At 68.0% G+C, this 89,035-nt stretch carries 101 protein-coding genes and 1 tRNA gene (1 of these 102 running past the window's edge); 40 read left to right on the forward strand and 62 right to left on the reverse strand.

Annotated features, from left to right (window positions below; all coding sequences use genetic code 11):
• A protein-coding gene (locus tag AC1DMS_RS25890) for a YraN family protein (protein WP_015867579.1) crosses the window boundary here: on the reverse strand, positions 1–356 show its 5' portion. It extends 16 nt beyond the left edge of the window; 356 of the gene's 372 nt are visible here — the first part of the coding sequence; it begins with the start codon at positions 354–356; the stop codon falls past the left edge of the window.
• Between the two features lie 45 nt (positions 357–401).
• Between AC1DMS_RS25890 and rsmI the strand changes: the two genes are divergently transcribed.
• Entirely contained in the window at positions 402–1,358 is a 957-nt protein-coding gene (gene rsmI, locus AC1DMS_RS25895) for a 16S rRNA (cytidine(1402)-2'-O)-methyltransferase (RefSeq protein ID WP_015867580.1), read from the forward strand.
• Positions 1,359–1,367: 9 nt separating this feature from the next.
• Here the strand turns inward: rsmI and AC1DMS_RS25900 are convergent, their stop codons facing one another.
• Positions 1,368–2,207: an IclR family transcriptional regulator domain-containing protein gene (locus tag AC1DMS_RS25900; RefSeq protein ID WP_015867581.1), complete on the reverse strand. Its 840-nt coding sequence runs from the start codon at positions 2,205–2,207 to the stop codon at positions 1,368–1,370.
• Positions 2,208–2,307: 100 nt separating this feature from the next.
• On the opposite strand from AC1DMS_RS25900, the gene AC1DMS_RS25905 reads away from it, so the two are divergent.
• The 4 genes from AC1DMS_RS25905 to AC1DMS_RS25920 are packed head-to-tail and all read left to right on the forward strand — an operon-like array spanning position 2,308 to position 6,473.
• On the forward strand, positions 2,308–3,300 hold the full coding sequence (locus AC1DMS_RS25905; protein ID WP_015867582.1) for a tripartite tricarboxylate transporter substrate binding protein: 993 nt from the start codon (positions 2,308–2,310) through the stop codon (positions 3,298–3,300).
• 37 nt (positions 3,301–3,337) lie between these two features.
• Positions 3,338–4,852 (forward strand): class I adenylate-forming enzyme family protein, encoded by a 1,515-nt coding sequence (locus AC1DMS_RS25910; RefSeq protein ID WP_015867583.1) that lies wholly within the window; start codon positions 3,338–3,340, stop codon positions 4,850–4,852.
• A 17-nt stretch (positions 4,853–4,869) separates the two neighbouring features.
• Entirely contained in the window at positions 4,870–5,655 is a 786-nt protein-coding gene (locus tag AC1DMS_RS25915) for a citryl-CoA lyase (protein ID WP_015867584.1), read from the forward strand.
• The gene (locus AC1DMS_RS25920) at positions 5,652–6,473 is read left to right on the forward strand and encodes an SDR family NAD(P)-dependent oxidoreductase (RefSeq protein WP_015867585.1); all 822 of its coding nucleotides are present in this window, start codon (positions 5,652–5,654) and stop codon (positions 6,471–6,473) included. Before AC1DMS_RS25915 ends, AC1DMS_RS25920 begins: the two co-directional genes overlap by 4 nt.
• A 30-nt stretch (positions 6,474–6,503) precedes the next feature.
• Here AC1DMS_RS25920 and AC1DMS_RS25925 read toward each other — a convergent pair whose 3' ends face one another.
• Positions 6,504–7,235: a glutathione S-transferase gene (locus AC1DMS_RS25925; protein ID WP_015867586.1), complete on the reverse strand. Its 732-nt coding sequence runs from the start codon at positions 7,233–7,235 to the stop codon at positions 6,504–6,506.
• A 52-nt stretch (positions 7,236–7,287) separates the two neighbouring features.
• Positions 7,288–7,920, reverse strand: a complete 633-nt coding sequence (locus AC1DMS_RS25930; RefSeq protein ID WP_015867587.1) for an FMN-dependent NADH-azoreductase — start codon at positions 7,918–7,920, stop codon at positions 7,288–7,290.
• 104 nt (positions 7,921–8,024) lie between these two features.
• Here AC1DMS_RS25930 and AC1DMS_RS25935 point away from each other — a divergent pair, with 104 nt between their 5' ends.
• Positions 8,025–8,927, forward strand: coding sequence for a LysR family transcriptional regulator (locus tag AC1DMS_RS25935; RefSeq protein ID WP_015867588.1), 903 nt, complete (start codon positions 8,025–8,027; stop codon positions 8,925–8,927).
• Between the two features lie 222 nt (positions 8,928–9,149).
• Here AC1DMS_RS25935 and AC1DMS_RS25940 read toward each other — a convergent pair whose 3' ends face one another.
• A complete protein-coding gene (locus AC1DMS_RS25940) occupies positions 9,150–9,722 on the reverse strand; it encodes a helix-turn-helix domain-containing protein (protein ID WP_018906588.1) in 573 nt (190 codons plus the stop codon).
• A 188-nt stretch (positions 9,723–9,910) separates the two neighbouring features.
• On the opposite strand from AC1DMS_RS25940, the gene AC1DMS_RS25945 reads away from it, so the two are divergent.
• Positions 9,911–10,231: a helix-turn-helix domain-containing protein gene (locus tag AC1DMS_RS25945; RefSeq protein WP_026284232.1), complete on the forward strand. Its 321-nt coding sequence runs from the start codon at positions 9,911–9,913 to the stop codon at positions 10,229–10,231.
• A 107-nt stretch (positions 10,232–10,338) separates the two neighbouring features.
• On the opposite strand, the gene AC1DMS_RS25950 is transcribed toward AC1DMS_RS25945, so the two are convergent.
• From AC1DMS_RS25950 to AC1DMS_RS25960, 3 genes are all read right to left on the reverse strand, one after another.
• A complete protein-coding gene (locus AC1DMS_RS25950) occupies positions 10,339–10,761 on the reverse strand; it encodes a hypothetical protein (RefSeq protein WP_162269814.1) in 423 nt (140 codons plus the stop codon).
• Between the two features lie 235 nt (positions 10,762–10,996).
• Positions 10,997–11,071, reverse strand: a tRNA-Arg gene (locus tag AC1DMS_RS25955).
• 43 nt (positions 11,072–11,114) lie between these two features.
• The gene (locus AC1DMS_RS25960; RefSeq protein WP_015867590.1) at positions 11,115–11,795 is read right to left on the reverse strand and encodes a TetR family transcriptional regulator; all 681 of its coding nucleotides are present in this window, start codon (positions 11,793–11,795) and stop codon (positions 11,115–11,117) included.
• Between the two features lie 176 nt (positions 11,796–11,971).
• Here AC1DMS_RS25960 and AC1DMS_RS25965 point away from each other — a divergent pair, with 176 nt between their 5' ends.
• The 4 genes from AC1DMS_RS25965 (at position 11,972) to AC1DMS_RS25980 (ending at position 18,568) form a co-directional block, all read left to right on the forward strand.
• Positions 11,972–13,246, forward strand: a complete 1,275-nt coding sequence (locus AC1DMS_RS25965) for an efflux RND transporter periplasmic adaptor subunit (protein WP_015867591.1) — start codon at positions 11,972–11,974, stop codon at positions 13,244–13,246.
• 16 nt (positions 13,247–13,262) lie between these two features.
• Complete coding sequence (locus AC1DMS_RS25970; protein WP_015867592.1) at positions 13,263–16,427, forward strand: efflux RND transporter permease subunit; 3,165 nt, start codon at positions 13,263–13,265, stop codon at positions 16,425–16,427.
• Complete coding sequence (locus AC1DMS_RS25975) at positions 16,420–17,844, forward strand: efflux transporter outer membrane subunit (RefSeq protein WP_015867593.1); 1,425 nt, start codon at positions 16,420–16,422, stop codon at positions 17,842–17,844. Before AC1DMS_RS25970 ends, AC1DMS_RS25975 begins: the two co-directional genes overlap by 8 nt.
• Before the next feature lie 115 nt (positions 17,845–17,959).
• The gene (locus AC1DMS_RS25980) at positions 17,960–18,568 is read left to right on the forward strand and encodes a c-type cytochrome (RefSeq protein WP_015867594.1); all 609 of its coding nucleotides are present in this window, start codon (positions 17,960–17,962) and stop codon (positions 18,566–18,568) included.
• Positions 18,569–18,636: 68 nt separating this feature from the next.
• Here the strand turns inward: AC1DMS_RS25980 and AC1DMS_RS25985 are convergent, their stop codons facing one another.
• Genes AC1DMS_RS25985 through AC1DMS_RS25995 form a run of 3 tightly spaced genes read right to left on the reverse strand, consistent with a single transcriptional unit; the run spans position 18,637 to position 20,709 of the window.
• Positions 18,637–19,188, reverse strand: a complete 552-nt coding sequence (locus tag AC1DMS_RS25985; RefSeq protein ID WP_027729890.1) for a DUF2946 family protein — start codon at positions 19,186–19,188, stop codon at positions 18,637–18,639.
• A gap of 5 nt (positions 19,189–19,193) precedes the next feature.
• On the reverse strand, positions 19,194–20,204 hold the full coding sequence (locus AC1DMS_RS25990) for a YheT family hydrolase (protein WP_038107951.1): 1,011 nt from the start codon (positions 20,202–20,204) through the stop codon (positions 19,194–19,196).
• Positions 20,205–20,256: 52 nt separating this feature from the next.
• Positions 20,257–20,709 (reverse strand): YybH family protein, encoded by a 453-nt coding sequence (locus AC1DMS_RS25995; protein ID WP_015867597.1) that lies wholly within the window; start codon positions 20,707–20,709, stop codon positions 20,257–20,259.
• Positions 20,710–20,927: 218 nt separating this feature from the next.
• On the opposite strand from AC1DMS_RS25995, the gene rutA reads away from it, so the two are divergent.
• From rutA to rutF, 6 genes are read left to right on the forward strand one after another with little or no spacing between them, the layout of a single operon-like run.
• Positions 20,928–22,043, forward strand: coding sequence for a pyrimidine utilization protein A (gene rutA / locus AC1DMS_RS26000; protein WP_027729891.1), 1,116 nt, complete (start codon positions 20,928–20,930; stop codon positions 22,041–22,043).
• A 13-nt stretch (positions 22,044–22,056) separates the two neighbouring features.
• Entirely contained in the window at positions 22,057–22,815 is a 759-nt protein-coding gene (gene rutB, locus AC1DMS_RS26005) for a pyrimidine utilization protein B (protein WP_018906584.1), read from the forward strand.
• A gap of 34 nt (positions 22,816–22,849) precedes the next feature.
• Complete coding sequence (rutC, locus tag AC1DMS_RS26010; protein WP_015867600.1) at positions 22,850–23,242, forward strand: pyrimidine utilization protein C; 393 nt, start codon at positions 22,850–22,852, stop codon at positions 23,240–23,242.
• A gap of 2 nt (positions 23,243–23,244) precedes the next feature.
• A complete protein-coding gene (gene rutD, locus AC1DMS_RS26015) occupies positions 23,245–24,045 on the forward strand; it encodes a pyrimidine utilization protein D (RefSeq protein ID WP_027729892.1) in 801 nt (266 codons plus the stop codon).
• Entirely contained in the window at positions 24,042–24,641 is a 600-nt protein-coding gene (locus tag AC1DMS_RS26020) for a malonic semialdehyde reductase (protein WP_018906582.1), read from the forward strand. Before rutD ends, AC1DMS_RS26020 begins: the two co-directional genes overlap by 4 nt.
• A 31-nt stretch (positions 24,642–24,672) precedes the next feature.
• Positions 24,673–25,215 (forward strand): NADH-dependent FMN reductase RutF, encoded by a 543-nt coding sequence (rutF, locus tag AC1DMS_RS26025; protein ID WP_015867603.1) that lies wholly within the window; start codon positions 24,673–24,675, stop codon positions 25,213–25,215.
• A 160-nt stretch (positions 25,216–25,375) separates the two neighbouring features.
• Here rutF and rutR read toward each other — a convergent pair whose 3' ends face one another.
• A complete protein-coding gene (rutR, locus tag AC1DMS_RS26030; protein ID WP_015867604.1) occupies positions 25,376–26,134 on the reverse strand; it encodes an HTH-type transcriptional regulator RutR in 759 nt (252 codons plus the stop codon).
• Between the two features lie 202 nt (positions 26,135–26,336).
• On the opposite strand from rutR, the gene AC1DMS_RS26035 reads away from it, so the two are divergent.
• The 7 genes from AC1DMS_RS26035 to AC1DMS_RS26065 all read left to right on the forward strand — a co-directional run bounded on the left by AC1DMS_RS26035 (position 26,337) and on the right by AC1DMS_RS26065 (position 33,562).
• Positions 26,337–27,341, forward strand: coding sequence for an isopenicillin N synthase family dioxygenase (locus tag AC1DMS_RS26035; RefSeq protein WP_027729893.1), 1,005 nt, complete (start codon positions 26,337–26,339; stop codon positions 27,339–27,341).
• A 352-nt stretch (positions 27,342–27,693) separates the two neighbouring features.
• The gene (locus AC1DMS_RS26040; RefSeq protein WP_436288142.1) at positions 27,694–28,080 is read left to right on the forward strand and encodes a VOC family protein; all 387 of its coding nucleotides are present in this window, start codon (positions 27,694–27,696) and stop codon (positions 28,078–28,080) included.
• Between the two features lie 67 nt (positions 28,081–28,147).
• Positions 28,148–29,263: a BMP family ABC transporter substrate-binding protein gene (locus AC1DMS_RS26045; RefSeq protein ID WP_478080551.1), complete on the forward strand. Its 1,116-nt coding sequence runs from the start codon at positions 28,148–28,150 to the stop codon at positions 29,261–29,263.
• 22 nt (positions 29,264–29,285) lie between these two features.
• On the forward strand, positions 29,286–30,818 hold the full coding sequence (locus tag AC1DMS_RS26050; protein WP_478080552.1) for an ABC transporter ATP-binding protein: 1,533 nt from the start codon (positions 29,286–29,288) through the stop codon (positions 30,816–30,818).
• Positions 30,811–31,962, forward strand: a complete 1,152-nt coding sequence (locus AC1DMS_RS26055; protein WP_478084139.1) for an ABC transporter permease — start codon at positions 30,811–30,813, stop codon at positions 31,960–31,962. The genes AC1DMS_RS26050 and AC1DMS_RS26055 overlap by 8 nt, the downstream gene beginning before the upstream one ends.
• Positions 31,959–32,891: an ABC transporter permease gene (locus AC1DMS_RS26060; protein ID WP_478081496.1), complete on the forward strand. Its 933-nt coding sequence runs from the start codon at positions 31,959–31,961 to the stop codon at positions 32,889–32,891. The genes AC1DMS_RS26055 and AC1DMS_RS26060 overlap by 4 nt, the downstream gene beginning before the upstream one ends.
• Positions 32,888–33,562, forward strand: coding sequence for a cysteine hydrolase family protein (locus AC1DMS_RS26065; protein ID WP_478181947.1), 675 nt, complete (start codon positions 32,888–32,890; stop codon positions 33,560–33,562). Before AC1DMS_RS26060 ends, AC1DMS_RS26065 begins: the two co-directional genes overlap by 4 nt.
• A 7-nt stretch (positions 33,563–33,569) precedes the next feature.
• On the opposite strand, the gene AC1DMS_RS26070 is transcribed toward AC1DMS_RS26065, so the two are convergent.
• On the reverse strand, positions 33,570–34,331 hold the full coding sequence (locus AC1DMS_RS26070) for a Rossmann-fold NAD(P)-binding domain-containing protein (protein WP_478081498.1): 762 nt from the start codon (positions 34,329–34,331) through the stop codon (positions 33,570–33,572).
• Positions 34,332–34,387: 56 nt separating this feature from the next.
• Between AC1DMS_RS26070 and AC1DMS_RS26075 the strand changes: the two genes are divergently transcribed.
• From AC1DMS_RS26075 to AC1DMS_RS26085, 3 genes are read left to right on the forward strand one after another with little or no spacing between them, the layout of a single operon-like run.
• Positions 34,388–34,981 carry a LemA family protein gene (locus AC1DMS_RS26075; RefSeq protein ID WP_027730126.1) on the forward strand — a complete coding sequence of 198 codons (594 nt, stop codon included), beginning with the start codon at positions 34,388–34,390 and terminating at the stop codon, positions 34,979–34,981.
• Positions 34,982–34,997: 16 nt separating this feature from the next.
• Positions 34,998–35,942 (forward strand): TPM domain-containing protein, encoded by a 945-nt coding sequence (locus tag AC1DMS_RS26080; RefSeq protein ID WP_015867614.1) that lies wholly within the window; start codon positions 34,998–35,000, stop codon positions 35,940–35,942.
• A 2-nt stretch (positions 35,943–35,944) separates the two neighbouring features.
• Positions 35,945–36,469 carry a TPM domain-containing protein gene (locus tag AC1DMS_RS26085; protein WP_015867615.1) on the forward strand — a complete coding sequence of 175 codons (525 nt, stop codon included), beginning with the start codon at positions 35,945–35,947 and terminating at the stop codon, positions 36,467–36,469.
• Between the two features lie 116 nt (positions 36,470–36,585).
• Here the strand turns inward: AC1DMS_RS26085 and pdeM are convergent, their stop codons facing one another.
• Positions 36,586–37,269, reverse strand: a complete 684-nt coding sequence (pdeM, locus tag AC1DMS_RS26090; RefSeq protein WP_015867616.1) for a ligase-associated DNA damage response endonuclease PdeM — start codon at positions 37,267–37,269, stop codon at positions 36,586–36,588.
• A gap of 76 nt (positions 37,270–37,345) precedes the next feature.
• Here pdeM and trxC point away from each other — a divergent pair, with 76 nt between their 5' ends.
• A complete protein-coding gene (gene trxC / locus AC1DMS_RS26095; RefSeq protein WP_015867617.1) occupies positions 37,346–37,795 on the forward strand; it encodes a thioredoxin TrxC in 450 nt (149 codons plus the stop codon).
• A 15-nt stretch (positions 37,796–37,810) separates the two neighbouring features.
• Here trxC and AC1DMS_RS26100 read toward each other — a convergent pair whose 3' ends face one another.
• The 20 genes from AC1DMS_RS26100 to AC1DMS_RS26195 all read right to left on the reverse strand — a co-directional run bounded on the left by AC1DMS_RS26100 (position 37,811) and on the right by AC1DMS_RS26195 (position 58,934).
• The gene (locus AC1DMS_RS26100; RefSeq protein WP_478084133.1) at positions 37,811–40,759 is read right to left on the reverse strand and encodes a ligase-associated DNA damage response DEXH box helicase; all 2,949 of its coding nucleotides are present in this window, start codon (positions 40,757–40,759) and stop codon (positions 37,811–37,813) included.
• Positions 40,756–42,411 (reverse strand): ATP-dependent DNA ligase, encoded by a 1,656-nt coding sequence (locus AC1DMS_RS26105; protein ID WP_015867619.1) that lies wholly within the window; start codon positions 42,409–42,411, stop codon positions 40,756–40,758. Before AC1DMS_RS26105 ends, AC1DMS_RS26100 begins: the two co-directional genes overlap by 4 nt.
• On the reverse strand, positions 42,408–43,535 hold the full coding sequence (locus AC1DMS_RS26110; protein WP_478181948.1) for a ligase-associated DNA damage response exonuclease: 1,128 nt from the start codon (positions 43,533–43,535) through the stop codon (positions 42,408–42,410). The genes AC1DMS_RS26105 and AC1DMS_RS26110 overlap by 4 nt, the downstream gene beginning before the upstream one ends.
• Before the next feature lie 72 nt (positions 43,536–43,607).
• A complete protein-coding gene (locus tag AC1DMS_RS26115) occupies positions 43,608–44,132 on the reverse strand; it encodes a DUF3617 domain-containing protein (RefSeq protein ID WP_028254169.1) in 525 nt (174 codons plus the stop codon).
• 71 nt (positions 44,133–44,203) lie between these two features.
• Positions 44,204–44,911 (reverse strand): phosphatase PAP2 family protein, encoded by a 708-nt coding sequence (locus tag AC1DMS_RS26120; protein ID WP_478181949.1) that lies wholly within the window; start codon positions 44,909–44,911, stop codon positions 44,204–44,206.
• Between the two features lie 49 nt (positions 44,912–44,960).
• A complete protein-coding gene (locus tag AC1DMS_RS26125) occupies positions 44,961–46,124 on the reverse strand; it encodes a Gfo/Idh/MocA family protein (RefSeq protein WP_015867623.1) in 1,164 nt (387 codons plus the stop codon).
• Between the two features lie 151 nt (positions 46,125–46,275).
• On the reverse strand, positions 46,276–47,241 hold the full coding sequence (locus AC1DMS_RS26130) for a substrate-binding domain-containing protein (protein WP_015867624.1): 966 nt from the start codon (positions 47,239–47,241) through the stop codon (positions 46,276–46,278).
• 58 nt (positions 47,242–47,299) lie between these two features.
• Positions 47,300–48,301, reverse strand: coding sequence for an ABC transporter permease (locus tag AC1DMS_RS26135; protein WP_015867625.1), 1,002 nt, complete (start codon positions 48,299–48,301; stop codon positions 47,300–47,302).
• The gene (locus AC1DMS_RS26140) at positions 48,288–49,829 is read right to left on the reverse strand and encodes a sugar ABC transporter ATP-binding protein (protein WP_015867626.1); all 1,542 of its coding nucleotides are present in this window, start codon (positions 49,827–49,829) and stop codon (positions 48,288–48,290) included. The genes AC1DMS_RS26135 and AC1DMS_RS26140 overlap by 14 nt, the downstream gene beginning before the upstream one ends.
• A complete protein-coding gene (locus AC1DMS_RS26145; RefSeq protein ID WP_015867627.1) occupies positions 49,826–50,995 on the reverse strand; it encodes an ROK family protein in 1,170 nt (389 codons plus the stop codon). Before AC1DMS_RS26145 ends, AC1DMS_RS26140 begins: the two co-directional genes overlap by 4 nt.
• A 237-nt stretch (positions 50,996–51,232) precedes the next feature.
• Positions 51,233–51,652: a F0F1 ATP synthase subunit epsilon gene (locus tag AC1DMS_RS26150; RefSeq protein WP_015867628.1), complete on the reverse strand. Its 420-nt coding sequence runs from the start codon at positions 51,650–51,652 to the stop codon at positions 51,233–51,235.
• Positions 51,653–51,664: 12 nt separating this feature from the next.
• Positions 51,665–53,065: a F0F1 ATP synthase subunit beta gene (gene atpD, locus AC1DMS_RS26155; protein ID WP_015867629.1), complete on the reverse strand. Its 1,401-nt coding sequence runs from the start codon at positions 53,063–53,065 to the stop codon at positions 51,665–51,667.
• A 127-nt stretch (positions 53,066–53,192) separates the two neighbouring features.
• Positions 53,193–53,582: a hypothetical protein gene (locus tag AC1DMS_RS26160; protein ID WP_015867630.1), complete on the reverse strand. Its 390-nt coding sequence runs from the start codon at positions 53,580–53,582 to the stop codon at positions 53,193–53,195.
• A gap of 87 nt (positions 53,583–53,669) precedes the next feature.
• Entirely contained in the window at positions 53,670–54,545 is an 876-nt protein-coding gene (gene atpG / locus AC1DMS_RS26165) for a F0F1 ATP synthase subunit gamma (protein ID WP_015867631.1), read from the reverse strand.
• Between the two features lie 21 nt (positions 54,546–54,566).
• Positions 54,567–56,120: a F0F1 ATP synthase subunit alpha gene (gene atpA, locus AC1DMS_RS26170; protein ID WP_015867632.1), complete on the reverse strand. Its 1,554-nt coding sequence runs from the start codon at positions 56,118–56,120 to the stop codon at positions 54,567–54,569.
• A gap of 48 nt (positions 56,121–56,168) precedes the next feature.
• Positions 56,169–56,699, reverse strand: a complete 531-nt coding sequence (locus tag AC1DMS_RS26175) for a F0F1 ATP synthase subunit delta (RefSeq protein WP_015867633.1) — start codon at positions 56,697–56,699, stop codon at positions 56,169–56,171.
• Positions 56,700–56,707: 8 nt separating this feature from the next.
• On the reverse strand, positions 56,708–57,178 hold the full coding sequence (locus AC1DMS_RS26180) for a F0F1 ATP synthase subunit B (RefSeq protein WP_007830193.1): 471 nt from the start codon (positions 57,176–57,178) through the stop codon (positions 56,708–56,710).
• Between the two features lie 77 nt (positions 57,179–57,255).
• On the reverse strand, positions 57,256–57,519 hold the full coding sequence (gene atpE / locus AC1DMS_RS26185) for a F0F1 ATP synthase subunit C (protein WP_007830191.1): 264 nt from the start codon (positions 57,517–57,519) through the stop codon (positions 57,256–57,258).
• A 55-nt stretch (positions 57,520–57,574) separates the two neighbouring features.
• Complete coding sequence (gene atpB / locus AC1DMS_RS26190; protein WP_015867634.1) at positions 57,575–58,444, reverse strand: F0F1 ATP synthase subunit A; 870 nt, start codon at positions 58,442–58,444, stop codon at positions 57,575–57,577.
• Positions 58,445–58,448: 4 nt separating this feature from the next.
• Entirely contained in the window at positions 58,449–58,934 is a 486-nt protein-coding gene (locus AC1DMS_RS26195; protein ID WP_015867635.1) for an ATP synthase subunit I, read from the reverse strand.
• Between the two features lie 157 nt (positions 58,935–59,091).
• Here AC1DMS_RS26195 and AC1DMS_RS26200 point away from each other — a divergent pair, with 157 nt between their 5' ends.
• Genes AC1DMS_RS26200 through lipA form a run of 4 tightly spaced genes read left to right on the forward strand, consistent with a single transcriptional unit; the run spans position 59,092 to position 61,987 of the window.
• Positions 59,092–59,985: a D-amino acid aminotransferase gene (locus tag AC1DMS_RS26200; RefSeq protein WP_015867636.1), complete on the forward strand. Its 894-nt coding sequence runs from the start codon at positions 59,092–59,094 to the stop codon at positions 59,983–59,985.
• On the forward strand, positions 59,982–60,296 hold the full coding sequence (locus AC1DMS_RS26205) for a DUF493 family protein (protein WP_015867637.1): 315 nt from the start codon (positions 59,982–59,984) through the stop codon (positions 60,294–60,296). The genes AC1DMS_RS26200 and AC1DMS_RS26205 overlap by 4 nt, the downstream gene beginning before the upstream one ends.
• 19 nt (positions 60,297–60,315) lie before the next feature.
• Positions 60,316–60,996, forward strand: coding sequence for a lipoyl(octanoyl) transferase LipB (lipB, locus tag AC1DMS_RS26210; protein ID WP_015867638.1), 681 nt, complete (start codon positions 60,316–60,318; stop codon positions 60,994–60,996).
• A 7-nt stretch (positions 60,997–61,003) separates the two neighbouring features.
• The gene (gene lipA / locus AC1DMS_RS26215; RefSeq protein ID WP_015867639.1) at positions 61,004–61,987 is read left to right on the forward strand and encodes a lipoyl synthase; all 984 of its coding nucleotides are present in this window, start codon (positions 61,004–61,006) and stop codon (positions 61,985–61,987) included.
• A gap of 20 nt (positions 61,988–62,007) precedes the next feature.
• On the opposite strand, the gene AC1DMS_RS26220 is transcribed toward lipA, so the two are convergent.
• Complete coding sequence (locus tag AC1DMS_RS26220) at positions 62,008–63,576, reverse strand: MFS transporter (RefSeq protein WP_015867640.1); 1,569 nt, start codon at positions 63,574–63,576, stop codon at positions 62,008–62,010.
• 112 nt (positions 63,577–63,688) lie between these two features.
• On the opposite strand from AC1DMS_RS26220, the gene AC1DMS_RS26225 reads away from it, so the two are divergent.
• From AC1DMS_RS26225 to AC1DMS_RS26250, 6 genes are all read left to right on the forward strand, one after another.
• A complete protein-coding gene (locus AC1DMS_RS26225; RefSeq protein WP_015867641.1) occupies positions 63,689–64,594 on the forward strand; it encodes a LysR family transcriptional regulator in 906 nt (301 codons plus the stop codon).
• 111 nt (positions 64,595–64,705) lie between these two features.
• Positions 64,706–66,238 carry a class I adenylate-forming enzyme family protein gene (locus tag AC1DMS_RS26230; RefSeq protein ID WP_015867642.1) on the forward strand — a complete coding sequence of 511 codons (1,533 nt, stop codon included), beginning with the start codon at positions 64,706–64,708 and terminating at the stop codon, positions 66,236–66,238.
• The gene (locus AC1DMS_RS26235; RefSeq protein ID WP_015867643.1) at positions 66,219–67,355 is read left to right on the forward strand and encodes an SLC13 family permease; all 1,137 of its coding nucleotides are present in this window, start codon (positions 66,219–66,221) and stop codon (positions 67,353–67,355) included. The genes AC1DMS_RS26230 and AC1DMS_RS26235 overlap by 20 nt, the downstream gene beginning before the upstream one ends.
• Positions 67,356–67,392: 37 nt before the next feature.
• Complete coding sequence (locus tag AC1DMS_RS26240) at positions 67,393–68,106, forward strand: helix-turn-helix transcriptional regulator (RefSeq protein WP_015867644.1); 714 nt, start codon at positions 67,393–67,395, stop codon at positions 68,104–68,106.
• 71 nt (positions 68,107–68,177) lie between these two features.
• A complete protein-coding gene (locus AC1DMS_RS26245) occupies positions 68,178–69,029 on the forward strand; it encodes a DMT family transporter (protein ID WP_015867645.1) in 852 nt (283 codons plus the stop codon).
• A 73-nt stretch (positions 69,030–69,102) separates the two neighbouring features.
• Positions 69,103–69,426 (forward strand): hypothetical protein, encoded by a 324-nt coding sequence (locus AC1DMS_RS26250; RefSeq protein WP_015867646.1) that lies wholly within the window; start codon positions 69,103–69,105, stop codon positions 69,424–69,426.
• Between the two features lie 78 nt (positions 69,427–69,504).
• Here AC1DMS_RS26250 and AC1DMS_RS26255 read toward each other — a convergent pair whose 3' ends face one another.
• From AC1DMS_RS26255 to AC1DMS_RS26310, 12 genes are all read right to left on the reverse strand, one after another.
• Positions 69,505–70,548 (reverse strand): NADP-dependent oxidoreductase, encoded by a 1,044-nt coding sequence (locus AC1DMS_RS26255; RefSeq protein WP_015867647.1) that lies wholly within the window; start codon positions 70,546–70,548, stop codon positions 69,505–69,507.
• A 104-nt stretch (positions 70,549–70,652) separates the two neighbouring features.
• The gene (locus tag AC1DMS_RS26260) at positions 70,653–72,050 is read right to left on the reverse strand and encodes a HAMP domain-containing sensor histidine kinase (RefSeq protein WP_015867648.1); all 1,398 of its coding nucleotides are present in this window, start codon (positions 72,048–72,050) and stop codon (positions 70,653–70,655) included.
• Positions 72,047–72,745, reverse strand: coding sequence for a response regulator transcription factor (locus AC1DMS_RS26265; RefSeq protein ID WP_026284223.1), 699 nt, complete (start codon positions 72,743–72,745; stop codon positions 72,047–72,049). The genes AC1DMS_RS26260 and AC1DMS_RS26265 overlap by 4 nt, the downstream gene beginning before the upstream one ends.
• Positions 72,746–72,795: 50 nt before the next feature.
• On the reverse strand, positions 72,796–73,203 hold the full coding sequence (locus tag AC1DMS_RS26270; protein ID WP_015867650.1) for a hypothetical protein: 408 nt from the start codon (positions 73,201–73,203) through the stop codon (positions 72,796–72,798).
• Positions 73,197–73,697 carry a DUF4260 domain-containing protein gene (locus AC1DMS_RS26275; protein WP_015867651.1) on the reverse strand — a complete coding sequence of 167 codons (501 nt, stop codon included), beginning with the start codon at positions 73,695–73,697 and terminating at the stop codon, positions 73,197–73,199. Before AC1DMS_RS26275 ends, AC1DMS_RS26270 begins: the two co-directional genes overlap by 7 nt.
• On the reverse strand, positions 73,690–74,157 hold the full coding sequence (locus AC1DMS_RS26280) for a Spy/CpxP family protein refolding chaperone (RefSeq protein ID WP_015867652.1): 468 nt from the start codon (positions 74,155–74,157) through the stop codon (positions 73,690–73,692). The genes AC1DMS_RS26275 and AC1DMS_RS26280 overlap by 8 nt, the downstream gene beginning before the upstream one ends.
• A gap of 42 nt (positions 74,158–74,199) precedes the next feature.
• Complete coding sequence (locus tag AC1DMS_RS26285; RefSeq protein ID WP_015867653.1) at positions 74,200–74,571, reverse strand: hypothetical protein; 372 nt, start codon at positions 74,569–74,571, stop codon at positions 74,200–74,202.
• A gap of 136 nt (positions 74,572–74,707) precedes the next feature.
• On the reverse strand, positions 74,708–76,504 hold the full coding sequence (gene ptsP / locus AC1DMS_RS26290; protein WP_015867654.1) for a phosphoenolpyruvate--protein phosphotransferase: 1,797 nt from the start codon (positions 76,502–76,504) through the stop codon (positions 74,708–74,710).
• Between the two features lie 10 nt (positions 76,505–76,514).
• Positions 76,515–76,784 carry an HPr family phosphocarrier protein gene (locus tag AC1DMS_RS26295; protein ID WP_015867655.1) on the reverse strand — a complete coding sequence of 90 codons (270 nt, stop codon included), beginning with the start codon at positions 76,782–76,784 and terminating at the stop codon, positions 76,515–76,517.
• Complete coding sequence (locus tag AC1DMS_RS26300; RefSeq protein ID WP_015867656.1) at positions 76,753–77,208, reverse strand: PTS sugar transporter subunit IIA; 456 nt, start codon at positions 77,206–77,208, stop codon at positions 76,753–76,755. Before AC1DMS_RS26300 ends, AC1DMS_RS26295 begins: the two co-directional genes overlap by 32 nt.
• Positions 77,205–78,452, reverse strand: a complete 1,248-nt coding sequence (locus AC1DMS_RS26305) for an MFS transporter (RefSeq protein ID WP_015867657.1) — start codon at positions 78,450–78,452, stop codon at positions 77,205–77,207. Before AC1DMS_RS26305 ends, AC1DMS_RS26300 begins: the two co-directional genes overlap by 4 nt.
• Positions 78,449–78,991, reverse strand: a complete 543-nt coding sequence (locus tag AC1DMS_RS26310) for a hypothetical protein (protein ID WP_015867658.1) — start codon at positions 78,989–78,991, stop codon at positions 78,449–78,451. Before AC1DMS_RS26310 ends, AC1DMS_RS26305 begins: the two co-directional genes overlap by 4 nt.
• Positions 78,992–79,080: 89 nt before the next feature.
• Here AC1DMS_RS26310 and AC1DMS_RS26315 point away from each other — a divergent pair, with 89 nt between their 5' ends.
• Positions 79,081–79,578 (forward strand): TlpA disulfide reductase family protein, encoded by a 498-nt coding sequence (locus AC1DMS_RS26315; protein WP_015867659.1) that lies wholly within the window; start codon positions 79,081–79,083, stop codon positions 79,576–79,578.
• A gap of 202 nt (positions 79,579–79,780) precedes the next feature.
• Positions 79,781–80,368, forward strand: a complete 588-nt coding sequence (locus AC1DMS_RS26320) for a GNAT family N-acetyltransferase (RefSeq protein ID WP_015867660.1) — start codon at positions 79,781–79,783, stop codon at positions 80,366–80,368.
• Positions 80,369–80,380: 12 nt separating this feature from the next.
• On the opposite strand, the gene AC1DMS_RS26325 is transcribed toward AC1DMS_RS26320, so the two are convergent.
• The 15 genes from AC1DMS_RS26325 to AC1DMS_RS26395 all read right to left on the reverse strand — a co-directional run.
• Entirely contained in the window at positions 80,381–80,887 is a 507-nt protein-coding gene (locus AC1DMS_RS26325; protein ID WP_015867661.1) for a peroxiredoxin, read from the reverse strand.
• A 94-nt stretch (positions 80,888–80,981) separates the two neighbouring features.
• Positions 80,982–81,251, reverse strand: a complete 270-nt coding sequence (gene rpsQ, locus AC1DMS_RS26330) for a 30S ribosomal protein S17 (RefSeq protein ID WP_015867662.1) — start codon at positions 81,249–81,251, stop codon at positions 80,982–80,984.
• 9 nt (positions 81,252–81,260) lie between these two features.
• On the reverse strand, positions 81,261–81,470 hold the full coding sequence (rpmC, locus tag AC1DMS_RS26335) for a 50S ribosomal protein L29 (RefSeq protein WP_026284221.1): 210 nt from the start codon (positions 81,468–81,470) through the stop codon (positions 81,261–81,263).
• 55 nt (positions 81,471–81,525) lie between these two features.
• On the reverse strand, positions 81,526–81,942 hold the full coding sequence (rplP, locus tag AC1DMS_RS26340; RefSeq protein ID WP_015867664.1) for a 50S ribosomal protein L16: 417 nt from the start codon (positions 81,940–81,942) through the stop codon (positions 81,526–81,528).
• 28 nt (positions 81,943–81,970) lie between these two features.
• Positions 81,971–82,897, reverse strand: coding sequence for a 30S ribosomal protein S3 (gene rpsC, locus AC1DMS_RS26345; protein WP_015867665.1), 927 nt, complete (start codon positions 82,895–82,897; stop codon positions 81,971–81,973).
• 17 nt (positions 82,898–82,914) lie between these two features.
• The gene (gene rplV / locus AC1DMS_RS26350) at positions 82,915–83,247 is read right to left on the reverse strand and encodes a 50S ribosomal protein L22 (RefSeq protein ID WP_007838134.1); all 333 of its coding nucleotides are present in this window, start codon (positions 83,245–83,247) and stop codon (positions 82,915–82,917) included.
• Positions 83,248–83,256: 9 nt separating this feature from the next.
• A complete protein-coding gene (gene rpsS, locus AC1DMS_RS26355; protein ID WP_007838132.1) occupies positions 83,257–83,535 on the reverse strand; it encodes a 30S ribosomal protein S19 in 279 nt (92 codons plus the stop codon).
• 10 nt (positions 83,536–83,545) lie between these two features.
• Positions 83,546–84,370: a 50S ribosomal protein L2 gene (gene rplB, locus AC1DMS_RS26360; RefSeq protein WP_015867666.1), complete on the reverse strand. Its 825-nt coding sequence runs from the start codon at positions 84,368–84,370 to the stop codon at positions 83,546–83,548.
• Positions 84,371–84,372: 2 nt separating this feature from the next.
• Complete coding sequence (gene rplW, locus AC1DMS_RS26365) at positions 84,373–84,708, reverse strand: 50S ribosomal protein L23 (RefSeq protein WP_007838129.1); 336 nt, start codon at positions 84,706–84,708, stop codon at positions 84,373–84,375.
• On the reverse strand, positions 84,705–85,325 hold the full coding sequence (gene rplD / locus AC1DMS_RS26370) for a 50S ribosomal protein L4 (RefSeq protein WP_013543942.1): 621 nt from the start codon (positions 85,323–85,325) through the stop codon (positions 84,705–84,707). Before rplD ends, rplW begins: the two co-directional genes overlap by 4 nt.
• Positions 85,325–86,005 (reverse strand): 50S ribosomal protein L3, encoded by a 681-nt coding sequence (rplC, locus tag AC1DMS_RS26375; protein ID WP_015867667.1) that lies wholly within the window; start codon positions 86,003–86,005, stop codon positions 85,325–85,327. The genes rplD and rplC overlap by 1 nt, the downstream gene beginning before the upstream one ends.
• A 254-nt stretch (positions 86,006–86,259) precedes the next feature.
• Positions 86,260–86,811 carry a hypothetical protein gene (locus tag AC1DMS_RS26380; RefSeq protein WP_478181950.1) on the reverse strand — a complete coding sequence of 184 codons (552 nt, stop codon included), beginning with the start codon at positions 86,809–86,811 and terminating at the stop codon, positions 86,260–86,262.
• 17 nt (positions 86,812–86,828) lie between these two features.
• Positions 86,829–88,409 (reverse strand): hypothetical protein, encoded by a 1,581-nt coding sequence (locus AC1DMS_RS26385; protein ID WP_478181951.1) that lies wholly within the window; start codon positions 88,407–88,409, stop codon positions 86,829–86,831.
• A 145-nt stretch (positions 88,410–88,554) separates the two neighbouring features.
• Positions 88,555–88,869: a 30S ribosomal protein S10 gene (gene rpsJ, locus AC1DMS_RS26390; RefSeq protein ID WP_007838118.1), complete on the reverse strand. Its 315-nt coding sequence runs from the start codon at positions 88,867–88,869 to the stop codon at positions 88,555–88,557.
• 21 nt (positions 88,870–88,890) lie between these two features.
• Positions 88,891–89,035, reverse strand: a 145-nt coding sequence (locus tag AC1DMS_RS26395) for an EF-Tu C-terminal domain-related protein (protein WP_478084152.1), incomplete at its 5' end; no start/stop codon positions are given.

Genomic DNA, 89,035 nt, shown 5'->3' on the forward strand with positions numbered 1-89,035 from the left:
TCGAACGCGCCCTGCAGCCAGGTGATGCGCTCCTCGACCAGCACCACGTCGAAGCGGCAGGGCGGCAGCGTGCGCAGCCCGTTCAGGTAGTGCCGCGCCGCAAACACGATGCGCCGCTGCTTGAGCCCCGTGATGCTGCCGCCGGCGCCGCCGTGGGTGCCGCTGCTGCGCTGGCGCACCTCCACGAACACCAGCGTGGCGTCGCGCGGATCGCGCATGATCAGGTCGATCTCACCGCCGCCGCGCCCGGGCGTTCGATAATTGCGCGCTACCAGCGCCAGGCCGGCGCATTGGAGGTGGTCGAGCGCGGCGTCTTCCGCCGCATCGCCGCGATGCTTGGTCGTGATGGTCTTCATGCTGGCTCCCTGCCCGCTTCTTTTTTGTTCCTACGGAGAAACCCCTTGGCTTCACTAGCACCCGCTTCCTTCGGCGCCGCCCTTTCGGCCGCGCGCGATGCCTCGGGTGCACAGCATTATCCGCAGGGCACGCTCTACGTGGTGGCCACGCCCATCGGCAACCTGGCCGACATCACGCTGCGCGCGCTGCACGTGCTGCAGCTGGTCGATGCGGTCGCCTGCGAGGACACGCGCCACACGCAGAGCCTGCTGCGCGCCTACGGCATCGACCGGCCGAATGCCCAGCTCCTGGCCGTGCACCAGCACAACGAGGCCGAGGCCGCGCAGGCCGTGGTCGCGCGGCTCGCGCAGGGCGAGCGCATCGCTTACGTGAGCGATGCCGGCACGCCCGGCGTGAGCGACCCGGGCGCGCGGCTGGTCGCAGCCGTGCGCGGTGCCGGCCAGCGCGTGCTGCCGCTGCCGGGCGCGAGCAGCGTCACCACGCTGGTCGGCGCCGCCGGCCTGGTGGCGGCCGGCGACGAGAGCAGCGCCTTCGTGTTCGCGGGCTTCCTGCCGACCAAGGCCGGCGAGCGCGACGCGGCCGTGCAGGCGCTCGCACAGGAGCGGCGCGCCGTGGTACTGCTGGAAGCGCCGCACCGCATCGAAGCCGTGGCCCGCGCGCTGGCGACGCTGGGCGAGCGCCGCATCACCGTCGGCCGCGAGCTCACCAAGCAGTTCGAGGAGATCGCGACCGTCGCCGCCGCCGAGCTGCCGGGCTGGTTCGCAGCCGGCCGCGACCGCACGCGCGGCGAATTCGCGCTGGTGCTGCACCCCATGGCCGCGGCCGCCGACGACGGCGCCGAAGGCGAACGCGTGCTGCGCCTGCTGCTGGCCGAGCTGCCCGTGAAGACTGCTGTGCGGCTTGCGGCCGAGATCAGCGGGGCGCCGCGCAATGCGCTGTATGAAGCGGCGCTGCGCATTCGCAACGACGACGGCAACGAAGACGACGAGAGCGGCGCGTAGCCGCCAGCCTCAAAGCCCGCCCGGCAGCAGCGCGGCCAGTGCCTCGCGCATCCAGCGCGCGATCAGCTGCTGGCGCTCGCGCGGCATGCGGTCCAGGGTCGACGCCACGCTGATCGCGGCCACAGGCTCGCCTTCGCTGCTGCGCACCGCCATGCCCACGGCCAGCACGCCGTCGGTGGCATGGTTGCCGATGACCGACCAGCCGCGCTCGCGCGTCGCGCGCACCAGCAGCGCCATGCGCTCCGGCGTCATGCCGCCGTAGCGGCCCAGCACACGCGCATTGGCGGCGACAGCGGCATGGACCTCGTCGTCGGGCAGCGCCGACAGCAGCGCCAGGCCCGCCGCGCCCACACCCAGCGGCTGGCGCGTGCCCACCTGGATCACCAGGATCTGCACCGGGTGCGTGCCCACATGGCGCGCGATGCAATGCGACGCCGGGCCTTCGCGCACGATCGCGAAAGCCGCATCGCCGCAGGCCGCACTCACGCGCTCCAGCACCGGACGCAGGCGCACCGCCATGTTGGGCATGCCGGCCGGTTGCGCCATGGCCGCGAGCCGCGGCCCCGCCACATAGCGAAAGCGCCCGCGCTGCGCGGCATAGCCGCTCTCCACCAGCGTGGCCAGCAGGCGGTGCACCGTGGCGCGCTCCAGCCCCGCTGCGCGGCACAGGTCGACCACGCGCAGGCCTTCGCGGCCGCTGGCCAGCACCGCGTCCAGCAACTGCAGGCCGCGCCGCAGCGTGCGGCTGCCGGGGTCGTCGCCGGGCTCTGCGCTGGAGATGCGCGCGGCCGCGGCGCGGGCCGAAACGTCCGCCTGGCGGACGTTCTTATTCACGGTTCGCGAAGGCATGCGAAAGAATTTCTCGGTCGACGGAGCCATCGCGCAGTGTGCCGCAGCACGGCAGGACGCAGCCCGCGACAGGCATTGCATACCCAACTGGAGACAAGAAGTGAGCTCGTATTCCGCACCCCGCCGGCATTGGCTGGCATTCGCCGCCGCCCTCGCCTGCAGCGCCGCGCTGCCCCTGCAGGCGCAGCCCGCCACCCCCTGGCCGTCCAAGCCCGTGAAGCTCGTGGTCGGCTATGCCGCCGGCGGCGCCACCGACGTGATCGCGCGCCTCGTCGCCATCAAGCTGGGCGAGCAGCTCGGCCAGCCCCTGCTGGTGGACAACCGAACGGGCGCCAACAGCAACGTGGGCGCCGAGTACGTGGCCCGCGCGCCCGCCGACGGCTACACGCTCTACGTCTACACCATCGCGAACACCATCAATGCCTCACTCTACGGCAAGCTCGGCTACGACCCGGTCAAGGACTTCGAGCCCGTCGGCCTGATCGCCAAGATTCCCAACATCCTCGTGGTGAACCCGTCGTTGCCCGTGAAGAACGTGGCCGAATACGTGCGCTTTGCCAAGGAGTCGAAAGAGGGCATCACCTTCGCGTCGTCCGGCAGCGGCTCGTCCATCCACCTGTCGGGCGAGATGTTCAAGATGCAGGCCGGGCTCAACATGCTGCACGTGCCCTACCGCGGCAGCGCGCCCGCCATCACCGACCTGCTGGGCGGCCAGGTGCAGTCGATGTTCGACAACACGCCGTCGGCCCTGCCGCACGTGCAGGGCGGGCGCCTGCGCGCCATTGCCATCACCAGCGCCCGGCGTTCGCCGCTGCTGCCCGACGTGCCCACGCTGGCCGAGTCGGGCTATCCGGGCTTCGACGTGCAGTCGTGGTTCGGCTTGGCGGCCCCCGCGGGCACACCGCGCGCCGTGATCGACCGCCTGAATACTGCGCTCGGCAAGGTGCTGGCCGCGCCCGATGTGCGCCAGCGCCTGCAGGAGCTGGCCGCCACCCCCGAACCCGGCACGCCCGAGCAGATGCGCAGCTTTGCCGCGGCCGAGATCAAGCGCTGGCGCGACGTCGTGAAGGCATCCGGCGCCAAGGCCGACTGACAGCGACCACCAGAGCCTGCAAGGAGCACACCCACCCATGTTTCCGATCGACTTCTTCTGGCGCGCCGCGGTGCGCTGGCCCGACAACATTGCCATCGACGCCCCCGAGGGCGCCATCCGCTACCAGGAACTTGCTGCCCAGGTGGCGGCGCTGGCGGCCGCGCTGGTCGCGCTCGACCCCGCGCCGCAAAGCCGCGTCGCCATCTGCGCGAAGAACAGCGCGGAGCACATTGCCGCGCTGCTCGCGGTGCTGGCCTGCGGCAAGGTTTGGGTGCCGCTGAATCCGCAGAGCACGCGGCCCGAGATCCGCCGCATCGTCGATGCCACCGAACCTTCGATCCTCGTGCTCGACGCGGCCTGCGCCGCGCTGCTCGACGGTGCGCCCGGCGCGCGCATCCACACCGGCACGGCGCCGCAGCACGAAGCCACCATCGCGGCGCTGGTGACCCGGCATGCAGGCGCGCCGCGCCCTTCCTTCGCGCTGCCGCTGGACGCCACGCAGGCGATCAAATTCACCGGCGGCACCACCGGCGCGCCCAAGGGCGTGATGCAGCCCTACCGCGCATGGCTCGCCAACATCGCCAACCAGATCCACGCCTGGGGCTTCGACGAGCACGAGCGCTATGTGGTGGCGGCGCCAATCACGCACGGTACCTCGACCTACGTGCTGCCCATCCTGGCGCAGGGCGGCTGCCACGTGGTGCTGCCCGCGGCCGGCGCCGAGGCCGTGCGCACGGCCTTCCGCGAACGCGGCGGCACGACATGCTTCATGCCGCCCACGCTGGTGTACATGCTGATGGCGCTGCCGGGCGTGTCGCGCGCCGACTTTCCGCACCTGCGCCGGCTGATCTACGGCGGCGCGCCGATGCCTTCGGAAAAGATCCGCGAGGTGCGGGAATTCTTCGGCCCGGTGCTGGGCACCACCTACGGCCAGACCGAGGCGCCCCAGATCCTCACGGTGATGCACCCCGAAGACTTCGAGGACGAACGCAACTGGGCCGCCGTGGGCCGCACCGCGTGGTTCAGCGATGTGGCCATCATGGCGCCGGACGGCCGGCTGCTGCCCGCGGGCGAGGTCGGCGAAGTGGTGGCGCGCGGCGACCTGCTGATGGCCGGCTACTGGCGCCTGCCCGACAAGACCGCCGAGACGCTGGTGGACGGCTGGCTGCACACCGGCGACCGCGGCCTCGTCGACGAGCGCGGCTACCTCTACCTAAAGGACCGGCTGAAGGACATGGTCATCACGGGCGGCTTCAACGTGTACCCGGTGGACGTGGAGAACGCGCTGGGCCAGCACCCCGCCGTGCACGAATGCGCCGTGTTCGGCATTCCCGACGACAAGTGGGGCGAGGCGGTGCAGGCCGCCGTGCAGCTGCGCCCCGGCCGCCACGCCACCGAAGCCGAGCTGATTGCCTTCGTGCGCGAACGCCTGGGCCCGGTGCAGACGCCCAAGCACATCCATTTCCACGAGGCCCTGCCGCGCTCGCCCGTGGGCAAGGTGCTCAAGAGCGCCGTGCGCGAACTCGCCATGGCGGCCGCCGCCACATCCTGAACGAAAGAAACCACGCGATGACTTCCTCCTCCGCCACTCCCGTCACCCGCCTGTGCACCCACACGCTCACGAGCCTGCACTACCGCGACGCCGACCTGGTCGAAGACCTGCTCGGCAAGAAGACCTTCACCGAGGTGATGCTGATGCAGATCCTCAACCGCACGCCGCGCGGCGTGGACCTGCGCATCACCGATGCGGTGCTGGTGGTGCTGATGGAGCACGGCCTCACGCCCAGCGCCATCGCCACGCGCCTGATCTACATGAGCGCGCCCGAGAACCTGCAGGGTGCCGTCTCGGCCGGGCTGCTGGCCGTGGGCAGCTCGTTCGTCGGGACCATGGAGAACTGCGCCGGCCTGCTCGACCGCATCGGCGCCGCCGCCGACCCGGATGCCGAGGCGATGGCCATCGCGCGCCACTACAAAGGCCTCAAGAGCCCGGTGCCCGGCTTCGGCCACCACCTGCACAAGCCGGTGGACCCGCGCGCCTACAAGCTGCTCGACATGGCGCGCGCCGAGCCCGAGCTGGCCGGCCACAAGGTGCGGGCGCTGGAGCGCCTGTCCGCCGCGGTGGACGCCGTGGCCGGACGCCCCATCACCATCAACGCGACCGGCGCGGTGGCCGCGCTGCTGGGCGAGATCGGCGTGCCCACCGGCGTGATGCGCGGCTTTGCCGTGATCTCGCGCGCCGCCGGGCTGGTGGCGCACATCGTGGAGGAGCAGCAGAGTCCGTCGGGCCGCTTCATCTGGGACACCGTCGAGCACGCGATTCCGTTCGTCGGCGCGAGCGGGAAGGATGACGCATGAGCTTCACTCCTCCTGCGCTGCCACTGGACCTGTCGGGTCGGGTCGTCTTCGTGCTGGGCGCGGGCTCGGCGGGACCGGGCTGGAGCATCGGTCGGGCGTCGAGCGTCACCTACGCCCGGCTCGGCGCGCACGTGTGCGTGGCGGACCGCGACGCCGCCTCCGCCGAGGAAACCACCGCGCTGATCCGAGCCGAAGGCGGCACGGCCGAGACCTTCGTCGGCGATGCGGCGGACGAAGCCGACGTGGTTCGGCTCTTTGGCGAAGCACGCGAGCGCTTCGGCACGGTCGACGTGCTGCACCACAACGTGGGCATCGGCAAGACCGGCGGGCCCATGGAAACCAGCGCCGAGGACTTCGACCGCATCCACGCAGTGAACGTGCGCAGCCTGCTCCTGGCCACCCGGCAGGTGCTGCCCGGCATGGTCGAGCGCGGGCGCGGCGCCATCGTCGCCATCTCGTCGATCGCGGGCATGCGCTACCTGGGCTATCCGCACCTGGCCTACGGCGTGACCAAGGCCGCGGTCACGCAGTTCACGCGCATGGTGGCGCAGCAATATGCAGCCCAGGGCGTGCGTGCCAACACCGTCGTGCCAGGGCTGATCGACACGCCGCGCATCGCCACCACGGTGGCGAAGATGTTCTCGGACACCAGCCTGGAAGAGGCCAAGGCAGCCCGCGCGCGGCAGGTGCCCGTGGGCCGCATGGGCACGGCCTGGGACGTGGCCCATGCCTGCGCGTTCCTGGCGTCGGATGCGGCCGCCTATGTGACCGGCACCGAGCTGCTGGTGGATGGCGGCATCACCGGCAAGTTCGTGTAGCCCCATGGCATGCCTGCCGATGCGCAGGCCTCAGCCATCCAGCTCCGCATACCGCCTGAAGATCCCGTCCTCGTTGAACGCGATGCGGCGCGGGCTTTGCAGGTAGTCGTGCACGCGCTGGCGGCGCCGGACGTTGTCGTGCAGCTTCTCGACCGCCGGCGTGGCGGCCAGCGCCCGGGCCGCGGCTTTCGGGAAGGCGTAGCGCAGGCCGTCCACCAGCTGGAACAGCGACAGGTCGGCATAGGTCAGCACATCGCCCACGAGGTGCGACGGCCCCGCGGGGTTGCGCTGCAGCACGCGCTCGAACCAGTTCAGGTACTTGGGTATCCGCTCTTCGCGGAAGGCCCGCGCGCGCTGCACCGCCGCATCGCGCTGGTCTTCGTAGTAGGCGCCGGTGGAGATCGGGTGGTGCGTGTCGTGCGCCTCGGCCACCACGTCGGCAATGGTGAGCTGCAGCTGGTGCGTCCAGAGGCCGTCGGATTCGCCGACGCCCGAAAGGCCCAGCCGCGGCCCCAGGTACAGCAGGATGGCCGCGGTCTGCCCCACGACGATGTCGCCGTCGATCAGGAACGGCGGCGCGAACGAAGGGCGGACGATGTCGGGGTCGTCGAGCCGGTCGCCCAGTGCGGACCCGCCGCCGCCCTTCGATTCGGGCAGCCGCGCCACGTCGACATAGTCCGCACCGGCCGCCTCGAGCGCGAGCCGCACGAATTCCCCGCGGCCCTGGATGGTGGGCCAGTAGTGGAGTTGATAGGTGGTCATGGAGCCATGGTGTCAGGCTCCGCATGCCCCTGCAACCGCCGCGCCCTTGCCCTCAGAGCCCCTCGGCAAGCTCCACCGCGCGGCGCCTGGCCTCGGCCCTGGCGCCGGCATCGACCTCCGGCCCCATCAGCGTTTTCTCGACCACCACGGAGCGCACCTCGCGCACGCCGATGAAGCGCAGCCAGGTCTCGATGTAGGGCAGCTGGAAGTCGAGCGCATGCGCGGAGCCGTCCTTGCCCAGGGGGTAGTCCAGGCCCCTTGCGCACACCACCGTCGCGCGCCGGGTCTGCAGCATGCCCGACAGGCCCGAGGCGTCGAAGCGGAACAGCACGTCCTTGTGCGACACCACGTCGATCAGGTGCTTCAGCTTGTAGGGAATGCCAAAGTTCCACAGCGGCATCGCCAGCACGATGTGGTCCGCGGCGTGGAAAGGCACGGCAATGCGCCGGACCTCGTCCCAGGCCACTTGCTGGGCGTCGCTCAGCGGCACGCCGTTGATGCCGGCGTACTTGGCATCGAGCATGTCCTGCGACAGCTCCGGCAGCTGCATGGTCCAGGGGTTCAGCGTGGTGACATGGCAGGCCGGGTGGATGCGCGTCACTTCATTGATGAAGGCGCCGGCCACCTCGATGCTGGCGGAGCGCGTCTTCCTGGGCGAGGTCTCGATGTAGAGCAGTTCTTTCATGGCGTGCAGGGGTGAGTGGTTCGGAACGCCGAGGCTAGGCAGCACGGACCCTGCACACAAGCAACATAATTTGCATCCATTCAGAACGAATTTCACTGAAACCCATGCTCGACTCCCAACAGCTGCGCGCCTTCGTCTCGGTGGCCGACCACGGCAGCGTGACGCGCGCGGCCGACGCCATGCACCTGACGCAATCGGCCGTGAGTGCGCAGATCCGGCGGCTCGAAGAGCAGCTGGGCTGCCGCGTCTTCGATCGCACCACCCGCTCGCTGCAGCTCACGGCCCAGGGCAGCGTGCTGCTGAGCTATGCGAGGAGCATCCTCAAGCTGCAGCAGCAGGCGGTCTCGCGGCTTGCGGCGCCGCGCCATGCGCCGGCCACGCTGCGCCTCGGATGCTCGGAGGGCTTTCCCAGCGAATGGCTGTTCGGCGCGCTCGCGGGCTTTCGCGAGCGCAGGCCCGACGTGCATGTGGAAATCAGCTGCGGCATCAGCACGATGCTGGCCAAACAGGTGCGGCAGCACTCGCTCGACCTGATGGTCGGCACGGTCTGCGACGCCGGCAGCGACACCGAAACGCTCTGGATGGAGCCGCTGGTCTGGGCCTTTTCGGCAAAGGCGCTGCTCGACCCCGAGGCGCCCGTGCCGCTCGCGTTCCTGTCGGAGCCCTGCCCGTTCCGCGAAGCCGCGCTCGCCTCGCTGGCCGGGCATGGCACGACCCACTGGCAGATCGTCCTTACTGCGCAGAGTTCTGGCGCATTGGTGGCGGCTGCAGCCGCCGGTTTGGCCATCACCGTGCTGACGCCTTCGGGCATGCCGTCTGGCCTGCGCTCCATTCCGCCGGGAAGCTTTTTGCCGGTGCTGCCGGCGGCGCGGTTTGTGATTCAGCACTGGAAAAGTGGCACTCCTTCCGAAGCTCTGTCAGCGCTGGCCGACGACGTTCGCGAGGCTTGTTTTCGGTGGCGCGGGGCGCATGCCGGTGCGTTCGAGTCGCGGGTGCGCACGGCGTGAGTCGAATCAAATTGCGGTCAAGCTACCGATCGTCGCCGTGTTGGGCTTGAAGCGACAACGCATCTTTCACGCGTGGCGCGTGGGCGAGCAATCAACCGACCAAACTGCGGTCTGCCCGAGCACAATCGCACCGCCACACACGGCCGCAGAGTTCTGGCAGCACCCCAGGGGCGAGAACTCGCCAGGTATCTCTTCCGAGAATATTGGCGCCGCTCTCCCCTTTCACTCGCGCAGCGTGAACACCACCGACAAGTAGGACACCGGCTGCACTTGGATCGTCTCAATCCCGTGCAGTGCGGTCGCATCGAACAGCAGCGAGTCCCCCGCCCCTACCGCCACCGACTTGCCGCCGTAGCGGTAGCTGACCTCCCCGGACAGGAAGTACAGGAACTTGAGGCCTGGATGCTGGAAGGTCACATAGGGATCGGCGCCGGGCAGCAATGTGACCAGGTAGGGCTCGACGAACAGGTTGCCCGACAGCAGGTGGCCCAGCAGCTCGTAGCGGTAGTCCGCCACGGCGCCGATGCGATCGACCAAGACACCATGTCCTGCACGCACATGGCAAAAGTCAGTGCGCCGTGCCTGATCACTGAAGAAGCGTGAGGTCGGCACATGCAGGCCCTGCGCGAGGCGCTCCAGGGTCTCCACCGAAGGCGAGACCAGCCCGCGCTCGATCCGAGAAAGCATCGAGGCAGAAATCCCCGAGGTCTTGGCCAGTTCGCCGCCAGACACCTCGGCCGCCATGCGCAGCGCCCTCACCTGCGCGCCGATACGCGCCGCGGACAGACTGCGCACGACGGGCGTTGGCTGCCGTGACCGGGCACGTGTTACCGAAGCTGGCAGCCGCAAAGGCCGGGCGGTAGGTAACGGGGATGCAATTGCTCGATTGGGCATGTAGAGACTTGCCTTGAAGCGGAGTTCGCAAGTTCATATTCTACGAAAAACGTAGAGACTCGAAAAGGCGAACTTACGACTATCGTAGAGTGCCTCTCACGCCATCTCCTCGCTCAGTCTTCGGTGCACGCTTGAGGCTTGCGAGATTGGCGGCAGGTTTGCCACAAGACAAGCTTGGCGTTAAGGCGGGACTGGATGAAGGTACTGCCAGCGCACGCATTTCGCGCTACGAGAGCGGAATCCACGAGCCAAGCATTTCTTTTGCGCATCGGCTGGCAGACGAGCTTGGCGTCCCAGCCCCCTACTTTTACGCAGCGGATGACGAGCTCGCCAAGCTCATCCTGTGGTTCGGTCAGCTAAACACCCAACAGAGGAAGTCGCTGCTCGAATTCGCAAGTCATATCAAATAGTCTTCGTAGATGAGGATTGCGGCGCCCGATAACATCGGCTGAATAGCGATAGGGCGGATACGCCATGACGCAAGGGGTCGGGTGTTGAATGCGGCCAAGCTCTGAATCTAGGGGGTGCGGATGAAAACTTGGACTGGTTTTATGTCGCAGTTTCGAGACTGGGTCGGTACTTGATGGGGGTGCGAGAGCCAAGGGATATCTTGATCCGCTTCTCGTTGTACCAACGGATGTTTCAGCCGTCCGACAGATCCTTCACATGCGGAGTTGTCGGGCGAGCACGCCTTGCGGGACCTTAAGCGGATGAGCTTCGCTTCTCCGATACACGGCGGCCAACCCGGCAAGAGAAAGTAGGCGCCGCGATCTGAGTGACGATGGCCGGGTGTCGCGGTCGGCTGCCGTCTCGATGGCTGCATCCAGGATCGTATCAACCAACGAGCATCTGGATGCGCTCCGATAGACCAGCTGAAGACCGGGCCTTCGAAGCAGTCGATGATCGGCGACAGGTACGCCTTGCCGGACGGGATCTGCAACTCGGCGATGTCGGTCAGCCACTTTTCGTTCGAAACCGCCGCCTGCGATTGATGAGATCCTCAGGTGCCGGACTGATCTCTCCCAGATAGGAGCCGTATCGGCGCGGCGCGGCTTGGCTTGGCTTGGCTTGGCTTGGCTTGGAGGACGATCAGGCTCTCTTGCTTGTGGACAAGAATTCCCCAGACGAGAAAACAAAAAAGCCGGACACCTTTTGAAAGTGTCCGGCTTCATATCTGGTCCCGCCGCCAGGAATCGAACCTGGATCTCAGCCTTCGGAGGGCCGAATTCTATCCGTTGAAATACAGCGAGGAATCTGGGCTCCGGCAGAACCGGAGCCTCGCATTATCGCCCATCAGGCGGCGATTTCTTCTTCACCTGCTTCGTTTCCGATGCCCGCCGGGGAGTTCCGCACAAAGCCCAGGCCGGCCAGGTAGACGCGGAAGGTGCGGCGGCCGGTGGGCACCAGGTCGAAGGCGGTGGGGTCGAGCAGCCAGTTCTGGATGAGCCCGCTGATCAGCGCGTGCAGGCCCTGGGCGGCGGCGGGGCCGGGCACGGGCAGCTTGATGCGGTCCCGCCGCGCGGCCAGGCGCAGGGCTTTTTCGAAATCGCCCACGCAGGCGTTGCGGGCGTCCAGGTGGCGCTGCTGCACCGAGGCCATGTCGTGGGTGTATTCGACCTTGTGGGTGGCCACGTCGAACACGCGGCGCACCTGGGGGTCGGTGGTCATGAGGGTGAGGGCGTGCACCATGCCCTCTTCTATCTCGGCCAACGGGTCGTCGTCGGGGCCCGCGGCTGCGGCGGCAGCGCGGGGGCCGGCCTCCAGCGGGAGGATGACGCGTTCCATCATGGCGTTGAAGAGGGCGGCCTTGTCCTTGAAGTGCCAATAGATGGCGCCGCGCGTGGCCCCGGCCTGCTGCGCAATCTGCTGCAGCGAGGTCTGCGAGACGCCTTGCGCCTGAAACAGCAGCTCCGCGGCATCGAGCAAGCGATTCCGCGTGGCCAGTGCCTCTTCCTTCGTACGACGTGCCACCAAGTCTCCCAATTTGTAAAGCCAAGCCCTTTCCCAGGCGTAGGGCCATTCGACACTGTCACTATACATCCATGAATGTATGTAAACTAGCGGGCTTCCCCGATGGCCCGGCTGTTTATGCTGGCTTTCTGTTCGCTTCGCGAACGCGCCATCTCCCGTCTTTGCTTCAAAGGATTCGCATGCCTCTCCTGCATGTTTCGCGTCAATCGTCGTTCTCGCCGCGCCTCGCGATCGTGGCCGCTGCTGTGGTGTTGGCGCTCGCGGCCTGTTCCAAGGGCGATGCGCCGGCCGGCCCGGGTGGCGGTGCCGGCGGCGGCGGTGCCCGCCCTGCCCCTGAGGTGGGCGTGGTGGTTGCCGCGCCCACCGACGTGGGCCTGGTGACCGAACTGCCGGGCCGGCTCGAAGCCTCGCGCGTGGCGCAGGTTCGCGCCCGCGCCTCGGGCATCCTGCTGAAGCGCGAGTTCCGCGAAGGCAGCGACGTGAAGGCCGGCCAGCTGCTGTTCCGCATCGACCCGGCACCGCTGGTGGCCGCCGCGCAAAACGCGCAGGCCACGCTGGCCCGTGCCGAAGCCAACGCGGTGCAGGCCAAGGCACTGGCCGACCGCTACAAGCCGCTGGTCGAGGCCAACGCGGTGAGCAAGCAGGAATACGCGACGGCCGTGGCTTCGCAAAAGACGGCCGAGGCCGACGTGGCCGCGGGCCGCGCCGCAGTGCAGACGGCCAAGATCAACCTGGGCTATGCCGACGTGACTTCGCCCATTGCCGGCCGCATCGGCCGCGCGCTGGTGACCGAAGGCGCGCTGGTGGGCCAGGGCGACGCGACCGAACTGGCCGTGGTGCAGCAGATTAACCCGATGTACGTGAACTTCACGCAGTCGGCGTCCGACGTGCTGAAGCTGCGCCGCGCACTGGCCGCCGGCCAGTACAAGCGCGCGAGCGGCGAAGAAGCCGCCAGCGTGAACGTGGTGCTGGAAGACGGCACCGACTACGCCCTGCCCGGCAAGCTGCTGTTCTCCGACCTGACGGTGGATTCGACCACCGGCCAGGTCACGCTGCGCGCCGAGGTGCCCAACCCGAAGGGCGAGCTGCTGCCCGGCCTGTACGTGCGCGTGCGGCTGGAGCAGGCGCAGGCCACCAACGCGATCACGATTCCCCAGCAGGCGGTCACGCGCACGCAGCAGGGCGACACGGTGTCGGTGGTGAGCGCCGACGGCAAGATCAGCCAGCGCACGGTGAAGATCAGCGCCGCCAAGGACAACCAGTGGGTGGTGCTCGATGGCCTGAAGGCGGGCGAGCAGGTGATGGTCGACGGCTTCCAGAAGCTGCAGATGATGCCGCCCGGCACGCCGGTGAAGGCGGTGCCATGGAAGAAGCCGGACCCGAGTGCGGCTCCGGCGCCCGCGGCACCCGCTCCTGGTGCCGCCCCCGCGGCCGCACCGGCCGAGAAGAAGTAATCAGGAGCGCGCCCGCATGGCCAAATTCTTTATCGACCGACCGATCTTCGCCTGGGTGATCGCGCTGTTCATCCTGGTGGGCGGCAGTGTCGCCATTACCCAGCTGCCGATCTCGCAGTACCCGCCGGTGGCTCCGCCGGCCATCGTGATCAACGTTGCCTACCCGGGCGCCTCGGCCCAGACGCTGGAGGACAGCGTGCTGTCCGTGATCGAGCGCGAGATGAACGGCTCGCCAGGCCTGATCTACATGGAATCGGTGGCCCAGGCCGACGGCACGGGCACCATCACCATCAGCTTCGAGGCGGGCACCAACCCCGACCTCGCGCAGGTGGACGTGCAGAACCGGCTCTCCCGCGCCACGCCGCGCCTGCCGGCCGCGGTCACGCAGCAGGGTGTGCGCGTGGACAAGTCGCGCAACAACTTCCTGATGTTCGTGATGCTGTCCTCGGACAACCCGAACTTCGACCCGGTGGCGCTCGGCGACTATGCCGCGCGCAACGTGGTGCCCGAACTGCAGCGCGTGGTCGGCGTGGGCCAGGCCCAGCTGTTCGGCTCCGAGAACGCGATGCGCATCTGGATCGATCCGAACAAGCTGCAGGGCTACAACCTGTCGGCCACGGACGTGAACAACGCGATCCGCGCGCAGAACGCGCAGGTGTCCTCGGGCACCATCGGCGACCTGCCCAACATCCCCGGCCAGGCCATTGCGGCCACGGTGGTGGTGAACGGCCAGCTGGCCAACGTCGACCAGTTCAAGGACATCGTGCTGCGCGCCAACACCGACGGCTCGACCGTGCGGCTGAAGGACGTGGCGCGGGTGGAGCTGGGCGGCCAGTCGTATGCCACCTCGGCGCGCCTGAACGGCGTGCCCGCGGTGGGCATTGGCGTGCAGCCCACGCCCAACGGCAACGCGCTGCAGTCGGCCAAGGCGATCCGCGCCAAGATGGCGGAGCTGGAGCGCTTCTTCCCGCAGGGCGTGAAGTGGAACATTCCGTACGACAGCTCGCGCTTCGTGCAGATTTCCATCACCGAAGTGGTCAAGACGCTGCTGGAAGCCATTGCGCTGGTGTTCATCGTGATGTTCCTGTTCCTGCAGAACTGGCGCTACACGATCATCCCGACCATCGTGGTGCCAATTGCATTGCTGGGCACCTTTGCCATGCTGCTGGCCATGGGCTTCTCGATCAACGTGCTGACCATGTTCGGCATGGTGCTGGTGATCGGCATCGTGGTGGACGACGCCATCGTGGTGGTGGAGAACGTCGAGCGCATCATGAGCGAGGAGGGGCTGTCGCCGCTCGAAGCCACGCGCAAGGCCATGAAGCAGATCTCGGGCGCCATCATCGGCGTGACGGTGGTGCTGATCTCGGTGTTTGTGCCGCTGGCGTTCTTTGCGGGCTCCACGGGCAACATCTACCGCCAGTTCTCGGCGGTGATGGTGACCTCGATCGCCTTCTCGGCCTTCATGGCGCTGTCGCTCACGCCGGCCTTGTGCGCCACGCTGCTCAAGCCGGTGGAAGCGGGCCACCACCACGAGAAGACCGGCTTCTTCGGCTGGTTCAACCGCGGCTTCACGCGCACGGCCAAGGGCTATGAAAGCGTGGTCGCGCGCATTTTGCGGCGCGCCGCGCGCTACCTGGTCATCTACGTGGCGATCATCGGCGCGGTGGTGTTCACCTACCTGCGGCTGCCGAGCTCGTTCCTGCCGGCGGAAGACCAGGGCAACATCATCGTGAACGTGCAGCTGCCCCCGGGTGCCACGCAGGAGCGTGCGCTGTCGGTCATGCAGCAGGTCGAGGGCTTCATCCTGAAGCAGCCCGAAGTGCAGAGCATCGTGGGCGTGATGGGCTTCAGCTTCTCGGGCCAGGGGCAGAACGCGGGCCTTGCCTTCGTGACGCTGAAGGACTGGGAGGAACGCAAGGACCCGGCCCATTCGGCCAGCGCGCTGGCGGGCCGTGCCTTTGGTGCGCTCTCGGGCATTCGCGATGCGTTCATCTACCCGCTGAGCCCGCCGCCCATTCCTGAACTGGGCAATGCGAGCGGCTTCAGCTTCCGGCTGCAGGACCGCTCGGGCGCGGGCCACGAGGCGCTGATCAATGCGCGCAACCAGCTGCTGGGCATGGCCGGGCAGAGCAAGATCCTGTCGCAGGTGCGCCCCGACGGCCTGGAAGACGCGCCGCAGCTGCAGATCGACATCGACCGCGACAAGGCGAATGCCCTGGGCGTGACCTTCGATGCGATCAACGCCACGCTGTCGACGGGCCTGGGTTCGAGCTACATCAACGACTTTCCGAACCGCGGCCGCCTGCAGCGCGTGGTGGTGCAGGCCGATGCGCCGGCGCGCATGCAGCCTGACGACCTGCTGCGCCTGAACGCCAGCAACACCAAGGGCCAGCCGGTGCCGCTGTCGGCGTTTGCGACCACCAAGTGGGTCAAGGGCGCGACGCAGACGGTGCGCTACAACGGCTACCCGGCGATCCGCATCAGCGGCGACGCCGCGCAGGGCTACAGCACGGGCGCCGCGATGGCCGAGATGGAAAAGCTCGCCGGGCAGCTGCCGCAGGGCTTTGGCTTTGAATGGACGGGCCAGTCGCGCGAAGAAAAGCTCGCGGGCTCGCAGGCGATCGTGCTGTACGGCTTTGCGATTCTGGCGGTGTTCCTGTGCCTGGCCGCGCTGTACGAGAGCTGGTCGATTCCGCTGTCGGTGATCCTGGTGGTGCCGCTGGGCGTGCTGGGGGTGCTGCTGGCGACCATGCTGCGCGCCTACTCGAACGACGTGTACTTCCAGGTGGGGCTGATCACCATCATCGGCCTGTCGGCGAAGAACGCGATCCTGATCATCGAGTTTGCGAAGGACCTGCAGGCGCAGGGCAAGGGCATCGTCGAATCGGCATTGGCCGCGGCCCACCTGCGGTTCCGCCCGATCATCATGACCTCGCTGGCCTTCGGCCTGGGCGTGGTGCCGCTGGTGCTTGCCTCGGGGGCCGGCTCGGCCAGCCAGCGCGCCATTGGCACGGGCGTGCTCGGCGGCATGGTGACGGGTACGGCGCTGGCCGTGATCTTCGTGCCGGTGTTCTTCGTGGTGGTGCGCAGCCTGTTCAAGGGCAGTGCGCGCCAGCATGAAGCCGACAAGCGGCACGCGGAAGCAGCCGGCATCACGGAAGAAAAAGCACATGACTAAGAAACTGATTCCCACAGCCTTGGCCGCGGCAATGCTGCTGGCCGGCTGCTCGCTGATTCCGACCTACGAACGCCCGGCGGCGCCGGTGCCCACCACCTTCCCGGGCGACCCGGCGCAGCCGGCCGGCCAGGCTGCGGCCGCGGTGCCCTGGGAAGAGTTCTTCACCGATTCGCGGCTGAACGGGCTGATCCGCACCGCGCTGGAAAACAACCGCGACCTGCGCGTGTCGGTGCTCAACATCGAGCAGGCGCGCGCGCAGTTCCAGATCGAGCGCGCGGCGCTGTTCCCGGCGCTGGGCCTCACGGGCAGCGGCTCGCGCTCGAGCCCCAACCCCTACCAGGCGTTCGACAGCAGCGCGGGCAGCGTGTCGTCGCAGTACAGCGTGAACCTGGGCGTGACCGCCTGGGAGATCGACTTCTTCGGCCGCATCCGCGCGCTGAAGGACCAGGCGCTGGCGCAGTACCTGGCCACCGAGGAATCGCGCAAGGCCGCGCAGGTGAGCCTGATCGCGGCGGTGGCCACCGGCTGGCTCACGCTGATTGCCGACGACGAGCTGCTCGAGCTCACGCGCCAGACCTTGGTGACGCGCGAAGAGTCGGTGCGGCTGACCAAGATGCGCTTCGACAACGGCGTGTCGTCCGAGCTCGACTTCCAGGCCGCGAACTCGCTGGCCGAGACCGCGCGCGCCTCGTACGCGCAGCAGCAGCGCACGCGCATGCAGGACGAGAACGCGCTCGCCCTGCTGCTGGGCGCGCCGGTTCCGGCCGATGCCACCGCGGGCGGCATCAAGGGGCTGGACAGCGTCAAGCCGATGCCCGACGTGCCGGCGGGCCTGCCCTCCGACCTGCTGGCCGAGCGGCCCGACATCCGCGCCGCCGAGCAGCAGCTGATTGCGGCCAACGCCAACATCGGCGCGGCGCGCGCCAACTTCTTCCCGCGCGTGTCGCTGACCACCACGCTGGGCACCGCGAGCAGCGAGTTCTCGGGCCTGTTCGACCGCGGCTCCAGGGCCTGGTCGTTCGCGCCCTCGGTCACGCTGCCGATCTTCGATGCGGGCCGCAACCGGGCCACGCTCGATTCGGCCAAGGCCGGGCGCGAGATTGCCGTGGCGCAGTACGAGAAGTCGATCCAGACCGCGTTCCGCGAAGTGGCCGACGCGCTGGCCGGGCGCGCCACGCTGGGCGAGCAGGTGCGTGCGCAGCGCGCGCAGGCCGATGCCGAGGCGGTGCGCTTCAGGCTCTCGGACATGCGCTACCGCAACGGCATTGCCAGCGCGCTGGACCTGCTCGATGCGCAGCGCTCGCTGTACACGGCGCAGCAGTCGGCGGTCACCACGCGCCTCTTGCAGCTGCAGAACCAGGTCACGCTCTACAAGACATTGGGCGGCGGCTGGGCCACGCCCGGCAGCAAGGGCTGAGGCTTTCGCGCGACGGACGGTGAGCGGCCTTGCGTCCTTTGGGCGGAGGGCCTCTCTATAATCGCCGGTTGATTCGAAAAAGCCCCCCGACGAGCCCCCGTTATTGAGGACGCCAATGAGCGCAGACCCGCACTACCAGGCCACAGAAGACGCCCACACCGGCCCGATCAAGAACCCGAAGCAACTGCTGCTGGCGGTATTTTTCTCCTTCGTAGCACCCATCCTGATCATCGTGGGCCTTGTGGCCTATGTGGTTTCGGGCAACAAGCCCGCGGGCACGGCCGAGGGCGACAACATGTCGCTGTACGGCGTGTCGCAGGATGCGCGCGACCGCGAAGTGGCCGAACGGCTCAAGAAGGTCGGCGCCATCGAGATCCGCGATGCCAACCGTCCGCTGGCAGCCGGCGAGGCCGTCTTCAAGGCGCAGTGCGCAGCCTGCCACGGCGCGCCCGGCATTCCCGGCGCTCCGCACTACGGCGACGCCGCAGCCTGGGGCCCGCGCATCGGCCAGGGCTACGAAACGCTGCTCGATCATGCGCTGCATGGCAAGGGCGCGATGCCGCCCCAGGGCGGCGGCGACTTCGAAGACCTCGAAATCGGCCGTGCCGTGGTCTACATGGCCAATGCCGGCGGCGCCAAGTTCGCGGTGCCCGACCGCCCCGCGGCGGCGGCGGCGCCTGCCGATGGCGCGGCTTCGGCGCCCGCGGCGGCTGCCAGCAAGTAACCGGGCCCAGGCCCCCAAAGAGAAAGCCGGCTTCGCGCCGGCTTTTTCATGTCCGCTGCCAGCTGCAGCTACTCATTTGATAGCAAGACGAGCCGGCGCGCCGAGGGGCTCAGCACATGGCCGAAGCGCTGCGGCAGGTCGGCCGCATGCACCGGCTCGGGGGTCCACAGGCCCTGCTCCACCGCGTCGGCGGCTAGGCCCACGTCCTGCGTATGGACCAGCCCGACCCCGAGGGGCGCCGCCAGGAAAAGGCGCCCGTGCTCGTCGAGCAGGCAGGCCGAGATGGCGCCCGCCGCCTGCCCGGTGTGGGCCGTGACGGCAAAGCCCGCGCCATCGGCAATGCGCCAGACGAAGGGCGCGGCCTCCAGTTCGACATACACGCGCTGCGGGCCGTTCTGGAAGAACCACTGGCCTTCTTCATCGTGGTCGTAGTTGCGCTGGATGAAGTCGATCAGCTTCTCGTGCCGCAGCATCGAGCCCTTGGCCGCGGGGAAGGCGCCTTCGGCCTGGGTGCGGTCGTCGCGCATGTACCAGTTGCCGCGCGCGTCCAGGCCGAGCCAGCCGTAGCAGTGCGGCACGTTGGGCCACTTGGCAAGCGCCTGTTTGACGATGTCGTCCATGGGCGTTATTTTGCGCGCGCCTGCGCCGCCGTGGAGGGTGCAAACCCGGCCAGCCAGCCGCCCACGCGCTCGGGCATGCCCTGCACATGGCCCGGCGGCGGCCCGAGCGGAAAGCCCACGTGGCCGCCGTGCGCGGGCTGCCACAGCGTGACATGCGGGCCGACCTCGCCGGGGCCGGGCAGGCTCTGCGCCGGAATGAACGGGTCGTTCCGCGCATTCACCACCAGCGTGGGCACGCGGATCGCCCTCAGGTGCGGCTTGGACGAGCCGCGGGCCCAGTAGTCGTCGGTGTTGCGAAAGCCGTGCAGCGGCGCGGTGAACACGTCGTCGAAGGCATAGAGGTCGCGCGCCGCAAGCAGCCGCTCGCGGTCGAACAGGCCCGGAAACTGCGCCAGCTTGGCCAGTGCCTTGGGCTTCATGGTGGCAAGGAACATGCGCGTGTAGACCAGCCGGTTGAAGCCGCGGCCAATGGCCGCGCCGCCGGCCGCCAGGTCGAGCGGCGCGGACACCGAAGCCACCGCATTCACCGAGGCGCGGGCCGTGTCGCCGGCCTCGCAGGCCCAGCGCAGCAGCGCATTGCCGCCGAGCGAGACGCCCGCGGCCAGCACCGGGCCGCCGCCGCGCTGCGCATGCTGCTCGCGCATGCGCTGCAGGATCCAGCCGATCTCTTCGTAGTCGCCCGAGTGGTAGGCGCGCGGCGCCAGGTTGAGCTCGCCGCTGCACCCGCGGAAATGCGGCACGGCAAAGGCCATGCCCTGCGCGGCGGCAAAGGCCGCGAAGGCTTCGGCGTAGTGGCTGCGCGACGACCCCTCCAGCCCGTGGAACAGCACAAGCAGCGGCTGCGGGCCGGGCAAGGCCGCATCGATGAAGTCGACATCGATGAAGTCGCCGTCGGGCGTGGTCCAGCGCTCGCGGCGGTAGGCCGGCGCAGAGCCCTCGAAGCGGCGCGCATAGAGCGCCGGCCAGATGGTCTGCAGGTTGCCGCCGGGCAGCCAGCGCGGCGCCATGTAGCCCATGGCCGCGTGCAGGGAAGAGGAAGAAGAATTCGGCGCGGCGGCGGTCATCGCTTCAGTGCAGGGTCTGGGGCAGCTCGTTCACGTCGCTGGGCTCGCGCGCGCTGCCGGGGCTCGCGTGGTGCGCCACCAGGCGCCACCCTTCGACGGTCTTGTGATAGACGTTGGTGGCCAGCACGAAGGCGTGCTTGGGGCCTTCGGAGGTGAGTACCTCGATGCGCTCGAGCACGTTGTGCACGGCGCTTGCCAATGACTCGATCTTGCGCACGCGCGCTGGCGTCGCGTGGATGGCGCCGTTGCCGAACATCTGCTCGAAGGCGGCGCGGATGGCGGTGGCGCCTACCAGCCGCGGGCCGCCGGGATGCACGCAGAACACCTCGTCCTCGTCGGCCCAGCACGCCATCAGGGCATCGATGTCGCCGCGCTGCAGCGCTTCGTAGAAGGCGGCTTCGACGTCGTCGGCAGTGCCGCCGATGGCCGCGGCGGCGCGGAGTGGGGTCTTGGGCATGGGGTGATTTTGCCGCGCGATCGATGACATGGGGCTGCACCGCTTTGGCCTTGCGGCGCACCGCGTTGCCGCAGCGCGGGCGGTTCGTCCGCTCCACTTTGGACCAAATGGTCAAAACACAACATCCAAAAGCACTCAAACCGTTGATTTAAAACGGCTTTTCCAACTGGCACGGGCCATGCATAGGGCTTTGCGACCCCGCAACAGGAGCTTTTTGCATGAACGTCGGCATCTTCATTCCCATCGGCAACAACGGCTGGCTGCTCTCGGAGAACGCGCCGCAGTACAAGCCCAGTTTCGAGCTCAACAAGGAGATCACGCTGGCGGCCGAGCGCTACGGCGTGGACTTCGTGCTTTCGATGATCAAGCTGCGCGGCTTCGGCGGGAAGACGGAGTTCTGGGACCACAACCTCGAGTCGTTCACGCTGATGGCCGGGCTCGCGGCCGTGACCACGAAGATCAAGCTCTTTGCCACCGCCGCCTCGCTGGTGATGCCGCCGGCCATCGTGGCGCGCATGGCGTCGACCATCGACTCCATCTCCAACGGCCGCTTCGGCCTGAACCTCGTCACCGGCTGGCAGCGGCCCGAGTATTCGCAGATGGGCATGTGGCCGGGCGACCAGTTCTTCGGCACGCGCTACCAGTACCTGTCCGAATACATCCAGGTGCTGCGCGAGCTCTGGGGCACGGGCCAGTCCGACTTCAAGGGCGACCACTTCCAGATGGACGACTGCCGCCTGAGCCCGCAACCGCAGGCCGACATGAAGGTGATCTGCGCGGGCCAGAGCGATGCGGGCATGGACTTCTCCGCAAAGTACGCCGACTACAACTTCTGCTTCGGCAAGGGCGTGAACACGCCCAAGGCCTTTGCGCCCGCGGCCGAGAAGCTCATCGAGGCCACGCGCAAGACCGGCCGCCACGTCACCACCTACGTGCTGATGATGGTGATTGCCGACGAGACCGACGAGGCCGCGCGCGCCAAGTGGGAGCACTACAAGGCCGGCGCCGACCACGAGGCCATCGCCTGGCTGGGCCAGCAGGGCGGGGCCGACACCAGGTCGGGCGCCGACACCAACGTGCGCCAGATGGCCGATCCGACCTCGGCCGTCAACATCAACATGGGCACGCTGGTCGGCTCCTACGCCACCGTCGCGCGCCTGCTCGACGAGATGGCCGAGGTGCCGGGCACCGAGGGCGTGCTGCTGACCTTCGACGATTTCGTGCAGGGCGTCGCGGCCTTCGGCGAACGCATCCAGCCGCTCATGAAGAGCCGCGTGCACGTGCAGAGCCCCGTGCCCTCGCAGGCCGAAGCCGAACAACGCCTTGCGGCCTGAGCAGGAGCGCCACGTGAGCACGCCAGCACGCAACACCACCCTCACATCGGACACTCCCGTCGGCGCGCCGCGCCTGCCCGGCGCACCGGCGCCGCAGGTGCTGTCCGCGCGGCCCGAACCGCTCGCGCTGCATGCCAGCGACTCGGCGCTGATCGTGGTCGACATGCAGAACGCCTATGCGTCGATGGGCGGCTATGTCGATTCGGCCGGCTTCGACATTTCCGGCGCGCAGGGCACCATTGCCAACATCGCGCGCACCATCGCGGCGGCGCGCGCGGCCGGCATGCTGGTGGTGTTCTTGCAAAACGGCTGGGACGCCGCCTATGTCGAGGCCGGCGGGCCGGGCTCGCCCAACTGGCACAAGTCAAATGCGCTCAAGACCATGCGCGCGCGGCCCGAGCTTGCGGGCAAGTTCCTCGCCAAGGGCGGCTGGGACTACGAACTCATTGCCGAGATGAAGCCGCAGCCCGGCGACATCGTGGTGCCCAAGACGCGCTACAGCGGCTTCTTCAACAGCACGCTCGACAGCACGCTGCGCGCACGCGGCATCCGCCACCTGGTGTTCACCGGCATCGCGACCAACGTGTGCGTGGAGTCGACCCTGCGAGACGCCTTCCACCTCGAATACTTCGCCGTGATGCTGGAAGACGCGACGCACGAGCTGGGCGGCGCGGCCATCCAGAAGGCCTCGGTCTACAACGTCGAGACCTTCTTCGGCTGGGTCTCCACCGTCGACGACTTCGTGCGCAGCTTCGCGCCAAGCGCCGCCTGACTTTCAATCGTTCAACCCACAGCAAGGAACCCCCATGCCCAAGCAAGCCATCATCCCGGCCGGAACCACCACGCCGATCGCTCCCTTCGTGCCCGGCACCATGGCCGACGGCATCGTCTACGTGTCGGGCACGCTGCCCTTCGACAAGGACAACAACGTGGTCCACGTGGGCGATGCCTCGGCGCAGACGCGCCACGTGCTCGAGACGATCCAGAACGTGATCGCAACGGCCGGCGGCACCATGGACGACGTGACCTTCAACATGATCATGATCAAGGACTGGGCCGACTACGCCAAGGTCAATGCGGTGTATGCCGAGTTCTTTCCGGGCACCAAGCCTGCGCGCTACTGCATCCAGTGCGGCCTGGTGAAGCCCGATGCGCTGGTCGAGATTGCGTCTATCGCCCACGTCGGCAACAAGGCCTGAGCATGCCGCTGCACTACGAAGTGCATGGGCCGGCCGATGGCGAGGCGGTGCTGCTGTCATCGGGCCTGGGCGGTTCGGCCGCCTTCTGGCAACCGCAGCTTGGCGCGCTGGTCGAAGCGGGCCACCGCGTGATTGCGTACGACCAGCGCGGCACGGGCCGCAGCCCCGCCGCGCTGGATGCGGGCTATGCCATTGCCGACATGGCGCGCGACGTGGTGCAGATTCTCGACGCCACGGCCACGCCGCGCTGCCACCTGGTGGGCCATGCGCTGGGCGGGCTCGTGGGCCTGCAGCTGGCGCTCGACGAACCGGCGCGCGTGGCCAGCCTGGTGCTGGTCAATGCGTGGTCGAAGCCCAACGCGCATTCGGCGCGCTGCTTCGATGCGCGGCTTGCGCTGCTCGATGCCTGCGGCCCGCGCGCGTACGTGGAAGCGCAGCCGATCTTTTTGTACCCCGCGGCCTGGTGCGCGGAACATGCGCAGCGCGTGGCCGACGAGGTCGACCATGCGTTTGCGCACTTCCCCGGAGAAGCCAACATGCGCGCGCGCATCGGTGCGCTGCGCGCCTTCGACGTCGATGCACGCCTGGGCGCCATCACCGCGCCCACGCTGGTGGCCGCCGCCATGGACGATGCGCTGGTGCCGTGGACCTGCTCACAGCGCCTGGCCGATGGCCTGAAGGACGTGACGCTCCACTTCCTGCCGCACGGCGGCCACGCGCACAGCGTGACCGAGGCCGCCGCCTTCAACCGCAGCCTGCTCGACTTTCTCGCCCGGGTCAGCGCACCCGGCGTTCCCGCATGACCATGATGAAACCCGCCCTCGACGACGCCGCACTGGCCCTTCTTTTTACCGAGGCGCGCAGCCACAACGGCTGGACCGCCGAGCCCGTGACCGATGCGCAGATCCGCCAGGTCTACGCGCTGGCCTGCATGGGACCGACCTCGGCCAACTGCTCGCCCGCGCGCTTCGTGTTCGTTCGCACGCCCGAAGGCAAGCAGCGCCTCGCGCCGGCGCTTTCGAAGGGCAACCTCAACAAGACCATGGCTGCGCCCGTCACCGTGATTGCCGCGTGGGACCGCAAGTTCTACGACAAGCTGCCCACGCTGTTTCCGCATGCCGATGCGCGCAGCTGGTTCACCGGCAGCCCCGAGGCCGCGCATGAAACCGCCTTTCGCAACGCCAGCCTGCAGGCGGCCTACCTGCTGCTGGCCGCGCGCGCGGTGGGGCTCGACGCCGGGCCGATGTCGGGCTTCGACAAGGCGAAGGTCGATGCCGCGTTCTTCGAGGGCACCGACTGGAGCGCCAACTTCCTGATCAACCTCGGCCATGGCGATTCGGCCAAGGTGTTCGGGCGCCTGCCGCGGCTCGGCTTCGACGAAGCCTGCGTCCTCGCCTGAAGCCCGTCTTCACAACGGAGACTTTTTTCTCATGCTGCCCAACGCAATGGCCTCCAACCACGTCATGCCGAGCGGTGCGCCGCCTGTGCTGCCCAAGGCCGACTACCGCAACGCCATGGCGCGGCTGGGTGCGGCGGTCAACATCATCACCACCGACGGGCCCGCAGGCCGCGCCGGGTTCACCGCCTCGGCCGTGTGCAGCGTGACCGACGAGCCGCCGATGCTGCTGGTGTGCCTGAACCGCTCGGCCTCGGTGTACCCCGCGTTCACGGCCAACGGCGTGCTGTGCGTGAACGTGCTGGCCGCGGGGCACCAGGCGCTCTCGGGCCTGTTCGGCGGCAAGACGCCGATGGACGAGCGCTTTGCCGCAGGCCGATGGAGCCGCAAGGCCACGGGCTCGCCGGTGCTCGAAGATGCCGCGGCCTCGTTCGACTGCCGCGTGGTGCAGGCCACGAGTGCGGGGACGCATGACGTGCTGTTTTGCGAGGCGTTGGCGATTGCGATTGGGGGGGCGGCGCAGAGCTTGATTTATTTCGATCGGCGGTATCACGAGATTGCAGCGCCGCCGCACTGACTTTCTTTCCTTTCCCCTCTCCCTTGTCTTCTCCCCTCTCCCTCCGGGAGAGGGTCAGGGTGAGGGCAGCGGCCTTTCCAACCGCAGCGCATCTTCCAACGCCGCCGGCCCTCACCCCAGCCCTCTCCCGGAGGGAGAGGGAGCAAGAGAGAGAAGCTCGTTAGCGCGGTGCAATGCCCTGCAGCACGATCCGCTGCACGTTCTCCACCGTCTGCTCGAAGAACGCCGGATCCTCCAGCGTATGCCCCGTCAGCGCCTGCACCTGCACGCCGAAATCCGCATAGTGCTGCGTGACGGCCCAGAGCGTGAAGATCAGGTGATGCGGATCGACCGCTGCGAGCTTGCCGGCGGCAATCCATGAACGGATGACCTCCGACTTGCGCTCCACCAGCGTGCGCAGCTCGCGGTCGAGCTCGTCGCGCAGGAGCGGCGCGCCCTGGATCATCTCGAGGCAGAACAGGCGCGATGCATCGGGCCGGTCGCGCGAGACCACGAGCTTGCGGCGGATGTAGCCACCGATGGCTTCGGCCGGGTCCTGCTCGGCGCTGAAGCCGCGCAGCGGTTCGAGCCACAGCGCGAGCAGGTCGCGCAGCACGTTGACGTACAGCTCCTCCTTGTTCGCGAAGTAGTAGAGCAGGTTGCTCTTGGACACATCGGCGCGCGCCGCCACTTGGTCGATGGACGTGCCATGCAGGCCAAAGCGCGAGAACAACCCAAGCGCGGCGCCGAGGATGGCGCTGCGCTTGTCCTCGATCTGGCGCAGCCTGCGGCTCACCGCGGATGCGCTGCGCACGGCGGGCTTCGCGCGCTTGCGCGCCGGGCCCTTCACCGGAAGGGTCACCGGGATCTTCACCGGGCTTTTTTTGGCCGGGATCTTCTTCGTGCTGCTGGCTGCGGCCAGCGCCTTGGTCTTCGGCATCTTCCCTCGCTTCATCGATTGCTTGCTGGTTCTTCTTTCAACGCGCACCACTGTAAGGCCGCGATGCATCGCGTTGCGCCAGCGCGGCCTTCGCGCGCCGCCGGCACGCACCATGCTGACGCGGCCAACGCGTTTTGTCCATTTGGTCCAACTGGCACAGACGTTGCATGGCGAAAGGCATGCCAAGCACGAGGACCGACACATGACAACGCTGCTGTCCGTACCCATCATCGATCTCGCGCCCTACTTCGCCGGCACGGCCGAAGGCAAGGCGCAGGTTGCGGCCAAGGTGGACGAGGCCTGCCGCAGCATCGGCTTTCTGGTCATCACCAACCATGGCATTCCGGCCGAGCTGATTGCGCGCGTGTCGCAACTCTCGCGCCGCTTTTTCGACATGCCGCTGGCCGAGAAGCGCAATGTCGACCGGCCGCGCGAGGACGCGGTGCGCGGCTACAGCGCGGTGGGCGAAGAGGGGCTTTCGTACAGCCTGGAAGAGGCCGCGCCCGGCGACCTGAAGGAATCGTTTTCCATCGGCCCCTCCAACGTGCCCGATGACGACTACCACCGCGGCCCCGCCGCCGGCCCGCACTTCGAGCCCAACAGCTGGCCGCCGATCGACGGTTTCCGGGAGGCTTATGAAAGCTACTTCGAGGCCATGAGCGATCTCTCGCGCTCGATGATGCGCATCTTCGCGCTCGGCCTTGCGCTGCCCGAGCCGTTCTTCGACGACAAGATCGACCGGCACATCAGCATGTTCCGCGTGCTGAGCTATCCGCCGCAGCGCGAAGCGCCGCTGCCGGGCCAGCTGCGCGCAGGCGCGCACAGCGACTACGGCAGCCTCACGATCGTGCTGCCCGACGACAAGGGCCTGCAGGTGTTCAACAAGGCGGGCCAGTGGGTCGACGTGCCGCAGGTGGAAGGCGGCCTGGTGGTCAACATTGCCGACCTGATGATGCAGTGGACCAACGACCAGTGGGTGTCGACGCTGCACCGCGTGGTCAATCCGCCGTTCGAGATGGCCAGCACCAACCGCCGCCAGTCGCTGGTGTTCTTTCACCAGCCCAACTACGACGCGATGGTCGAGTGCCTGCCGAGTTGCCTGGCACCGGGCGAGCAGCCGAAGTACGCACCGATTTCTTCGGGCGACCACCTGACCTCCAAGTTCGTCAAGCAGACGACCTTTGGGGGGACCAAGGTCGCGGTCTAAATGAAACCCCGCGATCGTTGTTGTTCGGGGCGCGCTCCCGCCGACGGGGTACCTTGCTCCGCGAATGTCCTCCGGCCTGCGGCCTCCCCCTTGATTTCGCTGCGCAAGGCACCCCATCGACGTGATCGTTATGCACAGCGGTCGTTGATCGGCCAGCACAGGAGCCGCGCCCATCGTGCACAGGACATCGGGTGCTCCCCGCAGCGAAATCAAGGAGGAGGCCGAAGGCCGGGGGACATTCGCGGAGGGGAGTACCCGGTGGCCTGTGCACGCGCCCTGAAAAGCGCCCTGAACAAGAGCGCCCCGAACAAGAGCGCCCCGAACAAGAACAACAGCGCCAAGAAAAACTGACATGCCCCACCTCTCCTACGTCAACGTCTTCGCCAAAGACGTGGCCGCGCTCAGCGGCTTCTATCAGCGCGTGTTCGGCTTCCCGGAGATCGAGGCCATTCGCTCGCCGATCTTCCGCGGGCTCGACACCGGCAAGTCGAGCCTCGGCTTCAACGCGCTCGATGCCTACGAGCTGCTGCACCTGGCCGAATTTTCCGACACGCGCGGCGTGAAGTTTCTGCTGAACATCGACGTCGACAGCAAGGACGACGTCGACCGCATGGTGCCCATTGCACTCGAGGCCGGCGCCACGCTGGTGAAGCCACCGTACGTCACCTACTACAACTGGTACCAGTCGGTGCTGCTCGACCCCGAGGGCAATGTGTTCCGCATCAACTTCATGATGTGACGCACGCGGCACGCCCTCTTCTTCTTTCTCCCCGTTCTTTGACATGCTCCCCACGAAAGGTTGCTCCATGCTGATGCTGCTGCGCACTCCCACCCACGGCTTCGCCTTCGGCCTTGCATCGGCGCTCGCGGCCGGCGGCGCATTGTTCACGCTGCCTGCCGTAGCAGCAGACGGCTTCACGCTCAAGGACAAGCCGAAAATCGCGATGCTCTACTTCGGCCCGAAGAACGACGGCGGCTGGACGCAGGCCTTCGACGAGGCGCGCGTGAAGATCGAGAAGGAGATCGGCCAGAAGATCCAGTTCGTCGAGAACGTGCCCGAAGACGCATCGGCCATCAAGCCCGCGGCCGAGAAGTTCATCCAGCGCGGCGCCAACATCGTGATCGGCACCGCCTTCGGCTATTCCGACAGCTTCAAGGACCTGGCCGCCAAGTACCCCGGCGTGGCTTTTCTCAACGGCTCGGGCACCACCAACGGCAGCAACCTCGAATCGTTCTACGGCCGCACCTACGAGAGCCAGTACCTGTGCGGCATGGCCGCGGGCGCGGCCTCCAAGACCGGCAAGCTCGGCTTCGTCGCGGCCAACCCCTTCGGCGTGGTGAACTGGACCATCAACGCCTTCGCGCTCGGTGCGCAGAAGATGAACCCCAACGCCACGGTCAACGTGATCTACACCGGCGCCTGGAATGACCCGGTGAAGGAACGCGCCGCCGCGGCCGCGCTGATCGACCAGGGCGCCGACGTGATCGGCCAGCACGTCGATTCGCCCACGCCGCAGATCGTGGCGCAGGAGCGCGGCGTGTATGGCACCGGCCACCACCGCGACCTGCGCCAGTTCGCGCCCAAGGCCACGCTGTGCTCGTCGGTGTGGGTGTGGGACCGCTTCTTGTCGCCCGAGCTCAAGAAGATCATGGCCGGCAACTGGAAGCCCGGCCAGTACGGCGCCTTCATCGAGATGAAGGACGGCGGCACCGACATCGCGGGCTTCGGCCCCGCGGTGCCCAAGGACAAGGCGTCGCAGATCACGGCCGAGCGCGACGCCATCATGAAGGGCAAGCAGGTCTACGCCGGCCCGCTCGCCGACCGCGACGGCAAGGAGCGCGTGGCCAAGGGCGCGGTGCTGTCGGATGCCGACCTCTGGAAGATGGACTGGTTCGTCAAGGGCGTGGTGACGCAGAAGTAAGTAAAAAAAAAGAGCAACGCCCATGCCCAACGCGCTCCAGCTCACCGGCATCCGCAAGTCCTTCGACGGCTTTGCGGCACTGACCGACGCGCACTTCGAAGCGCGCTGGGGCGAAGTGCATGCGCTCTTGGGCGAGAACGGCGCGGGCAAGTCGTCGCTGATGAACATTGCGGCCGGGCTCTATGCGCCGGAGGCGGGCCAGCTGCTGGTCGACGACAACGTGGTGCGCCTGGCCGGACCGCGCGATGCGGCCAGGCACCGCATCGGCATGGTCCACCAGCATTTCAAGCTGGTGCGGCCGTTCACGGTGGCAGAGAACATTCTGCTCACTGCGCCGGCGCCGGCCGAGTTCCAGAGCCACGGGGAGCGCCTGCGCGAAATCTCTCGCGACATCCGCAACAAGGCTTCGGAGCTGGGCTTCGAGATCGATCCATCGAAGCGCGTCGATGCGCTGTCGATTGCCGAGCAGCAGCGCGTCGAGATCCTCAAGGTGCTGCTGGCGGGCGCGCGCATCCTGATCCTCGACGAGCCCACCGCGGTGCTCACCGACCAGGAGGCCGCGCGCCTCCTGCAGACGGTGCAGGGCCTCGCACGCGGCGGCTCGGCCGTGGTGCTGGTCACGCACAAGATGGCCGACGTGAAGACCTATGCCGACCGCGTGACGGTGATGCGCGGCGGCCGCACGGTCGCCACGCTGGCGCCGGGCGCCACCTCGGTGGCCGAGCTCGTGAAACTTACCGTGGGCGAATCGATTGCCACGCAAAGCTATCAGGCCGCAAAGTCGCCGCGTGGCCCGGTGCGGCTCACGGTGCGCGGCCTGCGCTCGGCGGCATCGCCCGAGGGCCGCCGCGTGCTCGACGGCGTCGAGCTCGAACTGCATGCGGGCGAGATCTACGGCCTGGCCGGTGTCGGCGGCAACGGACAGGGCGAGCTGGCCGGCGCCATCATGGGCCTGCCCGACGCCGGCGGTGCGCTCGAAGGCGAGATCCATCTGAACGGCCACGGCGACCTCAAGGCCATGAGTGCACCAGAGCGCCGCAACGTGGGCATTGCCGCGATCCCGGCCGACCGCTATGGGCTCGCGCTGGCCGGTGGCCTTTCGGTCGCCGAGAACTACGCCATCGGCCGCGTGCACACCGGCCGCTACGGCGCGGCCTGGCATCTGCGGCGCGGCCGCATGCAGGACGACACGCAGCAAGCGGTGCGCGCTTTCGACGTGCAGGGCGTGCGCTCGGTGGCGCAGAAGGCCGCGCTGCTGTCGGGCGGCAACGCGCAGAAGCTGGTGCTCGCGCGCGAGTTCGGCAAGGCGCCCTCGCTGGTGCTCGCGCACAGCCCGAGCCGCGGGCTCGACGTGCGCGCGAGCGCCGAGGTGCATGCGCGCCTGCGCGCCGCGCGCGACGGCGGCGCCGCGGTACTGCTGATCAGCGAGGACCTCGACGAGGTGCTGCAGCTGGCCGACCGCGTGGGCGTGATGGCGCGCGGGCGCATTGCCGGCGAATTCGCGCAGCCGGCCGACCGGCAGGCCATCGGACAGGCGATGGTGGACCATGGTTGACGCCACGCTCGCGGCCATCGCGCAGCCGGCGCAGACCGATCCGGAGGCCGCGCAACGCGCACGGCACCAGCCGCTGGCGCGCCGGCGCTATGCGCTGGAGATCCGCCAGCACATGGGATGGCGGCGGCAGGCGCTGATCCTTGCGGCGGCGCTTTTCGCGGGCCTTGCGATTTCCGCCGCCATCCTGGTGGCGGCCGGCGTTCCCGCCAACGAACTCGCCAACGAGTTCGTGATGCAGACCTTCTTCGACGGCCAGAACTTTCGCGCCGTGCTGTTCCAGGCCGCCCCCATGATCCTCGTGGGCCTGGCTGGCGCGCTGGCGTTTCGCGCGCGCTTCTGGAACCTGGGACTCGAGGGCCAGATGATCTGGGGCGCCATCGGCGCGACGGCCGTCTCGATGTGGCAGCTCGGGCCCGAGCCGCTGCGCCTGCCGCTGATGTTCGCGGCTGCCATCGGCTGCGGGCTGCTCTGGGTGCTGGGGCCGGCGTGGCTGAAGATCAGGCTCGGCGTGAACGAGATCATTTCCACGCTGATGCTCAACTACATGGCGGCCAACTTCCTGCTGCACCTGGTCTATGGCAGTTGGAAGGACCCGAAGGACAACTTCCCCTATTCGCCGCAGTTCCGCGCCTTCGAGCGGCTGCCCGAAATGGGCGCCGGCGTGAGCAGCGCCATCGTGCTCGCGGCCGTGGTGGCGCTCCTTGCGTGGTGGCTGGTGGGCGTGAGCCGCGCCGGGCTGTACCTGCGCTTCGTCGATGCCAATCCGCGCGTGGCGCATGCCAATGGGGTGCCGGTGCGCCGCACCATCTACGGCGCCGTGCTGCTGTCGGGCGCGATGGCCGGGCTCGCGGGCCTGGCGGTGGCCTCCGGGCAGGAAGGGCGGCTCACGCAGGCCTTCTACCAGGGGTACGGCTTCTCGGGCATCCTGATTGCCTTTCTTGCGCGCAACAACCCGCTCGCGGCCACGGTGGTGGCGCTGCTGGTGGCGGCCCTGTTCGTCACCGGCCGCAGCCTGCAGGTGTTCTACCAGGTGCCGTTCTCGATGGTGCAGCTGATCCAGGCCATCATCGTGGTGTGCGTGGCGTCGAGCGATTTCTTCATTCGCCATCGGTTGCGCCGCGTGGGTGCGGAGGCGGTGCAATGAGCGGAAGCATCGTTCTCAACTGGCTCGCGAGCACGCCCGACTTCGCGGTGCCCTATGCGCTCGCGGCGCTGGGCCTGATCATCAGCGAGCGCGCGGGCGTGCTGTCGCTCGGTGCCGAAGGGCTGATGCTCGTGGGCGCGCTCGCGGGCATTGGCGCGCAGATCGCCATGGGACAGCCGGCCGTGTCGCTGGTGCTGGCGATGCTCGCGGCCAGCGCGGTGTCGCTGCTGTTCGCGGTGATGGTGATCTGGCTGCGCGTGAACCAGGTGATCGCGGGGCTCGCGCTGGTGTTCTTCTGCCAGGGCCTCACGGCGCTGGTCGGCTCGCTCGCCGAATGGACCAACCATGCCACCGAAGGCATCGGCGCGATGGCGCTGTGGCCGCTGTCGCTCCTGCCCGGCGCCGGCCGGCTGTTCGAGCAGAACGCGATGGTCTGGCTCACGCTGCCGATCTTCCTTGCCGTGGCGTGGTTTCTCTCGCGCACCTCGGCCGGGCTGCGGCTGCGCGCGGTGGGCGAGAACCCGCAGGCGGCCGATGCGGCCGGCATCCGCGTCACCGTGTGGCGGCTGGCCGCGGTGCTCGCGGGCTCGGCGCTGGTGGGCCTGGCGGGCGCGTACATCTCGGTGGTCAGCACCAAGCTGTGGATCGCGGGCATGACCGGCGGGCGCGGCTGGATCGCGGTGGGGCTGGTGATCTTCGCGCGCTGGTCGCCGTGGAAGGCGCTCGTGGGCGCGCTGCTGTTCGGCTGCATCGAGGCGTTGATCCCGCAGCTCGCGGCGGCCGGCGTGCAGCTGCCGCAGTACTTCGTGATGATGACGCCCTATGCGGTGACGCTCGCGGTGATGGTGTGGGTCGCGCTCTCGCGGCGCGGCGCCGACGAAGAGCCCGGTGCGCTGGGCCAACCCTACGTGCGGGAAGAACGCCGATGAAGGCCTGGGTCTACAACGAGGAGCGCGAGCTCGACGCGGCGCAGTTCGCCGACTACCTGGACCCGGCCAGCACCGCGGTCGTGTCCATCGACATGCACCGCGGCCACCTGGACGACAGCCCCGAGTGCCCCTGCCCCGCCCCGCGGGCGCGCGACGTGGTGGCGCCCATCGACGGCTTCCACGACGCGGTGCGCGCGCTGGGCGTGCGCATCGTGCACATCCGGTCGGTGCTGCGGCCCGGCGGCGTGGACGACGTCCATGGCATTCCGTCCGCCTGGCGGCGCACCTTTCCGCTGCACGTGGGCGAAATCCCGAATGCCGACGCGCACGCCATCGAAGGCTCCAAGTGGACCGAATGGGTCACGCGCGTGGCGCCCGGCGACATGCGCGTGGACAGCAAGCGGCGCCTCTCGGCCTTCTACCCGACCGACCTCGACTTCCTGCTGCGCAACCAGCGCATCGAGACGGTGGTGCTCAACGGCGGCTTCACCGACTGCTGCGTGCTCAACACGGCCTTCGACGCCAGCAACCGCAACTACCGCGTGATCGTGCTGCGCGACCTGGTGCGCGGCACCGACGCGCACCTGGAAGGCGCGGCGCTTGCGATGGTGTCGCTGCACCTGGGGCTGGTGCTCGACTCGGCCGAACTGCTGCGCCAGTGGCGCGGCTGAGGGTCCGTCAGCCCGCCAGTCCCAGCCAGCGGCGCACCACGGCCTGCATGTCGCCCTGCGCGGATTCCCACACCACCTCGGGCGCCGCCACGTGCACGCCCGGCGGCGCGATGCGCAGCGCGAGGTCGACCAGTTCGGCCACCTTCGACGCGCGCACCGGCTGCTCGCTGCTCGGCACCATGAAGCGCACGATCGAGAGCATCCAGGCCGCGAGCCTTTCGGCGGGGTTGGCGAACTTGGCGTTGAGCGGCTTGCGAGCCGAGCGCACGAGGATCACGCGGTCGAAGCCGTTGGCGACCACGGCCTGCTCGTCGAGGCTCGCGAGCCCGCGCTTGAGCGCCTCGGGCAGCTTGCCCTGGTCGTGCGGCTGCACGATGGCCAGCGTGCGCACGCCGCAGGCGCGCAGCCAGCGCGCGAGCTCGGGCAGGTCCGAAGGCTGCGGCACCCAGAGCGCGCGTTCGCGGTCGTGGTAGAGCCGCGGCGGGTCGAAGGCGATGACGGCGCTGTCGGCCGATGCCAGCGGCCATTGCGCGATCGGCAGGCCGGGGGCGAGGTAGGTTTCGACGCCGCGCAGGCCGTCGCGGATCGGCTCGCGCGCCAGCACGCGCGCATGGGCGAAGCGGTGGCTGCCCGCAAGCCGGCGCAGCAGCTCCTGGCCCAGGGCGCCGGTCGCGCCGGCCACCAGCAGCGTGCCGGTGGCTACCGCTGCAACGGGCAATGCGGCCGCGCGGTTGGCGCCCCGCAGGGCTTGGAGAGGATCGAGGGCCATGGAGCCTTCTATGCTAACTTCGGCTTCCATCTGCGGAGGTAATGCAAATGACGATGATGAAACGCTGGCTCCTGATTCTTGCTGCGGCGCTTTCGCTGAGCGGCTGCGGCTACAACCAGTTCCAGTCGCTCGACGAGGCCAGCAAGTCGGCCTGGAGCGAGGTGCTCAACCAGTACCAGCGGCGCGCCGACCTGGTGCCCAACATCGTGGCCACCGTGAAGGGCGAGGCCAGCTTCGAGCAGGACACGCTTACCAAGGTGATCGAGGCGCGCGCCAAGGCCACCTCGATCCAGGTGACGCCCGAGACGCTCAACAACCCCGAGGCCTTCAACAAGTTCCAGCAGGCGCAGGGCGAGCTCTCTTCGGCGCTGTCGCGGCTCATGGTGGTGGCGGAGCGCTATCCGGAGCTCAAGGCCAACCAGGCCTTCCGCGACCTGCGCGTGACGCTCGAAGGCACCGAGAACCGCATCACCGTGGCGCGCAACCGCTACATCCAGACGGTGCAGGAGTACAACGTGCTGGCGCGCAGCTTCCCGACCAACATCACGGCCAAGATCTTCAGCTACCAGCCCAAGCCCAACTTCTCGGTGCAGAACGAAGCGCAGATCTCGACGCCGCCGACGGTCGATTTCTCGGCACCCAAGAAGTAAGCAAGACACCCGCCTGATGGCCCTTGCCCTCTTCCGCCGTGTGCTGGCCACCGTCCTGCTGGCCGCGGCTGCATGGGCCGGCCTTGCGGGAGCGGCATGGGCGCAGGGCCTGCTGCCGGTGCCGGCGCTCACGGCGCGGGTGATCGACCAGACGCAGACGCTGGCCGAATCCGAGCGCGCCGATCTCGAGGCCAAGCTGGCCGCGTTCGAGCAGCGCAAGGGCTCGCAGATGGTGGTGCTGATGGTGCCCACCACCGCTCCCGAAGACATTGCGAGCTACGCCAACCGCGTGGGCAATGCCTGGAAGATCGGGCGCAAGGAGGTCGGCGACGGCATCCTGGTGATCGTGGCCAAGAACGACCGCAAGATGCGCATCGAGGTGGCCAAGGCGCTCGAGGGCGCGGTGCCCGACCTCGCAGCCATTCGCATCATCGACGAGGAGATGAAGCCGCGCTTTCGCAACAACGACTTCGCGGGCGGGCTGAACGCGGCCGTGGCCCGGCTCATCGGGCTGGTCGATGGCGAGGCGCTGCCCGCGCCTTCCAGCAGCGGCGGCGGCAGCAGCAGCAAGGATTCCAGCGAAGGCATCGACTGGGAGAACCTCGCGATCTTCCTGTTCGTCGGCGTCTTCGTTGCGGCACCGATCGTGCGCTCGATCGCCGGCAAGAAGCTGGGCTCGGTGGTCATGGGCGGCGGCATCGGCGTGATTGCCTTCCTCATCACGACCAGCATCGTCATCGCGGTGCTGGCGGGCATGGCGGCGCTCATGGTGTCGCTGTTCTCGGCCGTGGCGGCGACGAGCCCGGCGCGGCGCGGCGGTGGTGGTGGTGGCGGATTCGGCGGCTGGGGCGGCGGCGGTGGTGGCGGCGGCTGGAGCAGTGGCGGCAGCAGCGGTGGCGGAGGCTTCAGCTCCGGCGGCGGTGGCGATTTCGGGGGCGGCGGCGCCTCGGGGGACTGGTAGGCATGGCAACGGCAACGCTTTTCTCGAAGCTGGCCCGCATCTGGCGCCACCAGTGGATGGACGAGGCCGATGTGCGGCGCGTGCTGCCCGATGCCGCCATGGAGCGCCTGGCGGCACGCGTGGCCGCGAGCGAGCGCCGCCACAGCGGCGAGATCCGCATCTGCGTCGAAGCGGGCCTGCCATGGTCCTACCTGCGGCGCCATGCCTCGGCGCGCGAGCGTGCCGTCACGCTGTTCGGCAAGCTGCGCGTGTGGGACACCGCGCACAACAACGGCGTGCTCATCTACCTGCTGCTGGCCGAGCATGCGATCGAGATCGTGGCCGACCGCGGCATCGATGCGCACGTCGACGATGCCGAATGGGCCGCGATGGCGCAGCGCATGGGTGCGGCCTTCCGCGAGGGCCGCTTCGAGGACGGGCTCACGCAGGCGCTGGAAGAAATGTCGGCCTTGCTGGTGGCGCACTTTCCGCTGGCCGAGAACGAGCCCGACACCAACGAGTTGCCCGACGAGCCCGTCGTCCTTTGAATTTCTCCCTCCCCTTCCGGGGGAGGGCCGGGGTGGGGGCAAGCGGCGCTGAAATGGGGCACGCTCTGGCAGCCCCCATCCCAAGCTTCCCCCGGGAGGGGAAGGAGCTCAACCCCTTACTCCGATGGCGGCAGCGCCCACACGCTTTTTCCGCCCACCGCATAGAAGCGCCGCCCCGGCGCGCGCTCCATCAACCAGCCGCCCGTGAACTCGCCGAAAGCCGGCAGCACGGCCTGCTGCGCATCGCTCGCGAAGCACGGCAGCCGCACGCTGTCGCGCCCCGGCCCGTAGAGCCGGCAGACGGGATGCAGGTGCCCCGCGAGCACGAAGTGCGTGGCATGCGCCTGCGGATGGTGGCAGCAGGCAAAAGGGCCGAGCAGATAAGGCTCGTCGACCACCTCGATGCCGAGCTCGGCGGGCGGATCGCCCGCGCGGCTGTCGTGGTTGCCCCGCACCAGCGTCATGCCGATGGACGCATGCACGGCGCGCCAGGCGGCCAGCGCTGCCAGCACCTGCGGCGTGCGCGCCTGCGCCGCATGCAGGAAATCGCCAAGGAACACGATGCGCTGCGGCGCATGGGCCGCAATGAGCGCGTCGAGCCGCGCCAGGTTCTCCTGCGTGGTGCCGCCCGGCACCGGCTGGCCGAGCGCGCGGTAGGTCGCGGCCTTGCCGATGTGCAGGTCGGCAATGAACAGCACGCGGCCATCGGGCCACCAGATGGCGTGCTCGGGCAACAGGTGCAACAGTTCGCCGGCCCACTGGACCGGGAGCGCCGATGCTGGGAGATTCGAAGCGGTCACGGGCCACGAGTGTCGCAAAAGACGCGCGGGCCGGCGGCCTTCTTGCAATTCACCCCGCGAGCCCCAGTTCTTCAGAATGACCGACACGCCTTCGCTGCACATCGTCTGCCCGCATTGCCACACGACCAACCGCGTGCGCGCGGCGCAGCTGGGCAGCGCGCCCGACTGCGGCAACTGCCACCGCGCACTGTTCACCGGCCATTCCACCGCGCTGCCGGACGAAAAGACCTTCGACCGCCACATCGCACGCAATGAAATCCCGGTGCTGGTGGACTTCTGGGCGCCCTGGTGCGGCCCCTGCCGCCAGATGGCGCCGGGCTACGAACAGGCCGCGGCGCAGCTCGAACCGCAGGTGCGGCTCGCCAAGGTCGACACGGAAGCCGTGCCGGCACTGGGCGCGCGCTTCAATATCCGCAGCATCCCGACGCTGGCGCTGTTCCGCGGCGGCCGCGAAGTGGCACGCCAGGCCGGCGCCATGGGCGCGGCGGACATCGTGCGCTGGGTCAAGGCGCACGGCGCGGGCTGAGCTGCATCGGGCGGCTCAGAGCGGCGGCAAGGGCCGTGAGGGCCGCCTGCGCTCGCGGCGCGGCGCAGCCGGCGGCTTGCCCGGCCCTTCCTGGCCGAACGCGAGCGTGCTTTTCACGCGCTCCACGCCGCCGGCCGTGACCACGCCGCCCGCGGCCTTTTCGAGCTGCTCGACCATGCGCGCAATGCGGTCAGCCACGTTCTCGTTCGACAGCTTCTCGCGGAACAGCTCGACCATGAGCGGAAACGAAAAAGGCGTGGGCCGCTCGAGCGGCTTCAGCACCAGCTGCTGGGTCGCCATGCGTGCGAGGCTGGCTGCCAGGCGGCCGATTTCAAGCTCCTGCGCGAGCAGTTCCTGCTCGGCCTGCAGCAGCAGCTTGTTCGCCGGGTCGTACTTGCGGAACACCTCCCAGAACAGCGAGGACGAGGCCTGCAGCTGCCGGCTGCTGCGCTTCTCGCCCGGATAGCCCTGGAAGATCAGCCCCGAGACGCGCGCAATCTCGCGGAAGCGGCGCTGCGCGAGTTCGCCCGCGTTGAGCGAGGCCAGCACCTCGTGCAGCAGCGTGGCATGCGCATCCTCGCCCTGCGGCAGGCGCAGCACCTGGGGCAGCAGCGCGGGCCAGTCGACCGGCGTGGCGCTCAGCAGCTCGAAGCCGTAGTCGTTCACCGCAATGGAGAAAGTGCGCGCCTCGTGCTGCGCCACGCGCCAGGCCAGGAGGCTCGCAAGTCCCATGTGCACGTGGCGTCCCGCGAAGGGATAGAGGAACAGGTGCGAGCCTTCGCGCGTGGCCAGCGTTTCGGCCAGCAGCGTCTCGGGCGTGGGCAGGGCCGACCATTGCTGCTGGATCTCGAGCAGCGGCCGCACGCACTGCAGCTCGGGCGAGTTGTAGCGCCCCGCGCCGGCCAGCGCGAGCTGCTGCACCACCGCATCGGCCAGCGTGGTCGACAGCGGCATGCGCCCGCCGTTCCAGCGCGGCACCGCGGCGCGCTTGCCGGTGGCGCGCCGCACCCAGGCCGTCATGTCGTGGATGCGCACGAGTTCGAGCAGCCGCCCGCCAAACAGGAAGCAGTCGCCGGGCTTCATGCGCGCCACAAAGCCTTCCTCGACGCTGCCGATCCTCGCGCCGCCCATGTACTGCACCGCCATGCTCGCATCGCTCACGATGGTGCCGATGTTCATGCGGTGGCGCCGCGCGAGCCGCGCATCCGGTACGCGCCAGACGCCCTCCGCATCAGGCACCGCGCGGCGGTAGTCGGGATACGCGGCCAGCGATGGCCCGCCCTGCGAGACGAAGGCCAGGCACCACGCCCAACTCTCGCGCGACAGATCCGCATAGGCGGCGGTGCCGCGCACTTCGGCATACAGGTCGTCGGGCACGAAGCCGCCGCCGAGCGCCACCGTCACCAGGTGCTGCACCAGCACGTCGAGCGGCTGCACCGGCGTGTGGCGCGCCTCGATGTGGCCGGCCGCAATGGCCGCGCGCGCCGCGGCGCCTTCGACCATCTCGATGCTGTGCGTGGGCACGAGCGTGATGCGCGAGGGCCGGCCCGGCGCATGGCCCGAGCGCCCCGCGCGCTGCAGCAGCCGCGCCACGCCCTTGGGCGAACCGATCTGCAGCACGCGCTCGACCGGCAAAAAGTCGACGCCCAGGTCCAGGCTCGAGGTGCAGACCACGGCCTTGAGCTCGCCGTTCTTGAGGCCCAGCTCGACCCACTCGCGCACCGCGCGGTCGAGCGAGCCGTGGTGCAGTGCGATGAGGCCGGCCCATTCGGGCCGCGCCTCGAGCATGGCCTGGTACCAGATCTCCGATTGCGAGCGCGTGTTGGTGAACACCAGCGTGGTGCTGCTGGCGGCAATCTCGTCGAGCACCTGCGGCAGCATCGTGAGGCCCAGGTGCCCGCCCCACGGAAAGCGCTCGGCGCGGCCGGGCAGCAGCGAATCGACCACCAGCTTCTTGGGCACCGCGCCCTGCACCAGCACGCCTTCTTGATCACCGAGCAACGCGTGCATGGCCTCCTGCAGGTTGCCGAGCGTGGCCGACATGCCCCACACCGCGAGCCCCGCATTCCAGCGCCTGAGCCGCGCGAGCGCCAGCTGCACCTGCACGCCGCGTTTGTTGCCGAGCAGCTCGTGCCATTCATCGACCACCACCATCCTCACGCGGCCCAGCACCTCGCTCGCGTCGGCGCGCGCGAGCAGCAGCGACAGGCTCTCGGGCGTGGTGACGAGCACCGTGGGCAGGCGCTCGTTCTGCGCGCTGCGCTCGGCCGACGAGGTGTCGCCGCTGCGCGCACCGGCGCTCCAGCGGTGCAGGTCGATGCCCTGGGCATCCATGGCTTCGAGCGGCTGCTGCAGCGCGCGCAGCGTGTCGGCCGCGAGCGCGCGCATGGGCGTGATCCACAGCACGGTGAGCGGCGGCGGCGGCGTGGCCCTTGCGCTGCGCGAAGGCGGCGGCGCCGCGGACGAGAACGCCTGCAGCGCGCCGAGCCACACCGCGTAGGTCTTGCCCGCGCCGGTGGTCGCGTGCAGCAGCCCGGAGCGGCCCGCGGCCACGGCCTTCCATACGTCGCGCTGGAACTTGAAAGGCTTCCAGCCGCGCGCTGCAAACCAGGCGTCGAGCGCCGCCTTGACTACCGCTGCCTTGCTCCTTCCCCTTCCGGGGGAAGGCAGGGATGGGGGCTCGCGGCCTTCGACGACAGGCGGCGGGTTCTTGGTGCGCCGCTTGCCCCCACCCCGGCCCTCCCCCGGAAGGGGAGGGAGAAATTCGGGGTCCGGCGGCGCGGACCAGGCGTCGAGTGCCGCCTTGACTGCAGCTGCCTTGCTCCTTCCCCTTCCGGGGGAAGGCGGGGATGGGGGCTCGCGGCCTTCGAGCACAGGCGGCTGGTTCTTGATGCGCCGCTTGCCCCCACCCCGGCCTTCCCCCGGGAGGGGAGGGAGAAATTCAGGGTCCACGGGCGCGGTCATGACGGCAGCAACGCGGCGAGCGTCTGCAAGGTATCGGCCTCCGCCACCGGCTTGTCCTCGCGCCAGCGCAGCATGCGCGGAAAGCGCACCGCGATGCCGCTCTTGTGGCGCGTGCTGCGCGCAATGCCTTCGAAGCCGAGCTCGAACACCAGCGTGGGCTTGACGCTCTTCACCGGGCCGAAGCTTTCGACGGTGGTCTTGCGGATGATCGCGTCCACGCGCGCCATCTCGGCGTCGGTCAGGCCCGAATAGGCCTTGGCAAAGGGCACGAGCTTGCGGTCCCCCTGTTCGGGCGGGCCATCCCAGACGGCGAAGGTGTAGTCGCTGTAGAGGCTCGCGCGCCGGCCGTGGCCGCGCTGCGCGTAGACGAGCACGGCGTCGATGCTGAGCGGATCGATCTTCCACTTCCACCACACGCCCACGTCCTTGGTGCGGCCCACGCCGTACTGCGCGTCGCGGCGCTTGAGCATCATGCCCTCCACGCCCAGGCTGCGCGCGGCTTCGCGCTGGCGTGCGAAGTCGCTCCACGCGATGCCGGTGAGCATCGGGCTCGGCAGCAGCGACGGGTGCTGCATGCGCGTGACGAGTTCGTCGAGCAAGAGCCGGCGCTCCGATTGAGGCAGCGCGCGCAGGTCGCGCCCTTCCCATTCGAGGATGTCGTAGGCCAGCAGCACCACCGGGATCTCGCGCAGCAGCTTCGCGCCCAGCGTCTTGCGGCCGATGCGTTTCTGCAGCTCCGCGAAGGGCTGCACGCGGTCGTCGCGCCAGACGGCAATCTCGCCGTCGAGCACCGTGCCGTCGGGCAGCGCATCGCCCAGCACGGCCAGCTCGGGAAAGCGCTCGGTCACCAGTTCCTCGCCGCGCGACCACAGCCAGCTGGCGCCCGCGCGCTTGACCAGCTGCGCGCGGATGCCGTCCCACTTCCATTCGACGATCCAGCCGGCCGGCGGGCCGAGCACAGCATCGAATTGTTCGAGCGGCAGGTTGAAGGCATGCGCAAGAAAGAACGGGTAGGGCTGCCCGCTGGTTTTTTGCACCTGCTCCGCGCCCGACTCCGGCGCGATCAGCGCGCGGTAGTCTTCCGCGCGCGGCCGGCCGCCGATGTGGGTGTAGCCCATGAGGCGCTGCGCCACGCGCTTGGGATCGATGCCGCCCACGCCCGCGAGCGCCTGGGTGACCTGCAGCTTCGACACGCCCACGCGGAAGGCGCCGGTGATGAGCTTGAAGTACACCAGCCGCTCTTCGGCCGCGAGCTGGCGCCACTGCGCGCGCAGCCGCGCGGGCAGTTCGTCCGGCGCCGCCTTGCCGGCCTCGCGCAGCGGCAGCAGGTGCTCCTCGACCCAGCGCGCCAGGCCGAGGTCATGCGCCTCGGTGGGCGGCGGCAGCAGCAGCGCGATGGTTTCGGCCAGGTCGCCGACCGCCTCGTAGCTCTCGTCGAACAGCCATTCGGGCAGGCCCGCGGCCTCCTGCGCGAGCAGCCGCAGCAGCTTGGTGGGCACCAGCTGGCGCGGCTTGCCGCCGGCGAGGAAGTACACGGCCCAGGCGGCATCGGCCGGATCGGCCTCGCGCAGGTAGCGCTGCAGCGCGGCCTGCTTGGCAAGGCTCGAGGTGCTGGCGTCGAGCTCGCGGTAGAGCGCGGCGAAGTCCTTCATGGCTCTGCCCCTTCCCCTTCCGGGGGAAGGCTGGGATGGGGGCCGGCTGCGTCCGCATCGGGCGCCGCTTGCCCCCTCCCCGGCCCTCCCCCGGAAGGGGAGGGAGTTTCCTGCTCGTCGTCTTCATCGCCGTACTCGGTCCTGAAGCCCTGCGCCTCCAACCCGTTCTCGCTGAGCCAGCGCACCATCACCGCCACGCTGCCGTGGGTGACGAACACCCGCTCGGCCCCCGTGCCCGCGATGGCCTGTTGCAGGCCGGGCCAGTCGGCGTGGTCCGACATCACGAAGCCGCGGTCCACGCCGCGCCGGCGGCGCGTGCCGCGCAGTTGCATCCAGCCGCTCGCGAAGGCATCGGCATGGTGGCCGAAGCGGCGCATCCATGGCGTTCCCTGGGCCGAGGGCGGCGCGAGCACCAGCGCGCGCTTGAGCAGCGCGGCATCGACGCCCGCATCGGTCACGCGCAGCGTCTGCGGCAAGGCCACGCCCGCGGCGCGGTACACCGCGTTGAGCGGCTCCACGGCGCCGTGCACCACGATCGGCCCGATCGATGCGTCCACGCCATGCAGGATGCGCTGCGCCTTGCCGAAGGCATAGCAGAACAGCACCGATGCGCGGCCGGCCTCGGCATTGGCGCGCCACCAGGCGTCGATCTCGGCGAACAGTGCCGCCTGCGTGGGCCAGCGGTAGATCGGCAGGCCGAAGGTCGACTCGGTGATGAAGGTGTCGCAGGGCACGGGCTCGAAGGGCGCGCAGGTGCCGTCGGGCTCGGTCTTGTAGTCGCCCGAGGCCACCCACACGCGGCCGCCGTGTTCGAGCCGCACCTGCGCCGAGCCCAGCACGTGGCCGGCCGGATGGAGCGAGATGCGCACGCCGTGGTGCGAGATCGCCTCGCCATACGGCAGCGTCTGCAGCGCGATGTCGCCGCCAAGGCGGGTGCGCAGCGTGCCGGCGCTGTCGGTGTGAGCGAGGTAGTGGCCGTGGCCGGCGCGCGCGTGGTCGGAGTGCGCATGGGTGATGACGGCGCGCGCCACCGGCCGCCAGGGGTCGATGTAGAAATCGCCCGGCGGGCAGTAGAGCCCCTCGGGGCGAGCAACGACGAGATGGTCTTCTTCCTTCGCGACCATGGCCCGCCATGGTAGGCGCTGGCGGGCCGCTGCGGCGCCGAACACGGGCCGCGAAGCGCTGTGGGCCGGCGCCTACTTCTGCTTCTTGTGCCCGCCCATCATCTCGAGCACGTTCATCTTCATGCCGTTGGACATCACCATGTCGCCGGGCTTCTGGTCCGCCTTGCAGGGGCCGATCCAACGGGCTTCCATGACGGCCGAGCCTTCGGCGCGCCCCATCAGCGGCGGGCTGTAGCTCGACTTGCTTTCCATGCGGTAGGCCGAGCTGAAGTCGCCGCTCATCACCGCGTGCGTGGTGGCGGTGGTGGGGCCGACCTTGCAGACCGAATCGACCACCAGCTTGCCGCCTTCGTTGCGCAGCTCCTGCTTCGAGCAGCTGTCCTTGCCCATGCCCTGCCCCATGTCGCGCAAGGCCTTGTCGGTGGCCGCGTCGATGCACTGCTGGACGGTCTGGCTCGCGCCCTTGGCGCCGGTGCCGTCGCCGGTCTGTATTTCCCACAGGCCGGGCTTGCGCGCGGGATAGTCGATGGCCAGCGCGGGCAAGGCCGTGCTGCAGGCCAGCGTGAAGAGGGCAATGGCGGATGGGCGGATCTTCATGGCGGGCTCCCGGTCGAGACGATGCCCGGGTTCTACCGCGCGCGCGGCGCCGGTGGAATAGCGCAATCGGCCTACGCCGGCCGTGCCTGCACGGCCGCTGCCGCCGCCACGGCCTTGCGGGGACGCGAGGCCAGCCCGAAGCCGATGCCCAGCGCCAGCCCGCCGAGCACGTCGACCAGCACGTGCTGGCGCACCGCCATCGTCGAATAGACGATGGCCACGGCCCACGCGATGTTGAGCGCGCGAGCCCATGCGGGTGCCGCCACCTCGCGCAGCTGCCGCGCGAGCACCACGCAGGCAAACACCGAGAACGACACATGCAGCGACGGAAACGCGTTGCCGGCCGCATCCACGGTTTTCAGCAGATGCAGCGAGGTGCCCGGGCGGGTGTCGATGCTGAAGTTCGGGATGGCGGTCGGCACGAACCAGAACACCACGAGCGCGATGCCCGTCATGAAGGCGCAGCCCAGCGCAAAGCTCCAGAGTTCCCGCCTGTCCTTGGCAAGGAACACCGGCAGCGCGCTGTAGAGCCACAGCGAAAGATAGACCGGCAGCAGCGTCGGCCAGAAGGCGATCAGCCGGTCGAACGCGGTGAGCGGCAGCGTCCAGGGCGGGCCGGCGTTCTTCATGATCCAGAAATACAGCGGGAAGAAACCCGCGGTCGCGACCGTGTTGCCGACCAGCTTCAGCGGCCAGAGCGCGCGGCACCGCCGGCCCAGGGCGCGAAGCCAGGGCTGCGGGTTCGAAGGCGGCGGATGCTCGGAAGAAGAAGGTGTCATGAACGCCCGATGCGGTGCGCCTGGAGCTCGCGCATGCGAGCCCGCGGCCCTACCAGGGCGTCCATTTTGATTCGCTTTGGGCCGAGGCCACCGTGCGCTCGATGAAGCGCACGCCGCGCGCGCCGTCTTCCACGCGCGGGTAGTCGGCCGCGATGGGATCGGCCGGCTGGCCTGCGTTCCGCGCGCGGATGTCCGCCACCACGCCGGCGTAGACGTTGGCAAAGGCCTCGATGAAGCCTTCGGGATGGCCGGCCGGCAGGCGGCTGGCGCGCTGCGCCGCCTCGCACAGCCAGGGCGAGCCGCGCGTGAAGATCTGCTTCGGCCCGTCGTGCGGCAGGTGCACCAGCTGGCTCGGCTGCTCCTGCCGCCATTCGAGCGTGCCGAGCGTGCCCGACACGCGCAGCCGCAGGTCGTTCTCCAGGCCGGTGTTGATCTGCGAGGCAATCAGCACGCCGCGCGCGCCGCCCTTGAAGCGCAGCAGCAGGCTGCCGTCGTCGTCGAGCATGCGGCCCGGCACCAGCGCGCTCAGGTCGGCGCACAGGCTCTCGATCTCCAGGCCGGTGACGCTCGCGACCAGGTTCTCGGCGTGCGATCCGATGTCGCCGATGGCGCCGGCCGCGCCGCTCCGCGCGGGGTCGGTGCGCCAGTCGGCCTGCTTGTTGCCGGCGCCTTCGAGCTGGCTCGCGAGCCAGCCCTGGTTGTATTCGACCACCACCTTGCGCAGCTCGCCGAGCCGGCCAGAGCGGACCATCTCGCGCGCCTGCCGCACCATCGGATAGCCGGTGTAGTTGTAGGTCACGCCGAACAGCGTGCCCTGCTTCTTCACGGCCGCGACCAGCGCATCGGCCTGCGCGCGCGTGTGCACCAGCGGCTTGTCGCACACCACATGGAAGCCGGCTTCCACGAAAGCCTGCGCGACCGGGAAGTGCACATGGTTGGGCGTGACGATCGAGACGAAGTCGATGCGCTCCTCGGGCGGGCGCTTGAGCTCGTCGGCCAGCAGCGACTGCCAGTCGCCGTGGTTGCGGCCGTCGGCCAGGTGCAGGTCGCGGCCCGAGGCGCGCGCCTTGTCCGGACTCGACGACAGCGCGCCGGCCACGAGCTCGATCTGCCCGTCGAGCGCCATGGCGTTGCGGTGCACGGCGCCGATGAAGGCGTCGCGGCCGCCGCCGACCATGGCGCAGCGGAGCTTGCGGGGAGGTGTATCGCTCATCAATATCCTCGATGGTCCTGGGTCACTGTCCCCTCTCCCTCCGGGAGAGGGCTAGGGTGAGGGCATCGGCGCTTGCGAGCACATGGCCTCGGCCATCGCCGCTGGCCCTCACCCCAACCCTCTCCCCGAGGGGAGAGGGAGCAAGGCGAACTCAGAACGGCGAGTTCGGGTGGTAGAAGTCCTTGGCGTTTTCCTTGGTGATCAGCACCGAAGGAATGATCGTGGTCGCAGGCAGCTTCTCGCCCTTGAGCCGCGCCTCGGCCGTGAGCTTGATCGCGTCGTAGATGAACTTGGGCGAGTAGCTCACGTCGGCGCCGATGCGCTTGTCCTTGCCGTCCATGATGGTCTTGACCATGCCCTTGGCGCCCGCGCCGCCGAAGATGATCTTGATGTCGTCGCGCTTGGCCTGCTCGATGGCCTTGAGCACGCCCACGGCCATGTCGTCGTCGGCGGCCCAGATGGCGTCGATGTTCTTGAAGCGCGTGAGGTAGTCCTGCGTGACCTTGAAGGCGTCGTCGCGGTTCCAGTTGGCGTACTTGGCGTCGAGCAGCTTGATGTCCGGATAGTTCTTGAGCACCGCGTTGAAGGCATCCATGCGCTCGTTGTCCAGCGTGGTCGCAATGCCGCGCAGCGCCACCACGTTGCCCTTGCCGCCGAGCTGCTTGGCGATGTACTCGGCCGGAATGCGGCCGAAGGCGGTGTTGTCGCCGGCCACGTAGGCGTCCTGCGCGCTGGTATCGGTGAGGCCGCGGTCGACCACGGTCACGTAGGCGCCCTTGGCCTTGACCTGCGCCACCGGCTTGGTCAGCGCGGCCGACTCGAACGGAAACACCACCAGCGCATTGATCTTGGTGACGGTCGACAGGTCTTGCAGCTGGTTCGCCTGCTCGGGCGCGTTGGCCGCGGTCTTGATCGTGATCTTCAGGTCCTTGTGTTCCTTCTCCAGGTCCTTCTTCGCCTGGTTGGCCCAGTAGTTGATGCCGCCCATGAAGCTGTGCGTGGCCGCCGGAATCGAGACGCCGAGGTTCACTTTCTCGGCCGCGAATGCGGGCAGGCTCGAAAGCGCCGCGGCCGCCACGGCCGTGAGTGCGATGCGACGTGTGAAGAAGCTTGTCATGCTGGATGTCTCCTTGTGGTTGATGAGTGATGAAGAGAAGGAACGAAACACGAGCGCACTAGCGGCGCCCTCTTTGCAGGAACGCGACGATGATGATCACGAAGCCCTGCACCGCGGCGTTGAGGTACACGCTGATGATGCTGGTGAGGTTCAGGATGTTGCTGATGACCGAGAGCAGGATGGCGCCCACCACGGTGCCCGTGATGCTGCCCGCGCCGCCCTTGAGCGCGGTGCCGCCGACGATCACCGCGGCAATCGCCTCGAGCTCCCACAAGAGGCCCGTGGTCGGCGATGCGGAGCCCAGGCGCGGCACGTACAGCAGCGTGGCAATGCCCACGCACACGCCCAGCAGCACGTAGGTAAGGATCTTCACGCGGTCCACGTCCACCGCCGCATAGCGCGCGACCTGCTCGTTGGAGCCGATGGCCTGCACATAGCGCCCGTAGGCCGTGCGGTTCAAGATGACGCCGCCGATGATCGCGACGATCACGAACACCCACACCGGCACCGGAATGCCCGCCAGGCTTGCGTAGTACACCGGCGCATAGAGGTCCGACAGGTCGTTGTCGAGCGTGAGCGCGCCGCCGTCGGCAAAGTACGTGAGGTAGGCGCGGAAGATGCCGAGCGTGCCCAGCGTGACGATGAAGGGCTCGATGCGCCCCTTGGTGATCAGGAGCCCGTGCGCCAGGCCGAACAGCGCGCCCAGCACCACCGCGAGCACCGCGCCCATCACCACCGCCATCAATGGCGAGCCCGAGGCCGGACCGGCCCAGTTGATGAACATGATCACGCTGCCGGCAATGAGTGCCGCCATCGAGCCCACCGACAGGTCGATGCCGCCCGAGATGATCACGAAGCACATGCCCACCGCGATGATGCCGATGAAGGCCGTGCGCGTGAGCACGTTCATCGCGTTGTCGACGGTCGCGAAGTCGCTGTTGAGCAGCGTGCCGCCGATGCACAGCAGCACCAGGCCGATGACCGGGCCGAGCCCGTGCAGGTGCTCGGTCCAGCGCGGCTTGCCCTCGCTGCGGTGTTGCGCGGCTTCAGGCTGCGGCATGGGTGTCTGCTGTTCCGGTGGCATGAGCGATGAGCTCCTCTTCAGTCAAGTGGTCGGCGTTGAGCGTGGCAACCAGGCGGCCCGCGCGCATCACCGCGACGCGGTGGCACAGGCCGATGAGTTCCATCAGCTCCGACGAGACGACGATCACCGCGAGCCCTTCGCGGGCGAGTCGCTGGATCAGAAAGTAGATGTCGCGCTTGGCACCGATGTCGACGCCGCGCGTGGGCTCGTCGAGCACCACCACCTTCGGTTTGGGCTGCAGCACCTTGGCGAGCGCGAGCTTCTGCTGGTTGCCGCCCGAGAGCGATGAGGCGCGCACGTCGAGCGAGCCGGTGCGGATGCCGTAGTCCTTCACCGCCTCGGCCAGCGCGCCGCGTTCGGCGTCGGGCTGCAGCCAGGGCTTCGCATAGCGTTCGAGCGCCATCAGCGTGAGGTTCTGGCGCAGGCCGAAGTTCACGTGCAGGCCCTTGCCCTTGCGGTCCTCGCTCAGGTAGGTGAGACCGTGCTTCGCGGCGTCGCGCGGATTGCGCCAGCCCTTGTGGTGCGGCACCGGCCTGCCAAGCATCTCGACCTCGCCGCTCGCGGGCCTGAGGCCCAGCAGGCCTTCGAACAGCTCGGTGCGGCCCGCGCCCACCAGCCCCGCGAAGCCGAGGATCTCGCCGGGGCGCACCTCGAAGCTCGCGTCCTGCGCCCAGCCGGGCACGCTGAAGCTGCGCACGCGCATGGCGGGCGCATCGGCGGCCACCACCAGGTCGCGCGGCGGGTACAGGTCGGCCAGCTCGCGGCCCACCATGAGGTTGGCCATCTGCTGGCGCGTGAGCTCGGGCGTGGGCGCACGCGCCACGAAGCGGCCGTCGCGCATCACGATCACCTCGTCCGTCACCTGCTCCACTTCGTCGAGCTTGTGCGAGATGTAGACGATGGTCACGCCATCGGCGCGCAGCTGCGCAATGAGCTTGAAGAGCCGTTCGGTTTCGCCCGGGGTCAGCGTTGCCGTGGGCTCGTCCATGACCAGCAGGCGCGCGCGGCGTGCAATGGCCTTGGCAATTTCGACGAGCTGCTTCTCGGCCACGATGAGCCTTCGCACCTTGGTGCGCGGATCGACCTGCAGGCCCACAGCGGCAAGAGCTGCCGCAGCGTCGCGCTCCATCGCGGCGTCGTCGAGCAGCCAGCCCTTCTTCTTCTCGTGGCCCAGGAAGATGTTCTGCGCCACGCTCAGGTCTTCGGCAAGGTTGAACTCCTGGTGGATCAGCACGATGCCCAGCGCCTCGGCGTCGCGCGAGCTCGTGAACTGCTGCGGCTGGCCGTTGATGCGCAGCGTGCCGCCGGTGAGCGGCTCGTAGCCCGACAGGATCTTCATCAGCGTGGACTTGCCCGCGCCGTTCTCGCCGAGCAGGCCATACACGCGTCCGGGCGCCAGCGAGAAGCTCACGCCGTGCAGCACCTGCACCGGGCCGAAGGCCTTCACCACGCCGTCGAATTCGACCGCCACGCTTCCCTTGCCTTGTGCTTCTGCGTTTGTCATGGCGCCACTCCGCGGACCTTCAGTGTCTCGTGCATCGCGAGCACGCCGGCACCCACCAGGCCGCCCTGCACGCCCAGCGGCGTGTACTGGATTTCCAGGTGCCGCGTCGAGAGCGCGAGCGAGCGCTGGTACACGCTCTGCCGCACGGCCGCCAGGAACAGCGGCCCGATGCGCGTGATGCCGCCGCCGATGAACACATGCGAGGGATTGAAGAAGTTCACCACCGACGCCAGCATCTGGCCGATGAGGTTGCCGGCGCGCTGGATGATGCCGTTGGCCGCGGTATCGCCGGCGCGGCTCGCCTGGCCCACGTCGATGGCATCGATGCGCCCGTGCACGCGCAGGCACTCGGCCAGCATGGCGCTTTCACCAGCCTCGGCCGCCTGCACCGCCATGCGCGTGATAGCCGGCCCCGCGGCCATGGCCTCGACGCAGCCGACGTTGCCGCAATGGCAGCGCGGCCCGTCCTGGTCGACGCAGATATGGCCCACGTCGCCGGCCGACCCGGCCGCGCCGCGATAGACCTCGCCATGGCAGACGATGCCGCAGCCGATGCCGGTGCCGATCTTGATCACGAGGAAGTTGTTGAGCGAGCGCTTCAGCCGCCACAGTTCGCCGAGCGCCATCAGGTTCACGTCGTTGTCGACGAAGACGGGCGCCGCGTAGTCCTCGCGCAGGTAGTCGCGGATCGAGAAGCTGTCCCAGGCCGGCATCAGCGGCGGATTCACGAGCTGGCCGATCTCGAAGTTGACCGGGCCGGGCACGCCGATGCCGATGCCCAGCACGTTCTTCGGGCCGTGGCCGCAGCGCGCGAGCAGTTCGCGCATCAGCACGCGCACCCGCGCCAGCACCACGGCCGGGCCTTCGCGCACATCGGCCGGCTCGTCGTGCTGCGCGAGCACGCTGAGATCGGGCCGCAGCACCGCAACGTCGAGGCTGGTGGCGCCGATGTCGATGCCCACGAGCACGCCAAGCCCGGCATGCAGCTGCAGGTTCTCGGCGCGGCGCCCGCCCGACGAGCGCTGCAGGCCCGCTTCGGCCAAGAGGCCCTGTTCGACCAGGCCGGCGATCAGCGCATTGGCCTTGCTCTTGGAGAAGCCGAGCTGTTCGGCCATGGCATGGCGCGAGCCGCCGGCCGACCAGAAGGTGGTCTCCAGCAACCGCATCTCGTCTGCAGTGATGCCACTCCAGGGTGCCACGCGCTTTGTCTCCAATATTCTTTTGGCCGCCGGCTGCAGCAACCGCAGTCCAGGGCGAAGGCGAATACTAGGGGCGCAGCTTCAGCCGGACAAGGCCGAACTTCGACCATGTTCAGACCAAAGTGAGGCTTTTTGCAGGAGCGGCGGACGCAAAAAAGCCGCCCGGAGGCGGCTTTTTCGTGGAGCGCTTTTCTTCGCTCCTGCTTACTTCTTCTGGCGGTACTTGCGCAGCGCAGCGATCTGCGCAGCCATCACGGCCAGTTCCGACTGCGCCATGGCGATGTCGATGTCGCTCTTGGCGTTCTTGAGCGCTTCCTCGGCGGCTGCCTTGGCCTGGTTGGCCTTCTCGTCGTCGAGGTCCTTGCCGCGGATTGCGGTGTCGGACAGCACGGTGACGGCGTTGGGCTGCACTTCGAGAATGCCGCCGGCCACGAAGACGAACTCCTCGCCGCCGTCGGCCGTTTCGATGCGCACGGCGCCGGGGCGGATGCGCGTGATCAGCGGCGTGTGGCGCGGGTAGATGCCGAGCTCACCGGCTTCACCGGGCAGCGCGACGAACTTGGCTTCGCCCGAGAAGATCGACTCTTCCGCGCTGACCACGTCCACATGAATGGTGCCTGCCATGGTGATTCCTTGTTAAGCGACCTTCTTGGCCTTTTCGAACGCTTCGTCGATGCCGCCCACCATGTAGAACGCTTGTTCCGGCAGGTGGTCGGCTTCGCCGTTCACGATCATCTTGAAACCGCGGATGGTTTCGGCCAGCGGCACGTACTTGCCGGGCGAACCCGTGAACACTTCGGCCACGTGGAACGGCTGCGACAGGAAGCGCTGGATCTTGCGCGCGCGGGCCACGGCCAGCTTGTCTTCCGGTGCCAGTTCGTCCATGCCCAGAATCGCGATGATGTCGCGCAGTTCCTTGTAGCGCTGCAGCGTGCCTTGCACGGCGCGGGCCACGTTGTAGTGCTCTTCGCCGACCACGTTCGGGTCGAGCTGGCGCGAGGTCGAGTCGAGCGGGTCCACGGCGGGGTAGATACCGAGCGAAGCGATGTCGCGCGACAGCACCACGGTGGAGTCCAGGTGGGCGAAGGTGGTGGCGGGCGACGGGTCGGTCAAGTCGTCGGCCGGCACGTACACGGCCTGGATCGAGGTGATCGAGCCAACCTTGGTCGACGTGATCCGCTCCTGCAGGCGGCCCATTTCCTCGGCCAGCGTCGGCTGGTAGCCCACGGCGGAAGGCATGCGGCCCAGCAGAGCCGACACTTCGGTACCGGCCAGCGTGTAGCGGTAAATGTTGTCCACGAAGAACAGCACGTCGCGGCCTTCGTCGCGGAACGACTCGGCGATGGTCAGGCCGGTCAGGGCCACGCGCAGGCGGTTGCCCGGGGGCTCGTTCATCTGGCCGTAGACCATGGCGACCTTCGAGTCTTCGAGCTTCTCGAGGTTCACGACGCCGGAGTCGGCCATCTCGTGATAGAAGTCGTTGCCTTCGCGGGTACGTTCACCCACGCCGGCGAACACCGACAGGCCCGAGTGAGCCTTGGCGATGTTGTTGATGAGTTCCATCATGTTCACGGTCTTGCCCACGCCGGCACCACCGAACAGGCCCACCTTGCCGCCCTTGGCGAACGGGCACACGAGGTCGATCACCTTGATGCCGGTTTCCAGCAGGTCCTGCGAAGGCGACAGTTCGTCGTATGCGGGGGCCTTGCGGTGGATCGATGCGGTGAGGTCCTGGCTCACGTCGCCGCGCTCGTCGATCGGACGGCCGAGCACGTCCATGATGCGGCCGAGCGTGGCCTTGCCGACGGGCACCGTGATGGGTGCGCCGGTGTTGGTGACGATCAGGCCGCGGCGCAGGCCGTCGGACGAGCCGAGCGCAATGGTGCGCACCACGCCGTCGCCGAGCTGCTGCTGGACTTCGAGGGTCAGCCCGCCGCCTTCGAATTTCAAGGCGTCATAGACCTTGGGCATCTGGTCACGCGGGAACTCCACGTCGACCACGGCGCCGATACATTGGACAATTTTTCCTTCAGCCATGGCGTTTCCTTCTGGATCTCAATAATGTTGCGACAGGTTCTTGCAGAAGCGTCCTTGTGCCATCGCGGGCCGCTTTTGCAAGAATGCCGGACGGGCCGGCACCCTTGATTTCTTCAGTTGCTTCCGATCAGCACTTCAGCGCCGCGGCCTGTGCGGCAAAGGCATCGCTGGCAGCCTTGCAGGCCTGGCCCAGCGCGGCCTTGTCGGTGCCCATCGAAGCCCAGGCTGCCTTGGTCTGCTCCACGCTTGCCTTCATCGCATCGGCGGCAGCGCCGCTTTGCGCCGACACGCACGACTGGGCCTTGGCCAGGTAGTCGTTGCACTCCTGCGGCAGGTCCGCGGCCGATGCCGTGGGAGCGGCGGCTGCGGGCGCGGCCGGTGCAGCCGGAGCGGCAGGCGCCGCGGGAGCGGGCGCTGGTGCAGCGGCAGGTGCCGGCGGTGCAACAGGCGCCTCTTCCTTCTTGGAGCAGGCAGTCAGCGCGGCGGCCATGGCCACCAGAACGAGAAGTTTCTTCATTTGTGCAGAGTCCCCAAAAAAAGGCCTTCGGTTATCGGTTCGCAGTGCGAAGCGCGAATGGCAATGTGGCCCGGTCCATTGCCGCAATCAAACACCGGCGGCCGCAGCGGCGCCGGAAACGATTTCCGAAAGCTCCTTGGTGATGCCTGCCTGGCGGGTCTTGTTGTAGACCAGCTTGAGCTCGTTGATCACGTTGCCGGCGTTGTCCGTCGCCGCCTTCATTGCGACCATCCGGGCCGAGTGCTCGGACGCCATGTTCTCGGCCACGGCCTGGTAGACCAGCGACTCCACATAGCGCACCAGCAGCTCGTCGATCACGCTCTGCGCATCGGGCTCGTAGATGTAGTCCCACGAATGCTGGCCAGCCTCGACCTGCAGCGAGTCCGCGGCCAGCGGCAGCAGCTGCTCGACGAGCGGCTCCTGCTTGATCGTGTTGATGAACTTGGTGTAGCACAGGTACACGGCCGAGAGCTTGCCTTCCGCATAGGCGTCGAGCAGCGTCTTGACCGGGCCGATGAGCTTGTCGAGATGCGGCGTGTCGCCCAGATGGGTGACATGGGCCACCACGCGCGCACCGATGCGGTTCAGGAAGCCCAGGCCCTTGCTGCCGATGGCCACCGACTCGATCGCGATGCCCGCGCTCTGTGCTTCCCGCAGCTTGCCGGTGACGGCGCGCAGCAGGTTGGTGTTCAAGCCGCCGCACAGGCCCTTGTCGCTCGTGACGATGATGAAGCCGATGGCCTTGGCCTCGTTCTTCTTCATGAACGCGTGCGTGTACTCGGGATTCGCCTTGCCCAGGTTGGCCGCGATGTTGCGGATCTTTTCGCTGTAGGGGCGGGCGGCACGCATGCGCTCTTGCGCCTTGCGCATCTTGGAAACCGAGACCATTTCCATGGCCTTGGTGATCTTCTTGGTGTTTTCCACCGATTTGATCTTGCCGCGGATTTCCTTACCAGCTGCCATGAGTGCTCCTTGTCCGGCCGATCAGGCGAACGACTTCTTGAACGACGTGATGGCGGCGGTCAGCTCGGCCTCGGCGTCCTTGTCGAGTGCCTTGGCCTTTTCGATCTTGTCGAGCAGCGCAGCATGGCTGGACTTCAGGAACTGGTGCAGGCCGTGTTCGAACGGCAGCACCTTCTTGATCTCGAGGTCGTCCATGAAGCCCTTGTTCACCGCGAACAGCGTGGCGCCCATCAGCGAGATCGGCAGCGGGCTGTACTGGGCCTGCTTCAGCAGTTCGGTCACGCGGGCACCGCGGTCGAGCTGCTTGCGGGTGGCTTCGTCCAGGTCGGAGGCGAACTGCGCGAACGCAGCCAGCTCACGGTACTGCGCCAGGTCGGTACGGATACCGCCCGACAGGCCCTTGATGACCTTGGTCTGCGCCGACGAACCCACGCGCGACACCGAGATACCGGCGTTGATGGCGGGGCGGATACCGGCGTTGAACAGGTTGGTTTCCAGGAAGATCTGGCCGTCGGTGATCGAGATCACGTTGGTCGGAACGAAGGCGGACACGTCGCCGGCCTGCGTTTCGATGATCGGCAGTGCCGTCAGCGAGCCGGTCTTGCCCTTGACTTCACCCTTGGTGAAGGCTTCGACGTAGTCGGCGTTCACGCGGGCTGCGCGCTCGAGCAGGCGGCTGTGGAGATAGAACACGTCGCCGGGGTAGGCTTCGCGGCCTGGCGGGCGGCGCAGCAGCAGCGAGACCTGGCGGTAGGCCACGGCTTGCTTGGAGAGGTCGTCATAGACGATGAGCGCGTCTTCGCCGCGGTCGCGGAAGTATTCGCCCATGGTGCAGCCCGAGTAGGCCGACACGTACTGCATGGCGGCCGATTCGGAGGCCGATGCGGCCACCACGATGGTGTAGTCCATCGCGCCGGCTTGTTCCAGTGCGCGCACCACGTTCTTGATCGACGAAGCCTTCTGGCCGATCGCAACGTAGACGCAGGTCATGTTCTGACCCTTCTGGTTGATGATCGCGTCGATTGCCACGGCGGTCTTGCCGGTCTGGCGGTCGCCGATGATCAGCTCGCGCTGGCCACGGCCGATCGGCACCATCGAGTCGATCGACTTGAGGCCGGTCTGCATCGGCTGGTCGACCGACTTGCGGGCGATCACGCCCGGTGCGACCTTCTCGATCACGTCGGTCATCTTGGCGTTGATGGGGCCCTTGCCGTCGATCGGCTGGCCCAGGGCGTTCACCACGCGGCCGATGAGTTCGGGGCCGACGGGCACTTCCAGGATGCGGCCCGTGCACTTGACGGTGTCGCCTTCGGAGATGTGCTCGTACTCGCCCAGGATCACGGCGCCGACCGAGTCGCGCTCGAGGTTCAGCGCGAGGCCGAACGACGGCGTACCGTCGGCCGTGGGCGGGAACTCGAGCATTTCGCCCTGCATCGCGTCGGACAGGCCGTGCACGCGCACGATGCCGTCGGTCACCGAAACCACGGTGCCCTCGTTGCGGATGTTGGCGCTGACTCCGAGGCCCTCGATGCGGCTCTTGATCAGTTCGGAAATTTCTGCGGGATTGAGTTGCATGACTCTTTCCTTCTTTCTTTGAGGCTACAAGTAGAGGGCTGAAGACCGTCAGGCCGCCAGCGCAACTTTCATTTGTTCAAGGCGCGCTTTGACGGAGGTGTCGAGCACCTCGTCGCCGACCACCACACGAATGCCGCCGATCAGTTCCGGCTCTTGCTGGACCGTGACCTGCAGCTTGCGGCCGAAGCGCTTTTCGAGCGCGGCCGCCACATTGGCCAGGGCCGACGCATCGATCGGGAAGGCGCTGTAGACCACGGCGTCGGACGAACCGCTCTTCGCGTTGGCCAGTGCCCGGAACTGCTTCGCAATTTCCGGCAGCACCGAGAAGCGCCCGTTCTCGAGGAGCGCACCCAGGAAGTTCTGGGCATGGGCGGGCAGCGGCGCACCGAAGGCGCCGGCGACCACGCCGAGAACCTGCTCGGCCGTGGCCTTGGGGTTGTCGGCGAACTGCTGGAGCTCCGGACTGGCCGCGATGACGGCCATCTTTTCGAGCCAGGCGCTGGTGCCGGCAACGTCGGACGACGAGGCCTTGAAGAGCGCCTCGGCGTAGGGGCGTGCAATGGTGGCGAGTTCTGCCATGGCTTCTATCAGAGTTCGGTCTGCAGGCGGGCGAGCAAATCGGCGTGAACGCCTGCATTCACTTCCTTGCGCAGGATCTGCTCTGCGCCCTTGACAGCCAGGGCCGCGACTTGCTCGCGCAGTGCTTCGCGCGCCTTCAGTGCCTGCTGGTCGGCTTCGACGCGTGCGGCTGCAACGATCTTGTTGCCTTCCTCGGTCGCGCGGGCCTTGGCCTCTTCAACGATGGCCTGGGCGCGACGTTCGGCGTCGGCAAGACGTTGTGCGGACTCGTTGCGTGCCTGGCCCAGTTCGGCTTCCACGCGCTTGTTGGCGGCGGAGAGTTCGGACTTGGCCTTGTCGGCGGCAGCGAGGCCTTCGGCGATCTTCGCAGCGCGGTCGTCCAGCGCCTTCGCGATCGGCGGCCACACGAACTTCATCGTGAACCCGACCAGGATCAGGAACACGATCATCTGAACGATCAGGGTACCGGTAATGCTCACTTTTCACCCTCTCTTTGGGATTGAATGCGAAGCCATTCCACAGAGGGGAACGACGACACGGGTCCGACGAGAAAGACTTACTTCGGCAGGTTGGCGATCTGAGCCAGGAACGGGTTGGCCGTTGCGAACCACAGGGCGATACCGGTGCCGATAATGAAAGCGGCGTCGATCAGACCGGCCAGCAGGAACATCTTGGTTTGAAGTTCACCCATGAGTTCAGGCTGACGTGCGGCCGACTCGAGGTACTTGCTGCCCATGATGCCGATGCCGATACATGCGCCCACAGCGCCCAGACCGATGATCAGGCCGGCGGCCAGTGCAACAAAGCTAATAACTTCCATGATGACTCCTAGAGGACTTTGGTTGAAGAGAAAACAAAAAAACGAAAACGGATGATCAGTGGTGATCGTGGGCCTGGCCGATGTAGACCAGCGCCAGCATCATGAACACGAACGCCTGCAGCGTGATGATCAGGATGTGGAAGATGGCCCACGCGGTGCCCGCAACGATGTGGCCGAGCGCCAGCAGCACGCCGGTGGTCGACAGCGTCCAGGCGCCGCCCATCAGCGCGATCAGCAGGAAGATCAGTTCACCGGCATACATGTTGCCGAACAGCCGCATGCCGTGCGAGACGGTCTTGGCGACGAACTCGATCATCTGCATGGCGAAGTTGAACGGATACAGCGCCCAGTGGTTGCCGAACGGCGCCGTGAAGAGCTCGTGCACCCAGCCGCCCAGGCCCTTGATCTTGATGTTGTAGTAGAGGCAGACCAGCAGCACGCCGACCGACAGGCCCATTGTCACCGAGAGGTCGGCCGTGGGCACGACGCGCAGGTAGGCATGGTGCGGATCTTCGCCGGCGATGTGGAAGATCTTGGCCCAGATCGCCGGGAACAAATCGACCGGGAACAGGTCCATTGCATTGAGCAGGAAGATCCAGACGAAGATCGTGAGCGCCAGCGGGGCAACGAACTTGCGGCTGGTGGCGTTGTGGACGATGCCCTTGGCCTGCTGGTCGACCATTTCCACCAGCAGTTCGACGGCTGCTTGAAAACGGCCGGGAACGCCCGAAGTAGCCTTGCGGGCAGCCAGCCAGAGCAGCCAGCAACCCAGGATGCCCAGTGCTATCGAGAAAAAGAGCGAGTCGAAATTGAAAACCGAAAAGTCCGCAACACCCCCAGGCTTGGAGCTTTGCAGGTGCGTCAAGTGGTGAATGATGTATTCACCCGCGGTCTGACCATGTTCCGCAGCGTTTTCAGCAGCCATTCAGTTACTCGTCTCTATGTTGCCGGCGCCGGGGCGAGAACATCACCGCCAACCAGGCCGCCTTCATTGTCACCACCAGGCCGATCAGCATTGCTGGCCAGCTCAGCGCCGTTATCAGCCTTGGCGCTGCGAACAACATCGCAATCGACAAGGCCATCTTGACCATTTCCCACAGGAAGAACCCAACCACCGCAGTGCCCGGATTCAGGGAAGAAAACCGGCCGGTCAGCCCCCGCGCGAACACCGCAGCAGGAATGACCACCGCAATCGCGCCGTAGCCGGCGGACCACCCCAGATTTTGCCTCCCCGTCAGTCCCCAGGCGGCCAAAGCCACCAGCAGACCGACAACCAACTGCCCCGCGATGACCCACCAGGGGGAGATCGAGGGATGCCTTGCTCGCAGTTCACGCGCCTCATCGGCGGTCAACGGCTTGTATTCTGCGTCGAGGTCTTCCGCGACTTGTTCATCTTTTCGGGCGATTGTTTTCATTTCGAATGAAGCCCGGATGACGACCCAGAATTTCTACAAAGCCATTGATTATAAGTAAAAACCCAGCCCATCCGACCACCCGAGCTGTCGCGTTTGCAAATCGAGGCTTCATCGGCTGACGAGAACCCGACCTGCCGCGCGCAACCATAATTCCAGCATGCACCCTCTTACCGCCGCACTCCCCTCCACGCTCTGCTATCTCGACGGCGAGTACACCGCGCTCAAGGACGCACGCATCAGCGTGCTCGACCGCGGCTTCATCTTCGGCGACGGCGTCTATGAAGTCGTCCCCGTCTACGGCGGCCAGCCCTTCTGCTTCGAGGAGCACATGGCGCGCCTCGATCGCTCGCTGGCCGAACTGCAGATCGCCAATCCGCTCACGCTCGCCCAGTGGCGAGGCATCGTGATGCGGCTCGTCGAGCCGGGCGGCGATGCGCCCCAGGCCGTGTACTTTCAAATTACCCGCGGTGTCGCGCCGCGCGATCATGCCATGACCCGTGGCGTGCACCCGACCGTGTTCGTGATGGTGAACCCGCTGCCGCCGGCGGCCGACGCCGTGCGCGCCAAGGGCGTGGCCTGCGTGAGCGCGGACGACTTCCGCTGGCAGAAGGCGCACATCAAGAGCACCAGCCTGCTGGGCGCGGTGCTGGCGCGGCAGATCAGCGTCGAGGCCGGCGCGGCCGAGACCATCATGTTCCGCGGCGAATGGCTCAGCGAGGCCTCGTCGAGCAACGTGTGGATCGTGAAGGACGGCGGCCTCGTGGGGCCGCCCAAGGACAACCTGGTGCTGACCGGCATCCGCTACGGCCTGCTCGAACGCCTGTGCGCCGAGTGCGGCATCCCGTTTGCGCTGCGCCGCATCTCTCGCGACGAGGTGTTCGGCGCCGACGAGCTGCTGCTCTCGTCGGCCAGCAAGGAAGTGCTGCCGGTCGTGACGCTCGATGGCCAGGCGATTGGAAATGGCCGTCCCGGCCCCATCTACCAAGCCTTGTACGCCGCCTACCAGCAGGCCAAGCTGAGCAACGCGCAAGCGCAAGGAGTTCCCGCATGACCGACACCAACGAAAAGATCGAAACCGCCACCGTTCACGTCCCCGATCCGCGCAAGGAATCGCTGATCGAGTACCCCTCGCAGTTTCCGATCAAGGTCATGGGCGTCAAGACCGATGGCTTCGTGCACGCGATCACTCAGATTGCCGAGCGCTTCGATCCGGCCTTCGACGCCGCCACGGTCGAGCTGCGCGACAGCAAGGCGGGCAACTACCTGGGCGTGACGATCACCGTCACCGCCACCAGCCGCGAGCAGCTCGACGATCTCTACCGCGCGCTGTCGGCCCATCCGATGGTCAAGGTCGTTCTCTGAAGAAAGCGCCGGGCACGCGATGAGCACGGGCATCGAAGCGACATGGCTGGGCGCCGCCGACTACGCCGCCACCTACGGCGCGATGAAGCAGTTCACGCTCGAACGCCTGCCCGAGACGCCCGATGCGCTGTGGATCTGCGAGCATGCGCCGGTCTTCACGCAGGGGATCGCGGGCAGGCAGGACCACATCCTGAACCCCGGCGCGATCCCGGTCGTGCAGACCGACCGCGGCGGCCAGGTCACCTTCCACGGCCCGGGCCAGGTGGTGGCCTATCCGCTGATCGATCTTCGGCGCGCGGGCTACTTCGTGAAGGAATACGTCTACCGCATCGAGGAATCGGTGCTGCGCACGCTGGCCCACTTCGGCGTGACGGGCCACCGCGTGGCGGGCGCACCCGGCATCTACGTGCGACTCGACGATCCTTTTTCGCATGCCGCGCTGACCGGCCCGCTGCCCGCCGGCGACCCGTTCCGCGGCCTCGGCAAGATCGCCGCGCTCGGCATCAAGGTGAGCCGCCATGCCACCTACCACGGCGTGGCGCTCAACGTCGCGATGGACCTCGAACCCTTCTCGCGCATCAACCCTTGCGGCTATGCGGGGCTGCAAACGGTCGATCTTTCTACAATCGGGGTCCAAACCACATGGGAAGAAGCTGCCCGGGTCCTGAGCCAGAAGCTCGGCACCTACCTGGCGCCTTAGCAATCCAATGAGCACCACAGAAGTCGTCCGCGACGCGCAAAGCGCCGAAAACTACAACCCGCTCGCCAAGCAGAAGGCCGCGGCCAAGCTCTCGCGCATTCCCGTCAAGGTGGTGCAGCAGGGCGAGGTGCTCAAGAAGCCCGAATGGATCCGCGTGAAGGCCGGCAGCCCCACCACGCGCTTCTACGAGATCAAGCAGATCCTGCGCGAGAGCAACCTGCACACGGTCTGCGAGGAAGCCTCGTGCCCGAACATCGGCGAATGCTTCGGCAACGGCACGGCCACCTTCATGATCATGGGCGACAAGTGCACGCGCCGCTGCCCGTTCTGCGACGTGGGCCACGGCCGCCCCGACCCGCTCGACAAGGACGAGCCGCTCAACCTCGCCAAGACCATCGCCAAGCTGCGCCTGAAGTACGTGGTGATCACCAGCGTCGACCGCGACGACCTGCGCGACGGCGGCAGCCAGCATTTCGTCGACTGCATCACGAACATCCGCGAGCTCTCGCCGATGACGCAGATCGAGATCCTGGTGCCCGACTTCCGCGGCCGCGACGACCGCGCGCTCGAGATCCTCAAGGCCGCGCCGCCGGACGTGATGAACCACAACCTCGAAACCGCGCCGCGCCTCTACAAGGAAGCGCGCCCCGGCAGCGACTACCAGTTCAGCCTCAACCTGCTGAAGAAGTTCAAGGCGCTGCATCCGCAGGTGCCGACCAAGAGCGGCATCATGGTGGGCCTGGGCGAAACCGACGAAGAGATCCTGCAGGTGATGCGCGACATGCGCGCCCACGACATCGACATGCTGACCATCGGCCAGTACCTGTCGCCGTCGGGCTCGCACCTGCCGGTGCGCCGCTACGTGCACCCCGACACCTTCAAGATGTTCGAGGAAGAGGCCTACAAGATGGGCTTCAGCCACGCGGCCGTGGGCGCGATGGTGCGTTCGAGCTACCACGCGGACCAGCAGGCGCACGCCGCGGGCGTCTGACAAACGGCCGCCGGCGCGCCTTATCGCCCGCCGGCCATCCCCGGTGACGCGTCCCGCACGGACGCAGCCTGCCGGCCGCCGAACACCGCGAAGCTGAGCGCCGCGGTCAACCAGGCGCCGAGCGCGCCGTACAGCATGACCCATCCGAAGCCGTGGGTCACGGCGGCCTGCAGGAGCGCACCGGAAGCATCCGGCACCGCCAGCGTGGCCGCCAGCGCCTGCTGCGCCCCCGCCACGTCCCCGCCCGCGAGCTGCTCGGCCAATGCGCGCAGCCGCGCCGCATCGAGCGCCGTCCCCAGCGAGCCCCGCAGCGCGGCCAGGATGCCCGCCACCAGCACCAGGCCCATCACCGCGATGTTGATGGCCAGCGAGATGAGGCGCGCGCTGACGTCCATGCCCGAGGCCATGCCGGCGCGGTGCGCGGGCACCGAGGCGGTGGTCATGTTGGTCGCGGGCGTGGTGGTCAGGCCCAGGCCGATGCCGGCGACCAGCGCACCGGGCAGCACCGTCCAGCCGCCCAGCTGCGCGAGGCCGCTGCCCCACTTCATCGCGATGAAGCCCAGGCCGATCAGGAACAGGCCTGCGGGAATCACGAAGCGCGCCTGGTAGCGCAGCAGCAGCCACTGCGCGATCGGCGGCATCACGAGGAAGGGCACCGTGTAGACCAGCAGCGCCAGGCCGGCGGCGGTCGTGCCGTAGCCCAGGCCGGCGGAGAAATACAGCGGCAGGTAGATCATGAACGGCCAGTAGCTGCAGTTCATGCCGATGCAGCCGAGGATGGCGCCCGAGAAGTCGCGGATGCGGAACACCGAGAAGTCGAACATCGGGTGCGGATGGAAGCGCTCGACCGCGACGAAGGCCGCGAGCCCCGCCGCGGTGGCGGCCATCAGGCCCAGCGCGGCCGGGCTGCTCCAGCCCAGGCTGTCGCCCTGCGTGATCAGCCAGGTGAGCCCGAGCACCGCGGTGGTCAGCGTGACGATGCCCGCCAGGTCCAGCTTCTGCTGGCGGGCCAGCGGATCGCGCGACTCCGCCACGCCGGCCATGATCAGCGCCAGCCCCAGCAGCGCCAGCGGCACGTGCGCAAGGAAGACCCAGTGCCAGCTGGCCAGCGCAATGATCGCGCCGCCCACCACCGGCCCGAACCCCAGGCCGATGCCGGCCACCACGCCCCAGATCGCGAAGGCGCGGCCGCGCGCCCGGCCGTCCGGAAACTGGTGCGACAGGATCGCAATCGAGCAGATGAACATCGCGCCGCCCGCCATGCCCTGCAGGAAGCGCGCGGCAATCAGCGCCGGCGTGCTGGGCGCCAGGCCGCACAGCAGCGAGGCCAGGCCGAAGGCCAGCACCGTGAGCGCGAACATGCGGCGCCGTCCGTAGCGGTCGGCCAGGGTGCCGGTGGCCATCAGCACCGTGGTGCAGGCGATGGTGTAGGCGTTCATGATCCATTGCAGGTCGCGGAAGCCGGCGTGCAGCCGCGCTTCGAGCACCGGCAGGATGATCGGCACGCTGGAAATCTCCAGGCCGAACATCAGCGCCGCCAGGCAGATGGCGGCCAGCGCGAGAGAGGGATGGCGGGGGGAAGAGGACATGGGGACGTGAAGGGAAAGTAGGTGGTCCGGGGCATTCTCAAGACCCCGATTTCATTAGGCAAATGATTAAATTTACTTCCACTCAGGAAGCGACTTCATTAATCTGGCGGCCATGAACTTCGATACCGGCCTCCTGCAAGCCTTCACCGCCGTCCACCGCGCCAATGGCTTCACGCGCGCCGCCGAGCAGCTGCACCTGACGCAATCGGCGGTCAGCCACCAGATCCGCCGGCTCGAGGAACTGGTCGGGCGCCCGCTGTTCCACCGCACCACGCGGCGCCTGCGCCTGACCGCCGACGGCGAAGACTTTCTTCGCCATGCCGAGCGCATCCTGCAGGCGCAGGACGCGCTGGCGCGGCACTTCCGCTGCTCGCCGATCGAAGGCACGGTGCGCTTCGGCGTGCCCGAGAGCTTCATGAGCGAGGGCCTGCCGCAGCTCCTGCAACAGTTCGCGCGCAGCTGCCCCAACGTGAGGCTGGAGGTGAGCGTGGGCCTGACGCTCGACCTGGCGACGATGGTGCGCGAGCGCGAGCTCGACCTGGCGGTGGTGGTGTCGGTCTCGGGCGAGGTCGAGGGCACGCTGCTGCGGCGCCTGCCGATGGTGTGGGCCGCGGCCGAGGGCTTCGAGCGCACGGACGGCGCCTCGCTGCCGCTGGCCTATTCGCCGCCGCCCTGCGTGTGCCGCCAAGTCAGCATCGATGCGCTGAACCAGGCCGGCATTCCCTGGCACGGCGCCTTCAGCTCGCACAGCCTGCAGGACCTGCGCACGGCCGCGCTGAGCGGCCTGGCCGTGGCCACCTTCACGCGCGACAACCTGCGCCCCGGCATGGCGGTGCTGGACGAGCGCCATGGCCTGCCGGCGCTGCCGATGCTGGACTTCACCTTGGCCTACGGCGAAGGCGATGCGGGGGAGCGCAGCCCGGCCGTGGCCGAGCTCGGCCGACTGATCGAGCAGGCCGAGTGGGCGCACCGGGACAAGGCCGCGCGGCGGCCGCGCCGCACGCTGCGCGCGGCGTAGGCGCACGCCCGTCGCGTGCGGCTCACCGCCGGGCCGGGGTCTTCGCTATCCTGCCGTCTGGCCAAGACGAAGGATCGAATTTTGCAAACGCACCCTGCCATTCAAGCCGCCATGGAGCGCGGCTTCGGCGCCATCGCCGACCTGGTTCGCCTCCACGCGCAACACACGCCCGGCCACGCCGCGCTCGCGGACGCGCAACAGGCGCTGGACTACAGCGCGCTCGACGCGCTGATGGACCGCGTCGCGGCCGCCCTGCAGCGCGACGGCCTCGGGCCGGGCGATGCCATCGCGGTCTGCGCGGCGTCCTCGGTGAACTATGCGGCGGTGTTCCTCGGCGCCTTGCGCGCGGGCGTCGCGGTCGCGCCGCTGGCGCCCGGCTCCACGCCGGCCAGCCTGGCTCGCATGATCGAGGATGCCGATGCGCGCGTTCTCTTCACCGATGCCTCGGCGGCCGAGGTGGTCGGCCCTGCGAAGGAAGGCGGCATCCCGCGCGTGGCGCTCGACGGCTCCGCCGCGGGGCAGGCCCTCGAGGGCTGGCTGGCCCCCGCGGGCACGCAGCCGCGCGCCGTCGAGACGCAGCCTTCCTGGCCCTTCAACATCATCTATTCGTCGGGCACCACCGGCGAGCCCAAGGGCATCGTGCAGGGCCACGGCATGCGCTGGGCCCATGTGCAGCGCGGCGCCAGGTACGGCTACGGCCCCGACACCGTCACGCTGCTGTCGACGCCGCTCTATTCGAACACCACGCTGGTGGTGTTCTTTCCGACCATCGCCTTCGGCGGCTGCGTGGTGCTGATGCCCAAGTTCGACGCGCTCGGTTATTTGCAGCTGGCCGCGCAGCGCCGCGTGACGCACACGATGCTGGTGCCGGTGCAGTACCAGCGCCTGATGGCGCATCCGCGCTTCGATGCGCACGACCTCTCGTCCTTCCGCTTCAAGTTCAGCACCAGCGCGCCCTTCAACGCCGCGCTCAAGGCCGACGTGCTGGGGCGCTGGCCCGGCGGGCTGATCGAGTTCTACGGCATGACCGAAGGCGGCGGCACCTGCATCCTCGAAGCCCATCTGCACCCGGACAAGCTGCACACCGTCGGCCAGCCGGCCGAAGGCAGCGACATCCGCCTGATCGACGAGGAGGGCCGCGAAATCCCGCGTGCCAACATCGAACTGGCCGGCGAGGTGGTGGGCCATTCGGGCGGCATGATGACCGGCTACCACCGCCAGCCCGAGAAGACGCGCGAAGCGGAATGGTTCGACGCCGCCGGCAAGCGCTTCATCCGCACAGGCGACATCGGCCGCTTCGACGCCGAGGGCTTCCTCACGCTGTTCGACCGCAAGAAGGACATGATCATCAGCGGCGGCTTCAACATCTATCCGAGCGATCTCGAAGCCGTGCTGCGCGGCCATGCCGCCGTGGCCGACGTGGCGGTGGCCGGCGTGCCGTCGGAGCAATGGGGCGAGACGCCGGTGGCCTTCGTGGTGCGCCGCGAGGGTGACGGCACGTCCGAGGACGCGCTGCTGCAATGGGCCAACGCGCAGCTCGGCAAGACGCAGCGCCTGGCGCGGCTGCAGTTCATTGACGAGTTGCCGCGCAGCGCGATCGGCAAGGTGCTCAAGCGCGAACTGCGTGAACTCGCCGGCCGCTGAAACGCAGGCGCGGGCAGCCGCGCCCTCCGAACACGGCGGCGGCAACGGCCTGCTGTGGCTGCTGGCCGCCGTCGCGCTGCTGTTCGCCTTCCTGCGCCCGCGCGCGCCGATGGACTGGCTCCGGCTGGTCGACTGGCAGACCGTGGGCGCGCTCGCGGGGCTGCTCGCGATCACGCAGGGGGTCGAGAAAAGCGGCATGCTGCAGGCCGCCGCGCAGCGCCTGCTCGCGCGCACGCACAGCCAGCGCAGCCTGGCGCTGCTGCTGACCGCCAGCGCGGCGTTCCTGTCCGCGCTGGTGACCAACGACGTGAGCCTGTTCCTGCTGGTGCCGCTCACGCGCGTGCTCGCCAGCCAGGCGCACCTGCCGCTCGCGCGGCTGGTGGTGCTCGAGGCACTGGCGGTCAATGCGGGTTCGGCCCTCACGCCCATCGGCAATCCGCAGAACCTTTACCTCTGGCACCGCTCGGGCGAGAGCTTCGTCGGCTTCATGGGCATGATGCTGCCGACCGTGGCCGTGATGCTGTTTTGGCTCTTCGCGGCGGCCTGGCTGCTGGTGCCGCGCACGCCCATCGCGCTCAAGCCCGAGACCGAAGCCGTGCCGGTGCAGCCGCGCCTCCTTGCACTGGCGGGCGTCCTGTTCATCGGCTTCGTGGTCGCGCTCGACCGGCACTGGCTGCTCGCGGGCCTGGGCGTGGTGTTCGCGGTGTTCCTGCTGAGCTATCCGCGCGTGCTGAAAGACATCGACTGGGCGCTGCTCGCGATCATTGCGCTGATGTTCGTGGACCTGCGCCAGCTGGCCGAACTGCAGGCGATCGGGTCGCTGCTGAACCACTGGCCCATCACCGAAGGATGGCGCGCCTACCTTGCCGCCATCGTCACTTCGCAATTCATCAGCAACGTGCCGGCGGCGATCCTGCTCGACGGCCATGTGCGCGACCTGCCGGCGCTCGCGGCCGGCGTGAGCGTGGGCGGCTTCGGCTGCGTGCTGGGCTCGCTGGCCAACCTGATCGCGCTGCGCCTGGCCAGGCTGCCGCACGGGCTGCGCGAGTTCCATCGCATCAGCATTCCGTTCCTGCTGGTGTGCGCGGCCTCGGCGCTGCTGCTGCGGCTCGGGTGACAGGCGGGGAGCGCCGCAAGACAATCAGCCCTTCACCATGCACCAGCCCGCCCCGCCCATCCTTTCGCTGCGCCACTACGGCAGCTCGCGCGGCAGCCATGCGCACGACCACTTCCAGGTGCTGGTCGGCCTGGAAGGCGTGCTGGAGATCGAGATCGAAGGCCGCGGCGGCGGCATCGGCGCCGGCCAGGCGCAGGTGGTCGCGCCCGGCGACCGGCACGACTTCGAAGCACGCGGCAGCGGCGGCAGCAGTTGCCTCGTGCTCGACACCGCGCATGCGCCGTGGGCCCGGTGTGCCGGACGCGCGCCGGCCGACCCGCTTCAGCTGCATGCGCTGGCGCGCTATCTCGCGCACTGCACGGCGCAGCCACGGCAGTTCGCGCTCGCGCTGCAGCACGGCCCCGCGCTGCTGCTGGAAGCCTGGAGCCCCGCGCCTTCTTCTTCAATGCCGCACACGCGCCGCCGCCGGATCGACTGGCCGGCGCTCGCGGCCTGGGCCCGGGCGCGGTGGCACGAGCCGCTCACGGTCGCCGACCTGGCCGAAGTCGCCTGCCTGAGCCCCAGCCAGCTCGCGCAGCGTTGCCGCGAGGAACAGGGCCTGAGCGCGATGCACTGGCTGCGCGGCCTTCGGCTGGCGCATGCGCGCGAACTGCGGCTCGAAGGCATGGGCGTGGCCGAAACCGCGCGCCGCACGGGCTACCGCTCGCCCTCGGCGCTCACCGCCGCGCTGCGCCGGCGCGATCGCTGCTGATCGGCCACACCGTCGTTGCGCGACGATGCACCGGCGCTGCGCGACGGCCGGCCGGGTTAGCCTTGCCCTCCATGTCGCCCACCTTCCTTGCCTTGTTCGCGATCGCGCTCTGGGCCACGCTCGCCTCGCTCGGCACCGCCCTTGCGCACCTGCCGCCCTTTCTTCTGACCGGGCTCGCGCTGATCATCGGCAGCGTGCCGAGCTGGCCGCTGGTGCTGCGGGACCGCGCGGCCTGGCGCGTGCCGCCGCGCACGCTGGCGCTGGGCGTCTACGGGCTGTTCGGCTTTCACTTCCTGCTGTTCATCGCGCTGCGAAATGCGCCGCCGGTCGAGGCCAACCTGGTCAACTACCTGTGGCCGCTGTTCATGGTGGTGCTCGCGCCAGTGCTGCTGCCGGGCCTGTCGCTCAGGCCGCTGCACCTGGCGGCGGCGCTGCTGGGCTTTGCGGGCGCGGCGGTCGCGATCCTCGGCACGCGCGGGGGCAGCGGCGCCGGTGCCAGCGCGATCCAAGGCTACTGGGGCTTCCTGCCGGCGCTGGGCTCGGCCTTCATCTGGGCCAGCTATTCGCTGTGGACCAAGCGAGTCGAAGCCTTTCCGACCTCGGCCATCGGCCTGTTCGGGCTGGTCTCGGGCGTGCTCTCGCTGGCCTGCCATGCGCTGCTCGAAGCGCCCGCCACGCTGTCCGGCAAGGACTGGCTGCTGCTCGTGCTGTGCGGCCTCGGCCCGCTCGGCGCGGCCTTCTTCGTGTGGGACATGGCGCTCAAGCGCGGCGACCCGCGGCGCATCGGCATCCTGAGCTATCTCACCCCTTTGGGCTCGACGGCGCTGCTGCTGCTCGTGACCGGCCGCCCGCTGACCTGGACCATCGCGCTGGCCGCCCTGCTCATCATTTCGGCAGCCGTCATGGGCACACGCGCACGCTGAATGGCGTTCGTCCGACGGAAGCGCGCGTTTTTATGGCTAGAGTGGAGGCTCAGGAATAAAGGAGCCCCCACTCATGGAAAACAAGAACAAGAACGAAGATTTCGAGATCACGCCCAAGCTGGTGTTCGACCTGAACCTGGCGCTGTACCTCGACCTGGTGGCCGCCCTGGAGGGCGCGGGCGCCATCACCTACCGCCAGATGGCGGCCCGGGTGCTCAACATCAGCATGGATGCGCGCGCCGACGGCGAGAACGGCCTCGCAACCGCGCTCGAGGGCGTCGCCAAGGGCTTTGCCGGCCAGGGCGGCGGCCTGTCGATCGAACTGCTGAAGGCCGCGCGCAGCCTGCGCGAGGACGACGCAATGGGCGACATTCCGATGCGGCCGACCGACGAGTGAACTGAGCGGCGAGCGCCGCCAAGAGCGCCCAGGTCGTCGTCGGGGCCCGACTGCGGCCGTCCGATCGACGCCTGCGCTTCAGTCCTGCGCCACCTGCAGCACCAGCTTGCCGAAGTTCTCGCCGCTGAACAGCCGGTTCAGCGCATCGGGGAAGGTGTCGAGCCCCACGACCACGTCTTCCTTGCTCTTCATGCGGCCGTCCTTGAGGTAGCCGGCCAGCTCGGCCGCGGCAATGGGGAAGCGATCCGCGTAGTCGAACACCACGATGCCTTCCATGCGCGCGCGGTTCACCAGCAGGCTCAGGTAGTTGCGGGGGCCGGCCGCGGGCATGCTGTTGGCGTTGTTGTACTGGCTGATGGCACCGCAGATGATCACGCGGGCCTTGCGTGCGAGCCGCGCGAGCACCGCGTCGAGGATCTCGCCGCCGACGTTGTCGAAGTAGATGTCCACGCCCTTGGGGCAGTGCGCCTTGAGGCCGTCGCGCACGGCACCCGCGCCGGCCTTGTAGTCGATGCAGGCGTCGAAGCCCAGCTCCTTCACCACCCAGTCGCACTTGGCCTGGCCGCCGGCGATGCCGACCACGCGGCAGCCCTTGATCTTGGCGAGCTGCCCGACGGTCTGTCCCACGGCGCCCGCGGCACCGGAGATGACCACCGTTTCGCCCGCCTTGGGCTGGCCCACGTCCATCAGCCCGAAGTAGCCGGTCATGCCCGGCATGCCGAGCACGTTGAGCCACTGGCGGATGGTGCCGGCGCGCAGGTCGATCTTGGCGAGCCCGTTGCGCTTGATCTCTTCCTGGGGCACGAGCATGTATTCCTGCACGCCCAGCGTGCCGTAGACCGTGTCGCCGACCGCGAAGTCCGGATTCTTCGACGCGATGACGCGGCCGATGCCGCCCGCGCGCATCACGGCGCCGATTTCCACCGGCGCGATGTAGCTCTTGGCGTCGTTGAGCCAGCCGCGCATGGCGGGGTCGAGCGAGAGCGAGAGGGTCTTGACCAGCACGCCGCCCTCGGCGGGCTCGCCGACCGGCTCGGTGGTGAACTGCCAGTGTTCGCGCGTTGCCGCGCCCTCGGGCCGCTTGGCGAGCCTGACCTGGTGATTGACGGGCGTTTCGGCCATGGGAGGTCTCCTTGGGAAAGGTCGTTGTTGCGGCGCCATGCTAGCGGCGCGCGGCGCCGTTGGCCGTAGCGCAGGCGACAGCACCACGCCCTGCCGCCAGCCGCTCAGGCCAGGCGAACCACGATCCGCAGGCCCGGATTCGCGTTGTGCACCGCGAGGCTGCCGCCGTGCGCCTCGGCGATCAGCCGGCAAAGGTACATGCCCAGCCCGACGCCGCCGGTGGCGCGTGCGCGCGCGCTGTCGGTGCGGTAGAAGGCCTCGGTCAGGCGTTCGAGCTGGGCCTCGTCGACGCCGGGGCCGTGGTCGCGCACCTCGATCTCCACGCCCTGCGCCGGCCCGTCGACCACGGCGCGCAGCGACACGCAGGGCGGGCGGGGCGCATCGGTGCTGTAGCGCAAGGCGTTGTCCAGCAGGTTGCGTACCAGCAGGCGGATGCGCATGCGGTCGACGGCGTGCGGCGGCAGTCCCTCGGCCAGGTCCAGGTGCACCTGCGGGGCGCCCGGCATCTCGGCCGCGACTTCGCGCACCAGTGCCGCCAGGTCGACCGGCTCGCGCTGCAGCGCCACGTGCGGGCTTGCGAGCCGCTCGCTCTCGAGCAGGTCGCTGATCAGGTCGCGCATCTCGTTCAAGTCGCGCAGCAGCGCCTCGCGCTCGGCCTGGCTTTCGGGCGTGGCCGGCAGCAGCTCGGCATTGAGCCGGGCGCGCGTGAGCGGCGAGCGCAGTTCGTGGCTCAACGCCAGCAGCAGCCCGCGCTTGGCATCGAGCATGGCCTGGATGTCGTCGGCCATGGTGTTGATGTGCTCGGCGAGGTCGCCCAGGTCGTCGTTGCGGCGGATCGGGATCGGCTGCGTGAACTCGCCGCGGCCGAAGCGCTGCGCGCCTTCGCGGATGTCGATCAGCGGCCGCAGCAGCCGGCTGACATAGGCATAGCCCAGCACCACGAGCAGCAGCAGCGCGCAGAGCGTGGCCCAGCCGACGATGCGCGGCGCGAGCTGCCAGAGCCTGGGCGACCAGCCGAAGATGACGCGGTGGCCATCTGCCGTCGGGCGGACGAACCACTTGTCGTTCCAGGGTTCTTCGTCGCGGTCGTGCATCCAGCCGCCGCGGCCGTTGCTGCCGCCGGGGTTGGAGTCCCAGTTGACCTTGGGGCCGGTGATGCGGATCGTGATCGGCAGCCGAGCGACCAGCGCCTGCGCGCGCGCCACGTCGGGCGGCGTGCCGATCTCGGCGACGAGCCGGTCGGCATAGTCGACCAGCATCGGCTTGGCGGCCTCGGCCCAGCCGGTGGAAAAGGACTTCTTCATGCCGCCCATGAACACCGCCGCCATCACCAGCGCCAGCATCACGAACATCATGACCAGCCGTATGCGCAGCGAGCGGCGCCAGCGGCGCTTGCCCTGCACCTTCTCGTGCCACTGCGCATGCCATTGCCTGTGCAGCTCCGCGCGGCGCGATGCGATCCCGTGCAGCGCCTCGCGCAAACTCCGCCGCCTGCGCCTCATGCAGGCTCGCTGCGCGCGACGGCCAGCGCATAGCCGGCATTGCGCAGCGTCTTGATGCAGTCCAGCGGCTCGAGCTTCTTGCGCAGGCGGCTCACCACGATGTCGACGGCCCGGGTGTAGAGCTCGGCCTCGTGGCCGCGCAGGCGGTTCAGGATGTCGTCGCGGCTGAACACCTTGCCGGGCTCGGCCGCCAGCAGCGCGAGCAGTTCGAACTCGGTGCCGGTGAGCTCCACGCGCTCGCCATGGCGCAGCACCTGACGCCGGTCGAGGTCGATCGACAGCCCGTCGAACACGCGGTGCTGGGTGCCGTTGCCGTTGGCCGCCGCCGGCGTGCTGCGCTGGCGGCGCAGGATGGTCTGCACGCGCGCCACCAGCTCGCGCGGCTCGAAGGGCTTGGGCACGTAGTCGTCGGCGCCCAGCTCGAGGCCGACCACGCGGTCCATCACCTCGCCGCGCGCGGTGAGCATCACGATGGGAATGTCGCTCTCCTTGCGGATCTCGCGGCACAGCGCAAAGCCGTCCATCTCGGGCAGCATCACGTCGAGGATCGCCGCGTCGAACGGGCCCGCGCGCAATTTGGCGAGCCCTTCGCTCGGGCGCACCGCGCTCTCCAGCGTGTAGCCGAAGCGGGCGAAGTAGGTGGTCAGCGGCGCGGCGAGATGTTCGTCGTCGTCGATCAGCAGGATGCGCGGCATGGCGGGATTGTGCCTCCTGACAAGAAGGTGGCGAATGACCTCGCCGACCATCAGGCCCGCCGGCATCGCACCGCCCAGGCCAGGCCCGCCACGAGAACGCAGAGCAGCAGCGCGTGGTAGACCACGTCGGGCACCGTGCGCGGACCGATGCCCGCGATGATGGTGCCGAGCCCGACCAGCGTGCCCAGCAGCGCGAAGCCCTGGCCGATGATGGCGGCGCGGCGCGCATGATGGGGACGCAGCCAGGTCGCGGCCGAGGCCAGCACCAGCACGGTGGCTATCACCGCCTCGGCATTGCGGGCCGCGGCATGCGCGTAGCCGGACACCAGCAACCCCGCGTGCACCGTCGACGCGAGGCCGAGCATGGACGCCTCCGCCAGCATCCTTGCGCGCGCGGCCGGCGCGTGCACGGCGGGGGAAGCGCTGCGGCCGCTGCGCATGGACGCGTCGCTCACCATGGATCGGCCCTGCCGATGCGGCCCAGGTGGGTGGCAGCGAAGCCCGCCGCGTACTTGAGCCCGTAGCCCAGCGCACGGTCGACGCCGATGTGGGCCAGCCAGATCAGGCTGCCGGCCACCGCCCAGGGCATGGCCGCGAGTACGCCGAGCGCCAGCAGCAGCACCGGGCCGACGTACGAGTGCGCGGCGTTGTAGAGCGCCGCGCCCGTGCGCGGGCCCGCGAGGTAGCCCAGCAGCGACAGATCGGGCACGAGCAGCCAGAGCGCGAACACGCCCCAACCCGCGCCGAACTGCGCGTAGGCGGCGAGCGCCGCGCCCAGCACCACGGCGCCTTCGAGCCGCAGCAGCGCGCGCACGCCGCCCGCCGCGGCCACGGCCTGCTCGGGGGATGCCGCGGAACCGGCTTCGGCGGGCCGAAGGTATCGCCCCCTGGCAGGGAGGTGGCGAAGCGACACGAAGTGCGCGAAGCCCGGGGGCGAGCCAAGCCTAGCCATGATGGCGCCAGCGGCGTCCGCCGCGATCCATGAAGTCACGCACCTTCTGCTGCTGCGCGGCGTTCAGGCTGTCGAAGAAATCGGCGGCGGCGGCGATGATTTCCGGGCTGCCGTTGCGCACGGCCGAGGTCTTCTCGTCGACGAGCCGCGTGGCGGCCGCCTGGTCGAGCTTGTTGCCCGCGAACAGCGCCTTGAACTGCGAACGCGGATCGCCCGCCCCGCCCGCGCCGCGCATGGCTTCGCGCTGCGCCTGCAGCTTCTCGGCCAGCACCGTGAGCTTCTGCTTCTGCGAGGCGTCGAGCTCCAGCTTGCTGCCGACGCGTTCGACCATCCTGGTGCGGAACTCGGCGGAATCGCCGCTGCCCCAGCCGTGCCGATGGCCGGCGCAGCCGGCAATGCTGCCCGCCACCACCGCAAGGCCGGCGAAACCGAAGAGAGTGCGTTTGATCCAGTGTTTCATGATGTTCCTTGCGGCCCGCGGAGTGCCCTGCGGGCGTGGGTCTTAGAGCCTGTTGCTGTTGCCGGCGGCTGCGGCACGTGCATCGACGGGGTTCTGCAGGGTCGAGACGACCTTGCTGTTCACGCGCGAACCCGAGGTCACGTTCTGGTCGGGTGCGGCGGCGGTGCGCATGGCTTCGAAGACGACGCCTGCGCGGTCTCTGGAAACGGCCATGGTCTCGGCGCCGCGCGAGCCGCGCACAACGTTCTGGTCCGGTGCGGAAGCCGTGCGAGCGGCTTCGGCGTTGACTTCGGCGCGGCTCTTGGCCGAGGCGAGCGGCTGGACGCCTTCGTAGGATTCGGCCTTGGCACCGGCTGCAGCGAGCAGCGCGAAGGAGCCGATGGCAACGACTTGGGTCAGGGAGAGGGATTTCATGGTCAGGCCTTTCTGTAGTGGAAGAGGAGACCTGATGGTGCTTGCGACGCGTCTGCAAGTCCTTTCGCCGCAGTTTCGGCGTGTTTCGTTTTATTTCGACTCCGCCCTGCCTCTGAGCGGATTGAAATAGTAAGAACTAATTTCCGGCCAGCACCGACGCCGGATCGTCCGACTCGAGCACGCCCTTGGCCCATTCCTCGAGCTTGCCGGTGTCCGCGCGCAGCACCTCCTGCTTGACGGCGAGGATGCGCGACGGATGCATCGAGAAGCTGCGCAGTCCGAGGCCGAGCAAGAGGCGCGTGAAGGCCACGTCGCCCGCCATCTCGCCGCACACGGCCACGCTCTTGCCCTGGCGGCGGCATTCGGCAATGGTGTCGGCCACCAGCCGGAGCACTGCGGGATGGGCCGGGTCGTAGAGGTGGGCCACGGCCTCGTCGGCGCGGTCGATGGCCAGCGTGTACTGGATCAGGTCGTTGGTGCCGATCGACAGGAAGTCGAAGTACTTCAGGAAGGTCTTGAGCGTGAGCGCGGCGGCGGGAATCTCGATCATCGCGCCGAGCTTCACCTTGCCGTACACGGCGCCGCGGCTGTCGAGCTCCGAGCGCGCGAAGTCGATCAGCGACAGCGTCTGGCGGATCTCGCTGACGTGCGCGAGCATGGGAATCAGCAGGTGGATCTCGCCGTGCGCCGCCGCGCGCAGGATCGCGCGCAGCTGCGTGAGGAACATCGCCGGGTCGGCCAGGCTCCAGCGGATGGCGCGCAGGCCGAGCGCGGGATTCAGGTGCTCCTGCTTGCTGACGGCCTTGCCGTCGAGCGGCTTGTCGGCGCCCACGTCGATGGTGCGGATGGTGACCGGCATGCCCTGCATGCCTTCGACCGCGCGCTTGTAGGCCTGGTATTGCTCTTCCTCGTCGGGCAGGCGGGTCTGGTGCTGCGACTCGCGGCCCATGAAGAGGAACTCGCTGCGGAACAGCCCGACGCCCACTGCGCCGGCCTTGACGGCACCCACGGTGTCCTCGGGCATCTCGATGTTGGCGAGCAACTCGACGCGCTGGCCGTCGAGCGTCACCGCGGGCTTGTGGCGCAGGCGTGCGAGCCGGCCGCGCTCCAGGTCGCCCTGGCGCTGCTTGAAGCCGTACTCGGCCAGGATGATCGGCGAGGGATCGACGATCACCACGCCGGCATCGCCGTCGATGATCACCCAGTCGTCCTGGCGCACCAGCTGGCTCGCGGTGCGCGCGCCCACCACGGCCGGAATGTCCATGCTGCGCGCGACGATCGCGGTGTGCGAGGTGCGCCCGCCCACGTCGGTCACGAAGCCGGCGAACACGCTCTTCTTGAACTGGAGCATGTCGGCCGGCGACAGGTCATGCGCGATCAGCACCAGCGGCGCGTCGATGCCGTCGCCGGCGGTGGGGTCGTCGTCTTCCTCGGCCGCGGGGCGCTTGCGGCGCGGCGGGCTCGGCGCCAGCACCGCGGCCGTGCCCTTCATGCGGTGCAGCAGCCGCTCGACCACCTGCTCGAGGTCGGCCTTGCGCTCGCGCAGGTACTCGTCCTCCATCTCGTCGAACTGGCGCGCGATGATTTCGAGCTGCGTGGTCAGCGCCCACTCGGCGTTGTAGAGCCGGTCGGTGATCCAGTGCTTGACGCCGCCGGTGAGCGCCTCGTCCTGCAGCAGCATCTGGTGCACCTCGAGCAGCGCGGCGAGCTCGTGCGGCGCATCGTTGGGGCCCATCAGCGCGACGCTGGCCTGCAGCTTGGCAAGCTCGTCGGCCACCGCATTGCGGGCCATGCGCACCCGGTCGATCTCGGTCTCCACTTCCTCGGGCTTGATGAAGTAGTGGGCCACGTCGATGCGGCTGGACACCACCAGCACCGCGCGGCCAATGGCAATGCCACGGGCGACGGGGAGGCCGTGGACTGCGAAGGTCATGGGGGCTCCCTTACTCGCCTTCGCCGAACTTGTCGTTCATCAGCTGGACGAGGGCATCCATCGCCTCTTCTTCCTGCGGGCCGTTGGTCTCGAGTTCGACGGTCGAGCCGAGCCCGGCGGCCAGCATCATGACGCCCATGATGCTCTTGGCATTGATGCGGCGGTCGCCGCGCGAGAGCCACACCTCGCAGGGAAAGCTGCCTGCGATCTTGGTGAGCTTGGCCGATGCGCGCGCATGGAGGCCCAGCTTATTGCTGATGGTCACGGATTTCTTGATCACTGTGCTTTCTCTTCGCCTGGTTCTGGGGTGCCGCCACCGCCACCTGCATGACGCCCGCGGTGCCGCCCGCGATGGCGCGCTGCACCAGCGTCTCGAGCGGCTCGTGGCGGTAGGTCACCGCGCGCAGCAGCATCGGCAGGTTGACGCCCGCCACCAGCCGCGAGCGGACGCCGTCCACCAGCTTCTGCGCCACGTTGCAGGGCGTCGCGCCGAACACGTCGGCCAGCACCAGCACCTGCGAGCGCGGTGCATTGAGCTGCTGCTCGAGCGTGATGCGGGCTGCCGCCAGCGTTTCTTCGGGCGACACGTTGGGCAGCACGTCGAGTGCGACGATGGCCTGTTCGCAATCGGGGAACACATGCAGCGCGCACCGCCGCAGCGCCTGCGCGAACGGTGAGTGGGCGATGATGAGGATGCTGTTCATGCGGGTCGGGGGACTACGCACCGATTATGCGGGGGCGCCCAAAGGAAGTAGACATACGACATAACGCAGCAGGCGAGGAAAACGGACAGCGCCGCACGGAATGACGCCGCCTGGTCGAGCCCGGCGCTGGCGAACAGGTCGATCAGCAGGCCGATGCCCCACTGCACGACAAATACGCCTGCAAAGACCACCAGGTTGTAGGCCGACAGCGCGCGACCCGCGAGCGCAGTCGGCAAGGCCAGGGCGACGGCGGGCTGGGCCAGCGTGACAACGGTGGAAACGCACAGGAAGACCACCCAGGCCATCGTCCCCGCCGCCGGGCCAGCTATCAAAACCAGAGCAAGCACGAGCATCCCGAGCGGCATGCCCCAGGCCAGCAGCCGGGCGGCGGGAATGCCGCGGTGCGCGAGCCGCGGATTGACCATGCCCCAGAGCCCATAGGTGGCGAGCAGCGCGATGCTGATCCAGAACAGCGCGCCGGCGGCCTCCTGGGGCGTGTAGCCCGCCACGCGCGTGAGCCATGGCACGACCCAGAGCGTCTGCATCGCGACGAAGCCGCCGTAGTTGAAGAAGCCGATCGGCGCGAGCTTGCGGAAGAAGGGATCGCGCCACACGGCCGCATAGCTGCCTCCGCCCTGGTTCTTTTCCCGGGTGGCGGCGCCGTCATGCCATGCCGGCGCGGCCCATGCGATCAGCACCATCGACACGAGCGCGCCCGCCGCCAGCAGCCAGAACAGCGGCCGCCAGCCGAGGTAGGGCATGAGCCACTGCACCGGCAAGGTCGCGCCGACCAGGCCGAAGGAGCCCACCATCAGCATCCACGAATTGCTGCGCAGCTGCATGGGCGGCGTCAGCCAGCGCCGGTAGCCGGTGAGCGGCGCCATCAGGCAGGCGCTCACGCCGACGCCGGTGAGCACGCGCGCCGCCAGCAGCAGCCAGAAATGCGTGGCCACCGAAAACAGAAGGCAGCCGGCCACCGCGGCAGACAGGAAGCAGACGATCACGCGCTTGGGCCCATGGCGGTCGAGCCAGGTGCCCATGGGCAGCTGCGTGAACGCGAAACCCAGGAAATAGCCGCCCGCGAGCAATCCAAGGTCGCGCGACTCGAGTCCGAACTCGGCGGTGAGCGCGGGCGACAGCGTGGCCGTGATGGCGCGCACCAGCGTCGAAAGGAAATAGGCGAAGGCAAAGGCCAGGAAGACGGTGGCGATGCGCCGCCGTCCGGCAAGCAGGCCGCCGCTCATGGGAGACGCAGGCCCTCGAAGAAGGTGGTCGCCGCCTCGGGCGCGGAGGGGCGGCCGAGCACGGTGGCCTGATAGAGCGCGACACCGCCGTTCTTCTTCGACTGGGCGAACCAGAGCACCTGGACCGGCGCGGCGCCCTTTTGCGGCGGCTGGGCATCGAGCCGCACCGGCGCGGGCGCCGCGATCGCGCGTTTCAGTACGGCAGGGGCTTCGGTCATCTGCGCCTCGCCCAACTGGCTGCGGGTGGCAGCGCGCCACGCCCGGAGCCAGGCCTCGGCCTGCGCCGGGCTCTCGGCCGAGGCATGGGCCACCGCGAAGGTCGCACCGCCGGTCTCGCAGCCCGCCATGTCGACCTGCACCGACTCGGCGCCGAGCGGCAAGGCGCGGTCGGCGCGGTCCGCCTTGCAGGGCAGGAGGACGACCAGGCCGTCGTCGGCAATCGGCACCTCGCGCCAGTTGAAGGTGGGGCTGCAGGCGGCAAGCGCGAGCGTGGCGGCTGCGGCCAGCGCGGGCCGGAAACGGGAGTCGGACGATGGCATCGGAAAGCCATTATCGAGCCGCCCGCACGCCCGCCGGCACGATCCGGCCGGCGGAACTAAAATCGGCCGGCCCCTCTCCATCCGCTGCCATGAAAAAATACATCACCGTCGCCGCAGTCGCCCTTGCATTGGCCGCGGGCGTGGGGGTGTACCTGGGTTCCGGCACCACCGAGGCACCGGCCTCGACCTTCGTGCTGCTCGACGGCAGCAAGAAAAGCACCAACGACCTGAAGGGCAAGGTCACCCTGGTGAACTTCTGGGCCACCAGCTGCGTGACCTGCGTGGCGGAAATGCCCAAGGTCATTGCCACCTACGACAAGTACAAGTCCAAGGGCTACGACACGCTGGCCGTGGCCATGAGCTACGACCCGCCAAGCTACGTCGTCAACTTTGCCGAGACCCGCAAGCTGCCGTTCAAGGTGGCGATCGACAACACCGGCAGCGTGGCCCAGGCCTGGGGCGACGTGAAGCTCACGCCCACCACCTACCTGGTCAACAAGAAGGGCGAAATCGTGAAGCGCTATGTGGGCGAACCCGATTTCGCCGAGCTCCACAAGCTGATCGAGAAACTGCTCGCCGAGGCTTGATCCGCACGAGGTGCAGGGGCGAACGCATAGCAACAACCCGAAGCATGCTTCGGCCCGGACTTTGCTAATCTGCGCCTTCCGCAGTTCTTGCGCACCCCGCCTCTTCGATGACCGACTCTCCCGTGGCCGCCTCGCGTGAGCCCGCACCGATCCTGTTCGCCGCATGCGCAGGCATGGCCTACTGGATCTCATCGCTGCGCGTATGAGCTTTTCGGTTTCACGCCCGCTGCCGCTGGCCGACACGCCAGCCGTCGTGCTCCTGACGCCGGAGGAACCCGCCGAACTCGATGCGGCGCGCGCGATCTTCCGCGACTACGCCGCCTCGCTGGACATCGACCTGTGCTTCCAGAATTTCGAGGAAGAGGTCGCCACGCTGCCTGGCGACTACGCCGAGCCGCGCGGCGCCCTGCTGCTCGCGCTGGTCGATGCCGCCCACATCAAGGAGGAAGCCGGGCAACGCGCGCCGACCCTCATGCGCGCCAATGGCACGCTGGCGCACGTGGCCGGCTGCTGCGCGCTGCGCCCGCTCGACAACACCGACTACGCCAATGCCGCGGAGATGAAGCGGCTGTTCGTGCGGCCCGGCTTTCGGGGGCTGGGCGTCGGGCGGCAGCTCGCCGAAGCCATCCTCGACGCCGCGCGCGGCGCAGGCTATGCCTGCGTGCTGCTCGACACGCTGGACGACATGGAATCGGCCCGCGCGCTCTACGAAGACCTGGGTTTCGAGGAAGTGCCGCCCTACTATCACAACCCGATCGCGGGCGCGCACTACCTCAAGGTGGACCTTTAGGCAGCTCCGCCGTCAGCCGCGGGCCTGGGCCAGCAGCGTCTCGGCATTGCTGACCTCGAACTTGCCCGGTGCCTCGACGTTCAGCGTGGCCACCTTGCCGTCCTTCACGAGCATCGAATAGCGGTTGCTGCGCAGGCCCATGCCGCGGCCGGTCAGGTCGAGCGTGAGGCCGGTGGCCTTGGCGAAATCGGCGCTGCCGTCGGCCAGCATGCGCACCTTGGCGCCGGTCTTCTGGTCGCGCGCCCAGGCGCCCATCACGAAGGCGTCGTTCACGCTCACGCACCAGATCTCGTCCACGCCGGCGGCCTTGAAGTCGTCGTAGTGCTGCACATAGCCGGGCACGTGCTTGGCCGAGCAGGTGGGCGTGAAGGCGCCCGGCAGCGCGAACAGCGCAATGGTCTTGCCGGCCGTGGCCTTGCTCACGTCCACCGGGTTCGGGCCGATGCTGCAGCCTTCGCCTTCGACCTCGGAATATTCCTGCAGGGTTGCCGAAGGAAGGGTGTCGCCGACTTTGATCATCTGAGTGCTCCTGAAAAAGAAAAACGGCCCACATTGTGGGCCGTTTCCGGATGGGTTGCCTTCAAGAGGCTTCCCGAGGTCGATCAGCCGGTGATCAGACCAGCACGGCCTTCTCGACCAGGCGGGTCACGACCCAGTTCTTGGTCTTGGAGATCGGACGGCTTTCCGTGATCTCGATGGTGTCGCCCAGCTTGTACTCGCCCTTTTCGTCGTGGGCGTGGTACTTGCTCGTCTTGGCCACGATCTTGCCGTAGAGCTCGTGCTTCACACGGCGCTCGACCAGCACGGTCACGGTCTTGGCACGCTTGTCGCTGACCACCTTGCCGATCAAGGTGCGCTTGAGGGATTTTTTAGCTTCCGTCATGTTCACTCCTTACTTGGCGGCTTGGGTTTCTTGCTGCTTCTGAGCAAGAATGGTCTTGGCGCGCGCGATGTCGCGGCGCGTCACGCGCAGCGTCGAGGTGTTCGACAGCTGTTGCGTGGCTTTCTGCATGCGCAGGCCGAAATGGGCCTTCTGCAGGTCCTTGATTTCGGCTTGCAGGCCTGCGACGTCCTTCGTGCGCAGGGTTGCAGCCTTGGTCACCTTGGCCGGAGCCGCGGTTTCTTTTTTCTTACGTGTTGCCATGGATGTTCTCCTCTCAGGCGCCGAGCTGGCGAGCGACGAAGGTCGTACGCAGCGGAAGCTTGGCGGCGGCCAGGCGGAACGCTTCGCGGGCGAGTTCTTCGGGCACGCCGACGATCTCGAACACGATCTTGCCAGGCTGGATTTCAGCGACGTAGTACTCGGGGTTGCCCTTACCGTTACCCATCCGCACTTCGGCGGGCTTGGTAGAGATCGGCTTGTCCGGGAACACGCGGATCCAGATACGGCCACCGCGCTTCACGTGACGCGAAATCGCGCGGCGAGCGGCTTCGATCTGGCGCGCCGTGAGGCGGCCGCGGTCGGTGCATTTGAGACCGAAGTCACCGAAGGCAACCGAGTTGCCCCGGGTTGCGACGCCGGTGTTGCGGCCCTTTTGTTCCTTGCGGAACTTTCTGCGTGCAGGTTGCAGCATTTTTAATACTCCGTAGTTCTAAGACCGATCACTCGGTCTTGGCACCGTCAGCTGCTGCAGCTGGCGCGGCTTTGCGGACGCGCTTAACGGCGGGTTTCGAGTCTGCACCCGGAGCAGCGGGAGCTGCGCCAGTGGCTTCTGCGGGCTTGTCGCTGCCGTCGGCCGGGGCGGTGTTGCCACCGATCGGGCCACGGGCACCGGCGCGCGGGCCGGGACCACGACGGTCCGAACCCGGACGGTCGCCACCCGGGCGGCCATCGCGGCGCGGACCACGCGGACGACGCTCGTCGTCCGGACGCGGCGTTTCGACGGCCGGCAGGTCGTTGCGGCCCAGCGTGTCGCCCTTGTAGACCCAGACCTTGACGCCGATGACGCCGTAGGTGGTCTTGGCTTCCGAGGTGCCGTAGTCGATGTCGGCGCGCAGCGTGTGGAGGGGCACGCGGCCTTCGCGATACCACTCGGTACGGGCAATTTCGATGCCGTTCAGGCGGCCAGCCGACATGATCTTGATGCCCTGGGCACCCAGACGCATGGCGTTCTGCATGGCGCGCTTCATGGCGCGGCGGAACATGATCCGCTTTTCGAGCTGCTGCGTGATGCTGTCGGCGATCAGCTGGGCATCGATTTCGGGCTTGCGCACTTCTTCGATGTTCACTGCCACCGGCACGCCGAGCTGCTTGCCCAGTTCGCGCTTGAGGTTCTCGATGTCTTCGCCCTTCTTGCCGATCACGACGCCCGGACGAGCCGAGTAGATCGTGATGCGTGCGTTCTTGGCGGGACGCTCGATCATGACGCGCGACACCGAAGCGTTCTTCAGCTTCTTCTTGAGGTATTCGCGGACCTTGATGTCTTCGGCCAGCATGCCCGCGAAATCGCGGTCGCTTGCGTACCAGCGGCTGGACCAGTTACGGGTAACCGCAAGGCGGAAGCCGGTCGGATGGATTTTCTGTCCCATATTTCTTCCAGGCGTTCTTAGTTGCCAACCGTCACGTACACATGGCACGTGGGCTTGCTGATGCGGTTACCGCGACCCTTGGCTCGCGCCGTGAAGCGCTTGAGCGTTGCGCCCTGTTCGACGTAGATGGTCTTGACCTTCAGTTCGTCGATATCGGCGCCATCGTTGTGCTCGGCGTTGGCAATTGCCGACTCGAGCACCTTCTTGATGATCACAGCGGCCTTCTTCTGCGTGAATTGCAGGACGTTGAGCGCTTGATCAACCTTCTTGCCGCGGATCAGGTCAGCGACCAGACGGCCCTTGTCGACCGAGAGGCGGACACCGCGGAGGACTGCACGTGTTTCAGACATGGTCGTTCCTTACTTCTTCTGGACTTTCTTGTCCGCGGGGTGCCCCTTGAACGTGCGCGTGAGCGCAAATTCGCCGAGCTTGTGGCCGACCATCTGGTCGGTGATGTAGACAGGCACGTGCTGCTTGCCGTTGTGCACGGCAATGGTCAGGCCGATGAACTCGGGCAGGACCATCGAGCGGCGCGACCAGGTCTTGATCGGCTTCTTGTCCTTCGTCGTCACGGCCTTGTCGGCCTTGGCCACGAGGTGATGGTCAACAAACGGACCCTTTTTGAGAGAGCGAGTCATTTGCTATCCCTTACTTCTTGCGGCGCGACACGATGAAGACCTGCGTGCGCTTGTTGTTACGGGTACGGTAGCCCTTGGTCAGGTTGCCCCATGGGTCGACAGGATGGCGGCCTTCGCCGGTCTTGCCTTCGCCACCACCGTGCGGGTGGTCGACAGGATTCATCACCACGCCGCGAACGGTCGGGCGAATACCCATGTGACGCTTCACACCGGCCTTGCCGAGCTGGCGCAGGCTGTGCTCTTCGTTCGCGACTTCACCGATGGTGGCGCGGCATTCGATGTGGATGCGGCGCACCTCACCCGAACGCATGCGGACCTGGGCGTAGACGCCTTCGCGAGCCAGCAGCGTGGCCGACGTGCCGGCCGAACGCGCGATCTGCGCGCCCTTGCCGGGTTGCAGTTCGATGCAGTGGATCGTCGAGCCGACCGGAATGTTGCGGATCGGCAGCGTGTTGCCTGCGCGGATCGGGGCTTCCGAACCGCTCAGCAGCGTTGCACCAGCCTCAAGACCGCGCGGGGCGATGATGTAGCGGCGCTCGCCGTCGGCGTAGCAGACCAGGGCAATGTGGGCGGTGCGGTTCGGGTCGTATTCGATGCGTTCGACCTTGGCCGGGATGCCGTCCTTGTTGCGCACGAAGTCGACAACGCGGTAGTGGTGCTTGGCACCGCCGCCACGATGACGGATCGTGATGTGGCCGTTGTTGTTGCGGCCGGCCTTCTGGAACTGGGGCTCCAGCAGAGGCGCGTGAGGAGCACCCTTGAACAGGTGGTCCCGCGAGATCTTCACCGCGCCGCGTTGGCCCGGCGAAGTGGGTTTCATCTTGATGACGGCCATGATTAAGCGCCTTCCCCGACGAGGTTGAGCTCTTGACCGGGCTTGAGCGTCACATAGGCCTTGCGAACGTTGTCGCGGCGGCCGATGGACTTGCCAAAGCGCTTGGTCTTGCCCTTGGTGTTGAGCACCGACACGCCCTGGACTTCGACCTTGAACATCAGTTCGACAGCGGCCTTGATCTCGGGCTTGGTGGCGTCTTGCAGCACCTTGAAAGTGACAGCGTTCGACTTCTCGCCGACCATCGTGGCCTTTTCGGACACGATCGGGGCGACCAGCACCGCCATCAGGCGGCCTTCTTCGAACGTACGTTCAGCGGCGGTAGGGTTCACGCGGCTCATGCGAACATCTCCTTGAGCTTGTCGACGGCACCCTTGGTGACCAGCACCTTCTTGTAGTGGACCAGCGACACCGGATCGGCGTAGCGGGGTTCGACCACGAGAATGTTCACCAGATTGCGCGAGGCAAGGTACAGGTTTTCGTCGACTTCTTCGGCGATCACGAGCACGGACTCGAGATTCATCGCCTTGAAACGGGCTGCCAGCGGCTTCGTCTTGGGCGAATCCACGGTCAGCGAATCCACCACGGCCAGACGGCCTTCGCGAGCGAGCTGCGAGAAGATGGCGGCCATGCCGGCGCGGTACATCTTCTTGTTGATCTTCTGCGAGAAGTTTTCGTCAGGCATGTTCGGGAAGATCCGGCCACCCCCGCGCCACAGCGGCGAGGACGTCATACCGGCACGGGCGCGGCCCGTTCCCTTTTGCTTGAAAGGCTTCTTGGTCGAGTGCTTGACCTGCTCGCGGTCCTTCTGGGCGCGCGTGCCTTGGCGGGCGTTGGCCTGGAATGCAACGACGATCTGGTGGACCAGGTCTTCGTTGTAGTCACGGCCGAACACGGTCTCGGGGGCGTCGTATTTCGACGCGGCCTGGCCTTGTTCGTTCAGGAGTTCGAGTTGCATTACTTCGCTCCTTCAGCCGCTTGCGGCTTGGCCTTGATGGCGGGACGCACGGTGACGAAGCCACCCTTCGAACCCGGGATCGCGCCCTTGATGAGCAACAGTTGACGCGCTTCGTCGATGCGGAAGACATCGAGGTTCTGCGTGGTCTTGGTGACGTCGCCGAGGTGGCCCGTCATGCGCTTGCCGGGGAACACGCGACCGGGGTCTTGTGCCATGCCGATCGAGCCGGGAACGTTGTGCGAACGGCTGTTGCCGTGCGACGCGCGCTGCGAGCTCATGTTGTGGCGCTTGATGGTGCCGGCGTAGCCCTTGCCGATCGAGGTGCCTTGCACGTCGACCTTCTGGCCCACCGAGAACACGCTGCTCGCGGCGATCACGGCGCCAGCCTTGTGCTGGCCTGCGGTATCGGCGGTCACGCGGAATTCGCGGATGATTTCACCAGCTTCGACACCCGCCTTGGCGAGGTGGCCGGCTTGGGGCTTGGTCACGCGCGATGCCTTGCGCGAACCGAACGTCACTTGCAGTGCGACGTAGCCGTCGGTCTCTTGCGACTTGATCTGGGTCACACGGTTGTTGGACACATCCACCACCGTGACAGGAACTGCGTCCCCGTCATCGGTGAAGAGACGCATCATCCCCACCTTGCGGCCCAGCAACCCGAGGGAGTTGCTCAGACTCATTTGTTTTCTCCAAAAATGGAAACTCCCCTCGCCGCTGCCACTTCAATTGGCGACAGCGTTTGGCCGATTCCCCTGGGGGTACCCGGCCTGCGAAGGAAGGTTGATAAATCTCCGCTCTCAAGGCGCCCGAATGGACGCACGAAGGGCAGAGCCAGCGATTATAGCCCGCGATGCGGGCGCAGTGCAAGCTGCATTGCGAAGCGGCCCGGAAGGCACCTGCCCCCTGTCTTGGGCCGCTTTTTACTGCTTCCGGCCTATTTGACGGGCATCGTGATGATGCTGTCGCCACCCGGCGTGGACTTCATTTCGCCGCTGGATTTCAAGGTCGGCGCCGCCGTGCCGGTCTGGATGGGGACCGAAACCGCGCTCGAGGCGCCGCCGTGCCTGATGAACACATTGAGGTAGGCCAGCCCCTCGGCCTCGCTCACCACGACGACGGTGGCCGTGGTCCGCTTGCCGGCCGGCAGCGCGAGGGTGCTGCTTCCCTGGAGGGCCAGCCCCTTGTCGGCGCTCAGGCGGACCGTGGCACCCTCGGCGTCGGTCACGCCGTCGAATTGCAGCACGACAGGCGTGGCCTGGCCCACTCGCGGCGTGGCGTCGAGCCGGTATTCGAGCTTGACGCCGGCGCCGCCGGGCTTTTGCGGCGCCGTGGTCATGGGGACGGCCTGGCGCTGCTGCTGCGACGCTGCATGCCTGGCGCTGCGCGACCCGGGGTCGCCGTCTGCCGCGGCTGGCAACGACAGCATTGCCAGTGCGAGGCACACGAGGCACGCGAGAGCCGTCATCGAATTCGATCGGATGTTCATGGCGGCCTTTCTTGCTACTACTGAATGGAGACGTTGAAGCATGCGTCGAGACTGCTGAGGTCCGTCACTGCCAGAACGTACTCGCCAGCCGACAGGCTGACCGTATTGCCGGTGCGGGCAACCAGGCCGCCCCTGAAGATGTCGAAATCGGGGTTGGATCCCGCCGGACCGCCATTCACGACGATTTGGTAGCTGCGGTTGGCAGGCGCGGTGAAGCGGACATAGGAGAAGTTGCCGAGCTTGTTGCCCGTGCCGGCGTCGTTGGAGACGCAGGCCTGGGTCACGGCGCCGCCCACGGTCGCCACCCTGTACATCGGGATCGCAACCGGAATTGCGCCGTCGTTGGTTTCGGCGCCGCCGAACGGATCGTTGTCCGTCGCGTTGATGCCCTGCCCGCCCAGCAGGGTGGCCAGGGCCGAAGCGCTGCCCGGCGCGGTCGCGTTGAAGGCCGCCGAGAAAGGATGGATCGAGGTGACGGCCGCGCCGCTCCTGAACTGGAAGCCGGTCAGCGTGTCGTGGATCGGCTTGAAGCCGACCTGCTGGTTGAGGTTCCAGAAGATCGACTGGATCGAGGTCTCGCGGTACCAGCCCGGCTGGGTTGCCGCACCGGCGGAAAGGTCGATGTTGATGCTCTCCCGGACGGACGCCTGTTGCGCCCCGCCCGAATCGACATAGTTCCGGCGCCCCAGCGCAATGCCCGACCAGGCATTGCCCCAGCCTTCCGAGAACGCGAGCCGGCGATCGGTACGCTGGCTCTGGCTGTGGTCCCCGCCCATCGAGTCGTCGCGGCTGAAGGAGGACTGGTAGTAGTGCCCCCACTCGTGGGCAATCACCGAGGTGTCGTATTCATCGGTATCGACGTCTTCCTTGCCCAGCACATAGATTTCGCGGCCGTTGCTGCCCCTGTCGACGAAGAAAGTGGTGCCGATCTGCCCCGCCGCGACGCTGCCGGGGGACGGCGCATTGTTGATGCTCCAGAACACGCGCAAGGCCGGAAATGCCGTTGCAGGCGCCGCCGAGACCACCTTCTGCATGGCGGTGTAGACCGTATCGAGGATGGCAAAGGGCGCCGCCACCCGGTCCCCCGTGTAGCTCGAACCACCCCAGCCCGAAGGTGCATGGAGGTCGCGCACCGAGGCGGCCACGCCCGACGAAAAGGCGGGGCTCTGCATGGTGTAGAGGCCACTGGAGCGCGTGTTGTCGCGCACCGTCACATCCCAGCTTGCGCCCGGGCCGCTTCGGACCAGCTGCGCCTTGACCCGCACCGCGATCGCCGTGTTCGCGGGCACGGACACCGCATAGGCGCCGTTGTCGTCGGTGGTGGCCGTGGCCAGTGGCGCGGACGTTGCCGCATTGAGCACTTCCACACTGGCCCCTCGCACGGGCCGGGGCGCCGAGCTGGCATAGACGAGGGTGCCGTTCGGATTCGGCACGGATTCATAGGTGGCCGTGCCGCTCAGGGTGACCGGACCCGCCACCGGCAGCGGGAAGCCGGCGAAGCCGCCGCCACCACCTCCCCCGCCTCCGCCACCGCAGCCGGCCAGCAGCGCCACGGCAACACATGCCGCGATCCATGCAGAAGAGTTCTTGTAGCTCATAGCTTGTACTGCCCTCGTTTCAGCCCCGGCCCCGCTGGCCCCGAAGAACACCGGTGCGCGAGGATGCCACAGTTGGAAGACAAATGAAAAAGCCCGCTTGCATTTCTGCAAGCGGGCTTCTCAGGAAACGCAGCGCGAGGCTGGTTTACTGCAGCTTGATCTCGACGTCCACGCCGGCCGGCAGGTCGAGCTTCATCAGCGCGTCCACGGTCTTGTCGGTCGGGTCGACGATGTCCATCAGGCGCTGGTGCGTGCGGATCTCGAGCTGGTCGCGCGAAGTCTTGTTGACGTGCGGCGAACGCAGGATGTCGAAACGCTTCATGCGGGTCGGCAGCGGCACGGGGCCTTTGACGATCGCGCCGGTGCGCTTGGCGGTATCAACGATTTCGGCTGCCGACTGGTCGATCAGCTTGTAGTCGAACGCCTTCAGGCGGATGCGGATTTTTTGCTTGGTAGCCATGGTGATTCCTTTGCGTGCGGCTTAGATGTCGAGGATCTTTGCCACGACGCCCGAACCCACGGTGCGGCCGCCTTCGCGGATGGCGAAGCGCAGGCCTTCTTCCATCGCGATCGGGTTGATCAGCTTCACGGTGATGCTGACGTTGTCGCCAGGCATGACCATTTCC

This window comes from Variovorax sp. 05T418 (genome assembly GCF_056396385.1).

Bases quoted from the DNA above. Each gene is read 5' to 3' on its own strand.
- AC1DMS_RS25920 (WP_015867585.1), top strand. From the start codon at position 5,652: ATGAGCTTCACTCCTCCTGCGCTGCCACTGGACCTGTCGGGTCGGGTC.
- ptsP (WP_015867654.1), bottom strand. From the start codon at position 76,504: ATGACCTTCGCAGTCCACGGCCTCCCCGTCGCCCGTGGCATTGCCATT.
- AC1DMS_RS26150 (WP_015867628.1), bottom strand. From the start codon at position 51,652: ATGGCAGGCACCATTCATGTGGACGTGGTCAGCGCGGAAGAGTCGATC.
- rpsC (WP_015867665.1), bottom strand. From the start codon at position 82,897: ATGGGACAGAAAATCCATCCGACCGGCTTCCGCCTTGCGGTTACCCGT.
- AC1DMS_RS25900 (WP_015867581.1), bottom strand. From the start codon at position 2,207: ATGCCTTCGCGAACCGTGAATAAGAACGTCCGCCAGGCGGACGTTTCG.
- AC1DMS_RS26085 (WP_015867615.1), top strand. From the start codon at position 35,945: ATGGCAACGGCAACGCTTTTCTCGAAGCTGGCCCGCATCTGGCGCCAC.
- AC1DMS_RS25975 (WP_015867593.1), top strand. From the start codon at position 16,420: ATGACTAAGAAACTGATTCCCACAGCCTTGGCCGCGGCAATGCTGCTG.
- AC1DMS_RS26105 (WP_015867619.1), bottom strand. From the start codon at position 42,411: ATGAAGGACTTCGCCGCGCTCTACCGCGAGCTCGACGCCAGCACCTCG.
- AC1DMS_RS26205 (WP_015867637.1), top strand. From the start codon at position 59,982: ATGACCGACACCAACGAAAAGATCGAAACCGCCACCGTTCACGTCCCC.
- rplC (WP_015867667.1), bottom strand. From the start codon at position 86,005: ATGAGTCTGAGCAACTCCCTCGGGTTGCTGGGCCGCAAGGTGGGGATG.
- AC1DMS_RS26220 (WP_015867640.1), bottom strand. From the start codon at position 63,576: ATGTCCTCTTCCCCCCGCCATCCCTCTCTCGCGCTGGCCGCCATCTGC.
- rutF (WP_015867603.1), top strand. From the start codon at position 24,673: ATGCTGCCCAACGCAATGGCCTCCAACCACGTCATGCCGAGCGGTGCG.
- atpA (WP_015867632.1), bottom strand. From the start codon at position 56,120: ATGCAACTCAATCCCGCAGAAATTTCCGAACTGATCAAGAGCCGCATC.
- AC1DMS_RS25935 (WP_015867588.1), top strand. From the start codon at position 8,025: ATGCTCGACTCCCAACAGCTGCGCGCCTTCGTCTCGGTGGCCGACCAC.
- AC1DMS_RS26255 (WP_015867647.1), bottom strand. From the start codon at position 70,548: ATGGCCGAAACGCCCGTCAATCACCAGGTCAGGCTCGCCAAGCGGCCC.
- rutC (WP_015867600.1), top strand. From the start codon at position 22,850: ATGCCCAAGCAAGCCATCATCCCGGCCGGAACCACCACGCCGATCGCT.
- AC1DMS_RS26130 (WP_015867624.1), bottom strand. From the start codon at position 47,241: ATGACAAGCTTCTTCACACGTCGCATCGCACTCACGGCCGTGGCGGCC.
- AC1DMS_RS26040 (WP_436288142.1), top strand. From the start codon at position 27,694: ATGCCCCACCTCTCCTACGTCAACGTCTTCGCCAAAGACGTGGCCGCG.
- AC1DMS_RS26320 (WP_015867660.1), top strand. From the start codon at position 79,781: ATGAGCTTTTCGGTTTCACGCCCGCTGCCGCTGGCCGACACGCCAGCC.
- AC1DMS_RS26275 (WP_015867651.1), bottom strand. From the start codon at position 73,697: ATGGCTAGGCTTGGCTCGCCCCCGGGCTTCGCGCACTTCGTGTCGCTT.
- AC1DMS_RS25970 (WP_015867592.1), top strand. From the start codon at position 13,263: ATGGCCAAATTCTTTATCGACCGACCGATCTTCGCCTGGGTGATCGCG.
- AC1DMS_RS26060 (WP_478081496.1), top strand. From the start codon at position 31,959: ATGAGCGGAAGCATCGTTCTCAACTGGCTCGCGAGCACGCCCGACTTC.
- AC1DMS_RS25965 (WP_015867591.1), top strand. From the start codon at position 11,972: ATGCCTCTCCTGCATGTTTCGCGTCAATCGTCGTTCTCGCCGCGCCTC.
- AC1DMS_RS26280 (WP_015867652.1), bottom strand. From the start codon at position 74,157: ATGAAACACTGGATCAAACGCACTCTCTTCGGTTTCGCCGGCCTTGCG.
- AC1DMS_RS26020 (WP_018906582.1), top strand. From the start codon at position 24,042: ATGACCATGATGAAACCCGCCCTCGACGACGCCGCACTGGCCCTTCTT.
- AC1DMS_RS26140 (WP_015867626.1), bottom strand. From the start codon at position 49,829: ATGACAAACGCAGAAGCACAAGGCAAGGGAAGCGTGGCGGTCGAATTC.
- atpD (WP_015867629.1), bottom strand. From the start codon at position 53,065: ATGGCTGAAGGAAAAATTGTCCAATGTATCGGCGCCGTGGTCGACGTG.
- rpsS (WP_007838132.1), bottom strand. From the start codon at position 83,535: ATGACTCGCTCTCTCAAAAAGGGTCCGTTTGTTGACCATCACCTCGTG.
- rutD (WP_027729892.1), top strand. From the start codon at position 23,245: ATGCCGCTGCACTACGAAGTGCATGGGCCGGCCGATGGCGAGGCGGTG.
- AC1DMS_RS26240 (WP_015867644.1), top strand. From the start codon at position 67,393: ATGCACCAGCCCGCCCCGCCCATCCTTTCGCTGCGCCACTACGGCAGC.
- rplW (WP_007838129.1), bottom strand. From the start codon at position 84,708: ATGAGCCGCGTGAACCCTACCGCCGCTGAACGTACGTTCGAAGAAGGC.
- AC1DMS_RS26115 (WP_028254169.1), bottom strand. From the start codon at position 44,132: ATGAAGATCCGCCCATCCGCCATTGCCCTCTTCACGCTGGCCTGCAGC.
- AC1DMS_RS26175 (WP_015867633.1), bottom strand. From the start codon at position 56,699: ATGGCAGAACTCGCCACCATTGCACGCCCCTACGCCGAGGCGCTCTTC.
- AC1DMS_RS26135 (WP_015867625.1), bottom strand. From the start codon at position 48,301: ATGCCGCAGCCTGAAGCCGCGCAACACCGCAGCGAGGGCAAGCCGCGC.
- AC1DMS_RS26100 (WP_478084133.1), bottom strand. From the start codon at position 40,759: ATGACCGCGCCCGTGGACCCTGAATTTCTCCCTCCCCTCCCGGGGGAA.
- rplD (WP_013543942.1), bottom strand. From the start codon at position 85,325: ATGCAACTCGAACTCCTGAACGAACAAGGCCAGGCCGCGTCGAAATAC.
- atpG (WP_015867631.1), bottom strand. From the start codon at position 54,545: ATGGCAGCTGGTAAGGAAATCCGCGGCAAGATCAAATCGGTGGAAAAC.
- rpsJ (WP_007838118.1), bottom strand. From the start codon at position 88,869: ATGGCTACCAAGCAAAAAATCCGCATCCGCCTGAAGGCGTTCGACTAC.
- rplV (WP_007838134.1), bottom strand. From the start codon at position 83,247: ATGTCTGAAACACGTGCAGTCCTCCGCGGTGTCCGCCTCTCGGTCGAC.
- AC1DMS_RS25930 (WP_015867587.1), bottom strand. From the start codon at position 7,920: ATGAAAGAACTGCTCTACATCGAGACCTCGCCCAGGAAGACGCGCTCC.
- AC1DMS_RS26050 (WP_478080552.1), top strand. From the start codon at position 29,286: ATGCCCAACGCGCTCCAGCTCACCGGCATCCGCAAGTCCTTCGACGGC.
- AC1DMS_RS25980 (WP_015867594.1), top strand. From the start codon at position 17,960: ATGAGCGCAGACCCGCACTACCAGGCCACAGAAGACGCCCACACCGGC.
- lipA (WP_015867639.1), top strand. From the start codon at position 61,004: ATGAGCACCACAGAAGTCGTCCGCGACGCGCAAAGCGCCGAAAACTAC.
- AC1DMS_RS26260 (WP_015867648.1), bottom strand. From the start codon at position 72,050: ATGAGGCGCAGGCGGCGGAGTTTGCGCGAGGCGCTGCACGGGATCGCA.
- AC1DMS_RS26070 (WP_478081498.1), bottom strand. From the start codon at position 34,331: ATGGCCCTCGATCCTCTCCAAGCCCTGCGGGGCGCCAACCGCGCGGCC.
- AC1DMS_RS25995 (WP_015867597.1), bottom strand. From the start codon at position 20,709: ATGCCCAAGACCCCACTCCGCGCCGCCGCGGCCATCGGCGGCACTGCC.
- AC1DMS_RS26270 (WP_015867650.1), bottom strand. From the start codon at position 73,203: ATGGTGAGCGACGCGTCCATGCGCAGCGGCCGCAGCGCTTCCCCCGCC.
- lipB (WP_015867638.1), top strand. From the start codon at position 60,316: ATGAGCACGGGCATCGAAGCGACATGGCTGGGCGCCGCCGACTACGCC.
- AC1DMS_RS25925 (WP_015867586.1), bottom strand. From the start codon at position 7,235: ATGACCACCTATCAACTCCACTACTGGCCCACCATCCAGGGCCGCGGG.
- AC1DMS_RS26055 (WP_478084139.1), top strand. From the start codon at position 30,811: ATGGTTGACGCCACGCTCGCGGCCATCGCGCAGCCGGCGCAGACCGAT.
- AC1DMS_RS26245 (WP_015867645.1), top strand. From the start codon at position 68,178: ATGTCGCCCACCTTCCTTGCCTTGTTCGCGATCGCGCTCTGGGCCACG.
- AC1DMS_RS26065 (WP_478181947.1), top strand. From the start codon at position 32,888: ATGAAGGCCTGGGTCTACAACGAGGAGCGCGAGCTCGACGCGGCGCAG.
- AC1DMS_RS26200 (WP_015867636.1), top strand. From the start codon at position 59,092: ATGCACCCTCTTACCGCCGCACTCCCCTCCACGCTCTGCTATCTCGAC.
- AC1DMS_RS26110 (WP_478181948.1), bottom strand. From the start codon at position 43,535: ATGGTCGCGAAGGAAGAAGACCATCTCGTCGTTGCTCGCCCCGAGGGG.
- AC1DMS_RS26225 (WP_015867641.1), top strand. From the start codon at position 63,689: ATGAACTTCGATACCGGCCTCCTGCAAGCCTTCACCGCCGTCCACCGC.
- AC1DMS_RS26035 (WP_027729893.1), top strand. From the start codon at position 26,337: ATGACAACGCTGCTGTCCGTACCCATCATCGATCTCGCGCCCTACTTC.
- AC1DMS_RS26125 (WP_015867623.1), bottom strand. From the start codon at position 46,124: ATGAGCGATACACCTCCCCGCAAGCTCCGCTGCGCCATGGTCGGCGGC.
- AC1DMS_RS26145 (WP_015867627.1), bottom strand. From the start codon at position 50,995: ATGCGGTTGCTGGAGACCACCTTCTGGTCGGCCGGCGGCTCGCGCCAT.
- rutR (WP_015867604.1), bottom strand. From the start codon at position 26,134: ATGCCGAAGACCAAGGCGCTGGCCGCAGCCAGCAGCACGAAGAAGATC.
- AC1DMS_RS26120 (WP_478181949.1), bottom strand. From the start codon at position 44,911: ATGACACCTTCTTCTTCCGAGCATCCGCCGCCTTCGAACCCGCAGCCC.
- rplP (WP_015867664.1), bottom strand. From the start codon at position 81,942: ATGCTGCAACCTGCACGCAGAAAGTTCCGCAAGGAACAAAAGGGCCGC.
- AC1DMS_RS26315 (WP_015867659.1), top strand. From the start codon at position 79,081: ATGAAAAAATACATCACCGTCGCCGCAGTCGCCCTTGCATTGGCCGCG.
- AC1DMS_RS25990 (WP_038107951.1), bottom strand. From the start codon at position 20,204: ATGGGCTACATGGCGCCGCGCTGGCTGCCCGGCGGCAACCTGCAGACC.
- AC1DMS_RS26045 (WP_478080551.1), top strand. From the start codon at position 28,148: ATGCTGATGCTGCTGCGCACTCCCACCCACGGCTTCGCCTTCGGCCTT.
- AC1DMS_RS25915 (WP_015867584.1), top strand. From the start codon at position 4,870: ATGACTTCCTCCTCCGCCACTCCCGTCACCCGCCTGTGCACCCACACG.
- rpsQ (WP_015867662.1), bottom strand. From the start codon at position 81,251: ATGACGGAAGCTAAAAAATCCCTCAAGCGCACCTTGATCGGCAAGGTG.
- AC1DMS_RS25910 (WP_015867583.1), top strand. From the start codon at position 3,338: ATGTTTCCGATCGACTTCTTCTGGCGCGCCGCGGTGCGCTGGCCCGAC.
- AC1DMS_RS26325 (WP_015867661.1), bottom strand. From the start codon at position 80,887: ATGATCAAAGTCGGCGACACCCTTCCTTCGGCAACCCTGCAGGAATAT.
- AC1DMS_RS26305 (WP_015867657.1), bottom strand. From the start codon at position 78,452: ATGAGCGGCGGCCTGCTTGCCGGACGGCGGCGCATCGCCACCGTCTTC.
- AC1DMS_RS26310 (WP_015867658.1), bottom strand. From the start codon at position 78,991: ATGCCATCGTCCGACTCCCGTTTCCGGCCCGCGCTGGCCGCAGCCGCC.
- AC1DMS_RS26080 (WP_015867614.1), top strand. From the start codon at position 34,998: ATGGCCCTTGCCCTCTTCCGCCGTGTGCTGGCCACCGTCCTGCTGGCC.
- rutA (WP_027729891.1), top strand. From the start codon at position 20,928: ATGAACGTCGGCATCTTCATTCCCATCGGCAACAACGGCTGGCTGCTC.
- AC1DMS_RS26265 (WP_026284223.1), bottom strand. From the start codon at position 72,745: ATGCCGCGCATCCTGCTGATCGACGACGACGAACATCTCGCCGCGCCG.
- trxC (WP_015867617.1), top strand. From the start codon at position 37,346: ATGACCGACACGCCTTCGCTGCACATCGTCTGCCCGCATTGCCACACG.
- AC1DMS_RS26385 (WP_478181951.1), bottom strand. From the start codon at position 88,409: ATGAGCTACAAGAACTCTTCTGCATGGATCGCGGCATGTGTTGCCGTG.
- AC1DMS_RS26075 (WP_027730126.1), top strand. From the start codon at position 34,388: ATGAAACGCTGGCTCCTGATTCTTGCTGCGGCGCTTTCGCTGAGCGGC.
- AC1DMS_RS25985 (WP_027729890.1), bottom strand. From the start codon at position 19,188: ATGGACGACATCGTCAAACAGGCGCTTGCCAAGTGGCCCAACGTGCCG.
- atpE (WP_007830191.1), bottom strand. From the start codon at position 57,519: ATGGAAGTTATTAGCTTTGTTGCACTGGCCGCCGGCCTGATCATCGGT.
- atpB (WP_015867634.1), bottom strand. From the start codon at position 58,444: ATGGCTGCTGAAAACGCTGCGGAACATGGTCAGACCGCGGGTGAATAC.
- AC1DMS_RS26160 (WP_015867630.1), bottom strand. From the start codon at position 53,582: ATGAAGAAACTTCTCGTTCTGGTGGCCATGGCCGCCGCGCTGACTGCC.
- AC1DMS_RS26250 (WP_015867646.1), top strand. From the start codon at position 69,103: ATGGAAAACAAGAACAAGAACGAAGATTTCGAGATCACGCCCAAGCTG.
- rplB (WP_015867666.1), bottom strand. From the start codon at position 84,370: ATGGCCGTCATCAAGATGAAACCCACTTCGCCGGGCCAACGCGGCGCG.
- AC1DMS_RS26300 (WP_015867656.1), bottom strand. From the start codon at position 77,208: ATGAACAGCATCCTCATCATCGCCCACTCACCGTTCGCGCAGGCGCTG.
- AC1DMS_RS26285 (WP_015867653.1), bottom strand. From the start codon at position 74,571: ATGAAATCCCTCTCCCTGACCCAAGTCGTTGCCATCGGCTCCTTCGCG.
- AC1DMS_RS26380 (WP_478181950.1), bottom strand. From the start codon at position 86,811: ATGAACATCCGATCGAATTCGATGACGGCTCTCGCGTGCCTCGTGTGC.
- AC1DMS_RS26195 (WP_015867635.1), bottom strand. From the start codon at position 58,934: ATGAAAACAATCGCCCGAAAAGATGAACAAGTCGCGGAAGACCTCGAC.
- AC1DMS_RS26230 (WP_015867642.1), top strand. From the start codon at position 64,706: ATGGAGCGCGGCTTCGGCGCCATCGCCGACCTGGTTCGCCTCCACGCG.